Source organism: Bacillus bruguierae, from assembly GCF_037104725.1.
Classification (GTDB): domain Bacteria; phylum Bacillota; class Bacilli; order Bacillales; family Bacillaceae_G; genus Bacillus_A; species Bacillus_A bruguierae.
The window spans coordinates 288,356-403,698 of the sequence record NZ_JBAWSX010000003.1; the positions used below are offsets into that span (position 1 = coordinate 288,356).

Consider the following 115,343-nt stretch of genomic DNA (forward strand, 5'->3'; position numbering starts at 1 on the left):
CGGTAATTATAAACTTGGTGTACATATTGCAGATGTAAGTCATTACGTGACAGAAGGCTCAGCAATTGACCGCGAAGCAGCTGAACGCGGAACGAGTATTTATCTTGTAGACCGTGTTATTCCGATGATTCCGCATCGTTTATCTAACGGAATTTGTTCATTAAATCCAAAGGTAGACCGCTTAACTTTATCTTGTGAGATGGAAATTAATGAGCAAGGGGAAGTAGTGAAGCATGAAATTTTCCAAAGTGTGATTAAAACAGCGGAGCGTATGACGTATTCTGATGTGAAGCGCATTTTGGACGATGAGGATGAAGAATTAATGGCCCGCTATGAGCCGTTAGTCCCAATGTTCCAAGAGATGGGGAAACTAGCTGCTATTTTACGTGAAAAGCGTATGCGCCGCGGAGCCATTGACTTTGACTTCAAAGAAGCGAAAGTATTAGTGGATGAAGAAGGCAAGCCGACAGATGTTGTGTTACGTGAGCGTTCTGTTGCTGAAAAGCTCATTGAAGAGTTTATGCTAGTAGCAAACGAAACAGTTGCAGAGCATTTTCACTGGATGAACTTACCGTTTATGTACCGTGTTCACGAAGATCCGAAAGAAGATAAATTAGAGCGTTTCTTTGAGTTTATTACAAACTTTGGATATGCGGTAAAAGGCCGCGGAAACGAAGTGCACCCGCGTGCGCTGCAACAAATTATAGAGATGGTACAAGGTCAACCAGAAGAGGTTGTTATTTCAACAGTTATGCTTCGTTCTATGAAGCAAGCACGCTACGATGCGGATAGTTTAGGTCACTTCGGTTTATCGACAGAGTTTTATACACATTTCACATCACCAATTCGTCGTTATCCAGATTTAATTGTGCACAGATTAATTCGCACATATATAATTAACGGAAAAGTGGACAATGAAACACAGGCAAAATGGCGTGAAAATTTACCGGATATTGCTGAGCATTCTTCTAATATGGAGCGCCGCGCTGTTGAAGCAGAGCGTGAAACAGATGAGCTGAAAAAAGCAGAGTACATGCTTGATAAAATTGGTGAGGAATACGACGGAATCATTAGTTCTGTAACAAACTTCGGTTTATTCGTAGAACTTCCAAATACAATTGAAGGCCTTGTTCATGTTAGCTATTTAACAGATGACTACTACCGCTATGACGAACGTCATTTTGCGATGATTGGCGAACGCACAGGTAATGTCTTCCGCATTGGTGATGAAATTACAATTCGCGTGATTAACGTAAACAAAGATGAACGCGCGATTGACTTTGAAATTGTCGGCATGAAAGGCAGTGTGAAACGACAACGAAAAGATCGTCCTGTTGTCATTGAACAGCCGAAAGGAAATAGAAAAAAACGCGGCGACCGTGATAATAATCGCGGCGGGCAAGGAAAAGAATCAAACCGTAACGGAAAACGAAACGGCAGCAAAAAGAACAAGCCATTCTTTGAAAATGCACCGAGCTTTAAGAAGAAAAAGAAAAAACGTAAGTAAGAAAGAAGCCATATATGGCTTCTTTCTTCATATTTTGCTACAATAGTACAAATGAAGGGAGGCAAAGATAGAGATGCCAAAAGGTCAAGGGAAAGTCATTGCACAAAATAAAAAAGCATATCATGATTATTTTATTGAAGAAACATATGAAGCAGGTCTTGTCCTTCAAGGAACGGAAATTAAGGCAATTCGCGCAGGTCGTGTAAACTTAAAAGATGCCTTTGCACGTGTGCAAAATGGTGAAGTATGGGTACATAATATGCACATTAGTCCGTATGAACAAGGAAATCGTTTTAACCATGAGCCGCTTCGTACAAGGAAACTACTTCTTCATAAAAAAGAAATTTTAAAGCTAATTGGATATACGAAAGAAACAGGTTATACGCTTGTACCGCTTAAAATTTATTTGAAAAATGGATTTGCGAAAATGGCACTTGGTTTAGGTAAAGGTAAAAAACAATACGACAAACGCCATGATTTAAAAGAAAAAGAAGCAAAACGTGAAATTGCACGTGTATTCCGCGATCGTCAAAAAATGTAATACAGAAATTTACAATTGCAAAATGGCGATCGTGTGCTATAATAACAAATGTAAGGCCAGTTGAACATTGAAAAACAGCTCAATAGCAGCTATCACGAATATACTTCGTATGCTCCATTTCTTATATGGGGACGTTACGGATTCGACAGGGGTAGTTCGAGCTTAGGTTGCGAGTCGAGGGGATCGGCCTCGTTAAAACGTCAAAGCCAATAACTGGCAAACAACAAAACAACTTCGCTTTAGCTGCTTAATAACAGCTTTTAGCGGTTCGCCCCTCCATCGCCCATGTGGTAGGGTAGCGGACTCACTCTAAGTGGGCTACGCCGGAGTTCACCGTCTGAGGACAAAGGAAGAGAACAACCAGACTAGCAATTCGGAAGCCTGTCGATAGGCTGAAGGGTTTGCGAAATGCCAATATATCGACTACACTCGTAGAAGCTTAAGTGCCGATACTTTTGGACGTGGGTTCGACTCCCACCGTCTCCACCAATACATATTTGGTGGTTTTTTTATTTTGTATGTAAGTTAAAGCATAAATTGTCCAATTTGGACAGTTTATGCTTTATTTTTTATGTGGACAATTTATGGTTAATTTTTTGCAGTATTATTTAGTGCGGATTTGAAATAAAATTGTGGATTTAAAATAAAATCTGATCATTTATAATAAAGATTGATAATTTGTAAAAAAGTTTGATATAAAAACTGTATTAAGCAGGAGGATCTGTTAAACAATCAGTACAGACTTGGTGATAAGGACATTTCAACTGGGACGTACTATTACGAAGAAAATATTACCTGCCTCCAAAATGTTCCTTAACTCATAGCTGTTCAGATAGAAGCGAATCATACTTTCATAGTCTTTTTAATTCCTGAGTAACCAACTAAGAAGTAAAGTGACACATGTGTTAAAGTTGCTGGAAACAAATTCATACAAACAGGGAGGAAAAAACTGTGAAAGCAAAAGTACGCTAGGGGAAAAAAACGCATAGGAGTGGTTGGAGACTAACAAAAATAATTAAGTTTGATGAAGTGAAGAAAAGTGACAGGATGATAATGAGGGAGGAGATAGCTCCTCATTGAATATATGTGGCCGTTGCAAGTAAACTTATTCCACAAGAAACAGCCTTCGATAAAAGAAGACAGTGTTGAAGTAGCCATTCTCGAACCATGGGTAATAAGATCCGAACTACCCCAATGATTTGTAATAAAAAGAAACACCCGCTTTAATTAGCAGGTGTCATTATGAAAAACTTAATGTAAATTTTGGCTATCACCATTGTTTTGATTACCCTGACTATTAGAACATAAACAATGAATAATCTTACACAAAATATCCTCGCAGTTATTACCTTGATTCCCGTTTCCTGTTGAAGATGGAGGATAATTACCGGGGTTATTACTAGGATTGGTACCAGGATTGGTACCAGGGTTATTACCAGGATTATTACCGGTACTTGTTGGATTAGTATCACTGGAAGGGAGTGGAGAATCTCCCCCTTTCCATACTGCACCTGTAAGTAACTGTTCCCTTGTGAAAGGGCGCCCACGCATTGTACTTCCAACAGCTAGTACTCGGAACTGATATACCCCCGGCATTGCCGCCAAGAGTGATATCTCGAATATACCAGGTTCAGTTTCTGTCATTGTTAAAGTTGTTTTTGTTTGATCCGGCCTAATAAGTTCCACTTTGACATCTGAGCGATTATTTACTGGTAGACCATATTCCGTAAGGATTGCTCGAAGCATAAATGTAGCTCCAGGTTCGTAACTGTTTTGGATTAGATAGGCCCGCATATTCAAATTAGAGAAAGTTGTTACGCTAAGATTGTAGTGTAGTCCGTGGGATTGTATCCCCATCAAAGTTATTGGTTCAGAGCCTAGTCGTGGAATTGGATCATGAATTACTTCTTCTGGGATTTCCAAAATTGCATGCCAAGTACCTTCATACTCGGATTTACCGTTAACTAATACAGGAAGAGACATTCGATAAAAGCTTATATTATCTCCAATTACAAAGCTAAGGCCTGGTATTCCTGTTGTTTTAGGTTCTATGATAGATCCGTCAGGTGCCTCTAGTTTAAAGGAGATAAGAGAAGGATTAGGATTAGGGCTCAATAAAACAATATCACTGCTTATATCCGCTTCAACGAGCTGAAATGGAATACGATGCACTTGGCCTTGTCCTAACCATCCTTCAGGATCCACAACAATATCGCGGTTATTTACACCTGATAAAATTTGTAGGAAATACTTAGAAAGTCGAAATGTTTCATCTTGATTAAGTGCTCCTGTTAAAAGTAAATAACCACCTGTGCCATTCGTAAGTGCTGTTAAAGCGGCAGGGTTGATCTGCTCAGGAGTTCCTAAACCTATTCCATATACCCGTTCATTTATTAAATTTTTAACATCTGCAATAAACTTTGGTCGATTTTCCTCACCATCAGTAAATACTATTGTGGCTTGAACGTCATACCCAGTTGCCTGAGTTAGTAAAGTGTGGGCATGTTCTATTCCATTACCAATAGAAGTCCAACCATTAGGATTGGGGGCGTAAGCTTGAATGTCAGATGATGCTGTTGTACGTCCTACACCGGTAGTATTTGGTCCTGCCGTAGTTACAGGCATTATATCAAACGCATCCTGATCGAAACGTACAATGCCAATACCATTATCGTCCTGTAATTGTTCAATAAACGGTGTTAATGAATATTTAAGTACGTCACTCCTTGTCTTAAGAGGTGGCCCAAAACCAGAATCAAAATTCATACTGTTCGATTGGTCAAGAACTAAAACTGCTGCCGCCTTAGGGCGTGTAACAGTATTTGCGCTAATTGGTACAGTCCACTGTTCCCCTGTCTCTACATCTCGTAAAGTTACACTTCCAGAAGCCTTATCTCCGTTCCGTGTTCCCGTATATGAGATCCATATTCTAGCCTCTGCAACCACACCTTCAGCACCAGGGTCAACAATTTCAAATGTACTTTCTGGCGTGCCAAATCCCGTTCCTGGACCAGATACAATCTCAAGCCTTGTCATTTTGCATGTAGTTACTTCAAAAACAATAGCGCGAACTGTTGTCACTCCCTCAGGAACATCATTAAAAACCAAGTTTGGAGTCTTTAGTTGCACGAAGGGAGGATCAGTATCATATAGGTAACCAAGTTGTCGGTGATTTAGTACATCCGCAGGTCTCGTTGGCCAAGGAAACATGGCATCGTTTAGATTATGTCCTTCCGGACCTCCTCCTGTCGGTACATATCCTGCGTTAGGAAACAGTTTTTGCCAATCTGCCCAGCACTTGTCCACCATGCAATGATGTAGGAAAAAAACAGGGTCATTAGGAGAAGTCATTGGGAGCATCGAACCACCAACCCACCTATGGACCAAATTATGTAATTGTACCTCAAAATGGTTACGGAAACTTTGAGAACTATTTAAATCCCAAGGAGCTGAATCATATTGTGTCTCTTTAAAAGCCCCATTTTGCCCATCTAAATCAGTCTGACTTGGTAAAGATGAAGCACTAGGATTTTGACCAAACGCTCGGCTTAGCCCTCCAGCTGGATTCCCGTTTTCATCAATAGTGGTCCAATTATTAACTGCAAATGGCCCTGTTTTCACTAAATTGTTATCCCCAGGGTCTCCATTACCTCCCATAAAATCATTGTTCCAAATACTTGAGTTTTCATGGTCTATCGTCCATTCCCAATAAGGAATGGCAATCCCAGGCACTTTATTTCGTAAATCTTGTTCAAATCTTCTTAAGAATTCACGGTGCCAAGGGAAAAATGCAGGACCATTATGGGCAGCGTTACGTTGATTTGGATCGCCGTTTGATGGAGTCGGTCGCATTGCTGCCTGATTATGTGTAAGAACATATTGGTTATATTGACTACTCGATTTTAACTCTAATACAGCTTTTACATAATCTCTCTTTTGTTCATCGGTTAAGGTGCGTGCATTTCTTCTGCATGCAATCCTTCGTAAGATTGTAATCATAAGGTTACCCCTCTACTTCTTTTTAATTTTTGCTTGATATGAAGGTACGTAATCAATAACTGCTTCAGCTAAAAGTTCCAGTGAAGGGAACTGTGAATAAGGTAAACGATAGGTAAAATATTGACCAGTGTTAGGATTTAACCAAAAACCTATTTCTTTCCCATCAATAAATAAATGGGTACTGTTTTTTTTTACAGCAATCTCAATTCCTTTATATATTTCAGATTTCAATTTTATAAACACTCCTTTCTTTTTGTTTTAATCAACCGTCTTAGTATGACAATTTCTCCCCTGAAAAATCATAATTTAAATTTATATCAAAAATTTCAATTTCAGTTTTGAATGGAAACGTATAAAATTTATTTTGATGATTTTAAGTAGATAGTGCTCTTTTTGCCGATTCTAACAGCCTAGCCGTTATTATTTAACTTTCCTTCTAAAAGGAAGGATCTATGCTGGAGGACTTACCCCATTGCAAAATAAGGATGGGAAACCAGTAATAAAATGAAACAATTTATTTTTCTTCTTCAACAATTGGGGGCAGGAGTTAAATAAGGGGAGCGCTGCTACGATCCTTTATTATTGCACTAACGTGTCAGCAGGTTGTGAAATTTTGCACTTAAACTCCCGTGAAAATAAAAAGAGGAAAAAGACAATATGAAAGTGGACCCAGCTGTTGCTTTTGAATAAAGTTTGATGATTTATAATAAAGTCTGATTGTTTATAAAAAAGACTGATAATTTGTAAAAAAGTTTGATTAAAATATGAATTGTATTTTTTAACAACGTTGATAAATCAAAGTTTATAGAACATTTTTAATCAAACTTTATTCTAAAATATGTAGTTTGAAACTCAGTAAAATTAAATGTTTTGATTAATCTTTTTTCAGAAAATTAAAATAAATGTTATTGGTAAATCAACATTCATAGCGTATTTTTAACTAAATTTTGTTAGTCTGAAATACCAGCCAATAAGTTTTTTTAAAATGGTTGCGACTAAAATTGAATAAAAAATGAATAAAATTAGTAAAGCTTAAAAAAGAAACACAAGATAAAGTAGGCTTTGCTGGTGCAACAACTAAAAAGGGTTAATTTCCTATTTTCATAATCTGTGGTGCATGGTTGGCTAACAGGTATACTAGAGTTAAATAAGTACGAGCCAGCTTCAACAGTCTTTGATCTTCAACAATCGGGCGCGATTGTGGAGCAATACAGATAGAAAATGATTAAACTTTTTTATAAAACCGAAACATAAATCTGCTGGATAAGAAGCCATTTTGATCAATCTTTTTTCAAAATGGCTTCTAGAGCGTTGAATTTTTGGGGTAGGCTATATCCCTTTTTATATACAATTTGTGGGATTTAATGTATTTTATAGTAAGGGGGATATAAAATACATTTCCTAAATATCCTAAATAAATAAAGGCTGTGAGGAAAGCATGTTATTGGAAGAATATAGACAATTATTGATACAGACCACAAATGAAGTATATCCTAAGTATATACAGAATCATATTTTAAAGGGATTAGAAAAGGAAGAAATTGTTAAAGATGATGGTAACTTATCATTGTATGATGATAGTGTTGATTTATCTGAATTACCAGATGAAGAAAAACTTGCTGCCAGTATACAACAAAGTTCAAAAGTCGCTAAATTTATAGAAGAGTGGGAATTCACTAAACACTATAAATATTCAATTGTCTTTAAGTGTGATAGTTTTGATGAAAAAATCCTTTCAACAGCAATACATAAAGGTGAAATTTTAAATTTTACATCTTCTAACGATTCATTTGATGAACTAGTATCGACAAAGAGAAATGGTTTTGGAGAGATGGAATTTGCTGAATCAGTTAAACCTACTAAATATGAAACGGATGAGTTTCTTTTTCTAAAATTTAATATTAAATATCAATTTAACTCTTTTCAGGAGGGAAGGATAACAAAATTAAAATATCCTATCTTAGTGGTATTCTTCAAAGAACTGAATATCTTTGAAATTAGGTTTGATAAAATTAAGAACTCTTATAAGGATAAAGACACACTGTATGTGGACAATATTAGTATGATACATCGTTGGTTAAGAAATATACTGAAATTGAATATTTCAAATGTTAATCTTGAACCGAAAATAGAATCCATATGTAAGGATAAAACTAATAATGTTGTTGTGCATTCTCAATGTATGAGCTTGAGAACTGGTGGAAAAGCCACATTAGAAGTAGGCGGTAACGCTGATAATTTACTCCCTATATTAGGTGAACTTAAAGAACTGATGAAAAGAAACAAACTCTTATTTGATGAGAGCGAGGAAATAAAGGAATTGCTAGAAGATTTTATTTCTGATACGGAAGAAACTGCAGATTTACCGTGGATAGCTTTACGTTGGACAAATGATGTGAAGGCCAAAGAAATTATAGTTAAATTCCAACACCGTTATATGGGGGCAGATTATAGTTTACTTCAATATTTTGGAAGTCAAACACAGGTGGAGAGAATGAATTATGTTACCAAATATCTTATTGAAAATTGAGGAAAAGCTTAAGGAGAATTCGTTATTATCTGATAGTCAGCTAGATAAATTTATGCTGTTATTAAAACGTTATAAAAAGGGTGAATGGTTATACCCGGGTGTTCTAATTAGAAAATTAAATATTACATCTTCTAATGCTTATAAGTTACTAGATAGTTTAAAGGATATTGGGGTTCTTGAAGTTAATTATGAACTATATTGCCACACATGTAATACATTTGAAGGAACGATATATGAAACGTTTTCGCAGGTGCCAAATGACCTACATTGTGAGGGATGTGGGATAGAATTAAAGCCGTTAGTTAACTCTATTGTTATATACAAGGTGATTATTGATGGAGAACAATAGAGAATTAAGTGCTAAGGAATATTTTTTACAATGTCTTAAGGATAAAGAAAGAGTTTTTAAAGAAATAACAAGATTGAGTCAGGCAGAAAAAGAAACGTATATTGGCTTACTTGAAAATTTAAAAAAGGTAAATAAAAATAGAAAAGACTATTCTAATAAAGAAATCGGGAAATCATTAGAAGATATAGTAAGTTTCATTTTGAACAAATCCTCAGTTTTTGAGGTGAAAGAAAACATACATACTTCTAGTAATGAAGTTGATCAACTAGTATTGCTTAATAGTACGGGGAAGGAATTTCAGAGAGAAGGATATTTAGACATTAGAGGAGAACATTTTTTAAGTGAATGTAAAAACTATGATGGTAAGATTGGAGTAACTTGGCCTGGTAAGTTTTATTCTTTATTAAGCGTACAAAGTTGTAAGTTAGGAATCCTATTCTCTTATAAGGGTTTAACAGGAACAGGATGGAATGATGCTGTTGGTTTAACTAAAAAACTTTTTTTAACAAGAGAGAGGATAGAGGATAAAATTTATATCATTGAGTTTAATATTCAGGATTTTGATGATATTGCTAATGGCTTAAGTTTCTTGGAAATATTAGAAGCGAAAATTAATGCGTTAAAAACAGATACTAACTTTTCTCATTTTATCACCAATCACCCAGCCATGATAAAAGCCTGATGGACGAAAAGCAGATGTTTACGCGCCTGCTTTTTATTTTGGATATTAATCTGAACTTGAGGTTTACTTATATTTTAGTGTAGAGTGAAAGAAAAGTTTATATAGGTCATTGTTGGAAGCATCTGAGAACTTCAAAAATTTAGGTTTGGAGTAGAGATATTGTAATATTCTCAGTCAGACCAATATATTTTTATATGCCCAAAACAAAAGAAATTATATTTTTTGTTTTGGGCATATTTTATTTTAGGACATTATATGGTTAAAGGGTTCAAAAATTGTCTATATTTCTAATATATATAATCTAAGGAGGTAACAGGTTGTTTGGTGAGCTAATAAGAAGCCGATTATATGGTCTGTGTCCTAAAAGAATAGGGACTCCTTTTGGAGAATCATTATCGAGTTATCTAATTAGACTAGCGGAAGCACATACTGTGTGCTTAGGAGATTTATTAGCTTATGAGATAGCTCCTGTGTTAGGGAAAACGTATCTGTTAAATAGCATAGATAGAGGTGGTAATCGCTTTTATGACGGTGCCAGAACGATTAATGGTACAGAAAAGAATGCAAAAGATATGGTAACTACTTTAGAATGTCTTACGGGAACGAAGAATTTAGAGATGTTGACTCTGTCAAAATTTAAAGAGATTTTCCCTGTTAGGAACTTAATAAGAAAGAGTTTGGCTTGGTGTCCTGAATGTTTGAATGAGTTAATGGAGAAGGACTCTTTGTATTACCCATTAATCTGGTGTATGACAGCTTACAATATATGTACAAATCATAAAATTTATTTAGAAGAAAAATGCCCTACTTGTAATAAGTTAATCCCGTTCTTACACAGAAAGTCGAGGACTGGGATATGCCCTTATTGCCAATCACAACTTTTTAAACCACTTAATACCCTCCACCTTACAGACTACAAAGATTATTATATTTCTCAAAGTGTAGAGAACTTTTTTAAAGATGAAAACAAAGAAAATAAATTTAGGATTTATACGTTATATGAAAACTTATTCTCTATTCTTCATGGTAGTTTTGATGGAAATATAAAACAGTTTGCTAATTACATAGATGTACCTAAAACAACAGCATGGGGATGGCTAAATAAAGAAGTTATTCCACCGTTAAATAAGGTTCTAGAAGTTGCTTATACTCTAAAGATTCCAGCGCAAGTATTGTATACAGAGCATAAAAAGATACAGATAACACCTAATGTATTAGTTGGGAATATAAATCGAGCAACACAAAAAAAAGAAAAATTCATATTAAGTAATGAAGAAGTTCGTACTTATCTGAGTGAAACAGAAAAAGAACAATTTGGTGTGAAGGCAATAATTGATATTGCTAAAGACTTAAAATGTAGTACGAAATTTCTTTATACTAACTTTCCAGAAGAGTGTAAGAAAATTTCAGAACGTAATTATCAAATAAAAACTGAAGAAAAGTCTCTTTATCTGTCTACTTTAAAAGAGCAGATACAAGAAGTCTGTTATAACTATTTTTCGCAAGGTGTTTTTCCTACTAGAAAATTATTAGAGGAAGAATTAAACTTACCATTCCTTTTTAAAAATCGTCCAATGAAAGAGTATTTCTATCAAGTGCGTGTGGAATTAGAAAAACAATTCATTATTCCGAAGGGGAGAATATATGTTACAAGAGGTTGAATTTATTAAGTGGTGTAAGGAAAATGGATTGTCTGTCCCTACACAAGATTTAATTAATAAGATTAGAACATCCCCGCCTAGTAGAAAGGTACAAAGCGGACGAGGGAATGTATCAGGTTTTTATCCCAGCAGAAAGATGGGGATGACTATTCAATTTGAAAGCCATAAGGTTGAGCTAAATGCAATATATAAAATGGAATATGATTCTTCAGTTTTAGAATACTATGACCAACCTAATACAGTTTTTTTGGAATATATGTCTAAGAATAATCGTAAGGTTTCGGTTAATTCTACTCCGGATTTTTTTGTTATAAGAGAAAATGAGGCCGGATGGGAAGAGTGGAAAACAGAAGAAGAACTTTTAAAATTAAGTCAACAATCTCCTAATAGATATGTTAAAGATTTAGAAGGAAATTGGAGGTGCCCACCAGGAGAAAAATTTGCAAACAGATTTGGTTTGAAGTTTTATTTAAGGAGTTCTAAAGAAATTAACTGGAATTTTTCGAGAAATATTCAAATACTTGAGGACTACATAAATGCATCAGAATGCCTAGAAATAGATGAACAAAAAGTAAATTTAATTCGAGATATTCTATCTTCAAAATATGGTATTACAATTGAGGATGTTTTGAAATCTTATAGTACTTTAACTATAGATGACATTTATAATATGATTGCTCAAAATCATATTTATGTTGATTTATACAAGTATATTTTAATTGAACATCATGAGGTTCCTTTGTTTTTAAATAAAGATTTATCAAAGATATATGAAATGACTTTTGCTGAAAATACTAATAGTGAAGAAACATATAAGTTAACATCTACGCGTCTTAAACAAGGTACTAGGTTAATATGGGATGGGAAAATATACTGCGTTATAAATGTTGGAAGTAATAATATATCGTTGGTAGATGAAGAAGATGTTTTAGTTAACGTTTCTCAAAAAAATTTTAAAACCCTTAATGAAAGAGGTGCTATTCAATTTCTAGACCAGAGTAATAGCGTAGACGAACAACAGGAATATAAGCAAATTTTATTAGAAGGCGCTTCTCCAAAGGATATTGAAGAAGCGTATGGGCGATATGAGTTGTTGAAGATTCACAATCAAGGGGCTGAAAACACTGAATACAGTGATAGAACAGTAAGAAGATGGGAAAAATCGTTTAAAGAAGCTGAAAGGTTATATGGTAATGGTTTTTTAGGTTTGTTACCACAAAAGAAGCATAGAGGAAATAGGATGTCAAAAATTGATAAGGTTGTTCAAGATTTAATAAAAGAGGTTATAGAAAAACACTACCATAACATTAAGCAGCTGAATGTAAAAGCTATATATAGTTTGTTTGAAGAGCAATGTAAGAGGAAAGATCTTAGTATTCCTAGTTATGTAACATTCACGAAATACGTTAATAGCTACTCAAACTATGAAACAGTAAAAAGTAGGAAAGGTAAAAGAGCTGCGTATCCAATGGAGCATTGGTATCTAGAGATACATACTCCTAAACATGGTGATAGACCTTTTGGAATTACACATATTGATCATACAGAATTAGATATTGAGCTTGTATTAATGGACGGTAAAGAAAGAATCACTCGTAGACCATATCTTACGTTATTAATGGACGCATATTGCAGGAGGATTTTAGCGCATTATATAACGTTTGATCCACCAAGTCATCGTTCAATTATGATGGTTTTACGAGAATGTGTAAGAAGAAACTTTAGATTACCCCATAACATTGTAGTTGATGGTGGAAAAGAATTTCATAGCTTATATTTTGATGTATTATGTGCCCAAAATGGGATAGTAAAAAAAAATAGACCACCGGCTAAAGCTAGATTTGGAAGTGTTATAGAACGTTTATTTGGAACAACCAACTCTTCTTTCATACACAATTTGCAAGGGAATACCCAGCTGACAAAAGAGGTAAGAGTTGTTACCAAGAGTACAAATCCGAAAAATTCTGCAATCTGGACGTTAGAAAAGTTAAATACTTTGTTTTATGAGTGGATTAATTACTATGAAAATACGATACATGCTGGATTAGGAATAACACCTAAAAAACAGTTTGAGTTAGGAATTGCATTAGGAGGAGAGAGAGAAATGAATTTTATTTCATATGATCAAACCTTCATCTTATCAACTCTCCCATCTACGCCTAGAGGAAAAGGTTTAGTTCAGCCAGGTAAAGGAGTTGTGTTTAATAACGTTTGGTATTGGAATGAAGAGTTTAAAAATCCAAAAACGGAGAAAACAAAAGTTAATTTAAAGTATGATCCTTTTAACGTTGGAATCTTATATGCATATGTAAATAAGAGGTGGATTAAGTGCATATCAGAATATCATTATCTCCTTGATGGAAAAACGCATAAACAACTGCAATGTATTACAGAAGAAGTTAGATATAAATTAAATATTAAAGGAAGAGTAACTTTGAAACACGTAGCAAGTTTTATAACAACAATTGAAAATCATGAGAAAGTAATGAATCAAGCTTTAATAGAGAAAGAAAATCGAAAATCTCGCATTACTATTGAAGAAATTGGATTGGAAGAGAATATAGCTTCTCAAAAATCCAATTTTGATTCAAGAAAAATTGATGTGAATAACATTCCAAACTTCAAAGTCATTGAAGACTAAAAATATTAATAAAGAGAGGTGGGAAATTTGGTTGAAAATATGTTACCTACAGGAAAACAAACTTTAGAAGAGAAAGTAAATAAGTTTAAAAGAGTAAAGATAATCCATCCTAAAATGAATCAAGTAATGTCGGAACTTAAATCATTGATAGAGAAACCTTCTGGTAATGAAATTATTATGGTTTTGGGACCATCAGGTGTTGGGAAATCAACACTTATAGAGGAATTGAAAAAAGAAATTATCAATAATTTATTTGATGAATTAGAGAAGGATAGGTCTATTCTTCCTTTTGTATCTATAGAACTTATATCTCCTGATAGTGGTATTTTTAATTGGAAGGATTTTTATGTAAGAGTACTGCGAGCTATGGAAGAGCCATTAATTGAAAAGAAAATTATATATGAAAATAATATCGAACCAAAAAAGAGGGAAAAGATAAGAGTGGGACAGGGGCATTATTTAACTTCTCCGGAGCTAAGAAGATCATTAGAAAATGCTTTTTATTATCGGAAACCGAAAGTGTTTATTGTTGATGAAGCTCAGCATTTTACTAAAGTGCCATCAGCAAGAAAGTATTTGGATCAGTTAGACTCACTTAAATCATTATCTAATCTAACAAAAGTTCCACAATTACTAGTTGGTACATACGAACTTAAGAACTTTGTAAATTTAAATGGGCAACTAGCGAGAAGAACCTTTGACATACATTTCCCTAGGTATGTCATATCTAATGAACAAGATTTCATCAATTATTTAGGTGTTATTAAAGGTCTTTTTGAATATCTTCCTATAGAAACATCATCTTCATTATTGGAAAATTGGGACTATTTATACGAAAGAACAGTAGGATGTGTAGGGATATTAAAGGATTGGTTAACAAGAGCGCTGAGGTTAGCTTTAGAAAATAATGAGAAGTCATTAAAAATTCAACATCTCAGAAATACGGCTCTTTCTATAAATAAGGTATCTAAACTTGTTGATGAACTTTCACAGGGAGAGGCTTGCTTCATAGAGAATTCAGATAAGATATTGGATGTAAGGATAAAGCTAGGTCTTGATAATGCAAATGCAAATGTAAATGTAAATGTAAATGTAAATGTAAATCAAAAGGGTAATTCAAAGAAAAAGAATGTTGGTATTAGAAATCCTAAGAGAGATAAAGTAGGCGGAATGAAGGATGAATAGTATTAAAATATTTGAAGAAAAACAAGCTGCTTATTCATTTTCGAAAAGGAGTGAGTTTTATGCCTTGGAACCTATAGGAATTGGAACAGATAGGGTAGAAGGGCTAGTAAGTTATTTAAGAAGGTTAGCGAATGCTCATAATGTAACATTACATGCTTTAGTTTCTTATATAATTAAATTACATCCTAATCAATCAGTATATCCAACTTATATGTATTATCCGATACTGAGGAATGGTATGAGTAAAACGATGGGGCTCGTTGTAGAATCGCTGGAGGAACTAAGGTTAATTCCTGATCCGAAAAATATGACAATGTTACCTTGGAAAAATGTAATTAGTTATTCAAAGTTATTTACAAAAGAAAAAAAATGGTGTCCAATTTGTTTAGATGAATGGAAAAATAATGGAATGAAGTGTTATGAGCCATTAGTGTGGGGAATAGATTTATTAAATATTTGTTCTCGGCACAATGTAAAATTACATCAGTTTTGTTCAAATGTAGAATGTAGGGCCTTTCAGTGGTCAGGTTATGAAAATCTACCAATAGAACATTGTCAAATTTGTAATCAATGGCTTGGTATCAATGAAAATTTAGAATTAGAATTTGTTAACAAGGATCTAGAAGAATGGAATGTATGGGTTGCTGATAACTTAGGAGAAATGGTAATTAAAATTTCTAATCAAAAAATACCTAAAAATAATCAAGTATGTGGCATTATAGATAAATGGATACAGGATTTTTTTCAAGGAGATAGAAGGCGTTTTTGTTATGAAATAAACATTGACAATAATTGGCTTCAGCAAATTGAACGCGGAAAATATAGATTATCATTAAACTCTCTTCTATTATTAAGTTATCGGACAAAATTAAAATTAAATGATTTATTTTATTATGGTATAGAATCTTGAAAAGGCTAATTTTTGTTTATTTTGGTCATTATATGGTTAAATCATTGGTTTTTGAACATTATATGGTTAATAAGAATTAAGATATGTTATGAAATTTATTAAATATAAGCTGATAAATGGCCAATTTATGATTTAATTATTGGCCATTATATAGTTTAAGTTACATTGTATAACAAGAAGCATAAGATGGCCGTTTTGGTCAATTTATGCTTCTTTCTGTTTACGGCAGCTCTATTCTTCCTATATGAAAAATTGGTTTCGTGAACCATCAGGGTTATCCGTTCTTATATTCTGTTTTTTTTAAGTAAGTAAAGCCCTGTAAGAGAAGACCCAAATGTAATTACAATTCCAACAGCAAGGATTCCCCAGGACAAAGTATTGTTAGGAATCAACTTAGCAAAACCCGATAAGGCTGCCCCGAAAATTCCTAACCAGACTAAATGCATCAGATTATTCCAACCTATTTTTTTTTCCATAGCTCATTCACCTTCCTTTCCCTGATTATACCATCTGGAAGAAATGGTGTGTCGGACAATTTTGAATATGATGGTTTGTAAAAATACAGTCCGTATTTTTACAAACTTTTTTAGAGAAAATTTTCTATAACTAGTATGTCGTAAGTTCATACTAGTTATGGGAATATGTTTTAAAACTTAATATTTACGGTAATCAAAGTGAAATATTGTGTAATTTTCCTATTTTGGAATTTGTTGTTAAGATTTCTGCTTAAAGAGGGAAGACGTATCAAGAAGTATTCTGATGATAATATGTTAGAATAGTTATTAGGAATGATTCTCATAGGTATGGTAATGAAAAGAGAAACTAGTTTGAAACGGAGGAATTACATGAGTAAAATCAAAAAGCACAAGCCTAATAAACTAAAAATCGTTTTACGAGTACTGATGATTATTATTGGGGCGTTTATAACAGCATATGGACTAGAATCAGTATTAATCCCAAACAACGTTTCAGATGGTGGCGTGACGGGTTTAAGTATCGTTAGCTCAAAACTACTTGGATTACCATTAGGACTTCTAATTGCAGTCATTAACATCCCTTTTGTTTGGTTAGGGTATAAGCAAATTGGTAGAAATTTCGCTATTTATTCGATTATCGGTATTGCTTCATTAGCAATCGGTACGATTCTTATGCACGAAGTACCAACTATTATTCATGGTGATACATTGTTAGTTACCGTTGTTGGGGGAATTATCATCGGTTTTGGAATGGGGTTAGCATTGCGTAATGGCGGTGCATTAGATGGAATTGATATGTTAGCCGTATTACTTTCTCGAAAATTACCTTTTGGGACAAGTGATCTCATCTTATTTTTAAACATGTTTGTCTTCATTTTTGTCTCGGCAGTATTTGGTCTTGAAGGAGCTATTCTTTCAGCAATTGCTTACTTTATTGCTTCAAAAGTCATTCACATCGTTGAAGTAGGTTTAAGTGGTTCTAAAACATTTAAAATTATTACAAAGGAACCTGAATTAATGGTAGAGACAATTCGAGATCGCTTAGGTCGAAGTGCAACGTATAATGAAGTTTACGGCGGTTATTCACGTGAACAATTTAAAGAAATTACTTGTGTCATTAACCGTTTAGAAGAAAGTAAAATGAAAGAAATCATTTATGAAATTGATGGAAATGCCTTTGTTACGGTATATGACGTAGCAGAAGTAAAGGGCGGTAATTTCACAAAACATGATATTCACTAGTTATAACTTAGAAAATTTTAATATAGTTTCACGAAAAATCACCTTTTTAGTTTGGTTAAAAGGTGATTTTTATATTGGATTTTTTTATAAAGGTTCCGATGAAAAGTACTTAATATGAACTAACGGCAAGTTTATGAGCTGATTATTAACTTGCCTTATGTTTTTTAATTGCATCATAAAAAAATAACTTTACAATACACAGTTTGTTAATTGTCCATCGTGATTATGAAATAGTCACCTTTTGTATCGTGAGGCGATTTTTCTATACTGTATCAGTGCAATTTATCTATAGAGGAGTGCTAGGTGGAATGTCATCATTTAAAATTGATCGCTATATCGCCGATATTTTAGAATGCCCCCATTATTAGTATCCCGCGTACATCGATAATGATAGAATAGAAGGGAAAATTACAGGGAATTTAGGGGGAGCAAGGTTTGCGAAATAAGAAATTGTATTTCAAGTTATATAGTAATGTTGTGCTGGCAGGAGGAGCTGTACTGCTTTTGGCACTTCCTGTTCAAGCAGCGGATAATCCTCCTGCGACTAGTATACAAGAGAATCAAATTGTTGCATGGACGACAGGTAATTCCATTTGGACGCTTCCTTATGGATTAGCGGGTGCTAGTTATGTGGGATCTACGAATGATTATGTAGGTCGAGATATTCAGTTGGTTCAGAAGATGACATTAAATAATGTAGTATGGTATCAATTTCGTATAGATGGTCAAGTAATTGGTTGGCTTGATAGTAGGGCGTTAAGTAATTTGAAAAATATCCAAACAATGAATCAGACGGCTGTGATGGGGGCAACGGCAGCTAATGGTATATGGTCGATGCCGTATGGTATACCTGGTGCGAATTATTTAGGTTCAACGGATCTTTACGCTTACCGAGATATTCAGTTAGTAGAAAGTGCTACATATGGTGGTGTGCAGTGGTACAAATTTAGCATAGATGGCAAAGTAATGGGCTGGATAGATCAAAAGGCGTTAGATAATGCTGGGGAAGCGCAGGCTGCCAATTTTACGGTTACAATCGGAAGAAGCTCTAATAATGGTATATGGACAACACCTTATGGGGTTACAGGTGCTCAGTATGTTGGAAGCACCAATGATTATGCTTATCAAACGGTTCAGGTGGTGAAGACTGTAAAGAGAGGGAACACAACTTGGTACCAAGTAATGAAAGATGGTAAGCTGTTAGGCTGGATCGATGGAGAGAAGGCAGTGTCAGGTTTAACCAATGTAAAAGATGAAAATTCCGCTGCTGTAATTGGTTTTTCCATGAAAGGAGACGGAATATGGAGTGATCCTTACGGCGAATATGGCGCAAGTTGGATTGATTCTACTAATAAATATAGTTATCAAAACATCCAGGTTGTCCAAAGCGCTATGAAAGGAACCGTTACGTGGAATAAAATTATGACAGGCAACAAAGTATTAGGTTGGGTGGATGCGCGTGTCTTTACGAAGACGGTATCGAATATAAAAGATGAAAATCGAATCGCACTTGTTGGAGATACGGATGGGAATGCAGTATGGAGTACGCCGTATGGTGAAAATGGTGCATCCTATGTTGGATCTGCAAGTAATTACGATAGTCGTCCGCTTCAAATTATCCGCAGTCTAGATAAAGATGGTACACATTGGTATTATTTTAAAGTAGATGGTCATGAAGAAGGTTGGATTGATGCGAAGGCAATTTCTAGTGCAACGAATATTCAAGCTTTAAACAAAGTAGGGCATGTGACCAATGCAGCGGGTAATGCAGTTTGGACGAAGCCTTACGGAATGCAGCATGCTAATTATGTTGGTTCCGCAGCGGATTTTGCTAATCAAAACTTGAATTTGTTACAATCTGCAATCTATAACGGAGTGACGTGGTACCAAATTGAGCAAAACGGACGCAAGGGTTGGCTTGATAGCCGAGCTGTTAGTCTGGGCGAGATCACACTTGCAGATCGCTTCCATACAATTGGTAATAACAATCAATTAATTGTTGTGACTACAACTGGTTACGGAACAAACTTAGCACGCATTCGTACGTTTGAACGTGTAAATGGTGCTTGGAAGCAGCTGTTAGATATGAATGGACACATTGGCCGTGATGGATTTGCATCCCAAATGAGTGAAAATGTCGTGCAGTCGCCGAGAGGGAAATATTCTATTGGTACCGCATTTGGTCGTTATGGTAATCCGGGTACAAAATTACCATTCCGTCAGATTACGTCGGATGATGTTTGGGTTGATGATTCGAACAGCGCTCTTTATAACACGTGGCAGTCTCGCAGTGCGACGAAGGGACAATGGAGAAGTGCTGAAAATATGGACATACCTGCTTATAATTACGGATTTGTTATCAACTATAATACAGATAGAACCCCGGGAGCAGGAAGTGCAATCTTCTTCCATGTTTCTGATATGTATACACATGGCTGTATTGGCACGGATCAGCAAGACGTTATTTCTATTTTGAAGTGGCTAGATCCAGCTAAGAATCCGGTGATTATTCAGAGTCCTGAATCAGAGCTCGGGAATTATTAAAGAGAAAGAAAAGGATAGATACAAGCAGTTACATACTGCCTGTTCTATCCTTTTTTTAATAGTAGCTCAACGCATGCGAAAAATATCCTATTTTAGGGAATGCTAATACAAGCTGTGCTAGCAATTATCTGGATGTATAAATGAAAGAAAAACAGCAAATAAAGCATCTAGGAGGAAGATAATATGCATGAAATTTTAATGTCAACTTTAGCAGGATTAATCGTAGGGGTACTATTTACGCTATTAAAACTTCCAATTCCTGCACCTCCAGTTTTCTCAGCGATTATGGGAATCGTTGGGGTGTGGGGGGGAATGAAGTTAGTGCAATTCTTTTGGGGTTAACAAAAAAGGAAGCGGGTTATGCTTCCTTTTTTTGTTGTACCCGGGTAGGGTTGTCAATAAAAGAAGACTATGGCAGTATATAAAAGTATATATAGCGAGTGGAGGAAATAAACTTATGTCAAATTTACCAAATTGCCCAAAATGTAATTCAGAATACACTTACGAAGATGGAGTTCTGTTTGTTTGTCCAGAATGCGCGCATGAGTGGACGTTAGAAGCGGGAAATAGTGAAGATGAAAAAGTAGTAAAAGATGCGAACGGAAATGTTTTAAACGATGGTGATTCTGTAACAGTAATTAAAGACTTAAAAGTAAAAGGAACTTCATTAGTTGTAAAAATTGGTACGAAAGTAAAAAATATTCGTTTAGTTGATGGCGATCATGATATTGATTGTAAAATCGATGGTTTCGGACCGATGAAGTTAAAATCTGAATTTGTGAAAAAAGCATAAAGTATTGATAGAAATTAAAAAGGATTACCTTGTCTCTTCATACGAGGTAATCCTTTTAATCTGTTTTTTTAATCATCGAGGAACTTGTACACATCGAAGTCTAACTCCTTTAAGAGATTTCTATCATTACATGAAAAAATGATGAACGACTTTGATTAAACCAGCAATACAAGAGAATAATACAAAGCCGCCTAAGCAAGAGCCAGTAACAATTTGGGTGAATAATAAATCTTGATTTTCGTTCATAAGAATCCGCTCCTTTGTCATATCTTTTAACTTTAGCTTACATTGAATTAAGAAGCGGAAACATCGAATTGCCTAACAAATTTCTTACATTATTGTAAGAATTATAATGTCCTCAAAAACAAAATAAACTTCTCCAAACTTTGTGACCTTTGTTTTCCATGTTTAATAATAAAATCAATCTTCATTTTGTCTCGTAGTTCTTGATGATGAGTGGACTTCATTTCTTTTCGGCTATGTATAACATCTGCTGGTAGGATGCTTATCCCAAGTCCGGCATGAACCGCTTGGAGAATGGCTTCAAGTGAATCGAATTCTATGATAGCTGGTTGATTGAAATGATGTTTCTCTGCAAAATCCAACAATTTATTTCTATATATACAACTTGGATCGCTATTCACAAGTAGTGTTGGATGATGCTGTTCAATTGGAGAAATGAGTATGATGTCTTCAAAATAACGGTAAACACTTTCGAACTGCGAATCGTTATATGAACCGCTTATGAAAACTCCATCAACCTCTCCGTAAGCAAGCATTTCTTGTAATTTTAGTTTATGATTCGTTTTTATTTTTACATCAATGTTGTTATTAGACTGTAAAAAGGAAGAAAGTAGGCTGGGAACTTTTACAGCGGAAATAGTTTGCGGTGCCCCAATAATTAAAGATTCTCGCCACTTTTTAGGATTTATTTTTGACTTTGCTTCATCCATTAACATTATAATTTGATTTGTATAATGCAACAAAATTTTTCCGTCTTCAGTCAATGTTACGCCTCTGTTATTACGTCTTAATAATTTAACGCCTAGTTCTTCTTCTAAGCTTTTTATCCGCTGACTTATATTTGGCTGCACATATCCGAGTCTTTCAGCGGCTCTAGAGATAGATTGTAATTCGGCAACATGTTTAAAAATCCATAAGTCATGACTTTCCAAAATAGATCCCTCCACTGATATCATTTGAAATGATATCAACTTCATTATTCAGTATTATACCTTTTGCAAGAGCAAGGATACAATGAGTGATAGAATGAAACTTCCATCAGTGGGGGGCTTACTGCCCACGAATAGCGGGATAATAAATACGATAAGAAGAGGAGAAAAGGCAGTGGAGATAAAAGATAAAGTAGTCATTATAACAGGCGGCGGTACTGGTATCGGAAAGGCAACGGCTTTGAAACTAGCAGATGCAGGGGCAAAGGTTGTAATAAATTACAGCCGTTCGGAAAAAGAAGCAGTAGAAACAAGGGACGAAATTGTAAAGCGCGGAGGTATAGCACTTGTTTTGAAAGCTAATGTAGCCATAGAAAAAGAGGTGGAAGACATGGTGCTGCAAACTGTGAAATCTTTTGGAGCGGTAGATGCTTTAGTAAATAATGCAAGTATAACGGCACAAATACCGATGGATGATTTGCAGTCTGTAACAGATGAAGTGTGGGATTCTCTTTTTAATGTAAACGTGAAAGGGATGTTTTATTGTATAAAGGCTGTTGTTCCTCATATGAAGAAGAAAGGAGCGGGTGCGATCGTGAATATAGGCAGCGTTGCTGGAATAACGGGACTAGGTTCGTCTGTTCCGTATGCAGTAACAAAAGGGGCCATTCATACGATGACAAAATCGTTAGCGATTTCACTCGCACCTCAGATTAGAGTGAATAGTATCGCTCCTGGTGCAGTTCATACAAGATGGTGGGCGAACCATGAAGAGAAGATGCATCAACTTGCTGGGAACATACCACTGAAAAGAATTTCAACACCTGATGAAATTGCTGAGGCGATTCTGTTTCAATTGACGCAAGAATCGATTACGGGACAGATATTTACAATTGATAATGGACAGACGCTTTGAAGTTGTAGCTTATAAAAGAAAGAGTGGGCGCTAAGAGATAGTTTTCCTATACATATTTGTCGTATAATAATTGCTAACAATCCACGTAATTGAGTTATTGTCTAGTTCTCATTTCCATCATCAGATATAATATGGTTTAGAAAGGATGATCTCTATGGAACAGCGCTCACTCGTCCTGCTTGGTTTGCTTATGAGCCAAAGTCAGCATGGATATCAAATTAATGAATTTATTGAAAGAAATTTAAGTACAGTTACAGATATGAAAAAACCTACTGCTTATGCAACTTTAGATAAACTCAATAAAAAGGGATACATTGATGTTCAATTGGAACAAGAAGGAAACAGACCATCTCGAAAAGTGTACTCTATTAATGAAAAGGGTAAACAATATTTTTACAAGTTGTTATTGAACAATTTATCTTCAGCTGAGAGCGTTAATTATCAAGGTGATATAGGACTCATGTTTATGGATTTTCTTCCATTAGAAAAATATTTGCCAGCTTTAGAGGAACGATTAAATAAAAATAAGAAATTAATTCATATTTTTAAACAAACTCCAGTGCATGAGATGAGAGTTGGGGTCAATCTGGCAATAGAGCATAAAATAACAATGTTAGAAGCAGAAATTGCGTTTCTTGAAAAAACTGTTAAAACGTTTAGTTCTAAGTGAATCGTTCAAAAAGAGAACCTCTGTATAGTAGGTTCTTTAATATAATATCTATAAATTTACTTTTATTTCGCAACATATAATTTACTGCTATGCAGGGCCGGATGCTCTTGTCCGCCTAAAAAGACAGGGATTTTTATGTTGCTTTTTCATTTGTATTTATATAGTCACATTTTTATTAGTCATAGTTGACTAATAAAATAGCTGTGTATATAATGATTTTAATTAGTCACACATGACTAATTAAAATGAAAGAGTGATTTACATGATTCTCCTAGTCAGGAGAGAAGAGTTCGAAAACTTATAAACTCACTCAATCATAGCAATAAAACTTTATAGTAAAGCATGATGAATGAAAAAAGCATAGATGTCATGCAGATAGTTCATTCGAGGAAGTTTTCACAAACATTAAGGAGGTTTTTGAGGATGATCGTTGTTACAAACAGAATAAAAACAAAAGTAGGATTTGCACAAAAAATGGCCCCAGCATTCACTCGTTCAGGTGCATTACAGCAAATGAAAGGTTTTATGAAGGTTGAAGTGTTAATTACACAAAACTTAACTGAGTATGACGAATTAAATGTAAATATGTACTGGGAAAATGAAGAGAGCTTTATGAAATGGAGAAATAGTGATGCGTTTAAAGAAGCGCATAAACGACCAGAACCAGGCTCTAAAGAAGCGCAGCAAGAATCACCAATTTTAGGAAGCCAGATCATTGTTGCAGAAGTGGCGTCTGTAATGGAAGCACTTCCTGAAAAATAATATACAATTGTTTAAAAATGTCCCCAAAAGATACTATCTTTTGGGGACATTTTTCATTTGGAAAGAATAAAGTGAAACTTCCATCAGTGTGGGGCTCTTCATCCCCCACCTATCTTCTTCGTTTCTCTCTCAATCTTGAGGTGGGAGCCTTACTGTCCACGAATAGCGGGATAAATCGGTAGGGGAATTTGAGGTGTATTTTAACAAGCGTAAATCAAGTAGGTAAAGAGAATTCTTATAGGTGGAGGTTTCTTAAGAAAAACTTAAGAAACCTCCCTGCTATTTGTTAAGAAATGCTACTTATACTGAGACCTATACAATACTGATTAAACGAGGAGATGTTTTATGAAACTCTTTACATTTTTAACTGAGTTTATCAAGCATCCTAAACACACTGGAGCGATCGCACCAAGTTCGAAAATACTAGCAAAAAAAATGGTGGATGCAATTGATTTTGAAGACGCAAGGTACATTGTGGAATTAGGGCCAGGCACAGGTGTTTTTACAAGAGAAATTATGAAACGAAAAAAGAAACATACCAAGTTTATTCTGATTGAAATTAATGAAGTTTTTGTGAGAGATTTACAGAAGCGGTTTGGGGATGATCCAAGTGTTTTCGTTATCCACGGATCAGCTGAAAAGATACAAACGTACATGAGAGAGATACAGATAGATAAAGTCGATTATGTATTATCTGGTTTACCGTTTACCTCGTTACCGATGGAAGTATCATCGCGTATTTTAAGTAATGTGATGGATGTGTTACGAGAACATGGTGAGTTTATCACATTTCAATATTCGCTCATACGGAAATCGTTTATACAAAATTTTTTCCCGCAAGTATCTGTTACAAAAGTTTGGTTTAATTTCCCGCCAGCTTATGTACTGGATTGTAGAAAAGAAGTAGGGAGTGCTGTTATGTATGGAGTTACATGAATTGTTATCATATATTCAGCATTACGGTTACGGTGCCTTGTTTTTTTGCTTATGGTTAGGAATTGTTGGTATGCCGATTCCGGATGAAATGATTGTGATGAGCGGTGGATTGGTTTCATCTATGCATATCTTAATGCCAATTCCAGCATTTCTGCTAACGTATTTCGGCGTTGTATCAGGACTCTCTTTAGGATATATCCTTGGAAAGACAGTAGGTTCGAAAATTCTTGATGCATTGATGAAAAAGAAGAAGGAAAAGTATCTTTGGAAATCACAGGCACTGCTTGAACGATATGGACATTATGCATTAGTAATCAGCTACTTTATACCGGTAGTGAGACATATTATTCCTTACTTAGTTGGAATCAACAATATGTCATTTAAAACGTATGCTTTGTACTCATATATGACAGGGTTTGTTTGGACGTTATTGTATTTTATGCTCGGGTATATGTTTGGAGGTAATATCGAGCGTATTGTAGCGCTCACAACGAAGTACGGTTTGTTTTTGGGGATTGTTGTTGCAGCGGCATGTGGTGTGTATTATATAGGTAGAGAGGTTAAGGGATAATTTAACAAAATTCCAATCTCGTTTTTTAGAATATTTATATAATAAGAAATAATAGATTGATAATGTTGGAGGAGAGATTGTGAGTCGAGAAACAATACTTGTCGTAGATGATGAAAAAGAAATTCGCGATCTGATCGCGATTTATTTAAAAAATGAAGGATATGAAGTGTTGCAGGCTGGGGATGGTGCAGAGGGATTAGAGATATTACAAAAGCAACAAGTGCATTTAGTTGTATTAGATATTATGATGCCGAAACTAGACGGTATTCATATGTGTATGAAAGTAAGAGAAATAGCTGAGATGCCAATTATTATGTTATCCGCAAAAACGCAAGATATGGACAAGATTTTAGGATTAACAACTGGAGCAGATGATTATGTAACGAAGCCGTTTAATCCATTAGAATTGATTGCGCGAATTAAATCGCAGCTTCGCAGGTATATGAAAATGAGCGGAGGCTTTATCCAAAACGAAGATGAAATTGAAATTGGTGATATGAAAATAAATGTTGCGACGCATGAAGTAATTGTGGGACACGACGAAGTGAAACTCACACCGAGGGAATTCTCTATTTTAGAGTTACTGGCAAGAAATCGCGGGATGGTATTTAGTGCGGATCAAATTTATGAACGGGTATGGAATGAACCGTCCTTTCAATCTGATAATACGGTAATGGTACATATTCGAAAAATCCGCGAGAAGACGGAAGAAAATCCAAGGAAGCCTCGTTATATAAAAACGGTTTGGGGAGTGGGATATAAGATTGAGAAAGATATTTAAAAACATATTCAGACCGATTGGTTGGATGATTCGAACTTTTAAAAAAATAATATATAAAATCGTAAGAGGGGTACAACAGAGTATACGTGTACAACTGATAACGACATTTGCTTTTTGTATTTTGCTTGGTGTGATAGGAGGGTGGGCTTCGTCTCCACTTTTTCAAGGAGCCAATAAGCACGCTGTCATTGATTATTCGTCGGGTATGCGAGGAATCGATACAACCGCTGAAAGACTTGTTGGGGTAATTACAAGAGAGAGTACTTTTCATGTACAAGAAATTCTTGAATGGCCAGAGTACCAGAGAACATTGAAAGTTTTAATTGTAGATGAGGGTGGAAAAGTTGTCTATAAGACAAAAGGTGCTCAGGAAGAACAGATTAATCTTCATAGTACCATTCGTAATATCATGAGTTTTAAAATAAATCGCTCTAGTTATGAAGATCAAGATGTAATACATGAAAGCAAGCGTAAAGAATTTACAACGTTTTATCCTGTTACTATTCAAGAAAAAAACATGTATTTAATCGCAAGTGGTATACCACAAGGGGATATTATTGAAGTTCAGAATGATAGTCCGCTCCCATTTTTGATTGGTTTTGTTGTCTTTTTAGCTTCTTTCTTCTATATAACAAAGCGAAAGATGAAGCAAATTGAAGCGATGGCAGAAGGTGTGAAAGAGATTGCAAAAGGAAACTTAGCATATCGGATTGAAGAAAAGGGCAAAGATGAAATGGCCTTATTAACAGAGAATATTAATCATATGGCAGAAGAATTATTTTCTAATATAGAAAAAGAAAGAAGAATAGAGAAGCAAAAAAATGAATTAATTACAAATGTATCGCATGATTTACGAACACCGCTTACTTCGATTATGGGGTACTTACGCTTATTACGTGATGGTAAATATGAAGATAAAGAACAATATGATGAGTATGTAAGAATCGCCTTTTCCAAGTCAGAGCAGTTAAAGAATTTAATAGAAGATTTATTTGAATACACAAAGCTAACAAATGAGAAGATTATATTAGAAAAACAAGAAGTATGCATAAATGAACTACTTGATCAATTAATTGAAGAACTTGTACCACAAGCAGAGGAACATGGTCTTTCATTTGTGAAAGAATTTCCTGAAGATCGTCTATACGCTTCCTTGGATTCAGAAAAAATGGTTCGTGTGTTTGATAATTTATTAATGAATGCCATTAAGTATAGTAAAGATGAGGGAGAAATTATCGTTTCACTTCAAAGGGAACGCCGTAACATTCGCATTTCTATTGCAAATGAGAGTGAGGAGTTTACAAAAGAAGAGTTAGAGAATCTATTTGAACGCTTTTATAAAAAGGATCAATCAAGAAGTAGAGTGTCAGAAGGCTCAGGGCTTGGGCTTGCGATTGCCAAAAGCATTGTGGAATTAGAAGGTGGAGAAATTCGAGCGGAATATGCAGATGGGATAGTTCGGTTTATTATTGTATTGCCGGTTGTGGCGGGGGAATGCTGATGAAAAAAGACAACAAAGATGATATGTCTTGGCGAATCTTGAAGTTATGGATATCAATCCCGAGGAGTATCCGTTTAGCATTTTTGTGGTCCATCATTTTAGGATTTTCTTACTTAGGTTGGGTAAAAATCATACGTAGATTATTTGAGTGAATAGATAGAAAAAGCACCTCAATCTCCAATGAGGTGCTTTTATATATATTTACACACGTACAGCTGTACCGCTTACCGCAACCATTAACATTCCGTCACGAACCACTTCGTAGTCTACGTCGATACCAACGATTGCATTGGCACCTTTTTGAGCTGCAAGTTGTTTCATTTCTTCCATCGCAATGTCACGAGCTTCTTTCAATTTACTTTCATATGCACCAGAACGGCCGCCGACAACGTCACGAACAGAAGCAAATAAGTCGCGAACGATATTTGCACCCATAATTGCTTCACCGTTTACGATGTCTACATACTCAATAATTTCTTTACCTTGAATAGTATTAGTTGTTGTTACGATCATGATTAACACGCTCCTATAATCTCTAAAAGTTTATTGTTATTTCTTATGTTCTTATTATTACATGGAGACAGTAAAGTAACTATCTCATAACCTTACATAAAGATGACAGTTTTGTAATATTTCTTAAGTACTGAAATGAACGATATATACAAGTTAAAAAATAGGCATAAAACCCCTTCCTTTTTAGGTGGGTGAGAGCAGCTGGCCGCGCATAGAAACGGTCAGGGCCTTTTTTTACCACATGCAAAGTTTAAAACAAAAGAAGAAAGCGAGTGCAGGTCATAGTATAATTTCCATAGCATCGACTTATATGCTGAACGCTTAAAATGGATATCATGTTGAAAAAATCTTTTTTAAGGCCACTTGACTTCTGTTTACGTTGTAACTATAATGATTACGACGAAGGGGTGATAAATATGAAAATTAGTAGCCGTTTTACGATTGCTGTGCATATTTTATCTCTCCTAAAAAGTAATCCACCTTCTATTTGTACTTCAGAGTATATAGGGGAAAGTGTAAATACAAATCCAGTAATTATTCGGAAAGTACTATCGTATTTAAAAAAACAGGTTTTGTTGAAGTACGCCGCGGCGCAGGAGGAGCTTACCTCGTGAAAGAGTTGTGTGAGATTACCTTGCTAGATGTGTACCGAGCCGTAGATGTGGTGGAAGAGGAAAAGTTATTTCATTTTCATGAAAATCCAAATCCTAATTGTCCGGTAGGAGCAAATATACAAGCCGTTTTAGAAGTGATTTTAGTTCAGGCACAAGAAGCGCTTGAGCTCGTATTGGAAAGCATAACAATGGAGAAATTAGTTATATCATTAGTAAATCAAATACATTCTGCAAAGTAATTTTTTTTAACTTAGTTGTAACTTAATTGATTACAACGAAAAGAAAAGTGAGGGAACATAAACATGACTGTAAAAATTAAAGCTTATTCTGATTTTATATGTCCATTTTGTTTTTTAGGAAAAGCTCCTTTGGATGAGATTGTAAAGGGGAAAGATGTAGAAGTAGAATGGATGCCATTTGAATTACGCCCAAGTCCATATCCAAAAATCGATCCATGGAAAGAGCCTGATAAGTTAGGTTCATGGGATTCATTTATTGTTCCTACCGCAAAAAAATTAGGAGTAGAAATGCGTTTACCTCGTGTTTCTCCGCACCCGTATACAAACCTTGCCTTTGAGGGATACCACTTTGCGAAGGAACATGGAAAAGGAAATGCGTTTCACGATAGAGTGTTTGCTGCCTTTTTCCAAGAAGAACAAAATATTGAATATATCGAAGTATTAACAAAATTGGCAGGGGAAGTTGGACTCCCTAAAGAAGCATTTAAAGAAGCATTAGTATCAAGAAAGTATAAAGACGTACAAGAAGAAGCGTTGCAACATGCTTACGAAGAAGCACAGATTATGGCTGTTCCAACATTCGTTATTGGTGATGAAGTGATTCAAGGATTAGCGAGCAAAGAAAGATTAGCAAAAGCAATCGATCAAGAGCTAGCAAAAAGTAAGGAAAATGAATTAGATGGAATGCAATGTAATGTAGATGGATATTGTTAATAAGAGATTGGATGATAATCAACATATAAGGTATTGGAGGAATGAAACATGTCAGTTACTACAACAAATTTAAAAGATGCAATTATGAATCGCCGTTCTATTCGTAAAGTAAAAAAGAACGAAAATATTACGCAAGAAAGAATTAGTGACGTTTTAAAAACTGCTTTATACGCACCATCAGCTTTTAACATGCAAAGTGGCCGCCTCGTTGTATTAATGGATGCAGAGCATGAAAAGTTTTGGGATATCGTAAAAGAAACGCTTCGTGCCCTTGTTCCAGCAGAAAATTTTGAGGCAACTGCAGCAAGACTGCAAGGATTCCGTGATGGAGTAGGAACAGTGTTATTCTTTGAAAATCAAGAAACTGTGAAGAGAATGCAAGAAAACGCGCCGTTATACAAAGAGCAATTCCCATTCTGGTCTCATCAAGGAAGTGCAATGCTGCAATATGCAACATGGATGGCTTTATCGGCAGAAGGAATCGGAGCGTCTCTGCAACACTACAACCCAATTGTTGATGAAGAAGTAAAACAAACTTGGAACATTCCAGCAGAGTGGAGCCTAGTAGGACAAATGCCATTTGGTGAGCCGGATGAGCAGCCAGGCGAAAGAACGTTTTTAGCTTATGAAGATGTAGTTAAATTTTATTAAGAAAAGCGAATGATTTCCTGAATAGGGAACACGCAGTCATTATGGCGAATGGATTCAACTTAAAAATCGGACTATGACTATACTTAAAGAAAAAACGTCTCAAAAATTAGAGGCGTTTTTTATATTTATATAATGATTAAAAAAGTGGATAATATGATTACTTGTTAATGCTTATATAATCATGCAAACATTGTTAATGTGGTAAAATAATCTTGTTTCCTTATGAAATAAGTCGTATTTATTTATTGGAATATAATACAGAATATTGTTAATTATCTTTTTTTATTGAAGAGAGGAGAGATTTACAGTATATTTTTTGAGAAACATTTATTTTGATATAAAAAGGAGTTATTTATTTGAAGAAAATATTTAAAGTACTTTTATTACTAGTAGCATTAGTGGGCGGTAGTGTAGCTGTATTTTTAGCCTATATTATGATTACAGATGAGAAACCTGTTAGTGTTCTGAAATTAAATGTAGAAAATAAGAATGACAAGGTTTTAAAACAGGGAGACACATTTACAGCGACGACTTTTAACGTAGGTTATGCTGGTTTGGATAAAGATCAAGACTTTTTTATGGACGGGGGAGAAGGCTCTCGTTCTAGCAGTAAAGAACAAACAGAAAAGAATCTTAACAACATGCTATCTTTTTTACAAAAAGAAGATTCTGATTTTATCTTATTGCAAGAGGTGGATACGAAATCTTCAAGATCATTTGATGTGAATGAATATGCCGTATTTAAGAACGGTTTGAAAAACTATGAATCTTCTTTCGGATATAACTATCATGCACAGTGGGTACCTGTTCCGATTACTAATCCAATGGGATATACGAATTCAGGAATGAGTTCATTTTCTAAGTATAAGATTGATACAGCAACAAGATTTCAACTGCCAGGGAAAGAGCCTTGGCCAAAACAATTATTTGATTTAGACCGAGCAATCGTTGAGCATAAAATCCCTGTGAGTAATGGGAAATATTTAAGACTCGTTAATCTTCATTTATCTGCTTATGATAAAGGCGGAAAAATAAGAAGGCAGCAAGTTGATTATTTGAAAGAGTATATGAACGAACACTATAAAAACGGTGATTATGTGATACTCGGTGGTGATTGGAATCAACTAGTCTCTGATGTACAGCTAAAAGATCCGAAGTTTCAAAAAGTATGGCCTGAATGGTTAGTACAATTGCCAAAAGATTTCACGGACGGTGGATTCCAGTGGGCAGTAGATCCTAATGTTTGGACCGTTCGCGATGATGTGAAGAAATATGTAGAAGGTGAGAATTTCGTTACGATTATTGATGGATTTTTAGTTTCGCCAAATGTAGAAATCGTAAATGTACATGGAAATGATCTGAAGTTTGAAAATAGTGATCATAATCCGGTAAGTGCGGTGTTTAAATTAAAATAAGTTTTATTTTGTGAATAACTTTTTGTAGCGGCACAAGTGAAACAGCTAGAAGTAATTTTAGAGAAATAGATGAACAGACTTGTCTTAAAAAACGTCTCAAGCTTTGTTGGGACGTTTTTTTTTTATGCAGGAAATATAAATTTTTGAAACCAAAACATTCCATATCCTATCTAATAAGTGGAAGGAGGGATAAGATGGATGAAATAAAATTAGTGAAAAAAGCAAAAAAGGGTGATGATGCAGCGTTTGAACAGCTCATTAGCCTTCATCAGGATCAATTATATCGTACAGCTTATATGTATGTGCAAAATAAAGAAGATGCATTAGATATCGTACAAGAAACGGTTTATAAAGCGTACTTATCTTTAGAGCAATTACAAAAACCAAACTTTTTTCTGACGTGGTTGACGCGTATTTTAATACATAACGCTTACCAAGTATTAAATGAGAAGAAGAAGGTTCAACAATTAGAAGATAGCAGGGAATGCAAAGATGTACGAAACGTGGCAAACCGAATTGAGCAAAACATTGACTTACAAGCAGCAATTGGAAAACTAGATGAAAACTATCAAACTGTTATTATTTTACATTATTATTATGATCTTCCGATAAACCAAATTGCTTGGCATATGAATGTACCTGAAGGAACTGTCAAAACGTATTTGCATAGGGCGAGAAAATCGTTAAAGAAATTATTAGGAGGGAGTGATGAGAATTGGATAAACAGTGGGTTAATGATGAAATAAACAAAATCGAAGTTCCTCGGGAAGAATTACAGATAGCGATAAAAAAAGGTGTGAATAGAGCAAAGCAAGAAAAACCGACAAAAAGAAAATATAAACGAAGAAAGATTGCATGGTTAGCTGCTGCATCAGTATGTATAGGTGTGCTAGGCTCAGGCTTTGTTTTCCCGCAAATGAATCGTGTATTAGCAGAAGTTCCGCTTATAGGAAAAGTGTATGATTATTTTCATGATACGATGGGTCAAAATCTGTTTGCGAGTAAACTCGTAACAGAATTGAATCAACAAGCAGTAAGTAATGGAGTTAGTGTAACGATGAAAAGTGTGTATTATGATGGCGGCCGGATTGGGATAACGTTTACGGTTGATAATCCGGATAAAGGCGCGAAAAATGCTGTATCTCATGATCGTTTTTATTATACATATAAGCTTGCTGACGGAAGTCCAAAGTGGATGAAAAGCGCTTCGGGTGGCGGGAGAGTAACAAAGAATGGTTGGTTTGGAAATATCAAAATTGATTACCCTGAAAAAGAATTACCTCCAAATACAACATTACCAATTACCATTACATCTATCGGTGAAACGAGAGGATTTTGGAAGTTCGATATTCCCGTGAAACAATTAGAAAATAAAAAAATTAACTCGAAGCAGTCTGTTAGCAGTGAGGATCAGCAGCATACATTTAACTTTGAAAATATTACAATCGGTAAAGGAGCAACAACGATTGACTACAAAGCAATTTATCCGCTTGTTGGCGAGAACGACTTAGCACGAATCCACAAAATAACAGATGATAAAGGGAACGAAATTGATATGTCTACTTCAGGGATTGAATTTGGCAGAGAAAAAGTAGGCGATCATGTAGAATCTGCAGAGCGTTCTATTTTCGAGAAAATTCCTGATAGTGCGGAATTTATTACAATATATCCTTTTGTACGATTATCAGAAAAACCAGCAATTGTGAAGCTAGATGAAAAAACACCATTTGAAATGAAGAGCACGCGCAGTGATTTCAAAATAATTGTTAACCACATCCAGCATAAGAATCAGCGGCTAATTGTAAATTACACACTTCAAAATGTCGATACAAAACATATATCTATGGACGAATTAATCAATTTTGGCGAGGCGATGAATCTAACTGATTCTTCGTACATGGATCAAGATATCGTACCGCGTGGACATAATGTAAAAGGAAGTACCGTGAAAGTACTAGATAAGGAAAAACTTCAATTTGAAGGAACGTTTCAATTAGATGGGAAATATGGTGTGGAGAATTTCAGTTTAAAGGATTACGTATTAGAGGTGCTGATGTCGCCGTATCACCCAAATAAAACATTACCGCCTGTTCAGATTAAAGTAAAATAAGGTTACACCTCATGATTTTACATGTACTTGGTTATAGTAACAAAAGAACGATAACCAAGGAGGCTGCAACTATGGATAACAGTAGTAATTTTGTAGAGAAACTGCACGATACACAGGAGAAAGCGGAACGAAATAAAAAGCGTCAAGGTAACGGAAACCCGGGCAAGAAAAAGCCGAATAAAACGCATAAATAAAAAAGAAACCCACCTTTTTGGGAAGGTGGGTTTTGTTGATTTCATTGCGTTGCATTTGTTTTTTTTCTGCGAATGTATAGAAAAGCCAAAGCGGCAAGAACGGAAAAAATAATTAATACAACTAATAAAATAAGCCCGTAACGGTGAACGTAATGACTGATTAGATGCCAGTCTTTCCCGAATTGTAATCCTAATTGAATAAAAGTAAAGCTCCATATGAATGCTCCTAGATAAGCGTACAGACAAAATGTCCGAATACGCAGACTGGAAATGCCGGTTAAATAGGCAGTAACATGCCGCACTCCTGGAATGAAGTAGCCAAAAATAAGTAAAGGAGGACCGATTTTTTGAAAGAGAGCTTGTGTCCGAGCAATTTTGTTTTCTGTAATGTGCATTTTAGGACCAAATTTCTTTAAGAAGGGAAGCCCAAGTCTTTTTCCTAATATGTAACTAAGCGAAATACCAACTGCCGAGCCAAACCATGCGCTTAATAAGGCGATAAAGAAGTGCATTTTCCCTTGAAATATATAATATCCTACAAAAGTTAATAACGTTTCATCTGGTATTGGTAATCCAATAATTCCCCCAACTAACGCCATGATTAGTCCGAAATATCCATAATGCGAAATGACATAATTTAAGTGCTGTTCTATTTGTGATCACCATCCGTTTCATCTGCAATAAGAACTATTGTATATGTCTTTTAGTTTCACCCAATTACGCACAATCATTACTATATTGCTGCTTCATTTTGTGTGAAATGGTATGTATAAATCTATCATGTAGCTAAATATATTTATTTATTATAACAAATTTTGTTTTAGAACCCTCTGAAAATAAAGGGGAGTAGCTTCGCTCAACGTTTTGCGTTAGCATAAAACGTTATTATTTTCATTTCTAAAACTTTTTTAAAATTTTTTAAAACGACGGACATAAAATCATATGTCCTTTCGAATAATATAGTGGAAAGTTATAAACATAATTATATAAAGAGGAGAAAATGAAAATGATAGGAAAATATGAAGATATCGCTGAAATATTAAAAGTATTGGCGCATCCTGTGCGTTTAAATTTAGTTGAAACATTGATTACGAAAGGCCCTACGAATGTAACAACAATGTATGAAAAGTTGGGAATGCCTCAAAGTACAGTTAGTCAGCACTTAGCGAAATTAAAAGCTGCTAAAATTGTTTCGGGCACTCGAAAAGGGTTAGAAATTTATTATGAAGTAGTGGATAGTCGTACGAAGATGATTGTAGCCAATATTATTTAAATGAAAATGACGGAGTTCTTATATTTTTTAACAGTCTAATATTTTATTGTAGACTCTAAAATATAATATTAGACTGTTAAACGATTTATAGAGAGAAAAGATTCGAAATCATGTCATAGAGCACAATTCGGTTAAAGAGAATTGTGCTTTTTTTATGCATTATATTTTCATGTCAGAAAAGATAACATGTATTCATTTCTTGTAAGCGTTTGTATTTAAGAGTATTTTAAAGAAAAACAAAGAATTTGAGAGATAATGCGATATGAAATTGTTGTTTTGTCGAAAATTGTTGATTTTTGAATGGATTTAAATTACAATTGAATTTATGTAAGAAAAAAGGGAGGGGACAACATGATTAGCATTTTAGAAAAATCCGTTGAAACAACAAATAATATTCTATGGACTTATGTAATTATTACAATGTTAATTGGCTTAGGTCTTTATTTTTCTTTTAAACTGAAGTTCGTTCAAATTCGTCATCTAGGGGAAATGGCGGGTAAAAAAGGTAGCGTTTCTTCTTTCCAATCTTTCTGTATAAGTTCTGCAGCCCGCATCGGGATTGGTAACTTAGCAGGGGAGCACTAGCGATTTCGTTAGGTAGTCCAGCTTACTATATGGAAAAAGGTTTAAATAAGCGCTGGATGGGAATTTTATTTTCTATCTTAATTACAATTAGTTATGAACTAATTTTCAACTCTGTACAAGCAAATACAGTTACACTTGCTTTGAAGAATTAAGAATGCATTTGGTCTTGAACGTTATATATAAGTCCAATTTAAAAATCCGGCATACGGAACAAGCATGATGGTGCAACTGTTAGCTGTACGGTTACATGTTATGGATATTCGCATAAACGAGGAAATACTATTTTCATAGAAAATTTTTACCTGTGTTGCATGTGTGTATGAGACGAGCTTATTTATGTCGGAAAAATAAGATTATTTTATATGAATTAGGGCTACTAAATTTTGATATGAGGTGATGATATGGGACAATTTTTGTCGGATCTATTGGGATTAACAAATGATTTTCTGTGGTCTAAATTGTTAATTATTATGCTTGTTACTTTCGGAATTTATTTTACGTTTAAATCGAAATTTGTACAGTTTCGAATGTTAAAGGAAATGGTCCGTGTGTTAATGGAAGGGAAATCTGGTTCTAAAGACGAAGTTTCCCCATTTCAAGCGTTCTGTATTGGTATGGCTGCTCGCGTTGGAACTGGAAATATCACAGGAATTGCGATTGCGATTGCATTAGGCGGTCCTGGAGCGGTATTCTGGATGTGGATTATTTCTATTATTAGCTCAGCATCCAGCTTTGTTGAAAGTACGTTAGCGCAAATATATAAAGTAAAAGATAAAAATGGTTTCCGCGGTGGTCCATCCTATTATATGGAAAAAGGATTAAACAAACGTTGGATGGGAGTATTATTCTCCATTTTAATTACGATCACTTTCGGTCTTGTATTCAATTCTGTACAATCAAATACCGTTACAATTGCTTTTGAGAACGCATTCGGTACAGATCGTTTAACTTTAGGAATTATTATGGCTCTTGCTTTCGCTGCGATTATCTTTGGCGGTGTGCAGCGTATTGCAAAAATGGCTGAATACAAAGTGATGTTTCTAGCGGTGTTATACATTGGTATTGCATTATTTGTTATAGTTACAAACATAACAAAAATGCCAGAAGTTCTTTCTCTTATTGTTCAAAACGCATTTGGCTTTAAACAAATAGCAGGCGGTTCAATCGGCGCAGCGCTCATGCATGGGGTTAAACGTGGTTTATTCTCAAATGAAGCTGGTATGGGAAGTGCGCCAAACGTTGCCGCAACGGCAACAACAAGCCATCCGGTGAAACAAGGACTTATTCAAGCATTTGGTGTATTAACGGATACACTGATTGTCTGTACAAGCACAGCATTTATTATTTTACTTTCTGATGCATACAAACAACCAGAGCTAAATGGTATTGCACTTACACAAGCAGCATTAAGTGAACATGTCGGCTCTTGGGCATCAGGGTGTCTTGCTATCTTTATTTTCCTATTTGGATTCGGTGCGTTAATTGGTAACTATTATTACGGAGAAACAAATATTCGATTCTTAAACAATAGTAAAGTATGGTTGATGGTATACCGAATAAGCGTGTTAGCCATGATTGTATTCGGTTCTGTTGCAAAGATCCAATTTGTATGGGATTTAGCTGATTTATTTATGGGCTTTATGGTTATCATAAATTTAATTGCGATTGCGTTTCTTGGTAAATTTGCATTTGCTGCACTTACAGACTATATGAAGCAGAAGAAACAAGGGAAAGATCCTGTATTCCATGCAAGTTCTATCCCGGGACTAAAAAATGCAGAATGCTGGGAAGATCCAGTAATTGAAAAAGAAAAACAATTAGGTTAGTAACGCAAAGGAACATAGAGGCGGGACTCTATGTTCCTTTTTTTGTATATTTTTCCCTTTGAAAAATATATTGCTTTTTGTAAAGATAACGCTTACAATCAGTTTATGGATGAAACAAAATGATATCATTCTCATATTCCACAATAATTATTCAGTATAGAATTTCGTCTAATGCAAACGCTTACTCATATAGGAAGTAATTTGCATGTAAAGGTATTTATCTTTTTAATCTGAATTGTCAGACGTCTATCGTTAGACAACTGTTGCATCTTGGTAAATCAAACTACAAAATGGAGGATTCAAGTATGAAATTTGTCATGTTTCTTGTAGGACTAATTGCTGTATTTATACTAGCGTTTCTTGTAAGTAGCGATCGGAAAAAGATTAAATATAAGCCAATTGCTATTATGCTTGTTATTCAACTAGGATTATCATATTTCTTATTAAATACACAGATTGGATACTATTTAATTAAAGGAATTTCTGATGGATTTAGTACAATTTTAAAATTTGCGGACGCTGGAATTAACTTTGTATTTGGTGGAATGGTAAATAAGGGAGAATTCACATTTTTCCTTTCTGTATTACTTCCAATTATTTTCTTAGCAGTGTTAATTGGAATTCTGCAACATCTTAGAATTTTACCAGTCATTATTAAAGCAATTGGATTCTTATTAAGTAAAATAAATGGTTTAGGAAGATTAGAATCTTATAATGCAGTAGCAGCGGCAATTGTTGGCCAAGGGGAAGTATTTATTACAGTTAAAGATCAACTAAGTAAATTGCCAAAAAATCGTTTATATACACTCTGTGCATCTTCTATGTCGACAGTTTCCATGTCAATCGTTGGTTCTTACATGAAAATGCTTGACCCTAAATATGTTGTAACAGCACTTGTTTTAAACTTATTTAGTGGATTTATTATCATTCACATTTTAAATCCTTACGATGTAAAAGAAGAGGATGATATTTTAGAGTTACAAGAGGACAAGAACCAAACGTTCTTCGAAATGCTAGGCGAGTACATTATGTTAGGATTTTCAATTGCAGTTACAGTAGCAGCAATGTTAATCGGATTCATTGCATTGATGGCAGCAATTAACGGTCTATTTGATTCTATTTTCGGTATCACATTCCAAACGATCTTAGGATATGTGTTCTCACCATTAGCATTCATCATGGGTATTCCAGCATCTGAGATGGTAACAGCTGGACAAATTATGGCAACAAAATTAGTAACAAACGAATTTGTTGCGATGCTTGATTTAGGAAAAGCAGCTGGTGGTTTAACACCTCGTACAGTTGGTATCTTATCTGTATTCCTTGTATCATTTGCAAACTTCTCATCTATCGGAATTATCGCAGGTGCAACGAAGAGTATCGATGAAAAACAAGCAAATGTTGTATCTTCTTTCGGATTAAAACTTGTATACGGTGCAACATTAGTAAGTGTCTTATCAGCGATTATCGTTGGGGTTATGCTATAAGATAAAATAAAAAGCAATGAGCAGCGGGCTCATTGCTTTTTTTGTTTACTCAGCAGGCGGAGTAAATGTACGTTTTTCTAATTCGGCATCTAACATAAACAATGCGTTTGAATCGCTTGTAATTCGTTTTAATTTTTGAATGATGCTATCGAAAGATGCTTCTTCTTCTACTTGCTCATCAACGAACCATTTTAAGAAGGTGATGGTAGCATGTTCGCGTTCATCCCATGCAATATCAGATAGGTTATAAATACGTTTTGTAACCTCACGCTCGTGCTCAAGGGCGATTTCAAAAGCTGATAAAATCGATTCGTATTCGTTATTTGGATGATCAAATCCAGTAATGATTGCACGCTCACCGCGATCATTAATATAATTGTACAGCTTCATAGCATGGAAACGCTCTTCCTCTGCTTGTACAAGAAAGAAATTTGCAAATCCATCATAGCTCTCTGATGTACAGTATGCTGCCATTGCCATATACACATGGGCTGAGTAAAATTCAAAATTCATTTGATCATTTAGTGCTTCACGTAATTTTGGAGATAACATAAAAAGACCCCTTTCATATTATTACAATATAATCATATCATAGTTGAAAATAATTCTCATTTATTATTTGAATCGTTTGGAAAGTTTTTTCACGTGTGTTTCCATAATATCTTGCAAATCTAGGTTATATTTTTGCGCTAAAATTATAAGGTTTCCTAGTACATCTCCAAGTTCTTCTTTCAACTCTATTGTTAATTCTTCTTCGCTCTTCGTCGTTTCATCTGGGCGATCGCGGCCGATTTCGATAGCACGCACAACGCGAGAAACTTCGCCAACTTCTTCCGCTAAAAAATTAACGCGAATAAAAGAATTATATTGGGCCCAGCCCCGCTCATGATAAAATTGTTCCACCCATCTTTGAAATTCATTCGTATCCATCCTTTTCTCATCCTCCCAATATGTAGTATGATTACATTGTAGCATAACAATATATAGTTTTGGGGTGGAAGAATGAAACGGATTTGTGTGTTTGCAGGATCGAATGTTGGGGAGCGTCTAGAATTTCAAACAGAAGCTCGTCAGCTTGGAAAGATACTAGTTCAAAATAATATAGAGCTTGTATACGGCGGCTCTTGTGTTGGATTAATGGGAGAAGTAGCAAATCAAGTATTAGAGCTAGGGGGCCGTGTAACAGGCATCATGCCGCGTGGGTTATTTAGAGGAGAAATTGTTCACCACGGTTTAACGGAACTAATCGAAGTAGAAACAATGCATGAAAGAAAATCGAAAATGAGTGAACTTGCTGATGCATTTATTGCATTGCCAGGTGGATATGGAACATTTGAAGAGTTGTTTGAAGTTGTATGTTGGTCACAAATCGGGATTCATGAAAAGCCTGTTGGATTGCTCAACATTGCAGAATTCTACACACCATTATTACAAATGGTGGACCGTGCAGCAGCAGAAGGATTTATGAATCCATCAAATAAAGAATTGCTTGTTTCTGCACAAACAGCTAACGAATTATTTGTGGAGATGAAGAGTTACAAAAGACCAGTTATGGGTAATAAGTGGAAACAGTTAACATGATGAAAAACCGAGTGGAGTGTCCCACTCGGTTTTTTTGTATATTTTTCTTGTCAAATATTAGAAAAAGCGCCGATATATTGGCGCCGCCTTTCTTATGATCCAGCTTCACCTCCTAGCCCCTCATGTCTAAGAACCTTCCACACGAGAAGGTAAAAAGCACCTTCTGTGTGAAAGAACCTTAGCCAACGGGGCTAAACAGTCGGCTCCGCTTTTCTTATTGATTCAAGAATGCGCGCAGCATCCATGCGTGTTTTTCAAGTTCTGTGTAGATGCCAAGTAGTAGGTCAGATGTCATTTCATCGTCTGTATCTTGTGCGATTTCCATGCCTTTTTTTAGTTCGCTTAGCATCATTTCGTAGTCCTTCATAATCGCTTCGACCATCCCTTCTGCAGTTTCTCCGTAAGCTGCCTCTTGAACAGAAGATAATGTTAAGTATTCTTTCATTGTTGCTACTGGTTTGCCGCCAATTGCTAAAATACGTTCTGCGATTTCATCGATGTGCGTAGCTGCTTCTGTATAAAGTTGTTCGAATTTCTCATGAAGTGTAAAGAATTGAGGTCCTGTAACGTACCAGTGGAAGTTGTGTAATTTTGTGAATAAAACGTTCCAGTTTGCTACTTGTTTGTTTAATACTTCAATTACTTGTGTGTTCATGTAATCAATCCCCTTTTAAATTATTATACTGTTTGTTAATGTGGTCAATTTCTTTTTAAATTATTATTTTATACTATTTACTAATTTATAATAATTATAATGTAATAACAGGTATAAAATCAACTCTTTTTGCATATATAATTTTAAAATATTTTGTAACGCACATGTATGTTTAAAATAAGAGCTAATGTGACATACAGGTAACAAAGAGTAAAGAGAAAGGAGAATGAAAATGCAGCTCCCATTTCAAAGGATATATCAACAAGCTGGGAACTGGTATGTACTTGATGACGATTTTCCATGGGATATAAATCAAGTAAAGAGAGATGTTTTCTCGTTAATTGAACGACGTGAGGTACCTGTTATTTTCTGTGATACGTGCGAAACGAATGATGTGTTAATACGATTAGGAGAAGAGGAAGAAGAATTTTTATTTCCTTTGAGCGGATTTTATCATAAAGAAAAGCGGCTCATTTTTGTTTGTATGTGGGAGAAGTATGAGAATGTATTAGAAACATTGTTGCATGAGTTTCGGCATGATATGCAGCATGAACATAAGTTATTGTATGTTGGGGATGAAATGTATGAAAAGCGGTGGATTGAAAAAGATGCAAGGGTATTTGCGAAGAGAAAGCTGAGAGAATATAGGAGAAGGTATGTGAACTAAAACATAGTATATACTATGTTTTAGTTTTTAACTTACAAAAAGAAAGTAATTGACATTTATTAAGTTTAGTTCTAAACTGTAGTTACAAAGCTTAGTGAGACGAATCAACATGTAAAAGATGAGATTTGTCTGCTGCACAATTTAATGAATTAGTATAAATCGGACAGGGGACATACAGAAGTAGTTCCCCCGTAAGAAAGTTTTTAAGCAATCCAATTTTGTAAGCTCACTCGTGAGGAGCAGAAGCAACTGCTGGAATTATTAAGAAAGTTACAGTTATAAAAAATTTCAAATAAATATCTCAAATTCGAGATAATATGAGGTGAAAAATATGTTTAAAAAAATTGATCATAAACAAATGGGAAGAGCAAATCACGGTTGGTTAAATACACATTTTCATTTTTCATTTGCAGATTACTACAATCCAAATAATATGAGATTCGGTGCACTTCGTGTTATTAACGATGATTTAGTAGCAGCACAAACAGGATTTGAGATGCATCCGCACCGTGATATGGAGATTATTTCTTATGTAGTAGACGGGGCATTAACACACCAAGATAGTATGGGAAACCGCGGAACAATTGAGCGTGGACATGTGCAATATATGAGTGCTGGAACAGGCGTCTTCCATAGTGAACACAATTTAGGCGATGAAACATTGCGTCTGCTGCAAATTTGGATTTTACCAGACCGTGCTGGTCATACACCAAATTATGGTGAATTTAAATTTGATTGGGATAAACGTGAGAATACATGGTTCCACATGGTTTCACCAATTGATGGCGGTGCACCGATTGAAATTCATCAAGATGCAAACTTGTACTCTCTTGCTTTAGAAAAAGGAAAAGAGATTGTGTTCTCAGTTGGTGAAGGGCGTCAAGCTTATTTGGTTCAAATTGAAGGAGGCGGCGTTGTGAACGGTGAAACATTAGGGACGAGAGATGCAGCAGAAGTAATTGCGGAAGATATTCACATTCAAGCAACGGAAACAGCTCATTATTTGGTAATTGAGATGAAGAAACAATAATTGTAATAAGCGAGTAGCGTCTAAAAAGGACGCTACTATTTTTTGAATATTCTGTCGAAATTTTCTAAAAATTCAATTAAAGGTTATTGCTAATTTCTCTAGAACTGTATAAAAGTGTAAAACAATTTAGGGATGGGGAGTGTTGTTTTTGAAAAAGAAGGTTCTATCTTCAACGTTAGCTTTGTCTATGGCTTTAGGAGCATTTGCGACATTAGGTACGTCACGTACATATGCAGATGAGCAAAAAATTCAATACAACCAAGAGTTCCAGACACCATCTTATATTGGGGAAGAGTGGAAAGCACCGGAAGGATTAGATAAAAAAGAAACGGTGTTTGAGTATTTAAAAAGTAAAAAAGATATGTTTAAATTAGCGGGAAATATTGAGAAACATTTTGAGGTCGTTAGCGAAGAAAAAGATGCAGAAGCAGAAACAACACATGTGAAGCTTATTGAAAAACATAATGGTGTTCCTGTATATGGATCTGATCAAACAGTAACGCTAGATAAAGATAATAATGTAAAAGCATTTTTCGGACAAGTTATTCCGAATTTAGAAAATAAAAATATCCCATCATCTGCGAGCATTTCAGAAGATGAGGCCGTAAATATTGCAAAGGCCGGTATTGAGAAAGAAATTGGAAAAGTAGATAACTATGATGGTATTAAGAAAGATTTATATGTATATGAAAAAGATGGACAATATTATCTTTCTTATCTTGTAAAAGCATCTACTTCAAATCCAGCACCAGGCTATTGGCATTATTTTGTTGATGCAACAAACGGAAATGTAATTGAGAAGTATAATGCGATTGATCATATTACTGGGTTTGGTTACGGTGTATCAGGAAATCGCACAATGTTTGAAATGTCCCGAAATGAAAAAACAGGTGCTTTTCACTTATTTGATGGTACGCGTGGACAAGGTGTTCATACATTCGATGCGAAAAATATGAATCCATATTTATTTGATTTACTGTCGCAATGGTTCGGATATACAGGGTATGAAGTTGAAAGCAAAAACAAATTCTTTGAGGATAAAGCAGCTGTCGATGCTCATGCTAACGCTGCGAAAGTATACGATTATTATAAGAAAACATTTAATCGTAATTCTTATGATAATGAAGGGGCAAAATTAATTTCTACTGTTCACGTAGGGAAGAACTGGGATAATGCAGGGTGGAACGGTATCCAAATGATGTACGGAGACGGTGATGGAAAAGAATTTATTCCATTCTCAGCAGGACTTGATGTTATTGCGCATGAGCTCACTCACGCAGTAACAGAGTACTCTGCAAATCTAGAATATAGAAATGAATCTGGCGCATTAAATGAATCGTTATCTGATATTATGGGTGCAATGGTTGACCGTGATGATTGGGATATGGGAGAAGATATTTATGCACCAGAGATGCGAGGAACTGTACTGCGTTCTTTAAGTAATCCGGCTTCTATTCCAAATCCATTAAAGCCAAGTGAAGGCTACCCTGATCATTATAGTAAGCGCTACAAAGGAACGATTGATAATGGCGGTGTTCATATTAATAGCAGCATTAACAACAAAGCGGCATACTTAGTTTCTGAAGGTGGTACGCATTACGATGTTACTGTAAATGGTGTAGGCCGCGAAGCAACAGAAAAAATTTATTACCGCGCTCTTACAAAATATTTAACTGCAAACTCAAACTTTAGCATGATGCGCCAAGCTGCAATTCAAGCGGCTACAGATTTATATGGCCAAAATTCTAAAGAAGTACAAGCTGTAAAGAAAGCATACGATGCAGTAGGTGTAAAATAAAGTGAAACTTCCGTCAGTGGGGATTCTTCATCCACCACTGATGGAAAGCCCGCCCAATCGGGCTTTTACGGGCAGTTTTCTTCCTGGTTTTCCTATCCTTTACTGCCCGTTAATGCGGGGTAAGAAACGAAAAGACCTGATTTCATATCAGGTCTTTTTTATCGTTTAATCACGAATGCCTAATGCAATTTTAGCAAATCGGGACATGCGATCTTTTGTCCATGGCGGATTCCAAACAACATTTACTTCAATTTCATTTAATTCAGGAACATTTGTTGCTAATACCTTTTTGACATCAGATACGATTTGTCCAGCCATTGGACAACCAATAGAAGTCATTGTCATTGTAATAACAGTATTATGTTGTTCGTCAGTTGTAACATCATATACTAACCCAAGATTTATAATATCGACGCCAAGCTCAGGATCAATAACAGCTTCTAAATTGGCATATACTTTATCTTCCAAAGTTTGAGACATATAAGCACCTCTAATAATAATTGATATTTGTTCTCATTATAATGGATTTGCAATAAAGATGCAGTGATCTAGCTCATAGTATTTTTCATATAGAAAAAAACATTCTGTGTTATGAGGAATGCCTTTCTATATATTTTTGGCGATAAGTGTATAAAGTCCAGGGATACGATCTTCAATTCCGTTCGGAGCATGAGGGGGGAAGACCCATTTTTGTTTTGGACCGCATTCTTCTGTGAGCTCCTCGATGCGGAGTCCCGATTGCGCAATTTTTGTTACAATTTCGCCTAATGTCCATCTGCGAATCATGTTTTTGGGTAAAGAGTTACGCTCTGCTTCTGATAAGAGCATACTGTAGGCTACATCTACTTCGATTACATCTTCATGAAAATAATTGCCACTTGCAACTACTTCGTTATTTTCTATTTGCACTAGTTTTGTGTACAGTGGATGATAGTCGCGTAAAATAAATGTTCCACCTTGTTTTAGTAATTGAGAAATGATTGTAAATAAAGGCTTTAAATCTATGAAATAGTGGAGCACACCAAGCTCGAGTAATACTACATCAAATGAGCCGATTGTTTTTTTGATATGGAGCACATCAGACACAATGTATTCAATATGTGTTTTGGTAGCTGCGGCAAGCTCTCTCGCATATTTTGCGTTGCTCTCTGAAATATCGACGACCGTTACCTCTGCTCCTAGCAATGACAGAGCAACCGCCTTACTCCCTTTTGATCCCATTAGATTTATAATTCGTTTTCCTCGTACATCATCTATGTAAGGCAAATAATAAGCGACTTCAGCAGCGGGATTTTCTCGTATTTGTTTTCCGTAAGAATACGGCGTTCCGTGGCGATTTGTCCAAGCTTCATAAGCTGATTTGTTCCATCCTGTTTTATTCATTGCACTTAATTGTTGTTGATTCAATCCTATCGCTCCTTTCTGTGAAGGTATATAGTTTCCTTATAAAGGTGAAAAATCCTGCTTTTTATTTACAAAAAGTTTGATTTTTCTGTACAATTTTCATACAATGTATATTACATATGAAAAGCGTTGAAGAGGAAAAGTAGAATGACCCCATTCTTTCCAGAGAGCTTCGGGAGCTGAAAAGAAGCAAGAATGATCATTTGAACAATGGCCTCTGAGCTTCGTCCTGAACTTATCACTTGATAATAGTAGGCGGCGACGAGCGTTGACTCTCGTTATCAAAGTCACAGTATACGAGCAATGATTGCTCCGTACTTGTAGAGGTCAATTGTGTGAGCAATTGACGAAATAAGGTGGTACCACGACTGTATATACAGCCTCGTCCTTATCTTTTTAGAAGATAAGGACGGGGCTTTTTTATTTTTAAAGGAGGAATGTAGGATGAATATTTTTATTGGAGGCGCTTGGCCATATGCAAATGGATCGCTGCATCTTGGTCATATTGCTGGTTTACTGCCAGGAGATATTTTAGCTCGTTATTATCGGTTAAAAGGGGACAATGTGTTATATGTATCGGGAAGTGATTGTAACGGTACACCGATTACAATTCGCGCTAAGCAGGAGAAGGTAAGTGTCAAAACAATTGCGGATCGCTATCATGAAGAATTTAAACGATGTTTTCAAGCGCTTGGTTTTTCATATGATTATTATGCTCGTACTGACTCTGTTTCTCACCATCAAGTCGTTCAGAGCATTTTCTTAGAGCTTTTAGAAAAGGGATTGATTTATAAAAAGACAGTAGAGCAAACATACTGTGAGACTTGTGTACAATTTTTGCCAGATCGTTATGTCGAAGGGATTTGTCCGCATTGCGGTGCAGGTGCGCGTGGTGATCAGTGCGATGCATGTTCTGCTATTTTAGATCCGATAGATTTGCTAGAGAAAACATGTAAACTGTGCGGCACTGCGCCGATAATTAAGGAGACAGAGCATTTTTATTTTGCATTAACGTCATTACAACAGAAGCTAGAAGAATATGTAGAAGCAGTAAAGAAAAGCGGTACGTGGCGTGAGAACGCTCTGCAATTAACACTGCGCTACCTACAAGAAGGTTTACAAGACCGTGCTGTTTCAAGAGATTTACCAATTGGTGTGAGAGTTCCTGTTTCTGGATACGAGGATAAGAAGGTGTATGTGTGGATCGAGGCTGTGTCTGGTTATTATTCAGCAAGTAAACAATGGGCACAAGAAACAAACAGTGATGATTCACCATTTTGGCAAGAGGATACACGAACGTATTATGTGCACGGCAAAGATAATATTCCGTTTCATACAATTATTTGGCCAGCTATTTTGCAGGGAATACAAGTGAAAGCATTACCTGCATATATTGTTTCGAATGAATATTTAACAGTTGAAAAAAGAAAGTTATCGACGAGTAAAAACTGGGCTGTTTGGGTTCCGGAAATTTTGAAGGAATATCATCCGGATTCGATCCGTTATTTTTTAACTATAAACGCACCTGAAAATCGAGATACGGATTTTTCATGGCGGGAATTCATTTATAGTCATAATAGTGAATTGTTAGGAGCGTATGGAAACTTTGTAAATAGAACGTTGAAGTTTCTTGAAAAATATTATGAGAATACTGTACCGACTGGTCAAGTGAATGAGGAAATGGAAGAAAAGCTAAAGGGATTATACGTTGAAGTAGAAGAGTCTATTGAAAAAGCGCATTTTAAACAAGCGCTAGAGACGATTTTTGAACATATTCGCTACGCGAATAAATATTTCGATGAAAGGCAGCCGTGGAAGCAAATAAAAGAGGATAAGATAGCGTGCGATGATACAATGAGAAACTGTATTCACCTTATCGTGAATTTTGCCCGAGTATTAAAACCGTTTCTTCCGTTTTCGTCTGCACAAGTGCAACAAATGTTAGGAGTTTCCCAGAACGGATGGAATTATACGGTGGAAAGCCCAGTTCGTATTTTGAATGTGTCACCGTTATTTGAACGCATTGATGTGAAGAAAATTGAGGAAGAAGTGAAAAAGTTGAACGAATCTTTTCGTGATAGATGAGAAGTGGAACTCGCTTTGGTTCAACGTTTGTGCAATAAACGAATGAAGATAAGTATTGTTTAGTAATTTGCAGAATGTTTTCTCCTTACAAAAATGTAAGCTTATTGTAAGTTATTACAATAGCAGTTTTCTAGAAGTTTTTATACAATAAAAATACAAACTAAGTACGTTATAGAAGATTGCGTATCAGCAGGAAAAGGAGAGGTCGACATGGAATGGATTCACGAATTATTTCAACAGTACGGCTACTATGTTGTACTTGTTGGACTACTGTTAGAATATATTGCACTTCCGTTTCCGGGAGAGCCAACATTAGCTTATGCGGGATATTTAGCGCATACAGGTGAGTTACACTTACCATTATTAATCTTCTTCTCCTTCTTAGGGACAAGTGTTGGGATGACAATTCAATATTTTCTAGGGAACAAGCTTGGTATGCCATTTATTCAAAAGTATGGCAAATATGTTTTTCTAACGCAGCGCAAAATTGATTTAACGCGAAAGTGGTTCGATAAGTATGGGTATTCCTTAATATTTATTGCGTTTTTTATTCCTGGTGTGCGTCATTTTACAGGATATTTTGCAGGAATTATTAATTTACCATTTCGCCGCTTTGCGGTAACAGTCTATAGCGGGGCTTTGTTTTGGGTAACGTTCTTCTTAGTAGGCGGTTATTGGTTAGGTGGCAACATAGATGCAATTTTTGGATTGCTTGAAGATCATATCGGAAAGATTATTATTGGTATTGTGGTGATTGTGGCGGTATGTGTAGCTGTCCGATTCCGTAAAGAAATTAAGCGTGTGTTTGCACACACAGTAAATTAAAATGATCCATTTCATGTTGAGAAAGGCAGTGCTTCTGTTGAGAGAAGCGCTGCCTTTTTGTATAGGTAAGCTAGTGTGTTGTTCATTATCGGTAAGAACAGAAATGTATGTAGTTATAATATAAAACCAAAGGTAGGAGAGACCCAAAAAACAGAGATAACAGAGAACCAAAAAGCGGTAGTACATATTTGTATAAAGCTCATTGTAATTGCTACTACATTCTTTTTTAATACACTTATAACAAAAAGTAAGCTGTAAATGATGATAACAATACTCCAAAATGCATTGATAGAAATTGTAATAGGCAGTGACTCTTCAGGTATTCCAAGAATGAGGAACAAAATAGGTGTCAAAACCATAAGAAAGGGAATACAAGCTAGCAGGGTAAAGGGTATACTTCTATCACGAATACCTTGAATTACTAATAGAAGTGCAAATAATATAATCGACAAAAGTAATAATGCCATAATACATACTCCTCTTCATAATAAAAGTGTAATTTTACACTTTTATTGTAAGTTATATTATAGAATATGTAAATACGTTAAAAAATGATGATATGAAAAATAATACAAGCACATTTTTGTTATGAATTGTTTGTTAAAAGGAAAAGGCCAAGTTTATAGAGTGATATACAAGCTTCTGTTGTTGATAAGATTATGCATAACTTGTTGGCATATAGAATGGTGAAACTTGTATTTATAGCGATTCAGTTAAAAAAACAATAGAAAAAGGCCACCCTTCCTCAAAGCTAACTGAGTTAGGATGGCCTTTTTCCTCTTATTTCTATAATTAGCGGTAAACAGCCTTGCTATTAAGAATTACTTTCCGCCTGAACATGACTGTCATCTTGTAGCAACTGAAAGATATCTGCCATGAAAAATGCGATAAACCAAGTCCAAAGACCATGGAAGAAGGCTGTGCTAATCTGCAGCGGTAAGTCATAATTCGTTGTTGAAAATGATATACAAGCGCCGACGATACCGATCATTGTTAAAAGCGTCGTTTTTCTAGCATTTTCTGCCTGGTTGAAAAAGAAGAAAATAAACGAGCCTAAAACGGAAGCGCTTACAACGGAATCAATACCATTAATATATAAATTTTTACCAATATGAGTATTTGTCCAAAAACATAAGAGACCGCCTGCTATGGCAAATAATGTTGCGATAATAAGTTTTATTTTTTGGTTCATATGTTCTACTCCTTTATCATCATAATTTGAATAGGAGAACCTAAATCTTATTTATTGTTTACTCATAGTATAACATGTTTTAGATTCGAATTAAAATAATTATCAGATATTTTGAATTTTGGTATACGTTATCCAGCAAAGCGCTTTACTTTTTTATAAAGTGAAAATAAAAGCGCAAGGACATCATCCTTGCGCTTTGTTATATACGTTTAAATCGTCCGACTACTTCTACTGTTTCTGTAATATTAATAAAAGCATAGCTATCAACGTGCCTTATCAGACGTTTAATTTCTCCTAGTTCATAGCGCGTAACAACTGTGTAAATCATTTTTTTATTATGATTTGTATATCCACCGACAGCATCAACCATTGTTACACCGCGAATCCCGTTTTGGAGCAATGTATTTTTAACGATATCTCCTTTTTCTGTAACGGTCATCACTGTTAATTTAATGTGCTTTGTATGAATGGAATCGATTACTTTACTTGCTACAAATCGGCTGATGAGTGTGTAAAGTGTAATATCCCAACCGAAAATAAAGCCAGCGATTACAAGTAGAATGAGGTTAAAGACAAATATAATAGATCCAATCGAAATATCTCTATGTTTTGCCACAATTAACCCAATAATATCGAATCCGCCTGTCGAAGAAGCAAAGCGGAAAATGATTCCTGTTGCAGCCCCGCACAGTACACCGCCAAAGACAGAAGATAATAAAATATCATCTGAGATTTGATGAACGGGAATGATGTTCATAGCAAGCGTCGATACAGTAACAAAGTATGCTGTTAAAAAAGTCGTTTTCTTTCCTAAATAAAAATAGCTAAGAAAGAGAAGTGGAATGTTTAATAAAAAGATGAGTGCACCAATGTTGTAGTGCATTAAATAACCGATAATCATCCCAACGCCAGTAAAGCCGCCACTAATCATATGATGTGGAATAAAAAACATATTCATTGAAACCGCATAGAAAATTGAAGCAACTAAAATAACAATAAGTTGAATTACAAATTCTAAATGCCATGTTTTTGCAGCTGGGAATGATAAAAAGGCGGTATCGGGAACGAAATCGGCGTCTCCTAGTTGGCCCATGTCTATTTTCATCTCCATATTCGTTTTTGATTACAAGAAGAGGATAATGCTTTTTTCAACAACTGACAATAGTTTTATTATTATGCAAAAATTTTATAAAATTTTTACAACTTAAACGCATGTATAAAAACATAAATATGTAAAATATAAGGAATTTACATGTTGAAACAGTATGATATAATCCTGTCATAAGGATGTGAAGAGATGGAATTTCTATTGCAAGATGCAATGTTATATATATCTGTTGTAACAACGGCACTTTGTTTATTAGAAGTTTTGTTTCTCACTAATGTTTCGCGTTTTGTACGCCAGCAAACATATAGAGGGAGACAGAAAGCTTTCGCATTTGTTGAAACGTGCGAGAAGCATATAGGGAATATCTCGTTTTTCTCTATCTTTTATAAACACGGAATGGCCCGCTCAGTCCGCAGGCAAGAAGCAAGTGGAGAGAGTGATGATGTAGGTCCGTATATACCAATGTTTCGCTAACGAATTATGAAACATTGGAGGAATATATATGTTCAAATCATACCGAGCTTGGCTCGTAAGTTTATCATTATTACTTGTTGTTGTTTTATCAGGGTGTGGTAATGCAAATGCGAATGCAAATGCAGCACCAATTGATGCGAATAGTCCTGGATTTTGGAATCACTATATTGTATATCCAATTTCTGTTATGTTGCAGTTTGTGGCACACCATTTGCCGAATCATAGCTTTGGGATTGCCATTATCATCATTACGATTGTAGTTCGTACGATATTATTGCCGCTGACGATTACGCAATATCGCAGTCAATTAAAAACAAAGAAAATGCAGCCAGAGCTTCAGAAGTTGAAGGAAAAGTATGGCGATACGACGAAAAATCCGGAGAAACAAAAGCAATATCAGCAAGAAATGATGATTTTAATGAGAACAAACGGTGTGAACCCGGTGATGGGTTGTTTACCATTGTTACTTCAAATGCCGGTCTTCTCAGCATTGTACTATGCCATTAGTCATACGGAAGAGATTCGTTCAGCTTCTTTCTTATGGGTGAATTTAGGACATGCAGATCCATATCATATTTTACCTGCCCTTGCTGCTATGGCAACATTTCTACAGATGAAAATATTGCAGTCCAACATGACAGGAGATCAAAGTCAAGCATTGAAAGTTCAGCAGTTTATGATGCCGGCAATGATTTTATTTATGGGATTTGCGGCACCGTCAGGACTTGTTTTGTACTGGATTACAAGTAACCTATTTACTGTTATTCAAACTGTGCTATTAAAGAAAGTGATGGATCGTGAAGATGGACAACTACAAGAGGCATAAGAGAAGCTTGTTGTTATGATATAAGGAAGGAGTTAACCTAAAGTACTGTTCTAGCAGGATTTAGGTTAACTCTTTTTCTATATAAATACAAAGTGAAAAACGATAAAAAACGCTCCTTTTTTAGATGGGCGAGAGCACCCGGCCGTGCATAGAAGCGATCAGTACCTTTTTCTGCCACGTGCAAGGGTTAAAACAAAGGTAGGAAACGAGTGCGGGTCATATTTTTTTCTGTATAGCACCGATTTATATGTTGAAAAAAGCAAAATGGATTTATGTATAAGGTAAGTAGAAAAGATATAAATACAAATTGAATCCACGATAAAAACTCCTCCTTTTTTAGATGGGCAAGGGCGCCTGACCGTGCATAGAAGCGATCAGTACCTTTTTCTACTATGTGCAAGGTTTAAAATAAAGGGAGGAAGCGATTCGGTGAGTTTAAATAACTGTTATATTATACTAAAATAATTTTGTTCTGTACTATAAAACACACTTGCTTTTTTTCAAAAATTCAATATAATGAACATTAATAACAAAATTCGACATTATAAAAGTATTGATAAGGACATGATCTGTTTTTTACGATTTTCAGAGAGGGAAGCCTTAGGCTGTGAGTTTCCTAATACGAAAAAATAGTTTACCACCTTTGAACTGCAGCAGTGAACGAATATCTAGTAATTGTTTGCCGGCAAGCGCCGTTATCTGAAACTTGAGAAATTGGTGCTTTGTGTTTTTATGCCAATTGGAACAAGGGTGGAACCGCGAATATAACACTCGTCCCTTTTATAGGGATGAGTGTTTTTTATTTAAATTAAACTAGGATTAGAGGGAGGACACACAGTTATGCATCACGATGACAAAAACAAAATTGGCCTAACAGTCGCATTATCAATCGTTGTTGGAACAATTATCGGATCTGGCGTATTTATGAAGCCAGGTAAGGTATTGGATTATGCAGGAAGTTCTAACATGGCAATCTTTGCTTGGGTAGTAGGGGGTATTTTAACCTTAGCAAGTGGCTTAACGGTTGCAGAAATCGGAGCGCAAATTCCGAAAAATGGTGGTTTGTATACGTATCTAGAAGAGATTTATGGTAAGTTTTGGGGTTATTTATCTGGCTGGATGCAAACACTTGTATATGGACCAGCAATTATTGGGACATTGGGATTGTATTTTAGCTCATTGCTTTTAAACTTTTTTCATATTGATAAAGTATGGAATTTACCAATTGCGATTGGAACAGTTGTGTTTCTTGGTGTTGTAAATAGTGTGGGAACAAAATATGGGGGCATTGTTCAAACTGTAACAACAATTGGGAAAATGATTCCAATTGTGCTTATTGTTGTGATGGGATTTTGGAAAGGGAATAGCGATGTATTTAACGTTGTTGTACCAGAGTCTGCAAATCAAAGTATAGGGATGGCAATTTTAGCAACATTATTTGCATATGATGGCTGGATTCTACTCGCATCTATCGGCGGTGAGATGAAAAATCCAACGAAGCTATTACCAAAAGCATTGACAGTTGGGATTCTTATTGTAACAGCAGCATATGTGTTAATTAATATGGCATTGTTAAAAATTTTACCAGCGACGCAGATTGTTGCTCTCAGTGAGAATGCAACAGCGACAGCAGCTGATATGTTATTAGGTCAATATGGTGGGAAATTGATTAGTATAGGTGTTATTGTTTCGATATTCGGATGTTTAAATGGAAAAATTTTAACATTCCCACGTATCCCAGTATCAATGGCAGAGCGTGGCCAACTTCCGTTTTCAAAATTTATTTCAAAAATTAATGATAAGTTTCAAACACCAGTAAACGCAATCTTTGTTGAAATTCTACTTGGTATTATTTTAATGCTGATTAGCGATCCGAATGAACTGTCTGAGATTTCCGTATTTATTATTTATATTTTCTATGTTATGACATTTATCGGAGTGTTCATTTTAAGAAAGCGTAATGCAGGACAAAAGCGTGAATATAGTGTTCCTTTATATCCAATCGTACCGGTAATAGCAATTTTAGGATCATTATTTGTAATTGGAAGTGCAATTATTAGTGAGCCAAAGCGATGTTTCTTGTCAATTGGTATCGTGTTAACAGGATTACCAGTATATTGGTATTTAAATAAGAAGAAAGTTAATGAATAGAGATTTTTGAAATGTATAAACGCAAAAAACCTCTTTCTTTTTGGGAAGAACGAGAGCCCCTGGCCGTACAGAGAAGCGGTCAGGGCCTTTTTCTGCCGCGTGCGAGGCTTCAAACAAAGGGAGAAAGCGAGTGCAGGTTATGTTGTATTCTGCATAGCAGCGGCTTATATGTTGAAAAATCAAAATGAATTTAAATAGGCATCTTTTGGAGATGTCTATTTTTTGTGCAAGGATATGGGAAGAGATTGTGGAATATGTTCGTTATATATACAAATTAAAAATCGATATAAAAATCCCTTTCTTTTTAGGGAGGAGACCAGGGCATCTGGCCGTGCGTAGTAACGGTCAGGGCCTTTTCCTGCCACGCGCGAGGTTTGAAACAAAGGGAGCAAGCAAGTAGCGGGCATGTTGTATTCTTCATAGCAGTGACTTGTATGTCGAGAAATCAAAAAAAATTTATATAAAAAGAGGAGGTGCTAGTTAGGATGGTATCATCTATGATTGGTTTTCTATTTATGATACTTCCTGCTTTGTTGCTTGCCTTTGTTTTTCGCTGGATTCGGATTATGTATATAAACTCAGAAGAACAAATAAAACAGAATGAGCAAATAATCTCACTCTTATCGGATATTAAGAAGCAAAATGAAGAACGGACATGAATAGGGATACATGTCCGTTTTTTAATAGCGCAGTTTCATTAAGAGGTTTCGAATTTCCTCATCATTCATAAATAAATCATGATGTTTCTCGGTAATTTTCGCAAGGGCAACGTCATGATAGAAAAATTCCGTGAAAAATTTAACGAATGGCTGGGACATTGTTTTCATTGCTTGCCATGAGTTTTGCTCAGCGCCGGCAAATAAAATTTCGCGATCATCAATAATGATGAGTAAAAAGCGCTCAAGCGCATGGTGCTCTTCTGTTGGGATGAGGAGATGGATTTTTTCTAATGTTGTATCAAGGCTTCCTACAACAAGTGCTTCTATCTCAACGCCTTGTTTTTTCCTCTCTTCTAGAAGTGGCATATACTCTAGAAATGTATCATTCCATGCAGACATCCGAATGGATTTCTTCGCACTTTGCACAAGTTGTTTACTTTGCGCATGAATAGAAGATTGTACTTTTAAGCTCCATACACGGTCATCTGTAAATATTTTTTTCGATACGTTGTTTTGTAACTCTTCAATATTTGCTTGAAATTCTGCAGTTAATTTTTCAATAGCGAGCTGCAGTGGCAGAGCTGTATATAGCTTTTTCTTTTCCGAAACAGAATCCATCACCATGCCTTTATCAACAAGGCGTACTAATACTTCGTATATTTTTGCTTTTGGAACACCGGAATACTTTACGATGCTTGTTGCATCAAGCGGCTCTTCGCTTGAAACGAGAACTTCATATGCTTGACTTTCATATTGTGAAAAACCGAATCTCTGTAACATAATTCCTCCCGAACAAAAAATTCTTGTGTCTTAAGAATAAATAACTCTTCACCGGAATACAAGTACAGTTATTTTAATGATACTTGCTATTTTAGGAAAAATCGTTTCGTGTCGTATATTGTGTCGAAGCATCGATATATTTTTAATTAGGAAAAAAATTTTGTACAATAATAAGGAATCTATAGAAGAGGTGAACAAACATGGCAATCGTTGATGTTACCATTATTCCAGTTGGAACAAGTAATACAAGTGTAAGTGAGTATGTTGCAGAAATACAAAAAGTACTTGAGAAAAATGCAGATCGCGTGAAGTATCAATTAACACCAATGAATACAATTATTGAAGGAGAACTTTCAGTATTATTTGAAGTGATTCAGCAAATGCATGAAATTCCGTTTTCTAAAGGGGCAGGCCGCGTAGTAACAAATATTCGCGTTGATGATCGCCGTGATAAAGTTAGCTCAATGGAGAAGAAGTTACAATCTGTACAGTCGAAGTTATAAAGTGAAACTTTAATCAGTGGGGGTATTACTGCCCACAAATAGCGGGATAAAGTGCAAGGGAAGCAGCTAAATGAGGCTGCTTCTTTTTTGACGAATGATAAGACACTTGTTTATTATCAACTTTAAAGAAATACGAAGGAGGAATGAGAGGAATGAACGAAAAATTTCAAGAACAGTTTGATGGCTTGTTAGAGAAGTATACAGAGCTCTTATTAGGAGAGGACAATGAAGAATATAAGCAAAAGGTTGAAAAATGGGCATTGTATTCGTATATCGCTAAAACGATGCCAGCTCTTGTAAAGCATTGGAATGAAACGTATCCGGATGCAAAAGAAGAGATGATACAGTTAATTGCAGAAATTAAAAAGTTGAATGACGAACATAGACAAAAGAAGTAAAAAAGAAAATTATATACAAGTTGAAACGTAGACAAAAAACTTTTCTTTTTAGATGGACAAGAGCATCTGACCGTGTGTGGAAGCGGTCAGTGCCTTTTCCTGCCACATGCAGGGAGAAAGCAAGTGGAAATGTCAATGAATTATTTTTATATAATGTTTACTTGTATATCAATTTTGTATGAAAGCGAAGAAGTACTTTCGTCTTGAATATAGAGAGGATAGGGGACTCAAAACATTTGTCGAATTTACTGCTGAGAGATGTACCTGGCTATTCATCTCTTAACATTTCTTTATGTCGAAAAATTTTTTTGTGTTTTCTCCTTTTGAAATTCAAATATGCAAACATTCTCGTATTATTGTGTTAATTATCTAAATAATTATTTGTATCAAATAATTTTAAACAATGATATAATTTAGAAGAGGGGTAAAAAACAGACAAAGTACAGTCATAGGGGTGAAAGACATGGAACAATTAATGCGTAATTCTTTCCTGTTTTTATCAAAAAATAAAGCGCTAACAAAACTAGCGAAAAAGTACGGCTTACGTTTTGGAGCAGGGCGCTTTGTTGCGGGAGAAACAATTGACTTAGCGGTAGCTGCTATTAAAGATTTAAACAAACAAAACCTTTGTGTTACGATCGACTATTTGGGGGAATTTGTTGATAACGAGGCAGAGGCAAATGAGATGGCGGATGAATCAATTGAAGCAATTCGTGCAATTGGTCGTGAAAAGCTAGATTCTCAGCTTTCATTAAAAATGACTTCTATGGGTCTGGATATTTCAGAAAATTTAGTTATGAACAATATGCGCCGTATTTTAGATGCAGCGAAAGAAAACGGTGTGTTTGTAACAATTGACATGGAAGACTATTCACGTTGTGGAAAAACAATTGACATCTTCATGAAATTAAGAGAAGAATATGATAATGTTGGTACAGTAATTCAAGCGTATTTATATCGAACAGAGAAAGATATAGATGATTTGAATGCGTATCATCCAAATTTACGTCTTGTAAAAGGGGCGTATAAAGAATCTGATGAAGTGGCATTCCCAGACAAGAAAGATGTAGATGAAAATTATAAAAAAATTATTAAAACGCACTTATTAAATGGTAATTATACAGCAGTCGCTTCACATGATGATGCAATTATTGAATATACAAAAAAACTTGCTGAAGAATATAACATTTCGCGTGATCAGTTTGAATTCCAAATGTTGTACGGCATTCGTACAGAGCGTCAACTTGAGCTTGTGAAAGAAGGATATAAAATGCGTGTGTACGTACCGTATGGAAATGACTGGTATGGCTATTTCATGCGCCGCTTAGCAGAACGTCCAGCTAACGTAGCATTCGTATTAAAAGGAATGGTTAAAAAATAACCAAGGAAGTTTAAACTTCCTTGGTTATTTTAATTGTTCAAAAGCATATTCTGCCATCTTTTTGGCATCGGGATACACTGTTTTGCGGCCAGTAGAGAGGACAACGTTAATCACTCTTTTCCCGTCTTTTTCATCTATTGTAACGACTGTATATTCTGCTAACGCAGAAAGACCACTCTTACTTCCAATCGCATGTGGATCAGTGTACAATTCTTCACGTCCATAGTTTGCGATTTTTTTCGTTTGTATTGATGTTTTTACTGTTGTATGAATGGTATTCATATCTTGCAAGACTTCTGGGAACTTTAATGCTTCTTTTGTAATAAGTGCTAAATCATAGGGTGAAATTTTATTTCCAAGAGCATCAGCTCCGCTTGCGTTTTTAAACGTTGTATGTTTTGCTCCGAGTTGTTTTGCTCGTTCATTCATCAGTTTTACAAACTTTTCTTTGGAACCGGCGATATGCTCTGCAATTGATTCGGCAATTGGATCGGCGCTAATGACAAGCATGAGCTTTAATGCCTCATTACGCTTTAACTTTTCTCCGGCATGTAGTGTGATTTTTTTACTTTGGCTTTCTGTTTTTATCGCATGTTCTGTCACGGTAATCTCTTCATCTTCTTTTACATTCTCCAGTAAAAGGAGAGCGGTCATCATTTTCGCTACACTCGCTGGATAGGAACGTTCATGTTCACGTTTTCCGTATAAAACTTCTCCTGTATTTGCATCAATCGTCACGCCATATTTCCCAGATATATCAGGCTGATTGGCCTTAACTTTTTGCCTATGCGTATATAAAGAAAAAATCATTGCAATAAATAATGTAGCTGTAATAACAAGTAGTGTAATGGTTCGTTTCATTCTGGACCCTCTTTTATGTATGAAATAGGCAGCGATATAGCCCATTTTTTATTATGCCATGTTCGCTGCCTATATTAGTACTCTTATTTTTCGCCCATGTTTTGTTTTTTATATTGCTGATTATTTCCTTGGCGGCCTTTTTCGATGCCGCGGTCAACTGGGCCAGCATTTCCTGTTACGCTTGTCGAACTAATACCTGCTTTTGAAGGATTTTTCTTAATTTTAGCCATAAGTTATGCCTCCGCTTAACCAATTATTTTAAGAAAGGAAGTTCACTACATATCATGCCCCAAAAATAAAAAAAGAAATAAGTTCAGAAAATTTTATTTTTAAATATATTGCGAAAATTTAAATGATATCATATATTTATTAGTAGAGGCTCATTCATAGATTGCGACGTTTGTCGAAAAATTGAATGAGCATTCATTCAAGAATAAGGGGGAGAATTGGATGTTCCAAATTAAAAAGGCTGCAGTTCTTGGTTCTGGTGTAATGGGTTCTGGAATTGCTGCACATTTAGCTAACATCGGTATACCGACATTATTGCTTGATATTGTACCGCCAACGCTTACGAAAGAGGAAGAAGCGAAGGGACTTACATTAGAACATAAAAGTGTACGAAATCGTTTCAGTAACGGAGCACTGCAAAAATTGTTAAAGCAAAAACCAGCTCCTCTTACAGTAAAAGGAAACTTAGCATTAATTGAAGCGGGAAATATGGAAGATGATATGGAACGCCTTGCTGATGTTGATTGGATTATTGAAGTTGTTGTTGAAAATTTAGATATTAAAAAGAAAGTATTCGAAAAGGTAGAAGCTGTTCGTAAACCAGGTTCTATTGTGAGCTCAAATACATCGGGTATTTCCGTTGAAAAGATGATTGAAGGGCGTTCAGATGATTTCAAAAAACATTTCCTAGGAACGCACTTTTTTAACCCACCACGTTATTTAAAACTTCTTGAGATTATACCGACAAAAGATACAGATCCACATGTGTTAAACTTCATGAAACTATTTGGCGAAGATGTACTTGGAAAAGGTGTTGTTGTTGCAAAAGACACACCAAACTTTATTGGAAACCGCATCGGTACGTATGGACTGCTTGTGACGCTACAAGAAATGGTAAAACGCGGCTATAGCATTGGAGAAGTAGATTCTGTAACAGGTCCGTTGATTGGTCGTCCAAAAAGCGCAACGTTCCGCACATTAGATGTTGTCGGATTAGACACATTCGTTCACGTTGCAAATAACGTATATGAAAATGTACAAGAAGAAGAGCGCGAAGTCTTCAAAGTACCAGCTTTCATGCACGATATGTTAGAAAGAAAATGGCTTGGAAGTAAAACAGGTCAAGGTTTCTTCTTAAAACAAGGAAAAGAGATTTTAGAGCTAAATCCTGAAACGATGGAATACGAACCACGTAAAAAATTGAAAGCAGCTTCTATTGAGCTAAGTAAACAAGAAAAAGGATTAGCGAATAAATTGAAAGCGCTTGTATATGCAAAGGACCGTGCTGGTGAATTGTTATGGAACATTATTACACCAACTCTTCTATATGCAGCGAAGCTTACAAAAGAAATTGCTGATGATATTGTCGCAATTGATAATGCAATGAAGTGGGGCTTCGGTTGGGAGCAAGGTCCATTTGAAATTTGGGATGCAATTGGCGTTGAGAAGTCCGTTCAGAAGATGGAAGAGAACGGTGGGGTTGTTCCAGCTTGGATAAAAGAAATGATTGAGAAAGGTGTTACATCGTTCTATAAACATGATAATGGCGAGAGCTATTACTATGATAACGGTGAATACAAACAAATCGTTCGTAATAAAAAGGCAATTTCTCTAAAACAATTGAAAGAGAAAAATGGCGTATTAAAGAAAAATAGCGGTGCGAGCCTAATTGATTTAGGAGACGGTATTCTTTGCTTAGAGTTCCATTCTAAGAGCAACGCAATTGGCATGGATATTACGCAAATGATTAACTACGCTGTTGATGAAGTAGAGAAGAATTATAAAGGACTTGTTATTGGGAACCAATCGAAGAACTTCTGCGTAGGTGCAAACCTTGCAATGATTTTAATGGAAGCGCAAGATGACAACTACTTTGAAATTGAGTGGGTCGTGAAAAACTTCCAAGATGCAATGATGAAAATTAAATACTGCTCAAAACCAGTTGTGGCAGCGCCTTACGGTATGACACTTGGCGGCGGTACAGAAGTTTGCTTACCGGCAGCTAGTATTCAAGCTTCTAGTGAAACGTATATGGGATTAGTAGAAGTTGGTGTTGGTTTAATCCCTGGCGGAGGCGGTAATAAAGAGCTATATATCAAACATCTGAACAAAATGGCAAATGGTGTTGAGTTTGATTTGCAAAAAGTCGCAAACAAAGTGTTTGAAACAGTAGCGATGGCGAAAGTTTCAACATCTGCACAAGAAGCAGTTTCTCATAACTTCTTAGGCGATAAAGATGGCATTAGCGTCAATGGTGATCACTTACTATATGATGCAAAACAAAAGGCACTTACTTTATATGAAGCAGGCTATAAAGCACCGATTCGTAAAAAGATTCCGGTTGTTGGGGAAACAGGATATGCAACGCTGGCGCTTGGAGCAGAAGCAATGCATTTATCTGGCTACATTTCCGAGTATGACTTGCATATTGCGAAAAAACTCGCATATGTCATTGCTGGCGGAAAAGTCCCATACGGAACAGAAGTGGATGAGCAATATTTATTAGATGTAGAACGTGAGGCGTTTATTAGTTTAGTGAGCGAAATGAAATCACAAGCAAGAATGCAGCACATGCTTGTAAAAGGAAAACCATTACGTAACTAAGGAGGAAGATTGTTCATGAGAGAAGCTGTTATTGTTGCAGGGGCAAGAACGCCTATCGGGAAAGCGAAGAGAGGATCATTAAAAACAGTACGTCCTGATGACTTAGGAGCATTAGTTGTAAAAGAAACGTTAAAACGTGCGAATAACTATGACGGTCCAATTGACGATTTGATTTTCGGCTGTGCGATGCCAGAAGCAGAGCAAGGCTTAAATATGGCACGTAATATTGGCGGGCTAGCAGGACTTTCTTATGACGTTCCGGCTATTACCATTAACCGTTACTGTTCTTCAGGATTACAAAGTATTGCTTACGGTGCAGAGCGTATTATGCTTGGTCATTCAGAGGCTGTATTATCCGGCGGCGCTGAATCAATGAGTTTAGTACCAATGATGGGGCATGTTGTTCGTCCGAATAGCCGTCTTGTTGAAGCAGCTCCAGAATATTATATGGGCATGGGACATACAGCAGAACAAGTCGCTGTAAAATATGGCATTTCCCGCGACGAGCAAGATGCCTTTGCGGTAAGAAGTCATCAGCGTGCAGCAAAAGCATTAGCAGAAGGAAAGTTTGTTGATGAAACAGTGTCTGTTGATGTAATGCTTCGCACTATTGGAGCAAATAACAAGCTGCAAGAAGAGACAATGGTGTTCTCACAAGATGAAGGAGTAAGAGCAGATACGACGCTAGATATACTTGGGAAACTTCGCCCAGCATTTAACGTACGCGGCACTGTAACTGCTGGTAACTCATCACAAATGAGTGACGGCGCAGCAGCAGTACTACTAATGGATCGTGAAAAAGCAGTAAGCGACGGGCTAAAGCCGCTTGCGAAATTCCGCTCCTTTGCAGTAGCTGGTGTACCGCCAGAAGTAATGGGAATTGGTCCAATTGCAGCGATTCCGAAAGCATTAAAATTAGCAGGTTTAGAGTTATCTGATATCGGTTTATTTGAACTAAATGAAGCATTCGCATCGCAATCAATCCAAGTTATGCGCGAACTTGGACTAGATGAAGAAAAAGTAAACGTAAACGGCGGAGCAATCGCCCTTGGACATCCGCTTGGCTGTACAGGAGCAAAATTAACATTGTCTCTTATTCATGAAATGAAACGCCGCAATGAACAATTCGGTATCGTAACAATGTGTATCGGCGGCGGAATGGGTGCTGCTGGAGTGTTTGAATTACTTTAAAAGCGGAGTCGACTGTTCTAGCCACTGGAACTGGATAATATAAAAATGGACTTAGATAGATAAAGAGTGTATGCCAAAAAAGAAGGCTAGCTTCTCTTATAACAAGAGAAGCAGCCTATGAAAATATGAAGGAGGAATTTTTTATGGAAAAAACAGTAGGAAATGCATTAAAAGGCGGTAGCTTTTTAATTGATGATATTACAATCGAGCAAGTATTTACGCCAGAAGATTATAGCGATGAGCATAAATTAATTGCGAAAACAACAGAAGATTTTATCGTAAATGAAGTATTGCCAGAGCTTGAATATTTAGAGAAACATGAGTTTGATCGCTCTGTTCGCTTATTAAAAGAAGCTGGCGAGCTTGGCTTATTAGGTGCTGATGTGCCAGAAGAATACGGCGGTATTGGTCTTGATAAAGTTAGTTCTGCATTAATCGCAGAGAAATTCTCTCGTGCAGGCGGCTTTGCAATTACGCACGGTGCACACGTTGGGATTGGATCGTTACCAATCGTATTATTCGGTAACGAAGAGCAAAAGCAAAAATATTTACCAGCGTTAGCAACAGGTGAAAAGTTAGCTGCATACGCATTAACAGAGCCAGGTTCTGGATCTGATGCATTAGGTGCAAGAACAACGGCTCGCTTAAATGCAGAAGGCACACACTACGTATTAAACGGTGAAAAACAATGGATTACAAACTCTGCTTTCGCTGATGTATTCGTTGTATATGCAAAAGTAGATGGCGAACATTTCACAGCGTTTATCGTAGAAAAAGAATACCCAGGCGTATCGACAGGACCAGAAGAAAAGAAAATGGGTATTAAATGTTCTTCTACTCGTACATTAATTTTAGAAGATGCATTAGTACCGAAAGAAAATGTCCTTGGTGAAATTGGTAAAGGTCATGTCATTGCCTTTAACATTTTAAATATTGGCCGCTATAAATTAGGTGTTGGTACAGTTGGTTCTTCAAAGCGTGCGTTAGAAATTTCAGCGCAATATGCAAATCAACGTCAACAATTTAAACAACCAATTGCTCGCTTCCCATTAATTCAAGAAAAACTTGCAAATATGGCAGCAAAAATTTATGCAGCGGAAAGCTCTGTATATCGTACAGTTGGTTTATTTGAAAGCCGCATGAGCACATTATCCGAAGAAGAAGTAAAAGACGGAAAAGCTGTTGCAGCTTCTATTGCTGAATATGCAATTGAGTGCTCTTTAAACAAAGTATTCGGTTCTGAAGTATTAGACTACGTAGTAGATGAAGGTGTCCAAATCCACGGTGGTTACGGATTTATGGCAGAGTACGAGATTGAAAGAATGTACCGCGACTCTCGTATTAACCGTATTTTCGAAGGTACGAACGAAATTAACCGCTTAATCGTACCAGGTACGTTCTTACGTAAAGCAATGAAAGGCGAATTACCACTTTTACAAGAAGCACAAAAATTACAAGAACAGTTAATGATGATGATGCCAGAAGAAGTAGGCGATGAGCCATTAGCACTTCAAAAACATTTAGTGAAAAACGCGAAGAAAATCGGCTTAATGGTTGCTGGTTTAGCGGTTCAAAAATACGGTAAAGGCTTAGACAAAGAACAAGAAGTTCTTGTGAACATTGCAGACATCGTAAATAACTTATACGCAATGGAATCAGCTGTTCTTCGTACAGAAAAAGCAATCAAAGTAACAGGCCTTGAGAAGAACAAACAAAAAGTTCTTTACACAGAAGTATTCTGCCAAGAAGCATTCAACCAAATCGAAGCAGATGCAAAAGAAACAATTATCGCTGTTGAAAATGGCGATATGCTGCGCATGATGTTATCTGCACTTCGTAAACTAACACGTCATACACCAATTAACGTTATTCCGAAGAAACGTGAAATTGCAGCGAAAGTGTTAGAGGATGAGCGTTATACAGTTTAATAAAATAAAACTTCCATCAGTGACGTTTTTTCACTGATGGTTAGTTGAACCAATCGGGCTTTAACGGGCAGTTTTTTCCCCGTGCTTGAACTGCCCGTTAATGCGGGATGGAAAAGAAGGAGCTGCCACGGGGGCAGCTCCTTCTTTCGCGTTTGACAATATATCGACGATTCGACATAGGATAAAGATTCTTCGACGATGTTTGACATGCGGAACGTCGGGCGATCGTACAAAACTGTATTGCAAGTAAGTATGGATGAGGAGTATTAGCTGATTATGTACAGTCATCTCATTTGTATATCATCGAGTCAATTACTTTATTGTTAGCGGGAATGTACTTTACACAAAGCTCATTTTTATCTCACGTGATGAGGGAACGGCCTTTAGAGAAAGAGACAATATAGAAAGGTATTGATTTCATGTCAATTGAACAAGAACTATATGAAGCAGCTACTCAGTTTGTTAAGAAGCGCTATCCCACAGGCTGGGGAGGAGCTGCGGCAATGTGTACGGAAGATGGGGATATTTTGATTAGTGTTGCCCCTGAAGTTATTAATGCTTCAACTGAATTATGCATGGAAACAGGGGCGATATGTGAGGCGCATAAGTTAAATAAGAGAGTCACGCATAGTATTTGCGTCGCAAGAGATGATGAACATGCCGAATTTAAGGTATTGACCCCATGCGGTACTTGCCAAGAACGTTTATTTTACTGGGGATCAGATGTGAAAGCCGCAATTTATTCTCGAGAAGAAAAACTCGTTTTTAAAACGTTACAAGAAATACAGCCGTATCATTGGTACGAGGCATACCAGGATTGTACGGAATAATTTTATTAGGAATTTGAAGAGATAGGTGAAAAAAGAAAAAAGAAGTAGTCATATAAAACGACTACTTCTTTTTTTTGCACAAAAATGGAATTTCTAGTGACAAAAACTAATACCATTAGTATAATAAAACTAACGACATTAGTTTTTGGGAAAGGGAGCTGGAAATATGAGGATGATGCACGAAAAAACAGTATATCAATTGTCATTTTTACCAAAAGTGTTTCCTGTGAATTGTTACTTTGTGGAGGAAGAAGACGGTTTAACTTTAATTGATGCGGCTTTGCCATATAGCGCAAAAGGTATCTTACAAGCGGCTCAGAAAATAGGGAAACCGATTACTAATATTGTATTAACGCATGCACATGATGATCACATCGGTGCGCTAGATGCATTAAAGGAAGTACTTTCAGATGTTCCTGTTTACATTTCGAATCGTGATGCGCGTTTGTTAGAAGGAGATACGACGTTACAAAGGGATGAACCGAATACGCCGATAAAGGGCGGTGTACCGAAAAAAGTGAAAACAAGACCGGATGTTTTATTAGAGGATGGGGACCGAATTGGTTCGCTTCTTGCGATAGTAGCGCCGGGACATACACCAGGCTCCATGTCGTTTCTTGATACGCGAAATAACGCTCTTATTGCCGGGGATGCATTTCAAACAAGAGGGGGCATGGCTGTTTCGGGACAAATGAAATTTTGGTTTCCGTTTCCTGCAATGGCAACGTGGAATAAAGAAATAGCATTACAGAGTGCAGAGAAGCTGAGAGAATATGAGCCTTCCTTGCTTGCGGCAGGACATGGGAAAATGATAAAGGATCCAGGCGCTGCAATAGAACTTGCTATTAAGGAAGCAAAGCGAAATGTAGAAAGTATGAAAGAGGGTTAATTTATGTCACCGAGAATCGGACTTACATTACAGAAAATTGTAGATACAGCAGCAGAAATCGCAGATACAAATGGGATACAAGAAGTAACATTAGCGTCATTATCGCAAAGGCTGGGAATACGTTCCCCCTCTTTATATAATCATGTGAAAGGGTTACAAGACGTACGAAAAAATCTTGGTATTTACGGAATAGAACAGCTGCATGGGGCGCTGAAAGAGGCGGTAGAGGATAAAAGCATGGATGGAGCAATTCATGCATTAGGAGAAGCGTACGTGTCGTTTGTCCGAAAACATCCTGGATTGTATGAAGCAACTTTCTTACGAGATGAAGAAGTGCGACAAGCTGGTAATGGGATTGTAGAGCTTTGCCTCCATATTTTACAGCAATACGGCTTAGAAGGAGAAAATGCACTTCATGCGACGCGTGGACTGAGAAGTATTTGTCATGGATTTGCGTCGATTGAACAGCAAGGTGGATTTGGCTTGCCGATGGATTTAGATGTGAGTTTACATCTATTGTTAGGAAATTTTATAAAAGGATTATATGTTTATCAATTATAGACGTATTTGGATTTACAGTTTGAAAGTTAAACCTTAGAGGAATTCTAAGGCTTTTTGCGTTGTGGGGATTTTTAGATGTATACAATCTGAAAAGAAATAAATACTAAATGTTGAATGAAGAAAGAAAGGAAGGCTGTTACGATGCAAAATTTAAATGAGCTTGAGGTGGAAAATTTACGTCATCTTATTGGTGGGCATGCAACAGTTATTAACAAATTACAAGAGTATGCACAGGCATGTACGGATCCGCAGCTGAAGCAGATGCTGCAAAAAGATGTACAAGATGCACAGAATACGAAGCAACGATTAATGTCTTTTCTAGGATAGGGGTGTAAAGAACATGAATGAAAAAGATATGGTAAATGATTATTTAGCTGAATTAAATGCGAGTTTAACAGGCTATGCGAATTACATTGCTCAAACGAATAACGAGCAATTGTATCAAACGTTAATTCAAATTCGTAATCAAGACGAATTGCGTCAGCGTAATTTGTATGAATACGCGAAGCAAAAGAATTATTACCAACCAGCAGCTCCGGCAAATCCAACGATTGTTCAGCAATTGAAGAGTCAATTAAGTATGCAATAAAGTGAAACTTCTATCAGTGACGCTTTTCTCACTGATGGTTAGTTGAACCAATCGGGCTTTTATGGGCAGTTATCCCCCACCTATCTTCTTCGTTTCTCTCTCAAGCGTGAGGTGGGGGTCTTACTGCCCGTTAATGCGGGATAAGAACAGAATCAAAAAACGGGTAACGTGATTGAGACGTTACTCGTTTTTATGTGAAAGTAAAGCATATGGAACTTTGTCGAAATTATGTACAAAGGGACATAAAATGTCTACATTATTTGTGAAATATTTCACAAGTTGTACATGGTTTCTATGCTGAAAACTTCTATAATAAAACGTGTAAGGTACATAAAAGAAAGAAGACTACATTAAGAAGCAGGGGAGATCGTCATGAATAGAAGTACAAGAAAAATTGCAATTATAGGTGCTGGATTAGTTGGATCTAGCTGTGCGTATTCTATTGTGAATCAAGGAATCTGTGAAGAGTTAGTGTTAATTGATATTAATCATGAACGAGCAGTTGGTGAAGCGATGGATTTATCACACTGCATGAATTTTACAAATACAAGAACAAAAATATATGCAGGAACTTATGAAGATTGTAAGGATATGGATATTGTTATTGTTACAGCAGGACCTACTCCAAAACCGGGACAAAGTCGTCTTGATACTTTAAGAGCAGGTGCAAAAATTATGGAAAGTGTCGTATCAGGGGTTATGGAAAGCGGATTTCAAGGCATTTTCTTAATTGCCTCTAATCCAGTTGATATTATGACTTACCAAGTTTGGAAGTTATCCGGTCTTCCGAGAAATCGCGTGATTGGTACTGGAACATCCTTAGATTCTTCTCGCTTAAGAACAATTTTGTCTGAAATATTTGAGGTAGATCCGCGTAGTATTCACGGTTACTCATTAGGACAACATGGCGATTCACAAATGGTTGCTTGGTCTCACGTAACAGTTGGCGGAAAACCAATTCTCCAAATTTTAGAAGAGCAAAAAGAACGATTTGCGGATATTGATTTAGATTCGATTGTTGAACAAACTGCAAAAGCGGGTTTGGAAATTTCTAAACGAAAAGGAACAACTTATTACGGCACGGGGAACTCCTTAGCTTATATTGCACGTTCTATTTTTAATGATGATTATCGTGTTATGGCTGTATCAACAATTCTAGATGGTGAATATGGTGAATATGAAATTTGTACAGGTGTCCCAGCTATCATAACAAGAGATGGTATAAAAGAGATTGTTGAGCTGAACTTAACAGAAGCTGAAGAAAGCCAATTTGCACAATCAAATGATATTTTACGGGACTATATGAAAATAATTGGTTACTAGATTAGAAGAAGGTAAAACAGATGAAGGAATATATCATGCCTCGTATATTTAAAGGGTCTGCAGGAATTGCACAAGGTATTTTCGTATCTCTTGGAATTGGCCTACTGATTGAGAATATAGGAAGAATCGTTGATATTCCTATGTTAATTACAATCGGAGTTGTTGCGAAATCACTTATGGCGCCGGCAATTGGAGCAGGGATTGCTTTTATGCTCGGAGCAAATGGACTTGTCATTTTCTCAGCGATGGTTGCAGGAGCGATTGGAGCTGGATCAATTTCGATTACTGCAGCCGGTTTGATGATTAAAACTGGTGAACCAATCGGTGCGTTATTAACAGCGACGCTAGCGGTTTATATCGGTAAACGGTTAAGTGGAAAAACAGCTTTAGATATGATGCTCGTTCCGTTTGCAGCAATATTAGTTTCAGGTTTAGTCGGTATGTGGCTATCTCATAATATTAGTCCGGTCTTACATACAGTTGGTGCATTTATTAAAGATAGCTCAGCTGGTAACCCATTTATCGCGTCTGTTGTACTTGCAGTTGCTTGGGGATTGTTATTAATGTCTCCAGCGTCATCAGCAGCTCTAGCAATTGCACTTAGCCTAGATGGTATGGCGGGTGGTGCTGCACTTGCAGGATGCGTCGCTCAATTTATCGGATTCGCTGTTATTTCTGCGAAAGAAAATAATTTAGGTGGTATTTTAGCACAAGTTCTTTGTACACCGAAAGTACAACTCCCGAATATTACGAAAAACCCAATGATTCTCGTACCAACTGTTGTTGCAAGTGCAATTGTAGGTCCTGTATCAGCGCTTGTATTTCAAATGACAGCAGGAAAAGAAATTGCAGGTCTTGGACTTAGTTCCTTAATCGCACCAATTAACTTGATTTCAAGCAAAGGATTGAGCGTTGTTCCAGCGATGGTGATTACTTATATCGTAATTCCAGTAGCTGTTTCTTATATACTGTATATAATTTTGAAAAAAGCGGGTCGCATTAAACATGGGGACATGACTGTACCGCAATCTTAAAGACTAGTAAGAGTATTTAAAAATATGCCAATTTGAAAATCTCCTCTTACATAGAGAAAAGCAGACTGAAGAAGCCACAGTCTGCTTTTGTTGTTATATATTATACGATTGTCCGGTTCGCAATGTAACTTTTTGCTCACGTAATTCAAATACATAGTACATAGCGGCATAGAGGAAGCTTCCTAGTACGACCCCTGCTACCGCATCTACAAAGGCGTGCTGTTTTGTAAATAAAGTAGATAAAATAATGAGCACGCCAACAAACGTTAGCAGGACGTATACCCATTTGTTTTGTTCCTTTCGCTTATAGGCTGTAATCATAATGACAAATGTTGTGAGTACGTGAATACTAGGAAAACAATTCACCGGTTGATCGATACTATAAATGTAGCGCACTAAATTAGCAAACACATCATTGCCAATCACTTCAGGGCGTGTTACTGTTGTTTGCCACATATAATAGATGCTAAAGGAAGTGAGTTTACCTAATAGTACACTACTTAATGTAACGTAATAGAGCTTTCGATCAGCAAAACAATAATAAATAAGAGCGCCATATAAATAGGGAAACCAAAGTAAATATGGAACAATAAATTCTTTAGTAAATGGAATCCATTCGTCTGCTTTGGTTGTTACATTTACAGCACCTACTGTTAAGTGATTTAGTACGTCATAAAGAAGGCTTACGAGTACGAGCAGGAGTATATAAGATAATGGAATAAAGGCCGAAAACTTGTTATTTTTCATAGTAATTCTCCTATTTGTTAATGTAATAATATGGAACCTGAAAATTATAATATATAAATTGCAAATGAACCATCAATTTTTATAACATTTTTTACAAATAACTATACAGTTTTGTCACTGTATGAATACAAATTGAAAAAACGAGTGCAGATCATGGTTGTTCTGCGTAACAGTGACTTATATATATCGTATTGTAAGTTGCCGATATAGGTGCGTGTAAGGGAAAGTACAATTAATCAAACGTTTGTTTAAGACGTATGTTCGAATTTGTGGTCTTAATCAAACGTTTGTTTAAGGCATATGTTCGACTTCATAGTATGAATCAAACTATTCAAATGCGAGAATCATCAATTATAGAAACAATAAATCAATCTATATAAATAAAAAGTTTAAAAATAAAAATTAACATAATAAAAAATGAGAGACGGCTAATGTAAAGTCGTCTCTCATTTCAAAAAATCTTAGTGTCTTGTTCTTAATTTTTTAAACTTACACAAATGATCTTTATATCAGAATTTTGTTCATTTGATATACAGATCATTTGTGCGATAGTTATTAAAAATAAGTGCAAAATGTGTTTACATAAATGCTTTTAACAGCTGTTGTACCAATGGAATTATTCCACCTAGGAATGATAAGATTGCCATAGCGATTGCCATATCCATTTCCTCCCTTTTCAGAATATTTAGTTATTACACTTTTATTGTATTTTAAAATAATGAAATTAGCAATCCCTTTTAATATGCAATATTGCATATTAAAAATGAGCAAGGAATGTTCTATTTCTTTTATTTGAAAACTAGTAACACCCTTTTTAAAGAGTGAATTGTTTTGCTAAGTCTAAATATATTGCATTTAAGATGATCAGAATTTTAGTATTTTAATATAAAGGTTTAATTAATGTTTTAGGATAGGACTGGAAATTAAGAGTCATTATTGCGGATATTATAATAAGGTATTTTTCCGATTAGTAAACTGCTTTAATAATGTACGAAAAAACAAAGATTTTGCAGGAGAAAAGAAATTTTTAGCGAAATAAGTTAAAGTTTGAAATAAAAAGATATTTTTTATATGATAAGGATAGTGAAAAGTAGGTGAGTGTATGTCAGTAATATTTTATTCATATCCAAAATGTGGAACATGCCAAAAGGCAAAAAAATGGTTAGATGCAAATGATGTAGTATATGAAATGGTTCATATTGTCGAAAATCCACCTTCTAAGGAAGAACTTCGTAGTATATATGAACGTAGTGAATTACCATTAAAAAAATTCTTTAACACAAGTGGGATGCGTTACCGTGAGCTTGGGTTGAAGGACAAGCTAAAAGATGCAAGCGAAGAGGAAATGTTAGACATGCTCGCTTCTGATGGCATGTTAATCAAACGACCAATTGTAACAGGCGGTAATGATGTAACGGTTGGCTTTAATGAAGAGCAATTTGAAAGCGTGTGGAAAAAGTACCAATAAGGTGCTTTTACATAATTAATACATTCATTGGAGGTACAGACATGAGCATTCCAAAACAATTACGTTACTCTGAAGAGCACGAATGGGTACAAGTTGAAGGCAACCAAGTTATTATTGGTATTACAGATTTCGCACAACACGAATTAGGAGATATTGTATTCGTGGAACTTCCTGAAGTTGGTGCAACAATTGAAGCTGACGAGCCATTTGGAAGCGTAGAATCTGTTAAAACAGTTTCTGAATTATACGCACCTGTAGCAGGAAAAGTTGTAGCAGTAAACGAAGAATTAAATGACAAGCCAGAGCTTGTTAACGAATCTCCATACGAAGGTGCATGGATGATTAAAGTTGAGCTTGAAGATGCAGGTCAAGTGGATAACTTATTAACTGCAGAGCAATACGAAGAAATGATTAATCAAGACTAATTTGTAAAGGACAGCTATGAGCTGTCCTTTTTTAGTTGATTTGTATTATACGAAATGCCAATTGAAAAACCAACAAAAAAACCTGTCTTTTTAGGTGGGCGAGAGCATCTGGCTATGTGCAGAAGCGATCAGGCCCTTTTCCTGCCACATGCAAGGGTTAAACCAAAGGGAGAAAGTGAGTATAGGTTATCTTTGTTCTACATAGCAGCGACTTAGATATTGGGAAATTAAAATGGATGTATATAGAACATAGAATTTTTTCTACTTAGAGATGATAGGAATGGAGATTGTCTTAGATATGTTTCTGAGCGAGCCGCTTCCGCTTTTAATCATTGTCTAGAGTGGCTAGAATGTTCGGTGGCTGCGCTTCTTCCTCCGAGGCAAAAAGCGCCTCTATGTCAGGAGCTCCAACACCCTCCTGTTCTGACCAAGCCCCTTCCGCTTTTCTTCACAAAAATAAACAGGAAACAACATTGAAATATTGAATATACTAAAGGGAAGGTTGTATCATAGTATATGGTGATCGGGTGATGCCAAGTGGTCTATGTGGACAAAGTAATTATTGTTGAAGGTAAGTCAGATAAGAGAAAGATCGAAGCGATTATTAGAGAACCGGTGGAAATTGTTTGTACAAATGGTACAATTGGTTTGTCGAAAATGGATGAACTCATTGACCAGCTGTACGATAAAGAAGTGTATGTTCTTGTGGACGCAGATGATGCAGGAGAGAAATTACGCAAACAGTTTCGTCGCGAATTTCCACGGGCTGAACATATTTACATTGATCGTTCGTATCGAGAGGTTGCGACTGCACCATCGTCTCATTTAGCGAACGTTTTATGGGGAGCTGACATTGACGTCTATACAGAATTTTTACGGTAAGGAAGGGTACAATGATCGATTGGACAGGACATGAAGCAGTAGTTGCAGTTAGAGATCAAGATAAAACGGTGTTATACGTATATACGCCAATGTGCGGTACGTGTCAGTTAGCTAAAAAAATGTTAACGGTTGTTGAAGCAGCGTTGCCTCATTTAGAAATTGGGATGCTGAATGTAAATTATGCACCGCATTTTGCACGGGAGTATGAAATTGAAAGTGTTCCGTGTTTACTTATATTTGAGAAGAATCAACTTGTAAAGAAAATATATGCATTTCAATCTGTGGAATATTTATATATGGAATTACAATAGGCGGCAAAAATTTTGCCGCCTCGACATATTTCTTGGGAAATAGTAAGAAACAAATGATTTTTCATACAGCTTTTGTCGAGAGAATGACACAGGAGAGCGTGTTATAGAAATGGAATGGTAATATGTAAAACGTGATATGGGGAGTGTGATGAAGATGAAATTGTATTCACTGCTTCAATCATTTGTAACATATGCCAATACGCAATATCACTTAGAACCACTATTACCACAATTCGAAAAGGTTGTTTGTTTTACTTTCCAAGATGAATGTTATTCATTGAATATTTCAAGAGAGAAAATTGAAATTATAAATGGCGTGGTGGGAACAGAAGGGCTTGTTTGTTCTCAAGAAATAGATTTGCGGTTGTTGATTACAGGTCAAGTTCGCTTGCAGTCGCTATTGCGCCGAAATGCGATTACATATAAAGGGACTTATCGAACGATGTTATTATTAGAATCTGTATTTCATATTTGTAAACCGCTACGAGTTGGCGCTTAACTTTCAGAAAGTTTATTTTTCGCTAAAATTTCTGTTGACATCTATTTCATGCGTTGATACAATTCAAAACATAAAATAACGAAAACTTCATAACGATAAAATCAGACGAATTTTATATCTGATTTTCTCTTATCAAGAGAGGTGGAGGGACTGTGCCCTGTGAAACCCGGCAACCGTCAACTTATGTTGAAATGGTGCCAATTCCTGCAAAGCGAATGCTTTGAGAGATGAGAGGAAAGGATAATAGTAATTTATGTATATAAACCTTTCTGCTCATTTTTAAAGCAGAAAGGTTTTTTTGTTGTTTCGATGTAGAAGGACACTCGAACAACAAGATGTTTTTATGGCTATAGCGGAGAGCCGCTTACGCTTTTATAATCCAGCTTCAGCGGCTAGCTCTTCGCGTCTAAGAACCTCCCGCACGAAAAGATAAAAAGCATTTTTTGTGCGAGAGAACCTTAGCCAGTCAGAGCTGGGCAAGCCGCTTACGCTTTTTAATTAAAAAGGGGTGACATCGATGATCATTTTAGAAAATGTAAAGAAAATATATCGCTCCAAACACGGTGATGTTACTGCTGTGGATGATGCGAATTTACAAATAGAAAAAGGCGAGATTTTCGGGGTTATCGGCTATAGCGGCGCCGGAAAGAGTTCGTTAATTCGCTTGTTTAATCAATTGGAGAAACCAACGTCTGGAAAGATTACGATTGGAGAGCGTGTAATTTCAGCAATTACAGGTAAGGAACTTCGCGAAGCACGTCAAGAAATCGGAATGATTTTTCAGCACTTCAACTTACTTTGGTCACGAACTGTTCGTGAAAATATTGCTTTCCCGCTTGAAATTGCTGGAGTGACAAAAGAGAAACGAAGTCAGCGCGTAGATGAATTAATTCGTCTTGTTGGTTTAGAAGGACGAGGCGATGCGTATCCATCTCAGCTAAGTGGTGGACAAAAGCAGCGCGTCGGTATTGCGAGAGCGTTAGCGAATAATCCGAAAGTATTATTGTGCGATGAAGCAACGTCCGCATTAGATCCAGAAACGACAGATCAAATTTTAGATTTGCTTCTCGATATTAATAAACGTCTTGGGTTAACGATTGTACTCATTACACATGAAATGCATGTCATTCAAAAAATTTGTAATCGCGTTGCTGTTATGGAAAAAGGAAAGATTGTTGAAAGCGGCAGCGTGTTAGATGTATTTCGTAATCCGCAGCAAGACATTACAAAGCGTTTCGTTAAGCAAATAACAGATTCTGAAGATGCAGATGAGGCAATTGAGCATTTAGCAGAGAAATACCCGGAAGGAAAGGTCGTGAAGCTGCAGTTTATTGGTGAAGCAGTAGAAAGACCAGTTTTACAGGATTTAATGAAGCAAGATGGAGTGGAAGTGAGCATTCTGCAAGGGAATATTGCGCAAACGACAAACGGGGCGTATGGAAGCTTAATTGTCCACTTAAATGGCGACGAAGATGTGATTGCAAAAGCAATTGCAACGATTCAACAAGAGCAAGTCGAGCTGGAGGTGATTGCACATGGATAATCTGCTTCAAAATGTCGATTGGGATACAATGCTAGAAGCTACCGGAGAAACGCTATATATGACGGTAATTGCCACACTGGCAACATTTGTATTGGGGCTTATTCTTGGATTATTACTGTTTCTTACAGGGAAAGATAATTTATGGGAGAACAAACCAGTCAATGTTGTAATTGGCGCGTTTGTAAATATTTTTCGTTCTATCCCGTTTATTATTTTAATCATTTTACTGATTCCATTTACGAAGTTTCTTCTTAACACAATTCTCGGAGCAAGTGCTGCACTGCCAGCATTAATTGTTGGAGCAGCGCCGTTTTATGCAAGAATGGTTGAAATTGCTCTTCGTGAAATTGATAAAGGTGTCATTGAAGCATCGAAAGCGATGGGGGCAAAGACAAGTACAATTATTTTAAAAGTACTGATACCTGAATCTTTGCCAGCACTCATTTCGGGTATTACGGTAACGGCGATTGCACTTGTGGGCTACACAGCAATGGCTGGAGTAGTTGGTGCAGGCGGCCTTGGTACACTTGCTTATTTAGAAGGATTCCAGCGCAACAATAGCGATGTAACTCTCATGGCAACAATTCTTGTGCTTGTGATCGTATTTATTATTCAAGTGCTTGGTGACTTCTTTACGAAGCGACTTGATAAAAGATAAAGAAGGGTTTTCGTCTCAGACGAAGACTTTCTATAAATTAACTATTTGGAATATTAAGAAAAGGAAAGGGTGTCAGAATATGAAAAAGGTATTATTTTCAGCACTTATTGCTGTATTTGTATTGGCATTAGCCGCTTGTGGTAGCGGCGAGAAAGATAAGAAAACACTTGTAGTGGGTGCTTCTAACGTACCGCATGCGGTTATTTTAGAAAAAGCGAAACCATTATTAGAGAAAAAGGGTATTACATTAAAAATAAAAAAATTCCAAGACTATGTACTACCAAACCAAACGTTAGCTAGTAAAGATCTTGATGCGAACTATTTCCAACACATTCCGTATTTAGAGAAGGAAATCCAAGAAAAAGGATATAACTTTGTAAATGCTGGGAAAATTCATTTAGAGCCTATGGGAATTTACTCTAAGAAATACAAAAGTTTAAAAGACCTTCCAAATGGCGGAACAGTGATTATGAGTAATAACGTATCAGAGCGTGGACGTATGTTAGCACTTCTGCAAAAAGGCGGCGTTATTAAACTGAAAGATGGCGTAGATGTTGTAAAAGCGACAGAAAAAGATATTGTAGAAAATCCAAAAAACTTGAAATTTAAAACGGATGTTGAACCAGGTCTTACACCAAAGTTATATGAGAACAATGAAGGTGATGCAATATTCATTAACTCAAACTATGCAATTGATGCAAAATTAAATCCAACAAAAGATGCAATTGCAATTGAAGGATCAGATTCTCCTTACGCAAATATTATCGCTGTTCGTAAAGGTGACGAAAACAGAAAAGAAATTAAAGAACTTGTAGAAGTATTACATTCAAAAGAAATTCAAGATTTTATTACGAAAGAATACAAAGGAGCTGTGCTTCCTGTAAGTGAATAAGGTGAAAAAAGGGCTGGAATTTCTTAGCCCTTTTTTCTTTATATAATTAGGAAGAAAGGTGTATCATAATATAATGTGCAGAAAATTCCTGTTCGTATTTGTAGAAAAATTGTTACATTTTTTCAACGTTTGCGATATCATTTTATTTGATATAAAATTAGAATGAGAATAAAATGAGAATGTGAACGTTTTAGGAATTTTTAAAATGTATATAGAGAATTATTGGAGGTATAGAGATGGCTGGTTCTACATTAACGATTAAAGATTTACATGTATCAATTGATGGCAAAGAAATTTTAAAAGGTGTAAACCTTGAAGTAAAAGGTGGAGAAATCCATGCAATCATGGGACCTAACGGAACAGGTAAATCAACTTTATCTTCTGCAATTATGGGTCACCCAAAATATGAAGTAACACAAGGTAGCATCATCATCGACGGTGAAGATGTATTAGAAATGGAAGTAGATGAGCGTGCGCAAGCTGGTCTATTCTTAGCAATGCAATATCCAAGTGAAATTAGCGGAGTAACAAATGCTGACTTCTTACGTTCTGCAATTAATGCACGCCGCGAAGAAGGCGATGAAATTTCTCTTATGAAATTTATCCGTACATTAGATAAAAACATGGAATTCCTAGAAATGGATCCAGCAATGGCACAACGTTATTTAAATGAAGGTTTCTCTGGCGGTGAGAAAAAGCGTAACGAAATTCTTCAATTAATGATGATTCAGCCAAAAATCGCAATCTTAGACGAAATCGACTCTGGTCTTGATATCGATGCATTAAAAGTTGTATCTAAAGGTATTAACGAAATGCGCGGTGAAGATTTCGGTTGCTTAATGATTACTCACTACCAACGTTTATTAAACTACATCACTCCAGATCATGTACACGTTATGATGAATGGTCGTATCGTGAAATCTGGCGGCCCTGAGCTTGCACATCGTTTAGAAGCTGAAGGTTATGACTGGATTAAAAAAGAACTAGGTATTGAAGACGAAACAGAAGAGCAAGAAGCGTAAGAGAGGAGCAATAAACATGACAATTGGTACATTACCTTTCGATCAAGATTCTATCCGTCAATTTGCAAGCGAAGCGAATGAAGCTGCTTGGTTGACTGAGTTCCGCTTACAAGCTCTTGCAAAGGCAACTGAACTTCCAATGCCAACGCCAGATAAAACGAAAATTGATAAATGGGATTTTATCGGCAAAGGTAAAACTGTAAAGCAAGAGCCTGTAGGTTCTTTAGAAGAACTTCCGGAAGCAGTGAAAAATATAATTGATGAAAATAATAACGTACTTGTACAGCGCAGTGGTACAACTGCATTCGTTTCCTTAGCAGAAGAAGCAAAAACAAAAGGCGTTATTTTTACAGATATCGTAACAGCTGCAACTGAGCATGCTGAACTAGTGCAAAAGTATTTAATGAAAGATGGCGTGAAAGTTGACGAGCATCGCTTAACAGCACTTCATGCTGCACTAATCAACGGCGGTGCGTTTATATACGTTCCGAAAAACGTTGTTCTTGAAACACCACTTCAAGCTGTATTTTTAGTAGACGGCGAAGAAGCAAACGTTTATAACCATGTATTATTTGTTGCAGATGCAAATAGTTCAGCAACATATGTAGAAAACTACGTGGCAAATGAAACTGTTACAGGTATTGCAAATATCGTGGCAGAAGTCATTGTAGAACAAGGCGCACAAGTGAAATTTGGTGCGGTTGACTTATTAGCGAAAGACGTGACATCTTACGTAAACCGCCGCGGCGTAGTTGGACGAGACGGACGTCTTGAGTGGGCATTAGGTCTTATGAACGATGGAAACACAATTTCTGAAAACGTAACGAACTTAATGGGCGACGGTTCATTTGCTGATACAAAAACAGTAACAATCGGCCGTGGCAACCAAACGCAAAACTTTACAACAAAAGTTGTTCACTTCGGTAAACACTCTGAAGGTTTCATCTTAAAACACGGTGTTCAAAAAGATAGTGCAACATCTATCTTTAACGGAATTGGTAAAATTGAGCACGGTGCATCTAAATCAAATGCACAGCAATCTTCTCGCGTTCTTATGTTAAATGAAAAAGCACGCGGCGATGCAAACCCAATTCTTTTAATTGATGAAGACGATGTAATGGCAGGTCACGCAGCTTCTGTAGGACGCGTAGATCCTACACAACTATACTACTTAATGAGCCGTGGTATTCCGAAGAAAGAAGCAGAACGTCTAGTCATCCATGGATTCTTAGCACCTGTAGTAAATGAGCTTCCAATCGAAGGAGTAAAAGCACAGCTTGTTGAGGTAATCGAAAGGAAAGTTCGCTAATGGATATTCATGAAATACGCAAACAGTTTCCAATTCTTGATCAAAAGGTGAACGGCAAACAACTTGTTTATTTCGATAGTGCGGCAACTTCTCAAAAACCGATTCAAGTCATTGAAACGTTAGAACATTACTATAAAGAGTACAATTCGAATGTACATCGCGGTGTTCATACGCTCGGTACGAAAGCAACCGATGCGTATGAAGGCGCACGCGAGAAAGTTCGTAAGTTTATTAATGCGAAATCTATGGAAGAAATTATTTTTACGCGCGGTACAACAACGGCGTTAAATACAGTTGCGGCAAGTTATGGTATGGAAAATGTAAAAGAAGGCGATGAAATTGTCATCTCTTACATGGAGCACCATAGTAATATCATTCCTTGGCAACAAGTTGCTAAGAAAACAGGCGCAACGTTAAAATATCTCCCGCTTCAAGAAGACGGAACAATCTCATTAGAAGATGTTCGTCAAACGATTACGCCAAATACGAAAATCGTTTCCATCATGTACGTATCAAACGTACTTGGAACGATTAACCCTGTAAAAGAAATTGCAGAAATCGCACATCAAAACGGTGCAATTATGGTCGTTGATGGTGCACAAAGTACACCGCATATGAAAGTGGATGTACAAGATTTAAACTGTGATTTTTACACTTTATCCGCTCATAAAATGTGCGGACCTACAGGTATCGGCGTATTATATGGTAAGAAGGAATTGCTTAACAATATGGAGCCAATTGAATTTGGTGGTGAAATGATCGATTTTGTAGATTTACAAGAATCTACGTGGAAAGAGCTTCCGTGGAAATTCGAAGCAGGTACACCGATTATTGCGAATGCAATCGGACTTGGAGCTGCGATTGATTTCCTAGAAGAAATCGGTCTTGATCATATTGAAAAGCATGAGCATGAATTAGCGCAGTATGCTTTAGAAAGACTATCAGAAGTAGACGGTGTTACAATTTATGGTCCAAAAAAACGTGCAGGTCTTGTTACATTTAATATTGATGAAGTACATCCGCACGATGTGGCAACAGTATTAGATGTAGAAGGGATTGCGGTTCGTGCAGGGCATCACTGTGCACAGCCGTTAATGAAGTGGTTAAAAGCTTCTTCTACAGCACGTGCAAGTTTCTATTTATATAACACAAAAGAAGAAATTGATACATTTGTCGAAGCGCTGACGAAAACAAAGGAGTATTTCACAAATGTCATTTAATAATTTAGATACGTTATATCGCCAAGTTATTATGGATCATTACAAAAATCCACGTAACCATGGCGTATTAGAAGACAGTGTTACGGTGAATTTGAACAACCCAACTTGCGGCGACCGCATTCAACTTACGATGAAAGTGGAAGACGGGATTGTTCAAGAAGCGAAGTTTGAAGGAGAAGGCTGTTCCATCTCTATGTCTTCCGCTTCTATGATGACGCAAGCGGTAAAAGGAAAGAAAATTGAAGAAGCACTTAAGCTTTCGAAAATTTTCTCTGATATGATGCTAGGAAAAGAGTATGATGACAGCATTGATTTAGGAGATATCGAAGCATTACAAGGTGTATGCAAATTTCCAGCGCGTATTAAGTGTGCAACATTAGCTTGGAAAGCGCTAGAAAAAGGCTTGAACGAAGAGAAGTAATGCAGATCACTTCCTAAAAACAAGGTTATCCAAGGAGGGACATACGAACATGGCGAAACAGCTGCCAGATATCGGCGATTATAAATATGGTTTCAAAGATAAAGACGTTTCAATTTTCCGTGCTGAGCGCGGTTTAACAAAAGAAATCGTAGAAGAGATTTCACGTATGAAAGAAGAACCACAGTGGATGTTAGACTTCCGTTTAAAATCACTGGATCACTTCTATGAAATGCCAATGCCACAATGGGGTGGCGACTTAAATGACTTAGATTTCGATGAAATTACGTACTACGTAAAACCATCTGAGAAATCCGAAAAGTCTTGGGATGAAGTACCTGATGAAATTAAAGCAACGTTTGATAAATTGGGTATTCCAGAAGCAGAGCAAAAATATTTAGCGGGTGTATCTGCACAGTACGAATCTGAAGTTGTATACCACAACATGAAAGAAGACCTAGAAGCTCTAGGAATCGTATTTAAAGATACAGATAGCGCATTAAGAGAGAACGAAGATATTTTCCGTGAGCATTTCGGAAAAGTAATTCCACCAACAGACAACAAATTCTCTGCATTAAACTCTGCAGTTTGGTCTGGTGGATCATTTATCTACGTTCCAAAAGGTGTAAAAGTTGATACACCACTTCAAGCGTATTTCCGTATTAACTCTGAAAATATGGGACAATTCGAACGTACGCTTATTATCGTAGACGAAGGCGCACATGTACACTACGTAGAAGGTTGTACAGCACCTGTTTACACAACAAACTCACTTCACAGTGCGGTAGTAGAAATCATCATTAAGAAAGATGCATATTGCCGTTATACAACAATCCAAAACTGGGCAAACAACGTATATAACCTAGTTACAAAACGTGCAGTTTGTGAAGCAAACGCAACGATGGAATGGATTGACGGTAACATTGGATCAAAATTAACGATGAAATACCCAGCTGTTATCTTAAAAGGCGAAGGCGCTCGCGGTTTAACATTATCAATCGCGATTGCTGGTAAAGGCCAACACCAAGATGCTGGTGCGAAAATGATTCATTTAGCACCAAATACATCTTCAACAATCGTTTCTAAATCGATTGCAAAACATGGTGGTAAAGTAACTTACCGTGGTATCGTACACTTTGGACCAAAAGCGACAAACTCTCGCTCTAACATCGAGTGTGACACATTAATCATGGATAACCAATCTACATCTGATACAATTCCTTACAACGAGATCAAAAACGATCACGTTTCACTTGAGCACGAAGCGAAAGTATCAAAAGTATCAGAAGAACAATTATTCTACCTAATGAGCCGCGGTATTTCTGAGCAAGAAGCAACAGAAATGATCGTAATGGGCTTCATCGAGCCATTCACTCGCGAACTCCCAATGGAATACGCAGTAGAAATGAACCGCTTAATCAAATTTGAGATGGAAGGGTCTATTGGTTAGTAAAGAAAAAACCTTTAGATAACAAGGGTTTGAGAGGTTTTTATACCGTGCCCAATTTGTGCCAACTTGAAATTATCTTTTAGTGTAGGAGGCGAACTTTTGAAGTTCGTCTTCTTCAATTTTTTCAGTAATATCAAGATAAGTATCCGCTGTTGTTTTGATGGTTTTATGCCCTAATCGATTGGATACATATTTCAAACTTGCACCTGATTCAAGAAGCAGGACAGTATGTGTGTGTCTGAAGCCATGAGTGCCTTTATATTCAACACCTGCTTTTTTACAGTAATCCTGCATGGTTTCACGAATAGTAGAAGGTGTTAAATAATGTCCGTGGCAATTTTGAAAAATGATACTATCCTCATTTTTGTGAAATCTTTCATTTCCTAAAATTAATTCATTTTGCTTCAATTTAAATTTCTTTAATTTACGAACTAAACCAGGATCTATTTTCATAGTTCGATAAGATGAAGAATTTTTTAATGTTGTCAATTTTACCTTGTTATTATCATCACGACTTGTTTGTTTATCTATGGTTATTTTATCACCATTTATATCTTCCCATCTTAAAGCTAAAGCTTCAGATATCCTTAAACCGGTTTTGCTTAAAAAGTACATAAACACGTAATAAAGCTGATAATCAGGAAAGCGTTGATATTTATATGTTTTCATGAAATCTAATAACTGATTTAATTCTTCAAGGCTGAAATATTTCACTTTTTCCTTCTTTATAGCAACAGAATCTTGAACAGGAACTCTTAATTTATCAGCCGGATTTTTTTCAATCACCTCAAGTTCATGAACGGCATAATGTAAGATGCTTTTCATAACTGAAAGATATTTTAATCTTGAACCGAATGAATATTTTTCTTTTCCGTTTTTATCAAGTTCACCAAATGCAGCAATCCATCTTTTTATTTCAGGTCTATGAATTGTCATAATTTTTTTATACCCAAAAGTAGGCAAAACGTGATTTCTAATAATTACTTCAATTTGTGTAAACGTAGATTCTTTTACATTAGCTTTTTTATGTTCAAGCCATTCTTTCACAACATCTTCAAATAACATATTTCTATCGTTTATTGTTTGCCCATTATCCATCTTAATACATTGATTTCTTTATCTCTTCAAATTCTAATTTGTCTGTCTATTTGCCTGTATAATATCATATGTTTGTGAGAAATAACACATAAACTAACGGGGTGCAATAGTTAAAGTTGGGATCGCTGCGGCGGTCTTTTTGCTTGTTCAGCTAACGGGCAGATTAGTTCAATAAGATTTATGTTAAAATATGAAAAAAGCAAGGGTTTAATTAATTAGGATAAATTGATATGTCTTTTGAGAAAATGGGAAGATTGGTTCTTAAAATATAAAGTATTGAAATAAAAAGAAGCATCATTTAGACGCTTCTTTGGAGGTAAAGTAGGTGGTCTACTTAATATTATTTAGCTAATTTTGAATTGAACGGACAAGTGTTCATTCTTGTGAATGATATATTGCTATTACAAATGATTCTTTGGATTCTTCCTATATAATTAAAATGCTAAATACCAAAAAAGCTTATCGTTACCTGACCATTTCCAGTGCCGCCACCGGCCATGTTGATTTGGTTGCTGCCAGCGTTGAAAGAGCCACCGCCACCGCCGCCAGCATCACTACCCGAAAGAGCGTTGCCGCCACCACCACCACTAAAACCACCAGCACCACCGCCGCCATCACCAGCACCACCGCCGCCGCCAAAACCACCATTACCACCAATAAAACCAACAAGATTTATACCAGTACCACCTGCGCCGCCAGCATTAATCGCTGTTCCACCTTGTGCGTTACCAGAACCTGGATCACCACCATCTGAAAAAATTCCGGCGCCGCCACCACTTTCGGCACCAGCACCACCACCCATACCGTTTACTCCACCTGCTCCCCCTTGTGGGTTGCCACCTGTCCCATTGGGACCTGTCATTGCATCTCTTCCAGGAAAACCAGTTGTGTCATCAACGTCTCCTCCTCCTCCTCCTGCTCCAGCAGCAATTAGAAGAGAGGAAAGAGTTAAAGCAGCTACACCCATTCCACGCCAAACAAAAGAACCACCACCACCACCACCACCAGCTTCAACAACGCCATCTCCACCTCTTTGACCGACGAGGATCGTTAATATCTCTCCTGGAGTAACCGAAAAGTCCCCTTGTAACGATGCACCTAACCCTCCTGTAGTAGATCCTGTCCCGTTTCCACCTTGTGCACCAATAGCGGTAATCCTAGCTGTTGTTGCTCTTGATGGAACTGTAACTGTTGTGAGAAGAGGACCAGTAAATGTTTGGGTTGATAATAAAACCGGTTGTGCAAGGAGATCCAGTACATTTTCAAATTTGAACTCCAAGAGCATTTCCTTTTTGATAACGTCACGAAGGGTTCTTTGCACACTTGAATCGATAGCAAGAAGATTGGATAGCGAAACTACTGGAGGAGACAATGTGGTTCCGGTGTCTAATGTTCCTAAAACAAATTGAATCTTCTCTGCCTCAGCATTAATAATGTGAGCCAAAGCTAATTCCTCAAGGGCAATGGAAGCCAAAAGTAATGGTATAGTCTGAGCAGTAGTAATCGAAATGGTCGGTGTAATATTAGGGATATTTGGAAAAGACAATATAAGTCACTTCCTTTCTAGTATTGTTATATTATTTTATGCCATAGTATCTTGCTAGTGTATGTGCTTATCCCTAGTAGAAAAAAGAATAGGGTTTTTACAAATGCCCTTTTTTCGAAATGTATGTTTGTGAAGGATTACACTTAAAGTAATGGGTGCGTTAGTTGAATGTGAAAACCAAAGACCACTGTAAGTGTGGTCTTTCAGGCTGTGGAGAAGACTTTCTCCACAGCCTGAAAGAAAATAATTATTTTCTTTCTCTCTTGTAAGGAATTTTTCAGTGTTCTCGGGTATTCTTTGGTTTTATCAATTCATTTTTTGTTATATTAAAATAATTAGACAGGGGTCAAAAATGTATGGTATAATTTTCTAAAAAGGAGGGATTATTTTGAAAGTTCTAAATAATGTTAAAGGAATAAAATTACTAGCATGTTTATCAATTGGCTTATGCACTTTTAATTATTCTTCTATTTCTTTCGCTGAAACACAAACAAGTAATTCAGCTGATGCAACAAAAAAAGCTATTGACATTGATACTGGTATAGCAAATCTAAAGTATAATAATCAAGAAGTTTTAGCAGTAAATGGTGATAAAGTAGAGAGTTTTGTTCCGAAAGAAAGTACAAATTCAAATGGTAAATTTGTAGTAGTTGAACGTGAGAAAAAATCACTTACAACTTCACCAGTGGATATTTCAATTATTGATTCTGTGGCTAATCGTACTTATCCAGGAGCAGTACAACTTGCAAATAAAGCTTTTGCAGACAATCAACCTGATTTATTAGTAGCTAAGAGAAAACCTTTGAATATTAGTATAGACTTACCTGGCATGAGAAAAGACAATACAATCACTGTTCAAAATCCTACATATGGTAATGTGTCTGGAGCAGTAGATGAATTAGTATCTACTTGGAATGAAAAGTATTCAAAAACACATACGTTACCTGCAAGAATGCAGTATACAGAATCTATGGTGTATAGTAAATCTCAAATAGCAAGTGCTCTTAATGTTAACGCTAAATATCTTGACAATTCACTGAACATTGATTTTAATGCGATTGCAAATGGAGAGAAAAAAGTGATGGTTGCGGCATATAAGCAAATCTTTTATACCGTAAGTGCAGAACTACCTAACAATCCATCAGATCTTTTTGATAATAGTGTTACGTTTGATGAGTTAACTCGTAAAGGGGTAAGTAATACAGCTCCGCCTGTTATGGTGTCAAATGTAGCTTATGGTAGAACAGTTTATGTGAAACTAGAAACATCATCTAAGAGCAAAGATGTACAAGCTGCTTTTAAAGCTTTAATTAAGGGGCAAGGCGTTGAAGCGAGTGGACAGTACAAAGATATTTTTGAAGACAGTACCTTTACTGCTGTAGTATTAGGCGGAGATGCAAAAGAGCATAACAAGGTTGTTACAAAAGATTTTGATGAAATTCGAAATATCATTAAAGATAATGCAGAATTAAGTTCTAAAAATCCAGCATACCCAATTTCATATACTAGCTCTTTCTTAAAAGATAACGCAACTGCTGCTGTTCATAACAATACAGATTATATTGAGACTACAACTACAGAATATTCTAGTGCGAAAGTGACGCTTGATCATACTGGTGCATATGTTGCTCAATTTGATGTATCTTGGGATGAATTCTCGTATGATGAAAATGGCAAAGAAGTACTATCCCATAAAACTTGGGAAGGAAATGGAAAAGACAGAACTGCTCATTTCAATACAGTAATCCCACTACCACCGAATGCGAAAAATGTAAAAGTCCTAGCAAAAGAATGTACAGGTCTTGCATGGGAATGGTGGAGAACAATTATTAATGAACAAAATGTTCCATTAACAAATGAAATAAAAGTTTCAATTGGAGGAACAACATTATACCCAAGAGCTAATATTAATCATTAATTAAAAGTGAAAGCGCCCTGTTTACAGGGCGCTTTTTTACTTGGTTGCAAATATATCAGCGATTCGATACGATATAAAGATCCTTCAACTGTGTTCAACACATAAAAGCCACTTCATCATTAAAATGAGGTGGCTTTATCAGTACGCTTATAGCGAATCCATAATTTTTTCATGCCGATGTAAATGCTGTAGCCAATTAATCCGCCAGCTACGTTCAAAATAATATCATCCACATCAAAGATACCAGTAAAGGTTATTAATTGTAGTAATTCGATAAAGAAAACGATTTTAATAAACAGTTTGCAAGCTAATTTCCAGTTGTTTACTTTCGGGAATAAGAGAGGAATGAAGAAACCGAAAGGAATAAATATTATAATATTCCCTATCGTATTCATGAGCCATATATCTAGATTATAATGATTGAAATTTGTAAGGTATTTAAATGTACTTGCAAAAGGTATCACATTTACTAGATGGCTAATCGCGTTCCAATTACCTGTTTCTAAGAAGTATGTTACATTGCGGAAGTAATCAAAAAGCGGTCTGCTTAATAAAAGTTGAAATACTAAGATGAGCGAATATGGAATAAATAGTCCCCAAGCAACCCACTGTATGTATTTATGAGAAGGACTCATCGACTTCTCAATCTCTGCTCCCAGTACATCAGCCTCTCCAAAATGTTGAATTGCTAATTGCGTTGCCTCTTCTTCTGATTTTCCTTGCTCGATAAACTCTTGTTGTAGGCTTGTCAGATGGTCGTATAGTTCAAGGTATAACTCTTCTTTTTCATTTTTCGGTACATGTGTGTTTTTAATAATGTGTTTGATGTATTCTTCAAGTGTCATCAGCTATAGGCTCCTTTCCGACATACTTTAATTAAAGTAGTAATTTGATCCCATGCTGTGAGTTTTTCTTGAAGTATTTTTTCTCCATTTGCAGTGATGCGATAAAATTTTCGTTTCATCCCTGTTTCGGATTCGCCCCAATAAGAAGTAATGAGTTCTTTTTGCTCTAAACGTTTGAGCGCGGGGTATAGTGTACCTTGGCTCATATTGTAAGCATCCTTGCTGTTTTCTTTTAATTTTTGAATGATTTCATAACCGTATGTATCATGTTGCTGAATGATAGAAAGGAGTAAAATATCGATACTTCCTTTTAATATCTCTTTATCCATTTTATGGGTCACCACCTTATAGTGAGATTGTAACACGACATATGTCGTGTTACAAGGTAATGGTTATAAAGAAAAATGAAAAAGTGCCCTGTTTAATAGAGCAATTTAAAATCTTTAGTTCACTCTTCTTTTCATAACCGGAATCTGAATTTCAGTTACAAGCTCCTCTGGATTTAAAGTAGAATGATACCCTGTAATACGCAACTTATCAAATTAACTTAATTTTAAATTTAACAAATCGTTTAAACTGATATTAGATATGTTATACAAAAAATATTTTGAAATTAACTTTCGTACATAAATAAAATCCGATGAAATCTCACCGGATTTTTCTCTTTTAACAAGGATAGCCTGTTAAATTTTATGTTTTATAATACGGAAAATTTAAAATTAAAATGCTTTACGTTGATAAATAATTAATGATACTCCCCATGAAATGATATAAATACATACAATAATAACCGTAGCTATGGTATACAATGCAGAGACAGATAAGCTGAAAATAGCATCGGTAACTGTACTAAACTTTGTTACAAGAAATTGTACAGCGGCTGGACCAAAATGTGCTAATACTAGAAATGAAACCATCACAATGGAAGACATATGATTTTGTTTAAACTGATAAAATAGTGGAAATGTAATGGCTGCAAATAGCAAAAATAATGCATTGCCCATTACAATATGCTCTACAGTAAATGACTTTTGGAAGATGATAAGCATTGCACTTGTTACAGCAATCGCCAATAGCATGTAAACAATTGTCCCAATATAACGTGAAGCGACAATTTCCTTACGGGTATATGGTAAAGAATTTAATAAAATATTTGTTTCGGTCTTTTCGTCATAGGCATGTGTATTAAAAGGAATAAAAATACTTGTAATCGTAAATATTAAAATAGGGTGCGTGTTCATCACAATAAAAAAGACGATACAGCCTAAATAAACTAGCAATTGTTTCTTTTGTAAAATTAAATCGCGCTTGATTAAATTAAGCATGATGCCCTACTCCTTTCGAGTAATACATAATATCTTCTAATGAGGCGCGTTCAATTATAACCTCATTACCAAAAATTAGTTCAACTTCAGCTACATTATTCGTTAATGCCTCAAAGCCAGTCGGTGCACGATGAATATCTACAAAGGCTTTTTCTGTATCGCGGTCTAATAAATCCGTACTACCTTTTACTAGAGCATAGTTTTCCCCTACCTCATGAATCGATTGATTAAAGATTAATTTCCCCCTTTTTAGAAAGGCAATAAAATCAGCGATGCGATCTAAATCTGTCGTAATATGTGTAGAGAAGAATATTGTACGATTGCCATCAAGCATTAATTCATGCAGTAAATTGAGTAAATCACGTCTAAATATTGGGTCTAAACCTGCTGTTGGCTCATCCATAATAATCAACTCGGCATGATGTGATAGCGCAAGCGCTAGTGAAGCCTTCATCTGCATACCTTTTGAAAAAGCTTTAATCGCTTTATTCATTGGCAGTTCAAACTGTTCTACATACTGTTTAAATATCGTTTCGTCCCAATTTTTATAAGCGGGTGCGACTATTCGCTTAATATCTTTTAGATTTAAGCCTTCATAAAATACGTTACTATCAAAAACAAAACCGATGCGCTCTTTAATTTCCTTTTCGTGCGTTGCATAGTCTAAGCCAAAAATTTCAACTTCACCCGCATCTGGTTTTAATAAGTTCATTATCATTTTAATGGTTGTCGACTTCCCTGCACCATTTGCGCCAATGAAGCCTGTTACAAATCCTTTTTTAATTTGTAAATTTAATTGCTCTATCGAAAAACCTTGAAATGTTTTACTAACATTGTGTAGCTCTACTATATTCTCCATACATTTTACTCCTCATATAAAATAGTTAATAATTCTCGGAGTTCCGTTAAGGGTAGCCCAATTTCCTTACTATTAGTAATGACAGACACTAACTGTTCTTCAATAACTTTTAATTTTTTCTCACGTACTACATCTAAATTTTGTTCAGCAACAAAAGAGCCCTTACCTACAATCGAATAAATAAAGCCTGCTTTTTCTAACTCTTCATACGCGCGCTTTGTCGTAATGATACTGACTTGTAAATCTTTTGCAAGCTGGCGCATTGATGGGAGTGGCGATCCCTCTTTTAAATCACCACTCAAAATTAGTGATTTTATTTGGTTGGTAATTTGTTCGTAAATCGGTTCCTTAGAACTGTTTGAAATAATTATTTGCATGCAAATCCCTCTTGGTATTCATATTGTATATACACTTTATATACAATATATATATTTTGTATTAAAAATGCAACGTTTTTTCAGAAAATTTTTAAGGAGAAATTTTTGCTTTTTCCTTCAATGAGAGTACAATGTAAAATAGCAAGAAAAGACGAAAAGTATTTACAGGATTCAAGCTTACATATAGCGTAAACAAGAAGTAGGGAATTGAGAGGAGGTTTTTTCTCTGCAAGAAGTAACAATTCATCTTTATCATACGAATGATATACATAGTCATTTTGAAAATTGGCCGCAGATTTCGCGTTTTGTGTTAGAAGAGAAAAAGCGTCGTCTTGCTACTGGTGAAGCGGTTTTTACATTAGATATTGGCGATCATGTTGATCGATTTCATATGATTTCTGAGGCAACGAGTGGAAAAGGAAATGTGCAGCTATTAAACGAAGCGTTGTACGATTATGTAACGATTGGGAACAATGAAGGGATTACACTTGCTAACGAGCAGTTGGATCATCTATATGACGATGCAAATTTTGAAGTGCTCGTTGCCAATTTATTTAAAAAAGATCAAACGCGTCCGAAGTGGGTAAAACCATATGTACTGCAAACGCTTGATAACGGAATTACCGTTGCGTTCATTGGTTTAACAGTTGCATATCCTGATTTTTATGCGAAGTTAGATTGGCATATTGAAGATCCATTTCTACATTTGGAAACGATTTTAGAAGAGGTGCGCTCGCAGGTAGATGTCATTGTTGTCTTATCTCATTTAGGGAAAAATGCAGATGAATATATGGCAGAGCATTACGATCTAGATGTTATTTTAGGTGCACATACTCATCATTTATTTGAGCGTGGTGTATTGGTGAATGGAACGCTTCTTTGCTGCGGGGAGAAGTGGGGGCATTATGTTGGACATGTCCAAATTACGGTGGATTTAGAGACAAAGAAAGTGATGAAAAAAGATGGACGGGCAATTAGCACGAAACGATTAGGAGCATATGGAGAGCGGCATGCTTTATTAGAAGAGCTTGAACAAGATAGTAATCTCATCATGACGGAGCCTGTTGTAACTTTAAAAGAATCGTTAGAAATGAATTGGTTTCAAGAAACGAAATTGGCTCATATGCTTGCCGAGTCTCTCAAAGAATGGTGCGATGCTGAAATCGGTATGGTAAATGCGGGTGTATTACTTGAAGGACTGCAAGAAGGTGTAGTTACACGAGGAGATATTCATCGCATTTGTCCACATCCAATTAACCCATGTCGCTTGCAGATGAAAGGAAAAACCTTGCGAGATGTGATTTTGAAAGCGCGTCGTCCAAACATGGAGCAGCTTGAAGTAAAAGGGTTAGGATTTCGCGGAAAAGTCATGGGGAAAATGATATATGCGGGCGTTGAAGTTGTCCCGGATACGATTCCGGGTAATAAAACATTACTCGAAGATGTCATTATCAACGGAGAATCATTAGATCTAGAACGAATTTACACAGTAGGGACGATCGATATGTTCACATTTGGCTATTTGTATCCAGAGCTTGCTGTTGTATCAGAAAAAGAATACTATATGCCGGAACTACTTCGTGATGTTTTAACAAATACATTACTGACATATGCTTCATCTGTAAAATTATAGCCTGCTGCATTGCAGTAGGCTTTTTGTATTCACATTCGTTTTTCTCTTTTCATACAGATAAAGAGAGAGGAGTGTGAACTATGGTTAATGTAGAACCAATTATAATAAATGAACACACGTTTATAGCAGTGAGTGTACAGCTTCCGAAAACAAATCTGTTAGCTGTTATGAGCGATAAAGGATATATTATGTGCGGGGCGCTGGATGTTGCTTTGTTAAATGAAAAGTTAAGCGATCGCGGTATCCTTGCGGGGCGTGCCGTTGGGGTTAGGACAATTGAGCAGTTGTTAGAAGCACCGCTTGAATCGGTTACGATTGAGGCAGAAAGATTAGGAATTACAACTGGTACAATTGGAAAAGAAGCATTGGTGAAAATGATTTAATATATCGTCCCTCTTTTTTGCATATACATGTGTAAGAAGGAGGGATTTTGTTATGCGTGCGTTTCGTCCCCGAACTTCTCGGTTTCGGAAAGGGCCATTGCCATTTCGTTACGTATTGCTTATTTCATTTGCTATTTTTATTTTTCTTACCTTACAAGGCTTATGGCTTGTGAATAAAAGCATTCGGCCAACGTTAATGAAATATGCAGAAATGCAAACGAAGCGGACTGCCACAGTTGTGATGACGAAGGCAGTGAAAGATAGGGTTGCGCAAGGCATCAACGTTGATTCATTAATGAAAGTGCAAACTGATAAGAACGGAAAAGTTTCTACAATGGATTTAAATACAGAAGCAGTTAATGAAATTTTAACAACGACAACAACATACATAGAAGAATATTTACACCTGGTTGAAAAAGGAGATACGAAGGCGTTAGGATTATCAGAAGATGACGGAGCGGCACTATCTGTTCCTCTCGGAAGAATTACGGATAATGCATTGCTCGGTAATATAGGACCAGATATTCCGATTACGTTTACAACAATTGGTCATGTATCCACAAATATTAAACAAGATTTTGAGCAGCAAGGAATTAACAATACGGCGATTAAAATTGTGATGGAAATTGAAGTGGCGCTTCAGGTTATTATTCCGTTTCATACAAAAGAAGTAACTGTGAAGCAAGATATTCCAATAGCCACGCGCATTGTTCAAGGTGAGGTGCCCGGTTATTATGGAAGCGGCGGAGTTGTTGTACCAGAAAAGAACGAGAAAAAAGCGGCTAACTGAAACGAGCCGCTTTTTTACAATAATTTCTGTTATTTTTTTGAATTCATTCTTTCTTTTCGTTCCCATAAACTTAAATGCATGTACGGATCAAATGCCCACTCCGTATAGCCGTTATCTTTATACAATCCAAAATGTAAATGAGGCGGGAATTTACCAGCTGTCCCAGGAGGGCCGTAGCCAGTGCTGCCGACAAATCCAAGGACAGTTCCAGGTTCAACGATTTGTCTAAGCTGTATTTCTTTTGAAAATCCCCCCAGATGTGCGTAGTAATGGTAGTTGTTGTATAAATCACGAATACCGATGCGCCAGCCGCCAAGGCGATTCCATCCTTTCGTTTCAATAATGCCATAGCAAGTAGAACGAACAGGTACACCGTGCCCGGCGAAAATATCTGTTCCCTCATGCATACGACGTCCACCAAAGCTTCGTTTCGCACCAAATGTACTACGGTAGCTATGGCTGCTGTGAATGGGCAGAGGAAAGGCATTTCCCTCTAAATCAATTCGATTGTAATGTTTGTACATACGGGCATACCCTAATATTAACTCTACTGTTTTTGCCCGCTGATAATACTCCCACAGCATAATTTTTAGCTGTTCACGATTTGCCCCACGTTTTCCTAATATGGTAGCCATTGTATAGAGAACATCTTTTTCATTATTTGGGTCTGCCAATCCATCGTTATTTCCGTCTAACCCTATGCCTCCAAATAAGGAAATTGTGTACGGTCTTGTATCATGGAGGTCTGAATTTGCTGGCCCGGACCATACTTCTGGTTTGAAATAAATCGAGATAGTGGCATCTGGCTTTTTCGGAATATCTCGGCGTACGGAACGAATATTTCGTTCGTATTGATCAATGGCAGCAAAGTAGTACCATGGAATAAGAGAGACGGTTTCCATTTCTTTATATAATGTCATTCGCTTCTTATATATATCTTGCTTGTTTTCTTCCCCGTACACAATATTGGTCTGAAGAAGAAAATAAATAAAAAGCAGAAGGAAAAGTTTTCGATGCACGGCAGTAAGCTCCTTTCCGAATCACTACCTTTAGTGTGAGATATACACGATATTTCATTATAAGTAATAATTGGAAAGAATTCTTGCAATCTTCATTTGAGCAAATCGCTTTCATGCGATAGAATAGATATGTTACATTGAAAGAAGTGAACACGGTAAACTATTTCATATTGTGCGGAGTTGATGAACATGACAAAACAAACAGAATATAAGCGCAAGCCCGAATGGTTAAAAATTAAATTAAATACAAATGAAAACTATACAGGCTTAAAGAAAATGATGCGTTCTAAGAATCTTCATACCGTTTGTGAAGAGGCGAAGTGTCCGAATATTCACGAATGCTGGGCTGTTCGTAAAACAGCAACATTTATGATTTTAGGTGCAGTTTGTACACGTGCATGTCGCTTCTGTGCTGTTAAAACAGGCTTACCAACAGAGCTTGATTTACAAGAGCCGGAACGCGTAGCGGATTCCGTGTATCAAATGAACTTAAAACATGTTGTTATAACAGCGGTTGCACGTGATGATTTGAAAGACGGAGGAGCGGAAGTTTTTGCGGAAACAGTGCGTGCTGTTCGTCGCAAAAGTCCATTTACGTCTATTGAAGTTTTACCATCTGATATGGGTGGGGTAGAAGAGAATTTAAAAATGTTAATGGATGCACGTCCTGATATTTTAAACCATAACATTGAAACAGTGCGTCGATTATCTGACCGAGTTCGCGCAAGAGCAAAATATGATCGTTCATTAGAATTTTTACGTCGTGCAAAAGAAATGCAGCCAGACATTCCGACAAAATCAAGTATCATGCTTGGGCTTGGTGAAACAACAGAAGATATTATCGAAGCAATGGATGACCTGCGTGCAAACAACGTTAACATTTTAACGCTTGGTCAATATTTACAGCCGTCTAAAAAGCATTTACCGGTTATTAAATATTACACACCAGCAGAATTTGCAGAGCTAAAAGAAATTGCACTTAGCAAAGGATTTAGTCACTGTGAGGCTGGTCCACTTGTGCGTTCTTCTTACCATGCTGATGAGCAAGTACAATCTGCAAAAGAGAATACAGTAGCAGCAAAATAATGAGGAGATCCTTCTTAGTAACTTAGCTAAGAGGGATTTTTTTTCGAGAAAGATGTACTTGAATAGAAAGGAAGGAATTCATGAAAGGGTTTATTTTATTAGCGTTTGCAATTGTGAGTGAAGTCTTTGGAACAACGATGCTGAAGTTGTCAGATGGCTTTACGAAAGTATGGTCAAGTATCGGGGTTGTTCTTGGCTTTGCATCTGCCTTTTATTTTTTATCACAAACATTGCAGCATCTTCAAATTAGCACTGCTTATGCGATTTGGTCCGGAGTTGGTACAGCGTTAACGGCAGTAATTGGTGTTCTTATTTGGAAGGATGCTTTTACATGGCAAACACTCGTTGGTTTAGTGCTCATTATTGGCGGAGTAGTTGTATTAAATATGTCGGGGTCGGGTGCACATGGATGAAACGAGAGCTGGAATTTTCAGCTCTTGTTTCATTCATATTCTAATACAATATTTCCACATGTGGATAAAATCTTTCGTAATTCTTCTGTGGATAACGAAATCGTAAATTCAGGGACACCAGGTGAAATTAATATTTTTTCGTGTTGATAAATAGAAGAATCCACAATAATCGTTACATCCTGTGTATAACCAAACGGAGCAACACAACCTGGAATGCATCCAGTCTTCTCTCTTAGTTCATCAGGTGAACAAAGTGATACGCGTGTACCGATGATGTCTTTCATTTGCTTCATATCGAGGCGAGTTCCTTCTAATGTAAAAAAGACATAGTGAGCCCCAGATTTTGTTTTCATAAAGAGGCTTTTACTTGGTTCGCCTTCTAAGCCAAGGCGTTCTCGAATGAGCCGATCTGTTTCGTAATCTAAAATAGGTTCATGTTCAAACTTTTCATATAAAACATTCGTTTTATGTAGTAACGAGATGACTTCTTCGTACATCGGAATGCAAGCTCCTTTCGTTTCACTTTTTGAATGTTTTCCACAGTTTTTCGAATTTCTTTTTGTTTATAATTTCATGTGTAATGAATTGCCCATTATAAAAAGCGCTATATGTTGTAAAGGCACACGGCGCAGTTTGAGCAGCTTCTCGGGTTGAAATTTTATTGCGCTGAACAGAAATGTCGTATTCTTGCTCAATTTCTTTCAGTTCTTGGTGGACATAATAATCGGTAAAAGGACATTGATCTGTGTAATACACAACCAATCCTTCTTGAGTTTCAGCATGCATTTCTTTTGCGCTCGTATGAAATTGCGGGATAGGTGCCTCGGCATCAAACTTATACACAAGGAGTTCAAAGTAAGGTGGTGCTGTATCACAAACTTCGAATCCTTTTTTCTTTAAATAGCTGCCATCTGATAAATACGGGCGCTTCTTTTTGCTTGAAATAACAACAACACCGTGTTTACCATTGATTTTTGCATTTTGTATACATTCGTCTAATAATGCCGCGCCGTGTCCTTTTCCCTTAAAGCGCCCAGAAACCCAAAAGCAGTTTATACAAAAATATCCTGGAGCTATAATAGGTACCCAGGCGGATTCAGCTGGAAGGTATTCAATAAATACTTTTCCGTTTACATCTAGCTTTTTGAAGACAAGTCCTTCTTCTATTCGTTTTTGTAGCCATGCTTTCTTTTGCTGGACTCCGCGTGCCATTCTCTTGTCAGATATAGCGCAGCAAATATGTTCTGATTCTAAATTATCAGTAGTTACGTTAATTCGTTTCACAATGTATCTCCCATAATCTGTGGATAGTTACTGCATCATGTTCGATTATAATTTCGTATACGTCTGGGTTACTTAAGCTTTTCCATGTGGAAAAACCGATGTTTTCGTCAAACATTCTTAAAATAAGTGTGAATAAGTTACCGTGTGTAACGAGCAGTGTTACTTTTTGTGTATCATCTTGTAATATGCTGTGGATAAGTGATCGGACTCTCTCCGTCGCTTGGCGTGTAGATTCTCCGCCAGGAAAAGTGATATCTATGTCTGTAAATGTTTGCTCTAGCATTTGTAGCCAATTACTCATTGGGGCGCCGCTCAGTATACGCTCAGTTAACCGTGCATCCTCTTGAATAGGGAGCTGCATATGTGACGTGTAAGGTGTAATGGATTGAACAGCACGAGTAAAGGGACTAGAGATAATATTTTCGATAGGAAGTCGTTTTGTAATGAGAAAATTGGCAAGATCTTTTGATTGTTGCTCGCCTATTGCTGTAAGCGGGGCATCATGTTCTTGTCCAGTTGCCATGCAATGGCGGACAACAATTAATTTCTTCATAATTCATTCCTCTTTTCTTTAACAGGAAGTAATAGTTAACTGCTGGTATGTGCTCCGTTCGTTTCACTTTATATAGACGAATTTGTACGTACTTCGACAAATAGAGTGAGAAATCCTCTTTTTTCTAATTATTGGGAAGTTGGGTGAGGTTTCTTACAAAATAAAAAGCTAAGCCGAGCCGGCTTAGCTTGCATGTTCTAATGTAAATTTTGTTTTGATGTTACGAATAATCATGTAAGCACCGATACCAAACAGTATCATAAGTCCCTCGATTACGAACAAACTGATTTGCCCGCGTTGGTAAAGTGCTGCAAAAAAGTCAGTAAACGCATGAAGGAATACTGCTAATCCTACAAACATGTACTTTTTCTGCTTTACCCCGTATAAGACAAGCAATGTAAGAGCGATTTGCATAATAAAAGCAACGAGTCGCTCTACGCCACCAAATAAATAGAGGTAAGGCGGATTATGTACTAATGCGTCTTGGACAGAGCTGAGTTGTGGTACTTTCTCAATCATTTGGGCGAAGGTACCGTTATTAATTGCAAAAGCGAATACAAGGGTTTGAGCTCCAGTAGTTGCTCCGATTAATAATGATTCAATTCCCCCGTGACCAATTCCGTAAGCGAGACCATCTTTATATTCCTGGTACTTTTTGAGTAGAAAGTAAAAGGCAATAAAACGTCCAAGTTCTTCAAAAATGCCAGCTGTTAATCCACCATATATGGCATAGATAAACGAATTTTTTAACAGTGGAGCTGTCGCTGGATTCCCCAATATAAATACATGTAACGTTTTCTCTAAAATTTGTGAGAATCCGATAAAAAATACAATTCCGACACCGACAATTTTGAAAGAGATTTTATACTTTTTCCGAAAATAAATGAGAGCACTAATCGGAATAAGAACACAGATAATGATTTGGACGATTATACTTCCAATTGCTGCATTTGAAACCATAAATTTCACCACTTTCTAATATATATATTCTATATTATGCCTGAAAAACGGTGAAATGTTTAGGGAATAACCTGAGATTATCTTCCCAGGTTATTTGATTCGGCAATACTTTACTTCAGTGTATTAGGCATTGTATCCGTTTGTGTATTATTTAAGTGCGGGTTTTTGCTCATTTCACGTTTAAGCATATCAAGTGTTTGAGCATATTCTTTATCGTTTAATGTGCCTGACTTGAGTCCTTGAATTTGTGATACTAATTTTTGTTCTGTTGATACATATGCTTTGTAATAGCGGGGAACGATAGACAGTGCTGTTTTTTGTACTTGATCAGCAACTAAAGCTGGGTCTGTTGTGTTTGCTCGGTAGACAATAAACACTTCGTCATCGGTTACAAGTGTTGCGGCGTTCATGACATCTGGTAGTTTGACGGTTAAATCTGTAATCATTTCAGCTAATCGTTCCTTGTTAATGGTACCAACTGGGCGATTGGATACTTCATCTTTTTGTTTATGAGAATAGCCAACCCGTGTTAGCATTCGGTTTGGTACGTCCTTCCCGTATAAGTCTTTATGTTCTGACACGAGTACACGGCTTCCTTCTTCACGTTTCATTTCCGCTTTCTTTGTTTGACATCCAGCACAGATGGAAAGAGTGAGAAGGGATAAGAGCAGTTGTTTTTTCATGATTGTTTTCTCCTTATTTGATGTAAACACGATTGGTTCAACTAACCTTTTGGAGAAGAGCGTTCCAAAAGGAAGTTTCACTTTACCCCGCTCTAACGGGCAGTAATAGTTAGAAAAAGCAAAGAAGTGTTAACTGCCCATAAGAGCCCGATTAGTTCAACTAACCTTTTGGAGAAGAGCATTCCAAAAGGAAGTTTCACTTTATAGCATTTCCCACTGAGAAGGTTTTTTGTATTTGAAATTGTTGGTTTTAAGGCTTTATGATACGATAAAAAGAAGAAAGAATAGGAAAGGGATTGGAAGATGGAGCAAAAACAGGAGATTCGCACTACAGTTCATGTGAATAATATCCACTATGAAGTAATAGAAGAGAACCGAAATGGATTTAATGAAGAAGCATTTAAAGCTCGTTATGCAGAAATTTTAAATAAATATGATTACATTGTGGGCGATTGGGGCTATGATCAGCTTCGTTTGCGCGGCTTTTTTGATGATAGTAACCAGCGTGCAACGTATGATACAAAAATTAGTACGTTATCTGAGTATTTATATGAGTATTGTAATTTTGGGTGTTCGTACTTTGTACTGAGAAAAGTGAAGAAGTAAAAAGAAGGAGCTGGCTTTTAAAAAGTCAGCTCCTTCTACTTTTCGATATGATTCAAATTACATATATATAGAAATACAGTCACCAGCTGCAAGTTTGGCATTTGGTTTAATTTGTTGACCGTTTAGTTGAATAGCTCCATCTTTAATTTTTTCTGTAATTACTGTACGGCTCCATTCTGAAATATAGGTTGCCAATACTTTATCGATGCGAAACACTCCGTGCACGGATTCTAAGAGAATGGTTAGTTCAGTTGTTCCCCCATTTTGATAGGGCGTAATTGAAATGTTGTTTAGTGTTTCTTGTCTTTCTTCTTGAAAGGTGTCGACTGTTTCCACGTGCTCAGAATGCGTTTTATAAATGTGTAACTTTTTATTCCACGTATGTCCTTTTGCACATTTGTAAATTGCAAAACGGTAAATGTTTTTACCGTTCGCGTTATGCCTGCGAATGTGCGTATCAGTAAAAAGAGCTGTGTGACCACAATTTTTACAATGTTTTTCAACAGTTGTCTCTAATTCCGTTTTATATAAGTTCCAAAAAAGTTGTACGTTCTGCATTTTCCTTCACCTCGTATTTAGATAAAGGAACGTGAGACATCTATTTGGATGTCTTGCGGTATGAAATATAGAAAAAAGAGAAAAATAAAAGAAGGTTCCCTTGTGAGGAACCTTCGTAACAATCATACTGCAGATGTGCTACGTTCCTTTGTAATGGGAATTGGGCAGACTACTCCCTTGAAAAAAGCGTTGTGCTTTTTTGAGAGTAATGCTATCCAGTTGCTGATCCATTACAAAGTAAATGTTGGCATACGTAGTGTGACATCCTTTCTATCCAAATAGATTTGTCGTTAGTATAACACATTAAACTGAAAATTCAAAACAAATAACATGGAAAAATCACCAGCTCTATTACAAGCCGGTGATTTGGATTACATCAGTTCAAATAAAAATGAGCGTAATTCTTCTGCGTTTTCTTCAGAAATCGAAAATGCATGTTCTAAGTAGCCAGGTTCTTCTAAATCGTCACGACCGATAATTGCAAATTTATTGCGCTGCATATCAAGGACGATTGTTTTGCCATAATGACGATCGGAGTACAAAAGCGCTAAATCGTGGCGCTCGTTTTCTCCCATAAAGCTTACGAAACGCGTTTTTGTTTCTACTGTGTCATCGTAAAGAAAAAAACGTTCTTCCATGAACATGACTCCTTTTTAAATATCTAAATTTAAGTGTGGTTTATGATCTAAATGGTGGTGCGTTTTAATAAAGCGCACTGTTCTTGTTTTATAACGCATAACGATCGAATATGTTTCAGCTAAATCGCCGCCAAGGAATTTCACACCGTCTAATAACTCGCCAGCAGATACACCTGTTGCTGAGAAAATTGCATCATCACCGGATACTAAATCATCTAGCATTAGCAGTTGACGTGGGTTTTCTAAACCCATTGCAAGGCAGCGTGCTGCTTCTTCTTCATTCATTGGAACGAGACGTGCTTGCATCTCTCCGCCAAGACATTTCAGCGCAGCGGCAGAAATAACGCCTTCTGGGGCACCGCCGGTACCGATAAATAAGTCGATTCCTGTGCCTGGAAGAGCTGTTGCGATAGATGCACCAACATCACCATCACCAAATAATTTTACGCGTGCACCTTTTGCCCGAACACGGTTAATAATTTCTTGATGACGTTCACGTTCTTGGATGATAACTGTTAAGTCACGAATTTTTTTATTGTTTGCTTCTGCTACAATTTCAATTGTTTTTTCAATAGGATCATCTAAGCTAATTTTACCAGCTGCATTTGGACCAACCGCGATTTTTTCCATATACATATCAGGAGCATGTAGAAGGTTTCCTTTATCAGCGACAGCGATAACAGCCATTGCGTTTGCAAGACCTTTCGCTACGATATTTGTTCCTTCTAACGGGTCAACGGCAATGTCTACTTCTGGACCGTTTCCTGTTCCGAGCTTTTCCCCAATGTAAAGCATCGGTGCTTCATCAAGTTCCCCTTCGCCAATCACAACAGTACCTGCCATGTTAACAGAGTCAAACATTGTACGCATTGCAGTTGTTGCAGCGTCATCTGCCTCATTTTTCTTCCCGCGGCCCATCCATTGTGCTGATGCAAGGGCTGCTGCTTCTGTTACACGGACAATTTCTAATGCGAGTTCACGTTCCATTGTGACATTCCTCCAATTCCGAAAATCATACAAATATAACTATAACAAAGAACCGGAAAAAGGTGAATTCGAAAAATTGTCGATTTTTTTTGAATAAAGGGTTACAATTGGGAATGAAAATGCTTTAATTTCCAGGTAGGTGACATATATGTACTTTGTAGACCGTAAAAAAATTGAACAAATGTTACAGTGTTTAGAGAAAGTTGTTGCAGCATTTCAAACAAAGCAAGAATACAAGGGAGCGCTTGAGGAATATGCATTAGAGCGTATGGCGCATCTTATGATTGATTCTATTTTAGATGTAGGCAATGCCATGATTGATGGATTTATTATGCGCGATCCAGGTAGCTATGAAGATATTATTGATATTTTAATGGATGAAAAAGTTGTTACAAATGAAGAAGGAGAACATTTAAAAGAAGTCGTTCGTCTTCGAAAAATGATTGTGCAGGATTATGTAAGTATGAACCATACAGAAGTGTATCATACAGTGCAAAAACATATTGATATGATAAAACAATACCCTGTCAATATTCGCCGGTATTTGGAACAAGAGCTTGGTCCTGTATCTGCGTTTGTGGGAGAATAGATTATGTTTTAGCTCTAATGGACCATGATGTATACTGTCCGTTAGAGCTTTTTCGAAGGGAGTTAAGAAATGGGGGAAGCGGCACGTTCCACAAGAGAGGAAATTATTCAACTTTTGAAAGTAAGAGGAGAACAAACGGTTTCGTTATTAGCAGAAGCGTTGCAAATTACAGAGATGGCCGTACGTCGTCATTTAAGTAAGCTTGAGAAGGATAAGCTCATTGAAATGAAAATGGTACGGCAACATGTCGGAAGACCAATGTATGTCTACTGTTTAAGTGCAAAAGGAGAAGACTTGTTTCCAAAACAATATAAGCAGTTTGCAGTCGAAATGCTAGAAGATTTGCAGCGTATTGGCGATGAAGAACTTGTTAAGAAACTTTTGCAGGCGCGAACAGACCGTATGGAAGAACAATTGGCAAAACGTGTAAATCGAAAGGAAACAACATTAGAGCGCTTAAAAGAAATTGCAATCATGCAAGAAAAAAATGGGTATATGGTGCGCGTAGAACAAGAAAGTGAACATTCTTTCATACTACAAAAACAAAATTGTCCGTTAATGGAGGTAGCTGAAAAGTTTCCGCAAATTTGTCATGATGAGAAAAGTATGTATAATAAGCTATTGCCAACCACTGATGTAAAAGTATTATCGAGTATGTGCGTGGGAGACTGTTTCTGTTCGTATCAAATCATAGAAAAAAAATGAACATTATGGGACGCTTTTTGAAAAAGCGTTTTTTTCTTTTGGAAAAGAGGATACGATAAGAAGAGAGTATGTATCAAGAAGGAGTGACATCTGTGTATAAAGGCTATTTAATTGATTTAGACGGAACGATGTACCGAGGCGAAGAACGCATTGAAGAGGCGAGCGATTTTATAAAGGCGTTGCAAGAGCGTAACTTACCTTATTTATTTGTGACGAACAACTCGACGCGTAAACCAGAGCAAGTGGCAGACAAGCTTGTGCAGTTTGATATTCCGGCTACACCAGAGCAAGTATTTACAACAAGCATGGCCACAGCGAACTTTATATATGAAAGAAAACAAAATGCTTCTGTATATATGATTGGGGAAGAAGGTTTACGTGATGCACTTGTGGAAAAAGGATTCACACTTGTGGATAGTAATCCTGATTTTGTCGTTGTTGGACTAGATCGTGAAATTACGTATGAAAAATTGGCAAAAGCGTGTTTAGCTGTTCGAAACGGGGCAACATTCATTTCAACAAACGGTGATATTGCGATTCCAACAGAACGTGGCTTATTACCAGGGAACGGTTCCTTAACATCCGTTGTAGCAGTATCCACAACAGTAAATCCAATTTTCATTGGTAAACCGGAATCCATTATTATGGAGCAAGCATTAAAAGTACTCGGAACAACGAAAGAAGAAACATTAATGGTTGGGGATAACTATGACACGGACATTTTAGCAGGCATGAATGCGGGCATGGATACACTACTTGTCCACACAGGAGTCACATCTGTGGAAAAATTAACAGAATACGACGTGCAGCCAACGCATGTTGTACACAGTTTGACGGAGTGGATTGAGAAGATGTAAGAAGAGATAGGCAATCGTAAATGGTTGCCTATTTTTTATAACAAAAAATTCGTTTTGGTGATATATGTGGTCGAATTGTGTGAGGTTTTATTTCTTTCTTGCCAAGCAATTGGATGGTATAATATGGAACAAATGTAATGAGGAGGCGTATTTATGAAGTGCGCAAAAATGATGAGGGTACAAATTCAAGGGGAAAACGCATCATTTACCCTATAAACTGCGTGGTTCCCCTTTAATATGGGGGTATCATCCTAGTGGAAAAAGATTTACAAGAATTAAAGAATAGTAATATATCAACTACAGTAACCGATTTACCGAATTATGTGTTTACTGATGTGAAGAAGGCTTTTCTATGGCTTGGCTTTCTTGCTTTCTTTAGTGTATTGAACGAAATGGTTTTTAATGTAGTTTTACCTGATATCGCGAAAGATCTTGGTATATCACCATCTTTAGCTAACTGGGTAAATACAAGTTTTATGCTTTCATTTGCGATTGGATCAATCACGTACGGAACAATAAGTGATAAATATGGTGTGAAGAAATTACTTGTCTTTGGTCTGCTTGCTTATAGTGGTGGATCACTTTTAGGAGTGTTGGCACATTCTCATTTTTTGGCTGTAATTGCTGCGCGTTTTATGCAAGGTGCTGGTGCATCAGCAGTGCCAGCGCTTATTATGGTAATCGTTGCACGCTACATGAAATCAGAAGATCGCGGGAAAGCATTTGGCATAATCGGCTCATTGGTAGCTATGGGAGAAGGAATAGGGCCAGCTCTTGGCGGGACGATTGCTCATTATGTACAGTGGCCCTTTCTTTTTCTGATTCCGATGCTGACACTGTTTACTATCCCCTTTTTTCTAAAAGAACTTCCCAATGAATCCATAAAGGGGAAGAGGATAGATACTTTTGGAATAGTGTTACTGTCCTGTGGAATTGTCACATTTACTATATATACAACACAATATAATTGGTTGTATTTGGTGACTAGTTTTGTGTTGTTTGCAGGCTTCGCTTTGCATATACACAAGGTTGAACAACCTTTTATAGAACCAAGATTATTTATAAACCGAAAGTTTATATTGGGAGTTCTAACTGGTTGCGTTCTTTTAGGTACTGTGGCAGGTTGTATAGCAATGATTCCTTATATGATGAGAGATATACACCAACTGTCTGCAAGTATGATCGGGTGGGTTATATTCCCAGGGACGATGAGTGTAATGGTATTCGGCACTGTTGGTGGTAGCCTAGTTGATAGACGAGGAACTACATTTGTTCTATGGCTTGGCTCATTTTTCATTGTTGCGAGCTTTTTTATCATTTCATTATTTGCAGATCAAACACCATGGTTCGTTTCAGGTATGTTAATTCTAATATTTGGTGGACTCTCCTTCGTTAAAACAGTCATTTCTACGAGTGTTGCGGATGCTTTGGGGCCGAAGGAAGTCGGTGCAGGTATGGGATTTCTCAGCTTCGCCTGCTTTTTAGCAGAAGGACTAGGGATAGCGATTGTTGGTGGGTTATTAACAAAACATATTTTAGAATATCCGTTACTTTCCACTATAAAAAATGCGAAAGCGTACTTGTATAGTAATTTATTACTCGTTTTTATTGTTGCCATATTAACTGGTACAACCATCTATACAGTGGCTTATAGTCGAAGAAGAAATGAATTGTAATTGATGGTTAGAAGCCGAACAAAATGTTTGGCTTCTTTGTAATTGCTTAGTCAATCTAGGAAAGAAAGGAAGTGAAGTGTTTTTTAGTGGTCTGATCGCTATGTCCTATTGCGGAGCTGCTGGAATTATCATATGGCTCATTAAGAAATCCGCAGTTAAAATTGGGGATTTTATTTCGATGGAATTTCCATTCGTGATATTGAGATACATTCGTTAAGAGAAAATATCACTGTGCTTTTCCAAAATTTTATTCGTTATTTCTTCACAATTGAAGATAATATATCTTTTGGGAATGTATCAAACAAACATGACAAAGACAAAATTCAACAAGTTACTCACCAGGCTAATATCAATGAATATATAAAAAATCTCCCTAACATAAAAAGGATTTTCCGACAAATTCATCGTATATATTACATAAAATATACGGGGGGGCATATATGAAAAAAATACTTACAAATAAATTTGTCGAAATACCGATTCATCTCGTCTTATCGATAATCGTCATTTTCTTTTTAGGTACATTGCCGCAATTATTTATTGGTATGGAGCTTAACGTTCATAATTACATCGACTCTATTACATCGACATTTTCAAAACTGTTTGGCAATAAACCGTTAACCTATTATGGCCCTTATATGGACCCATCAAACGGGAGACCATTATTCCCGCAAATTCTCATACAGTACAAAGAAACTGCATTTGTTTTCTTGATGTCCTTACTAATTTCTGTACTCATTTCTTTCATCATCGTATACATCATTCTGCAACTATCAAAACGTAAACAAGAAAAAATAATGGTCTTTCTCGACTTTCTTGAGTCCATCCCAGATATGTTATTCATCCTCGGATTACAGTTACTTGTTGTGTATATTTACAAAAAAACAGATGTACTTATTATGAATATCGGAAGCATAGGTGATAAAAAGGTCGTTTTGCTTCCAATACTATGTCTTAGCTTACCTTCCATTATACTATTTGTAAAATTGCTTTTATTTTGCTTTGAAACAGAATTGCAAAAAGATTATATATTGTTAGCCCGTGCAAAAGGGCTCAGTAAACTACATATTTTAAATCATCACGTGCTACGCAATGTGTTACTGAGCATGCTTTATTTCTCGAAAACAAACATATGGTTTATGTTATCGAGCTTATACATCATTGAATATTTTTTTAATATCCCAGGCACTTTTTTATTCATAAAAGATTACGGCATTCCTGAAGTGTTTATCATTTCAATGCTACTCATTTATATACCAATTTTTACTATCTTTAAGTTGTTTCACATTTTCATTCCAGACGAATTGAAAGGAGAAGCATAACATGTGGCGTACATTAAAAAAGGATAAATCTTTCATTGTTAGTGTTTCCTTTCTCCTTCTTTTCGTCCTTGCAAGCATCGGAAACTCTATCTTCATGGACGGAGAAGTTCGCCAAGTGTCGATACGATTTGATGAAAATGGAAAAGTAGAAGCAGCACCGTTTCCTCCTTCTCTAGAATTCCCAATAGGTACAGATAAGAAAGGTTATGATTTATTGCACCGCGTCATCGAAGGAGCAAAATGGAGTATTGGCGCTGCCTTTCTCATCGCAGTCATCCGCACCATTTTTGGGATTGGGATTGGAATTTTTATTGCTTTTTATATAAAGCGAACTTTTCGAAATCTTGAAGCGACATCTGATAGCTTTACCGTTATTCCAATGACACTCATCGCTTTTTTTATGCTAGTGAATGTATTGCAGTTTGCGAACGGCGAAATACCTCCGCCCTTTTATCAACGCATTTTCTTTCAAATGATGGTTCTTATCGTTCTAGCACTACCGACGCTGTCTTTTTATTTTGCAAATGAAACGAAGAAACTGCTGTCTGAAGCATTTATGCACGCTGCTCGTACACTTGGCGGTAACAAGTGGCACCTTATCAAGATACATTTATTTCCGAATTTACGGCCACTCTTCATGATTGTCTTAATGCAGCAATTTGTACAAGCTTTAATCCTCTTCGCACATCTAGGCGTATTAGAGATTTTCTTTGGTGGAACCATTGTCTTCTCTGGCGGTGAATCTGAATCCGTCAGCAGCGAATGGTCTGGGCTTATCGGCTTATATTTCCGCTCTTTATCAGTACATCCTTGGATTCCACTGGTACCGATTGGCTGTTTTACCCTTACTATTATTGCGGGGAATACAATTGTACGCCGCATGAAAGTAGCGATGGAGAGGCAATATCAGCCAAAAGAACAAATAGATGAACACGACAAAGATCAACGGGTAACTATAACAGCGAATTCATTTACATTTTACAAAGAAGGTTAAAAGCTGTATCTGGGGTTCTGTCCCATCGCTATCGACCTACTAAAATAAAATACCCCTTAAAATGAAAAAATACGCTATTCTTTCTGTAGAACCATAGGAAAGGATGGCATTTTTTTATGGACCTCTCGCTTTCTGAAGAATTACATCTATTCTTACAAGAATTACAACGCTTTCTATCTCCAGTAGTCCTACAAGACATCGCCAGACAAGTTGGCTTTGTAAAGCGATCTAGTAAATATCAAGCAAACGAACTCATTAGTCACAGTACAAAAATCAAGGTGTAGATAGGGTTTCACACCGTTAGCTTGATGGGCATGCGGCAGGATTCCTAGAGGGAAAGCAAAGAAGATGCTTTGCATAACAGGAATTCTTTTCGTGTGAGCGAATAGGTATAAGGAAAGCGAGGAGAACATACAAATGAACATTCATAACCTTACAATCGAAGAAGCGGAAGAAATCAATACATGGCAATATGAGGCCCCGTATGAACTGTATAGTTTTACTGGGGAAGATGAAACGTTAAAAGAATTGCTTGATGGTACATATTACGGTGTTTGTGATGAGCAGGATAAATTCATAGGTTATTTTTGTTTTGGGGATAACGCACAGGTACCAGGCGGAAGAGATGCGAAGTTATACACAGGTGAGCGCGCTATAGATATCGGACTTGGGATGAAACCAGCATTAACAGGAAAGGGGCTGGGGATATCTTTTTTACAAGCAGGATTGCAGTTTGCGAAGGATGAGTTTAAGCCAGAGAAAATTCGGTTAAGTGTTGCGGCTTTTAATGAGCGGGCCATTCATCTATATATGAAAGCAGGTTTTCAAAAGAAAGTGTCTTTTGTGAACAGAGGTAGAGAGTTTCAGCTTATGGAGTATGAGGAGAAATAAATAAGAAAACCAGCTCTTTTTATATAGAAGCTGGTTTTCTTGTTTTTGTATTATTCAGCATGTGCAGCTCTATGCGCCAAACGACTTGAAGCAGCAGCAGCGATCGCTCCAACGATGTCATCAAGGAATGTATGAACTTTACCTGTTGATTTATCGTTTAAATATTGTAAAATACCTGGCTTTAATTTATCGATATAGCCAAAATTTGTGAAACCGATTGAGCCGTATACGTTGACGATGGATAAGGCGACAACTTCGTCTACTCCGTATAATCCTTCATCGCGGTGGATGATGTCTTGAAGAGGTGCACTTAGTAAACCTTTTTCGGCAAGAACATCTAATTCAATTCCTGTAATGAGGGCATTTTGTACTTCACGTTTGGATAAGACACGTTCTACATTATAACGACATTCTTCCATTGCTAAATTTGGATGATATTTTTTTTGAAGAAAATGAACGAGTTCTGCAATATCGTCAATTTTTACACCGCGTTCTTGTAGTAACTGTAATGCTCTTTCTTGTAGTTCATTTCGTTGTGTCATGTTTATCACCTTTTTTTCTTTTTTATATTGTATACGTATAGGTGTATGATGTGCATAGGAATGAAATTCAATTAAAGGCTCATATATATATAGAAAAAATGTAGGTGGCGAGTACGATGATTCAACATATTTATGAGAACTATCATATACACGTCAAAGAATTTACACCTCTTGGTCCTTATAAAAGCTTTTGGGTTCGTAATAAAATTTATGTGCTTCTTCCTGCCGGTCATTTGCAAGAAGAAGAGCTTGTTGAAATGAAAAAATTAAGTGATTATATGAATCAGCAAGGTGATATTACCGTTGCGACGTTTGTGCCAAACGTACAAGGTTATTATGTTAGTGAGATAGAAGAAACAAATTATTGTTTGTTAAAAGGAATACGCACGTTAGAGCGTAATGTCATTTCATTAGGAAGTGAGTTATCGTTATTTCATAAGCGCGGTGCATTCTTTTCAGAAGAAATTGAACATCTCAGCCGAATTGGTGAATGGAAGTCGCTCTGGGAAAAACGATTAGATCAACTCGAACGTTTTTGGCAATCTAAAATAGCAAGTCACCCTACTGATGTGTTTGAACAATTATTTATTGAATCTTTTCCGTACTACTTAGGTCTTGCCGAAAACGCGATTCAATATGTAGTAGATACAGAAATTGATGATAATCCTCAACCTACTGATGCCGCAACAATTTGTCAGGAACGATTTACGCCATTACTTTGGCAGCAAACGAAACGATTAAAGCTGCCAGTTGATTGGGTATATGACCATCCAAGCCGTGATTTAGCCGAATGGGTACGTCATATTTCTTTTGAAAAAAGAGAGAACTGGGAAGAAACGATTGTCCAGTTCTTAACCGACTACGAACGGAACTATTCATTATCTTCGTTTGGCTGGCGTTTATTATTTGCCCGTCTTCTCTTTCCGCTTCATTATTTTGAAACCATTGAAGGTTATTACTTAACTGGAAATGAAACGCAAAAATATGTATACCAAGATCGGTTAGAAACGATTTTGCGGCGTGTAGATCAATCGGAACAGTTTCTTCAGCAGTTTTATGATCTTATTCGCTTACCTATTGATAGGTTAGGAATTCGCAAGATTGACTGGCTTACGTAATATGCAATTTTGAAAAAAGAGACCATGGTGGGTCTCTTTTTTCTTTAGCGGCTAGAACAGTCGATGGATTCGCGTCTTCCGTCGAGGCAAAAAGCGCCTCTATGTCAGAAGCTCCATCCCCCTCCTGTTCTGAGCAGGCCGCTTCCGCTTTTAAATTAAAATACTTGTTCTACTTCAATTACACCCGGTACTTCTTCTAAAAGAGCACGCTCGATACCAGCTTTTAATGTGATTGTAGAACTTGGGCAGCTACCGCAAGCACCTAGAAGGCGTAATTTAACGATACCGTCTTCGATATCTACTAATTCTACGTCACCGCCATCGCGAAGTAAGAATGGGCGTAATTTATCTAATACTTCTACTACTTGTTCGTGTAAGTTTTCGTTTTCCATTTTTATCGACTCCTTTCATCAGTTTTATTATAATCAAGATACAGGGGAAAATCTATTTTTAATATCTTTCTTATATTGTCAAGATAGTTTATGGAAGTTTCCTGCTTATATGTGACAATAAGATGTGGAAAGAAATGTGTGTGCAAATGGGGGAGAAAATATGATAAAAGTTAGTGTTTACGGCGCGAAAGTTGTATGTGCGAGCTGCGTTGGAATGCCGTCTTCAACGGAAACGTATGAATGGCTGCAAGCAGCAATCGGACGAAAATATGAAGGACAAGAAGATAAGTTTCATTTTGAATATGTGGATATTCATGAGGAGCAAGAGGAGGAAGAAAAACGAGCTTTTGCTGAGCGTGTTATGGAAGAAGACTTATTTTATCCTGTTGTTCTTGTGAATAACGAGATTGTCGGAGAAGGAAATCCTCGCTTAAAGGATGTATACGAAGAAATTGAGAAATATTTATAATATAACTTATCACTCACAGAGCTCTTGCAACTTAGACTACAAATCGCAAGGGCTTTTTCTGTGCTTTGGAGGATGAATGAGATGAAGAAGGGATTTGTAATAGGGATTATAGGGCTTTTTCTAGTTAGCAGTATTGCTTGTATGAAAGAGGATGCAGCAGCAATTTACTCATTAGCAGGTTGGCTGGGCGTCTTTTTCTTAGCTAGTGCAGTATTTCTTTGTATAGATGGATTTATTTTAGGAGCAAGGGGGACATTTGCCTCGGCAAAGCCAACGCGAAAAGAATCCCGCTTTCAATCTGCTAAAACGAACGCATTTGCAGCAATTCCTAATATGACAGCAGCGTTAGGAGTATACTTATGGCTATCGTAACGGAGCATTCTATACCAAAAGAAGCAAAGTTCTTATTAGACCAATATGTGAACGAACTTCAAAAAATCATTTCAAAAGAAAAGCTAATTGGTGTGTATTTGTATGGTTCATTAGCATTAGATGCGTTTCATCCGGAAACGAGTGATATTGACTTTGTAACGGTGATGACAGAACAAGTCAGTGAAGCAGAGAAAGTGAAAATACGTGAATTACATAAGAGGCTTTATACACATGACCTTGGTAAACGAATGGACGGGATGTATATTCCGCTTGGTGATGTAGGAAAGCAAAATCATGAGATGTCACCGTATCTATATTGTTCAGATGGAAAAGTAAATGAAGGCTATTGGGACATTAATTCTGTGACGTGGTGGATGATAAAGAATTGTGGTATTACGATTTTGGGTCAAAAAGCAGACGAGCTTCCATATGTAGTAACGTGGGATGATGTTGTAAGCACAATGGAATACAATGTGGAACAATATTGGAGTGAGAAAGTAAAGCGTCCATATTTATTTTTATCTACAGAATGGGTAGAGTTTGCAGTTGTGACAATGGGACGTATTATATACACGCTAGAGATGGAACGGATTGTTTCTAAAGATGAAGGGCTGCAATATATGATGAAATGTTTTAAAGAATGGGAACCGCTTCTTCAAGATGTGTACCGGGTACGTCAAAAAGAAGGAATGAAACCATCTTTATCGAGATGGAAACGTGCTAAGATGACGAAGCAGTATTTATTATTTGGGATAGAGGAATGTAAGAAGAAGTGTAGAAAATAAAAGAAGTTCACATTTTTTGTGAACTTCTTTTATTTTTTAACCATTATGATGTTTGTACATCCAAAGAATACCTGACTTTAAAAGACGCGGTACGCGGCCCATTAATGGCTGATTTGCGAGTAAACCGAATCCGTGTTTTTTCCCGAGAGAACCGAGAACACCTTTTAGTTTAATAACAGGTAGCTCTTCTGGTAATGCTTCATTGCTCCAACGTTTTAATAATATTTGGACAATTTGTTCACCTTGACCTTCTGCAAGCTGTGCAGATGGTGCATGTGGCAGCGCAGCACAGTCACCTAGCACATATACATTCTCGTAATCTGGAATATTATGATACTTTGTTAATACAACCCGACCACTATTATCATGCTCGACAGGTAGATTACGAACGATTTCACTCGCTTGAATGCCAGCTGTCCATACAATTGCGTCACATTCAAGTGGTTCATCGTGGTTATACACAATAGTTGGTTCTACTTTTGTAATGTTCGAGTTGCGAACAATTGTAACATTATGCTTCAAAAACCACTCTTCTACGTATTTACTTAATTTCTCTGGGAATGGGAAAAGAATGCGATCTTTTCGGTCAAATAAATAAATGTTTAAGTCTGGACGGCTTTCGCGAAGCTCACTTGCTACTTCAACACCGCTTAGTCCAGCGCCTACAACAGCAACTGTTGC

121 protein-coding genes, 1 other RNA gene, 4 pseudogenes, 1 riboswitch and 2 other annotated features (2 of these 129 running past the window's edge) are annotated in these 115,343 nt (G+C 36.5%); of the genes and pseudogenes, 89 read left to right on the plus strand and 37 right to left on the minus strand.

The genetic code is table 11. From position 1 onward, the window contains the following. The 3 genes from rnr to ssrA all read left to right on the plus strand — a co-directional run. A protein-coding gene (gene rnr, locus WAZ07_RS08075) for a ribonuclease R (protein ID WP_396551041.1) crosses the window boundary here: on the plus strand, positions 1-1,507 show its 3' portion. 794 nt of this gene lie to the left of the window's left edge; only the last 1,507 of its 2,301 coding nucleotides appear in the window; the start codon falls outside the window, past its left edge; its stop codon occupies positions 1,505-1,507. A gap of 73 nt (positions 1,508-1,580) precedes the next feature. Then, complete coding sequence (gene smpB / locus WAZ07_RS08080; RefSeq protein ID WP_098918929.1) at positions 1,581-2,048, plus strand: SsrA-binding protein SmpB; 468 nt, start codon at positions 1,581-1,583, stop codon at positions 2,046-2,048. A 127-nt stretch (positions 2,049-2,175) separates the two neighbouring features. Then, positions 2,176-2,537, plus strand: a transfer-messenger RNA (tmRNA) gene (ssrA, locus tag WAZ07_RS08085). Between the two features lie 762 nt (positions 2,538-3,299). Here ssrA and WAZ07_RS08090 read toward each other — a convergent pair. Both WAZ07_RS08090 and WAZ07_RS08095 read right to left on the minus strand, forming a co-directional pair. After that, entirely contained in the window at positions 3,300-6,047 is a 2,748-nt protein-coding gene (locus tag WAZ07_RS08090) for a tyrosinase family protein (RefSeq protein WP_336472018.1), read from the minus strand. Between the two features lie 12 nt (positions 6,048-6,059). Then, entirely contained in the window at positions 6,060-6,278 is a 219-nt protein-coding gene (locus WAZ07_RS08095) for a hypothetical protein (RefSeq protein ID WP_336472019.1), read from the minus strand. A 217-nt stretch (positions 6,279-6,495) separates the two neighbouring features. On the opposite strand from WAZ07_RS08095, the gene WAZ07_RS26205 reads away from it, so the two are divergent. The 8 genes from WAZ07_RS26205 to WAZ07_RS08130 all read left to right on the plus strand — a co-directional run bounded on the left by WAZ07_RS26205 (position 6,496) and on the right by WAZ07_RS08130 (position 16,005). Next, the gene (locus WAZ07_RS26205; protein ID WP_413788876.1) at positions 6,496-6,555 is read left to right on the plus strand and encodes a DUF6440 family protein; all 60 of its coding nucleotides are present in this window, start codon (positions 6,496-6,498) and stop codon (positions 6,553-6,555) included. Between the two features lie 930 nt (positions 6,556-7,485). Beyond that, positions 7,486-8,577, plus strand: coding sequence for a hypothetical protein (locus WAZ07_RS08100; protein WP_336472020.1), 1,092 nt, complete (start codon positions 7,486-7,488; stop codon positions 8,575-8,577). Next, positions 8,549-8,926 (plus strand): hypothetical protein, encoded by a 378-nt coding sequence (locus tag WAZ07_RS08105; RefSeq protein WP_336472021.1) that lies wholly within the window; start codon positions 8,549-8,551, stop codon positions 8,924-8,926. The genes WAZ07_RS08100 and WAZ07_RS08105 overlap by 29 nt, the downstream gene beginning before the upstream one ends. Then, positions 8,913-9,608, plus strand: coding sequence for an acetylglutamate semialdehyde dehydrogenase (locus WAZ07_RS08110; RefSeq protein WP_336472022.1), 696 nt, complete (start codon positions 8,913-8,915; stop codon positions 9,606-9,608). The genes WAZ07_RS08105 and WAZ07_RS08110 overlap by 14 nt, the downstream gene beginning before the upstream one ends. A 317-nt stretch (positions 9,609-9,925) precedes the next feature. Further along, positions 9,926-11,269, plus strand: coding sequence for a TniQ family protein (locus WAZ07_RS08115; RefSeq protein ID WP_336472023.1), 1,344 nt, complete (start codon positions 9,926-9,928; stop codon positions 11,267-11,269). Next, positions 11,253-13,910, plus strand: a complete 2,658-nt coding sequence (locus tag WAZ07_RS08120; protein ID WP_336472024.1) for a Mu transposase C-terminal domain-containing protein — start codon at positions 11,253-11,255, stop codon at positions 13,908-13,910. Before WAZ07_RS08115 ends, WAZ07_RS08120 begins: the two co-directional genes overlap by 17 nt. Before the next feature lie 18 nt (positions 13,911-13,928). Further along, a complete protein-coding gene (locus WAZ07_RS08125; RefSeq protein WP_336472025.1) occupies positions 13,929-15,095 on the plus strand; it encodes an AAA family ATPase in 1,167 nt (388 codons plus the stop codon). Then, the gene (locus WAZ07_RS08130; protein ID WP_336472026.1) at positions 15,088-16,005 is read left to right on the plus strand and encodes a TniQ family protein; all 918 of its coding nucleotides are present in this window, start codon (positions 15,088-15,090) and stop codon (positions 16,003-16,005) included. The genes WAZ07_RS08125 and WAZ07_RS08130 overlap by 8 nt, the downstream gene beginning before the upstream one ends. Before the next feature lie 284 nt (positions 16,006-16,289). Here WAZ07_RS08130 and WAZ07_RS08135 read toward each other — a convergent pair whose 3' ends face one another. Further along, positions 16,290-16,481 (minus strand): hypothetical protein, encoded by a 192-nt coding sequence (locus tag WAZ07_RS08135; RefSeq protein WP_090915991.1) that lies wholly within the window; start codon positions 16,479-16,481, stop codon positions 16,290-16,292. 369 nt (positions 16,482-16,850) lie between these two features. Here WAZ07_RS08135 and WAZ07_RS08140 point away from each other — a divergent pair, with 369 nt between their 5' ends. From WAZ07_RS08140 to WAZ07_RS08160, 4 genes are all read left to right on the plus strand, one after another. Continuing rightward, positions 16,851-17,723 (plus strand): YitT family protein, encoded by an 873-nt coding sequence (locus tag WAZ07_RS08140; RefSeq protein WP_170857737.1) that lies wholly within the window; start codon positions 16,851-16,853, stop codon positions 17,721-17,723. Positions 17,724-18,158: 435 nt separating this feature from the next. After that, positions 18,159-20,267, plus strand: a complete 2,109-nt coding sequence (locus WAZ07_RS26210; protein ID WP_413788874.1) for a GW domain-containing glycosaminoglycan-binding protein — start codon at positions 18,159-18,161, stop codon at positions 20,265-20,267. 183 nt (positions 20,268-20,450) lie between these two features. Then, a complete protein-coding gene (locus tag WAZ07_RS08155; RefSeq protein WP_090915999.1) occupies positions 20,451-20,609 on the plus strand; it encodes a XapX domain-containing protein in 159 nt (52 codons plus the stop codon). Between the two features lie 115 nt (positions 20,610-20,724). Further along, positions 20,725-21,060 carry a zinc ribbon domain-containing protein YjdM gene (locus tag WAZ07_RS08160; RefSeq protein WP_336472027.1) on the plus strand — a complete coding sequence of 112 codons (336 nt, stop codon included), beginning with the start codon at positions 20,725-20,727 and terminating at the stop codon, positions 21,058-21,060. A 347-nt stretch (positions 21,061-21,407) separates the two neighbouring features. Here the strand turns inward: WAZ07_RS08160 and WAZ07_RS08165 are convergent, their stop codons facing one another. Further along, positions 21,408-22,235, minus strand: a complete 828-nt coding sequence (locus tag WAZ07_RS08165) for a LysR family transcriptional regulator (protein ID WP_336472028.1) — start codon at positions 22,233-22,235, stop codon at positions 21,408-21,410. Positions 22,236-22,407: 172 nt separating this feature from the next. Between WAZ07_RS08165 and WAZ07_RS08170 the strand changes: the two genes are divergently transcribed. The 7 genes from WAZ07_RS08170 (at position 22,408) to WAZ07_RS08200 (ending at position 28,369) form a co-directional block, all read left to right on the plus strand. Continuing rightward, entirely contained in the window at positions 22,408-23,148 is a 741-nt protein-coding gene (locus tag WAZ07_RS08170) for an SDR family NAD(P)-dependent oxidoreductase (RefSeq protein WP_336472029.1), read from the plus strand. A gap of 154 nt (positions 23,149-23,302) precedes the next feature. Then, complete coding sequence (locus WAZ07_RS08175) at positions 23,303-23,818, plus strand: PadR family transcriptional regulator (protein WP_336472030.1); 516 nt, start codon at positions 23,303-23,305, stop codon at positions 23,816-23,818. A gap of 423 nt (positions 23,819-24,241) precedes the next feature. Continuing rightward, a complete protein-coding gene (locus tag WAZ07_RS08180; RefSeq protein WP_336472031.1) occupies positions 24,242-24,580 on the plus strand; it encodes a heme oxygenase in 339 nt (112 codons plus the stop codon). A 345-nt stretch (positions 24,581-24,925) separates the two neighbouring features. Then, entirely contained in the window at positions 24,926-25,516 is a 591-nt protein-coding gene (locus tag WAZ07_RS08185; protein ID WP_336472032.1) for a class I SAM-dependent methyltransferase, read from the plus strand. After that, the gene (locus WAZ07_RS08190) at positions 25,503-26,087 is read left to right on the plus strand and encodes a DedA family protein (protein ID WP_336472033.1); all 585 of its coding nucleotides are present in this window, start codon (positions 25,503-25,505) and stop codon (positions 26,085-26,087) included. Before WAZ07_RS08185 ends, WAZ07_RS08190 begins: the two co-directional genes overlap by 14 nt. 79 nt (positions 26,088-26,166) lie before the next feature. Continuing rightward, the gene (locus WAZ07_RS08195; protein ID WP_336472034.1) at positions 26,167-26,868 is read left to right on the plus strand and encodes a response regulator transcription factor; all 702 of its coding nucleotides are present in this window, start codon (positions 26,167-26,169) and stop codon (positions 26,866-26,868) included. 25 nt (positions 26,869-26,893) lie between these two features. Next, on the plus strand, positions 26,894-28,369 hold the full coding sequence (locus tag WAZ07_RS08200) for a sensor histidine kinase (RefSeq protein WP_336472110.1): 1,476 nt from the start codon (positions 26,894-26,896) through the stop codon (positions 28,367-28,369). Positions 28,370-28,570: 201 nt separating this feature from the next. On the opposite strand, the gene WAZ07_RS08205 is transcribed toward WAZ07_RS08200, so the two are convergent. Next, positions 28,571-28,882: a heavy metal-binding domain-containing protein gene (locus WAZ07_RS08205; RefSeq protein ID WP_090916015.1), complete on the minus strand. Its 312-nt coding sequence runs from the start codon at positions 28,880-28,882 to the stop codon at positions 28,571-28,573. A gap of 416 nt (positions 28,883-29,298) precedes the next feature. On the opposite strand from WAZ07_RS08205, the pseudogene WAZ07_RS08210 reads away from it, so the two are divergent. The 7 genes and pseudogenes from WAZ07_RS08210 to WAZ07_RS08240 all read left to right on the plus strand — a co-directional run bounded on the left by WAZ07_RS08210 (position 29,299) and on the right by WAZ07_RS08240 (position 34,819). Continuing rightward, positions 29,299-29,735: pseudogene (locus tag WAZ07_RS08210) on the plus strand (Rrf2 family transcriptional regulator). A gap of 63 nt (positions 29,736-29,798) precedes the next feature. Beyond that, entirely contained in the window at positions 29,799-30,449 is a 651-nt protein-coding gene (locus WAZ07_RS08215; RefSeq protein ID WP_336472035.1) for a DsbA family oxidoreductase, read from the plus strand. A gap of 48 nt (positions 30,450-30,497) precedes the next feature. Continuing rightward, complete coding sequence (locus WAZ07_RS08220) at positions 30,498-31,100, plus strand: nitroreductase family protein (RefSeq protein WP_336472036.1); 603 nt, start codon at positions 30,498-30,500, stop codon at positions 31,098-31,100. A gap of 356 nt (positions 31,101-31,456) precedes the next feature. Next, on the plus strand, positions 31,457-32,515 hold the full coding sequence (locus WAZ07_RS08225) for an endonuclease/exonuclease/phosphatase family protein (RefSeq protein ID WP_336472037.1): 1,059 nt from the start codon (positions 31,457-31,459) through the stop codon (positions 32,513-32,515). Between the two features lie 194 nt (positions 32,516-32,709). Next, the gene (locus WAZ07_RS08230; RefSeq protein WP_336472038.1) at positions 32,710-33,261 is read left to right on the plus strand and encodes a sigma-70 family RNA polymerase sigma factor; all 552 of its coding nucleotides are present in this window, start codon (positions 32,710-32,712) and stop codon (positions 33,259-33,261) included. Next, on the plus strand, positions 33,231-34,625 hold the full coding sequence (locus WAZ07_RS08235) for a DUF4179 domain-containing protein (protein WP_336472039.1): 1,395 nt from the start codon (positions 33,231-33,233) through the stop codon (positions 34,623-34,625). Before WAZ07_RS08230 ends, WAZ07_RS08235 begins: the two co-directional genes overlap by 31 nt. A gap of 71 nt (positions 34,626-34,696) precedes the next feature. Continuing rightward, positions 34,697-34,819, plus strand: coding sequence for a DUF4023 domain-containing protein (locus WAZ07_RS08240; RefSeq protein WP_035433200.1), 123 nt, complete (start codon positions 34,697-34,699; stop codon positions 34,817-34,819). Between the two features lie 41 nt (positions 34,820-34,860). Here WAZ07_RS08240 and WAZ07_RS08245 read toward each other — a convergent pair whose 3' ends face one another. Then, the gene (locus tag WAZ07_RS08245; RefSeq protein ID WP_336472040.1) at positions 34,861-35,418 is read right to left on the minus strand and encodes a DedA family protein; all 558 of its coding nucleotides are present in this window, start codon (positions 35,416-35,418) and stop codon (positions 34,861-34,863) included. A gap of 407 nt (positions 35,419-35,825) precedes the next feature. On the opposite strand from WAZ07_RS08245, the gene WAZ07_RS08250 reads away from it, so the two are divergent. The 4 genes and pseudogenes from WAZ07_RS08250 (at position 35,826) to WAZ07_RS08265 (ending at position 39,990) form a co-directional block, all read left to right on the plus strand. Next, entirely contained in the window at positions 35,826-36,092 is a 267-nt protein-coding gene (locus WAZ07_RS08250; protein WP_396549576.1) for an ArsR/SmtB family transcription factor, read from the plus strand. A gap of 354 nt (positions 36,093-36,446) precedes the next feature. After that, a pseudogene (locus tag WAZ07_RS08255) lies at positions 36,447-36,857 on the plus strand (alanine:cation symporter family protein); the annotation flags it as partial. 221 nt (positions 36,858-37,078) lie between these two features. Then, positions 37,079-38,503, plus strand: coding sequence for an alanine/glycine:cation symporter family protein (locus WAZ07_RS08260; protein ID WP_090916030.1), 1,425 nt, complete (start codon positions 37,079-37,081; stop codon positions 38,501-38,503). 305 nt (positions 38,504-38,808) lie between these two features. Continuing rightward, positions 38,809-39,990 (plus strand): NupC/NupG family nucleoside CNT transporter, encoded by a 1,182-nt coding sequence (locus WAZ07_RS08265; protein WP_336472041.1) that lies wholly within the window; start codon positions 38,809-38,811, stop codon positions 39,988-39,990. Positions 39,991-40,035: 45 nt separating this feature from the next. Here WAZ07_RS08265 and WAZ07_RS08270 read toward each other — a convergent pair whose 3' ends face one another. Together WAZ07_RS08270 and WAZ07_RS08275 are read right to left on the minus strand one after the other, a co-directional pair. Beyond that, positions 40,036-40,542, minus strand: a complete 507-nt coding sequence (locus WAZ07_RS08270; protein ID WP_020062878.1) for a ferritin — start codon at positions 40,540-40,542, stop codon at positions 40,036-40,038. A 63-nt stretch (positions 40,543-40,605) separates the two neighbouring features. Continuing rightward, positions 40,606-40,920: a MazG nucleotide pyrophosphohydrolase domain-containing protein gene (locus WAZ07_RS08275; protein ID WP_090916036.1), complete on the minus strand. Its 315-nt coding sequence runs from the start codon at positions 40,918-40,920 to the stop codon at positions 40,606-40,608. Between the two features lie 72 nt (positions 40,921-40,992). Between WAZ07_RS08275 and WAZ07_RS08280 the strand changes: the two genes are divergently transcribed. Next, complete coding sequence (locus tag WAZ07_RS08280) at positions 40,993-41,571, plus strand: LOG family protein (protein ID WP_336472042.1); 579 nt, start codon at positions 40,993-40,995, stop codon at positions 41,569-41,571. Positions 41,572-41,785: 214 nt separating this feature from the next. On the opposite strand, the gene WAZ07_RS08285 is transcribed toward WAZ07_RS08280, so the two are convergent. After that, positions 41,786-42,226 (minus strand): Dps family protein, encoded by a 441-nt coding sequence (locus WAZ07_RS08285; protein ID WP_336472043.1) that lies wholly within the window; start codon positions 42,224-42,226, stop codon positions 41,786-41,788. Positions 42,227-42,458: 232 nt separating this feature from the next. On the opposite strand from WAZ07_RS08285, the gene WAZ07_RS08290 reads away from it, so the two are divergent. From WAZ07_RS08290 to WAZ07_RS08305, 3 genes are all read left to right on the plus strand, one after another. Next, positions 42,459-42,893: a DUF3920 family protein gene (locus tag WAZ07_RS08290; protein ID WP_336472111.1), complete on the plus strand. Its 435-nt coding sequence runs from the start codon at positions 42,459-42,461 to the stop codon at positions 42,891-42,893. Between the two features lie 331 nt (positions 42,894-43,224). Continuing rightward, on the plus strand, positions 43,225-43,923 hold the full coding sequence (locus WAZ07_RS08300; protein ID WP_336472044.1) for a pirin family protein: 699 nt from the start codon (positions 43,225-43,227) through the stop codon (positions 43,921-43,923). A gap of 148 nt (positions 43,924-44,071) precedes the next feature. Continuing rightward, complete coding sequence (locus WAZ07_RS08305) at positions 44,072-45,721, plus strand: M4 family metallopeptidase (protein ID WP_336472045.1); 1,650 nt, start codon at positions 44,072-44,074, stop codon at positions 45,719-45,721. A 165-nt stretch (positions 45,722-45,886) separates the two neighbouring features. Here WAZ07_RS08305 and WAZ07_RS08310 read toward each other — a convergent pair whose 3' ends face one another. Both WAZ07_RS08310 and WAZ07_RS08315 read right to left on the minus strand, forming a co-directional pair. Beyond that, entirely contained in the window at positions 45,887-46,201 is a 315-nt protein-coding gene (locus WAZ07_RS08310; RefSeq protein ID WP_336472046.1) for a metal-sulfur cluster assembly factor, read from the minus strand. Positions 46,202-46,327: 126 nt separating this feature from the next. Next, a complete protein-coding gene (locus WAZ07_RS08315) occupies positions 46,328-47,128 on the minus strand; it encodes a class I SAM-dependent methyltransferase (RefSeq protein ID WP_336472047.1) in 801 nt (266 codons plus the stop codon). Positions 47,129-47,245: 117 nt separating this feature from the next. Next, positions 47,246-47,518: a binding site (T-box leader), on the plus strand. A 51-nt stretch (positions 47,519-47,569) separates the two neighbouring features. Between WAZ07_RS08315 and metG the strand changes: the two genes are divergently transcribed. Next, positions 47,570-49,210 (plus strand): methionine--tRNA ligase, encoded by a 1,641-nt coding sequence (metG, locus tag WAZ07_RS08320; RefSeq protein WP_336472048.1) that lies wholly within the window; start codon positions 47,570-47,572, stop codon positions 49,208-49,210. Positions 49,211-49,420: 210 nt separating this feature from the next. Further along, positions 49,421-50,035 (plus strand): DedA family protein, encoded by a 615-nt coding sequence (locus WAZ07_RS08325; RefSeq protein WP_090916055.1) that lies wholly within the window; start codon positions 49,421-49,423, stop codon positions 50,033-50,035. A gap of 113 nt (positions 50,036-50,148) precedes the next feature. Here WAZ07_RS08325 and WAZ07_RS08330 read toward each other — a convergent pair whose 3' ends face one another. From WAZ07_RS08330 to WAZ07_RS08340, 3 genes are all read right to left on the minus strand, one after another. Continuing rightward, the gene (locus WAZ07_RS08330) at positions 50,149-50,502 is read right to left on the minus strand and encodes a hypothetical protein (protein ID WP_336472049.1); all 354 of its coding nucleotides are present in this window, start codon (positions 50,500-50,502) and stop codon (positions 50,149-50,151) included. Positions 50,503-50,849: 347 nt separating this feature from the next. Next, positions 50,850-51,227: a DUF3938 domain-containing protein gene (locus tag WAZ07_RS08335; protein WP_336472050.1), complete on the minus strand. Its 378-nt coding sequence runs from the start codon at positions 51,225-51,227 to the stop codon at positions 50,850-50,852. Positions 51,228-51,426: 199 nt separating this feature from the next. Beyond that, positions 51,427-52,320 (minus strand): YitT family protein, encoded by an 894-nt coding sequence (locus tag WAZ07_RS08340; protein ID WP_336472051.1) that lies wholly within the window; start codon positions 52,318-52,320, stop codon positions 51,427-51,429. 204 nt (positions 52,321-52,524) lie between these two features. On the opposite strand from WAZ07_RS08340, the gene WAZ07_RS08345 reads away from it, so the two are divergent. The 4 genes from WAZ07_RS08345 to WAZ07_RS08360 all read left to right on the plus strand — a co-directional run bounded on the left by WAZ07_RS08345 (position 52,525) and on the right by WAZ07_RS08360 (position 56,445). Then, the gene (locus tag WAZ07_RS08345; RefSeq protein ID WP_090916063.1) at positions 52,525-52,809 is read left to right on the plus strand and encodes a hypothetical protein; all 285 of its coding nucleotides are present in this window, start codon (positions 52,525-52,527) and stop codon (positions 52,807-52,809) included. Positions 52,810-52,837: 28 nt separating this feature from the next. After that, the gene (gene yidC, locus WAZ07_RS08350) at positions 52,838-53,635 is read left to right on the plus strand and encodes a membrane protein insertase YidC (protein WP_336472052.1); all 798 of its coding nucleotides are present in this window, start codon (positions 52,838-52,840) and stop codon (positions 53,633-53,635) included. A gap of 544 nt (positions 53,636-54,179) precedes the next feature. Next, positions 54,180-54,417: a binding site (T-box leader), on the plus strand. Positions 54,418-54,475: 58 nt separating this feature from the next. Continuing rightward, positions 54,476-55,786, plus strand: coding sequence for an APC family permease (locus WAZ07_RS08355; protein WP_336472053.1), 1,311 nt, complete (start codon positions 54,476-54,478; stop codon positions 55,784-55,786). 485 nt (positions 55,787-56,271) lie between these two features. Continuing rightward, a complete protein-coding gene (locus WAZ07_RS08360; RefSeq protein ID WP_090916069.1) occupies positions 56,272-56,445 on the plus strand; it encodes a hypothetical protein in 174 nt (57 codons plus the stop codon). Between the two features lie 21 nt (positions 56,446-56,466). Here WAZ07_RS08360 and WAZ07_RS08365 read toward each other — a convergent pair whose 3' ends face one another. After that, the gene (locus WAZ07_RS08365; protein ID WP_336472054.1) at positions 56,467-57,225 is read right to left on the minus strand and encodes a TrmB family transcriptional regulator; all 759 of its coding nucleotides are present in this window, start codon (positions 57,223-57,225) and stop codon (positions 56,467-56,469) included. Positions 57,226-57,425: 200 nt separating this feature from the next. On the opposite strand from WAZ07_RS08365, the gene WAZ07_RS08370 reads away from it, so the two are divergent. The 3 genes from WAZ07_RS08370 to WAZ07_RS08380 all read left to right on the plus strand — a co-directional run bounded on the left by WAZ07_RS08370 (position 57,426) and on the right by WAZ07_RS08380 (position 59,507). Beyond that, a complete protein-coding gene (locus WAZ07_RS08370; RefSeq protein ID WP_336472055.1) occupies positions 57,426-57,728 on the plus strand; it encodes an MTH1187 family thiamine-binding protein in 303 nt (100 codons plus the stop codon). Between the two features lie 152 nt (positions 57,729-57,880). Beyond that, positions 57,881-58,126, plus strand: coding sequence for a DUF2573 family protein (locus tag WAZ07_RS08375; protein WP_336472056.1), 246 nt, complete (start codon positions 57,881-57,883; stop codon positions 58,124-58,126). Positions 58,127-58,589: 463 nt separating this feature from the next. After that, positions 58,590-59,507 carry a proline dehydrogenase family protein gene (locus WAZ07_RS08380; RefSeq protein ID WP_090916077.1) on the plus strand — a complete coding sequence of 306 codons (918 nt, stop codon included), beginning with the start codon at positions 58,590-58,592 and terminating at the stop codon, positions 59,505-59,507. Between the two features lie 24 nt (positions 59,508-59,531). Here the strand turns inward: WAZ07_RS08380 and WAZ07_RS08385 are convergent, their stop codons facing one another. Further along, complete coding sequence (locus tag WAZ07_RS08385) at positions 59,532-60,368, minus strand: D-alanyl-D-alanine carboxypeptidase family protein (RefSeq protein ID WP_336472057.1); 837 nt, start codon at positions 60,366-60,368, stop codon at positions 59,532-59,534. Positions 60,369-60,451: 83 nt separating this feature from the next. Next, positions 60,452-60,598 (minus strand): YuzL family protein, encoded by a 147-nt coding sequence (locus WAZ07_RS08390; RefSeq protein ID WP_090916082.1) that lies wholly within the window; start codon positions 60,596-60,598, stop codon positions 60,452-60,454. A gap of 220 nt (positions 60,599-60,818) precedes the next feature. On the opposite strand from WAZ07_RS08390, the gene WAZ07_RS08395 reads away from it, so the two are divergent. The 10 genes from WAZ07_RS08395 to WAZ07_RS08440 all read left to right on the plus strand — a co-directional run bounded on the left by WAZ07_RS08395 (position 60,819) and on the right by WAZ07_RS08440 (position 71,545). After that, positions 60,819-63,200 carry a 3-hydroxyacyl-CoA dehydrogenase/enoyl-CoA hydratase family protein gene (locus WAZ07_RS08395; RefSeq protein WP_336472058.1) on the plus strand — a complete coding sequence of 794 codons (2,382 nt, stop codon included), beginning with the start codon at positions 60,819-60,821 and terminating at the stop codon, positions 63,198-63,200. 15 nt (positions 63,201-63,215) lie between these two features. Beyond that, positions 63,216-64,391, plus strand: coding sequence for an acetyl-CoA C-acetyltransferase (locus tag WAZ07_RS08400; protein ID WP_090916086.1), 1,176 nt, complete (start codon positions 63,216-63,218; stop codon positions 64,389-64,391). 143 nt (positions 64,392-64,534) lie between these two features. Continuing rightward, a complete protein-coding gene (locus WAZ07_RS08405) occupies positions 64,535-66,319 on the plus strand; it encodes an acyl-CoA dehydrogenase family protein (protein ID WP_336472059.1) in 1,785 nt (594 codons plus the stop codon). Positions 66,320-66,738: 419 nt separating this feature from the next. Next, complete coding sequence (locus tag WAZ07_RS08410) at positions 66,739-67,149, plus strand: cytidine deaminase (protein WP_336472060.1); 411 nt, start codon at positions 66,739-66,741, stop codon at positions 67,147-67,149. Positions 67,150-67,315: 166 nt separating this feature from the next. After that, positions 67,316-68,038 (plus strand): MBL fold metallo-hydrolase, encoded by a 723-nt coding sequence (locus WAZ07_RS08415; protein WP_336472061.1) that lies wholly within the window; start codon positions 67,316-67,318, stop codon positions 68,036-68,038. A 3-nt stretch (positions 68,039-68,041) separates the two neighbouring features. Further along, positions 68,042-68,599 (plus strand): TetR/AcrR family transcriptional regulator, encoded by a 558-nt coding sequence (locus tag WAZ07_RS08420; protein WP_336472062.1) that lies wholly within the window; start codon positions 68,042-68,044, stop codon positions 68,597-68,599. 141 nt (positions 68,600-68,740) lie between these two features. Then, complete coding sequence (locus tag WAZ07_RS08425; protein WP_090916096.1) at positions 68,741-68,926, plus strand: hypothetical protein; 186 nt, start codon at positions 68,741-68,743, stop codon at positions 68,924-68,926. Positions 68,927-68,939: 13 nt separating this feature from the next. Next, on the plus strand, positions 68,940-69,188 hold the full coding sequence (locus tag WAZ07_RS08430; RefSeq protein ID WP_090916098.1) for a spore coat protein: 249 nt from the start codon (positions 68,940-68,942) through the stop codon (positions 69,186-69,188). Positions 69,189-69,560: 372 nt separating this feature from the next. Further along, entirely contained in the window at positions 69,561-70,511 is a 951-nt protein-coding gene (locus tag WAZ07_RS08435; protein ID WP_336472063.1) for an L-lactate dehydrogenase, read from the plus strand. Positions 70,512-70,531: 20 nt separating this feature from the next. Then, positions 70,532-71,545, plus strand: coding sequence for a PTS transporter subunit IIC (locus WAZ07_RS08440; protein WP_336472064.1), 1,014 nt, complete (start codon positions 70,532-70,534; stop codon positions 71,543-71,545). A 93-nt stretch (positions 71,546-71,638) separates the two neighbouring features. Here the strand turns inward: WAZ07_RS08440 and WAZ07_RS08445 are convergent, their stop codons facing one another. Then, a complete protein-coding gene (locus tag WAZ07_RS08445; RefSeq protein WP_396549594.1) occupies positions 71,639-72,292 on the minus strand; it encodes a phosphatase PAP2 family protein in 654 nt (217 codons plus the stop codon). Positions 72,293-73,394: 1,102 nt separating this feature from the next. Here WAZ07_RS08445 and WAZ07_RS08450 point away from each other — a divergent pair. The 13 genes from WAZ07_RS08450 to sufB all read left to right on the plus strand — a co-directional run bounded on the left by WAZ07_RS08450 (position 73,395) and on the right by sufB (position 84,389). Beyond that, the gene (locus tag WAZ07_RS08450) at positions 73,395-73,760 is read left to right on the plus strand and encodes an arsenate reductase family protein (RefSeq protein WP_090916105.1); all 366 of its coding nucleotides are present in this window, start codon (positions 73,395-73,397) and stop codon (positions 73,758-73,760) included. 41 nt (positions 73,761-73,801) lie between these two features. Continuing rightward, a complete protein-coding gene (gene gcvH / locus WAZ07_RS08455; RefSeq protein WP_090916106.1) occupies positions 73,802-74,185 on the plus strand; it encodes a glycine cleavage system protein GcvH in 384 nt (127 codons plus the stop codon). A 537-nt stretch (positions 74,186-74,722) separates the two neighbouring features. Continuing rightward, complete coding sequence (locus WAZ07_RS08460) at positions 74,723-75,067, plus strand: toprim domain-containing protein (protein WP_090916108.1); 345 nt, start codon at positions 74,723-74,725, stop codon at positions 75,065-75,067. Between the two features lie 11 nt (positions 75,068-75,078). Then, a complete protein-coding gene (locus WAZ07_RS08465) occupies positions 75,079-75,378 on the plus strand; it encodes a thioredoxin family protein (protein ID WP_090916110.1) in 300 nt (99 codons plus the stop codon). 154 nt (positions 75,379-75,532) lie between these two features. After that, positions 75,533-75,877, plus strand: a complete 345-nt coding sequence (locus tag WAZ07_RS08470) for a hypothetical protein (protein WP_336472112.1) — start codon at positions 75,533-75,535, stop codon at positions 75,875-75,877. 126 nt (positions 75,878-76,003) lie between these two features. Then, positions 76,004-76,111, plus strand: a riboswitch (SAM riboswitch). Between the two features lie 283 nt (positions 76,112-76,394). Continuing rightward, positions 76,395-77,420 carry a methionine ABC transporter ATP-binding protein gene (locus tag WAZ07_RS08475; RefSeq protein WP_336472065.1) on the plus strand — a complete coding sequence of 342 codons (1,026 nt, stop codon included), beginning with the start codon at positions 76,395-76,397 and terminating at the stop codon, positions 77,418-77,420. Beyond that, positions 77,413-78,078, plus strand: a complete 666-nt coding sequence (locus WAZ07_RS08480; RefSeq protein ID WP_336472066.1) for a methionine ABC transporter permease — start codon at positions 77,413-77,415, stop codon at positions 78,076-78,078. Before WAZ07_RS08475 ends, WAZ07_RS08480 begins: the two co-directional genes overlap by 8 nt. Before the next feature lie 79 nt (positions 78,079-78,157). Further along, complete coding sequence (gene metQ, locus WAZ07_RS08485; RefSeq protein WP_336472067.1) at positions 78,158-78,970, plus strand: methionine ABC transporter substrate-binding lipoprotein MetQ; 813 nt, start codon at positions 78,158-78,160, stop codon at positions 78,968-78,970. A gap of 236 nt (positions 78,971-79,206) precedes the next feature. Beyond that, a complete protein-coding gene (sufC, locus tag WAZ07_RS08490) occupies positions 79,207-79,992 on the plus strand; it encodes a Fe-S cluster assembly ATPase SufC (protein ID WP_090916120.1) in 786 nt (261 codons plus the stop codon). A gap of 16 nt (positions 79,993-80,008) precedes the next feature. Then, complete coding sequence (gene sufD / locus WAZ07_RS08495) at positions 80,009-81,301, plus strand: Fe-S cluster assembly protein SufD (RefSeq protein WP_336472068.1); 1,293 nt, start codon at positions 80,009-80,011, stop codon at positions 81,299-81,301. After that, positions 81,301-82,521, plus strand: a complete 1,221-nt coding sequence (gene sufS / locus WAZ07_RS08500; protein ID WP_336472069.1) for a cysteine desulfurase SufS — start codon at positions 81,301-81,303, stop codon at positions 82,519-82,521. The genes sufD and sufS overlap by 1 nt, the downstream gene beginning before the upstream one ends. Further along, on the plus strand, positions 82,511-82,942 hold the full coding sequence (sufU, locus tag WAZ07_RS08505; RefSeq protein ID WP_090916126.1) for a Fe-S cluster assembly sulfur transfer protein SufU: 432 nt from the start codon (positions 82,511-82,513) through the stop codon (positions 82,940-82,942). The genes sufS and sufU overlap by 11 nt, the downstream gene beginning before the upstream one ends. A 49-nt stretch (positions 82,943-82,991) precedes the next feature. Next, a complete protein-coding gene (sufB, locus tag WAZ07_RS08510) occupies positions 82,992-84,389 on the plus strand; it encodes a Fe-S cluster assembly protein SufB (protein WP_336472070.1) in 1,398 nt (465 codons plus the stop codon). Positions 84,390-84,461: 72 nt separating this feature from the next. Here the strand turns inward: sufB and WAZ07_RS08515 are convergent, their stop codons facing one another. Then, positions 84,462-85,487 (minus strand): tyrosine-type recombinase/integrase, encoded by a 1,026-nt coding sequence (locus WAZ07_RS08515; RefSeq protein WP_336472071.1) that lies wholly within the window; start codon positions 85,485-85,487, stop codon positions 84,462-84,464. Between the two features lie 442 nt (positions 85,488-85,929). Beyond that, positions 85,930-87,033, minus strand: coding sequence for a hypothetical protein (locus WAZ07_RS08520; RefSeq protein WP_336472072.1), 1,104 nt, complete (start codon positions 87,031-87,033; stop codon positions 85,930-85,932). 388 nt (positions 87,034-87,421) lie between these two features. Between WAZ07_RS08520 and WAZ07_RS08525 the strand changes: the two genes are divergently transcribed. Continuing rightward, positions 87,422-88,951, plus strand: coding sequence for a thiol-activated cytolysin family protein (locus WAZ07_RS08525; RefSeq protein WP_336472073.1), 1,530 nt, complete (start codon positions 87,422-87,424; stop codon positions 88,949-88,951). Between the two features lie 119 nt (positions 88,952-89,070). Here the strand turns inward: WAZ07_RS08525 and WAZ07_RS08530 are convergent, their stop codons facing one another. The 5 genes from WAZ07_RS08530 to WAZ07_RS08550 form a co-directional block, all read right to left on the minus strand. Further along, complete coding sequence (locus WAZ07_RS08530; protein WP_336472074.1) at positions 89,071-89,796, minus strand: VanZ family protein; 726 nt, start codon at positions 89,794-89,796, stop codon at positions 89,071-89,073. After that, positions 89,796-90,125 carry a PadR family transcriptional regulator gene (locus WAZ07_RS08535; RefSeq protein WP_090918356.1) on the minus strand — a complete coding sequence of 110 codons (330 nt, stop codon included), beginning with the start codon at positions 90,123-90,125 and terminating at the stop codon, positions 89,796-89,798. Before WAZ07_RS08535 ends, WAZ07_RS08530 begins: the two co-directional genes overlap by 1 nt. 390 nt (positions 90,126-90,515) lie before the next feature. Next, a complete protein-coding gene (locus WAZ07_RS08540) occupies positions 90,516-91,121 on the minus strand; it encodes an ABC-2 transporter permease (RefSeq protein WP_336472075.1) in 606 nt (201 codons plus the stop codon). Next, positions 91,114-91,980, minus strand: a complete 867-nt coding sequence (locus WAZ07_RS08545; RefSeq protein WP_336472076.1) for an ABC transporter ATP-binding protein — start codon at positions 91,978-91,980, stop codon at positions 91,114-91,116. The genes WAZ07_RS08540 and WAZ07_RS08545 overlap by 8 nt, the downstream gene beginning before the upstream one ends. A 5-nt stretch (positions 91,981-91,985) precedes the next feature. Next, on the minus strand, positions 91,986-92,357 hold the full coding sequence (locus WAZ07_RS08550; protein ID WP_251227648.1) for a GntR family transcriptional regulator: 372 nt from the start codon (positions 92,355-92,357) through the stop codon (positions 91,986-91,988). A 241-nt stretch (positions 92,358-92,598) separates the two neighbouring features. Here WAZ07_RS08550 and WAZ07_RS08555 point away from each other — a divergent pair, with 241 nt between their 5' ends. The 3 genes from WAZ07_RS08555 to yunB all read left to right on the plus strand — a co-directional run bounded on the left by WAZ07_RS08555 (position 92,599) and on the right by yunB (position 95,163). Continuing rightward, positions 92,599-93,990, plus strand: coding sequence for a bifunctional metallophosphatase/5'-nucleotidase (locus tag WAZ07_RS08555; RefSeq protein WP_336472113.1), 1,392 nt, complete (start codon positions 92,599-92,601; stop codon positions 93,988-93,990). A gap of 80 nt (positions 93,991-94,070) precedes the next feature. Beyond that, positions 94,071-94,373 carry a YunC family protein gene (locus WAZ07_RS08560; RefSeq protein ID WP_090918366.1) on the plus strand — a complete coding sequence of 101 codons (303 nt, stop codon included), beginning with the start codon at positions 94,071-94,073 and terminating at the stop codon, positions 94,371-94,373. A gap of 52 nt (positions 94,374-94,425) precedes the next feature. Next, complete coding sequence (yunB, locus tag WAZ07_RS08565) at positions 94,426-95,163, plus strand: sporulation protein YunB (protein WP_336472077.1); 738 nt, start codon at positions 94,426-94,428, stop codon at positions 95,161-95,163. 29 nt (positions 95,164-95,192) lie between these two features. Here yunB and WAZ07_RS08570 read toward each other — a convergent pair whose 3' ends face one another. After that, positions 95,193-96,182 carry a M23 family metallopeptidase gene (locus tag WAZ07_RS08570; RefSeq protein ID WP_336472078.1) on the minus strand — a complete coding sequence of 330 codons (990 nt, stop codon included), beginning with the start codon at positions 96,180-96,182 and terminating at the stop codon, positions 95,193-95,195. Between the two features lie 189 nt (positions 96,183-96,371). On the opposite strand from WAZ07_RS08570, the gene lipA reads away from it, so the two are divergent. After that, positions 96,372-97,268: a lipoyl synthase gene (gene lipA / locus WAZ07_RS08575; protein WP_020063094.1), complete on the plus strand. Its 897-nt coding sequence runs from the start codon at positions 96,372-96,374 to the stop codon at positions 97,266-97,268. A gap of 80 nt (positions 97,269-97,348) precedes the next feature. Further along, positions 97,349-97,681 carry a DMT family transporter gene (locus WAZ07_RS08580; protein WP_336472079.1) on the plus strand — a complete coding sequence of 111 codons (333 nt, stop codon included), beginning with the start codon at positions 97,349-97,351 and terminating at the stop codon, positions 97,679-97,681. A gap of 29 nt (positions 97,682-97,710) precedes the next feature. Here the strand turns inward: WAZ07_RS08580 and WAZ07_RS08585 are convergent, their stop codons facing one another. From WAZ07_RS08585 to WAZ07_RS08605, 5 genes are all read right to left on the minus strand, one after another. After that, positions 97,711-98,178, minus strand: a complete 468-nt coding sequence (locus WAZ07_RS08585; RefSeq protein ID WP_336472080.1) for a YbaK/EbsC family protein — start codon at positions 98,176-98,178, stop codon at positions 97,711-97,713. Between the two features lie 22 nt (positions 98,179-98,200). After that, complete coding sequence (locus WAZ07_RS08590; protein WP_413788877.1) at positions 98,201-98,893, minus strand: GNAT family N-acetyltransferase; 693 nt, start codon at positions 98,891-98,893, stop codon at positions 98,201-98,203. A 58-nt stretch (positions 98,894-98,951) separates the two neighbouring features. Continuing rightward, the gene (locus tag WAZ07_RS08595; RefSeq protein WP_336472081.1) at positions 98,952-99,518 is read right to left on the minus strand and encodes a histidine phosphatase family protein; all 567 of its coding nucleotides are present in this window, start codon (positions 99,516-99,518) and stop codon (positions 98,952-98,954) included. A 183-nt stretch (positions 99,519-99,701) separates the two neighbouring features. Then, positions 99,702-100,478 carry a YhfC family intramembrane metalloprotease gene (locus WAZ07_RS08600; protein WP_336472082.1) on the minus strand — a complete coding sequence of 259 codons (777 nt, stop codon included), beginning with the start codon at positions 100,476-100,478 and terminating at the stop codon, positions 99,702-99,704. A gap of 110 nt (positions 100,479-100,588) precedes the next feature. Next, on the minus strand, positions 100,589-101,161 hold the full coding sequence (locus WAZ07_RS08605; protein ID WP_336472083.1) for a YhcN/YlaJ family sporulation lipoprotein: 573 nt from the start codon (positions 101,159-101,161) through the stop codon (positions 100,589-100,591). A 303-nt stretch (positions 101,162-101,464) separates the two neighbouring features. On the opposite strand from WAZ07_RS08605, the gene WAZ07_RS08610 reads away from it, so the two are divergent. Next, positions 101,465-101,767, plus strand: a complete 303-nt coding sequence (locus tag WAZ07_RS08610) for a YutD family protein (RefSeq protein ID WP_090918383.1) — start codon at positions 101,465-101,467, stop codon at positions 101,765-101,767. A 57-nt stretch (positions 101,768-101,824) separates the two neighbouring features. Here WAZ07_RS08610 and WAZ07_RS08615 read toward each other — a convergent pair whose 3' ends face one another. The 3 genes from WAZ07_RS08615 to glpX form a co-directional block, all read right to left on the minus strand. Further along, positions 101,825-102,325, minus strand: coding sequence for a cytoplasmic protein (locus tag WAZ07_RS08615; protein WP_090918385.1), 501 nt, complete (start codon positions 102,323-102,325; stop codon positions 101,825-101,827). 371 nt (positions 102,326-102,696) lie between these two features. Further along, on the minus strand, positions 102,697-102,963 hold the full coding sequence (locus WAZ07_RS08620; RefSeq protein WP_020063086.1) for a DUF3055 domain-containing protein: 267 nt from the start codon (positions 102,961-102,963) through the stop codon (positions 102,697-102,699). A 15-nt stretch (positions 102,964-102,978) separates the two neighbouring features. Then, a complete protein-coding gene (gene glpX / locus WAZ07_RS08625) occupies positions 102,979-103,950 on the minus strand; it encodes a class II fructose-bisphosphatase (RefSeq protein WP_090918389.1) in 972 nt (323 codons plus the stop codon). A 148-nt stretch (positions 103,951-104,098) separates the two neighbouring features. Between glpX and WAZ07_RS08630 the strand changes: the two genes are divergently transcribed. The 9 genes and pseudogenes from WAZ07_RS08630 to WAZ07_RS08665 all read left to right on the plus strand — a co-directional run bounded on the left by WAZ07_RS08630 (position 104,099) and on the right by WAZ07_RS08665 (position 110,984). After that, entirely contained in the window at positions 104,099-104,539 is a 441-nt protein-coding gene (locus WAZ07_RS08630; RefSeq protein WP_090918391.1) for a DUF86 domain-containing protein, read from the plus strand. Positions 104,540-104,608: 69 nt separating this feature from the next. After that, positions 104,609-105,244, plus strand: a complete 636-nt coding sequence (locus WAZ07_RS08635) for a helix-turn-helix transcriptional regulator (RefSeq protein WP_336472084.1) — start codon at positions 104,609-104,611, stop codon at positions 105,242-105,244. Positions 105,245-105,336: 92 nt separating this feature from the next. Next, positions 105,337-106,101, plus strand: coding sequence for a TIGR01457 family HAD-type hydrolase (locus tag WAZ07_RS08640; protein ID WP_336472085.1), 765 nt, complete (start codon positions 105,337-105,339; stop codon positions 106,099-106,101). A gap of 153 nt (positions 106,102-106,254) precedes the next feature. Then, positions 106,255-106,317, plus strand: coding sequence for a tetracycline resistance efflux system leader peptide (locus tag WAZ07_RS26215; protein WP_413788878.1), 63 nt, complete (start codon positions 106,255-106,257; stop codon positions 106,315-106,317). Positions 106,318-106,424: 107 nt separating this feature from the next. After that, positions 106,425-107,777 (plus strand): MFS transporter, encoded by a 1,353-nt coding sequence (locus tag WAZ07_RS08645; protein ID WP_336472115.1) that lies wholly within the window; start codon positions 106,425-106,427, stop codon positions 107,775-107,777. Between the two features lie 440 nt (positions 107,778-108,217). Next, positions 108,218-109,099, plus strand: coding sequence for an ABC transporter permease subunit (locus WAZ07_RS08650; protein ID WP_336472086.1), 882 nt, complete (start codon positions 108,218-108,220; stop codon positions 109,097-109,099). Position 109,100: 1 nt separating this feature from the next. Further along, positions 109,101-110,093, plus strand: coding sequence for an ABC transporter permease subunit (locus WAZ07_RS08655; protein WP_336472087.1), 993 nt, complete (start codon positions 109,101-109,103; stop codon positions 110,091-110,093). A gap of 116 nt (positions 110,094-110,209) precedes the next feature. Next, a pseudogene (locus tag WAZ07_RS08660) lies at positions 110,210-110,353 on the plus strand (IS4 family transposase); the annotation flags it as partial. Positions 110,354-110,510: 157 nt separating this feature from the next. After that, positions 110,511-110,984 carry a GNAT family N-acetyltransferase gene (locus WAZ07_RS08665; protein ID WP_336472088.1) on the plus strand — a complete coding sequence of 158 codons (474 nt, stop codon included), beginning with the start codon at positions 110,511-110,513 and terminating at the stop codon, positions 110,982-110,984. Positions 110,985-111,034: 50 nt separating this feature from the next. Here the strand turns inward: WAZ07_RS08665 and WAZ07_RS08670 are convergent, their stop codons facing one another. Continuing rightward, entirely contained in the window at positions 111,035-111,526 is a 492-nt protein-coding gene (locus WAZ07_RS08670) for a phosphatidylglycerophosphatase A family protein (protein ID WP_020063076.1), read from the minus strand. 116 nt (positions 111,527-111,642) lie between these two features. Here WAZ07_RS08670 and yutH point away from each other — a divergent pair, with 116 nt between their 5' ends. After that, positions 111,643-112,644 carry a spore coat putative kinase YutH gene (gene yutH, locus WAZ07_RS08675; RefSeq protein WP_336472089.1) on the plus strand — a complete coding sequence of 334 codons (1,002 nt, stop codon included), beginning with the start codon at positions 111,643-111,645 and terminating at the stop codon, positions 112,642-112,644. A 155-nt stretch (positions 112,645-112,799) separates the two neighbouring features. Here yutH and WAZ07_RS08680 read toward each other — a convergent pair. Further along, positions 112,800-113,018, minus strand: a pseudogene (locus WAZ07_RS08680) (NifU family protein); the annotation flags it as partial. Between the two features lie 178 nt (positions 113,019-113,196). On the opposite strand from WAZ07_RS08680, the gene WAZ07_RS08685 reads away from it, so the two are divergent. The 3 genes from WAZ07_RS08685 to WAZ07_RS08695 all read left to right on the plus strand — a co-directional run bounded on the left by WAZ07_RS08685 (position 113,197) and on the right by WAZ07_RS08695 (position 114,662). Beyond that, entirely contained in the window at positions 113,197-113,505 is a 309-nt protein-coding gene (locus tag WAZ07_RS08685) for a YuzD family protein (protein ID WP_090918403.1), read from the plus strand. Between the two features lie 81 nt (positions 113,506-113,586). Continuing rightward, positions 113,587-113,877 carry a hypothetical protein gene (locus tag WAZ07_RS08690; RefSeq protein WP_336472090.1) on the plus strand — a complete coding sequence of 97 codons (291 nt, stop codon included), beginning with the start codon at positions 113,587-113,589 and terminating at the stop codon, positions 113,875-113,877. Continuing rightward, on the plus strand, positions 113,865-114,662 hold the full coding sequence (locus WAZ07_RS08695; protein ID WP_336472091.1) for a nucleotidyltransferase domain-containing protein: 798 nt from the start codon (positions 113,865-113,867) through the stop codon (positions 114,660-114,662). Before WAZ07_RS08690 ends, WAZ07_RS08695 begins: the two co-directional genes overlap by 13 nt. Positions 114,663-114,698: 36 nt before the next feature. On the opposite strand, the gene WAZ07_RS08700 is transcribed toward WAZ07_RS08695, so the two are convergent. Beyond that, positions 114,699-115,343 carry the 3' portion of an NAD(P)/FAD-dependent oxidoreductase gene (locus WAZ07_RS08700; protein ID WP_336472092.1) on the minus strand. Its footprint extends 426 nt past the window's final position, so 645 of the gene's 1,071 nt are visible here — the last part of the coding sequence; its start codon lies beyond the right edge, outside the window — the gene reads right to left on this strand; the stop codon is at positions 114,699-114,701.

Excerpts from the sequence above, each read along its gene's own strand:
- WAZ07_RS08535 (WP_090918356.1), bottom strand. The coding sequence starts at position 90,125 with ATGGATAAAGAGATATTAAAAGGAAGTATCGATATTTTACTCCTTTCT.
- WAZ07_RS08610 (WP_090918383.1), top strand. The coding sequence starts at position 101,465 with ATGGAGCAAAAACAGGAGATTCGCACTACAGTTCATGTGAATAATATC.
- WAZ07_RS08285 (WP_336472043.1), bottom strand. The coding sequence starts at position 42,226 with ATGAACACACAAGTAATTGAAGTATTAAACAAACAAGTAGCAAACTGG.
- WAZ07_RS08420 (WP_336472062.1), top strand. The coding sequence starts at position 68,042 with ATGTCACCGAGAATCGGACTTACATTACAGAAAATTGTAGATACAGCA.
- WAZ07_RS08340 (WP_336472051.1), bottom strand. The coding sequence starts at position 52,320 with ATGGGCCAACTAGGAGACGCCGATTTCGTTCCCGATACCGCCTTTTTA.
- WAZ07_RS08245 (WP_336472040.1), bottom strand. The coding sequence starts at position 35,418 with ATGGCGTTAGTTGGGGGAATTATTGGATTACCAATACCAGATGAAACG.
- gcvH (WP_090916106.1), top strand. The coding sequence starts at position 73,802 with ATGAGCATTCCAAAACAATTACGTTACTCTGAAGAGCACGAATGGGTA.
- sufS (WP_336472069.1), top strand. The coding sequence starts at position 81,301 with ATGGATATTCATGAAATACGCAAACAGTTTCCAATTCTTGATCAAAAG.
- WAZ07_RS08355 (WP_336472053.1), top strand. The coding sequence starts at position 54,476 with ATGCATCACGATGACAAAAACAAAATTGGCCTAACAGTCGCATTATCA.
- WAZ07_RS08635 (WP_336472084.1), top strand. The coding sequence starts at position 104,609 with ATGGGGGAAGCGGCACGTTCCACAAGAGAGGAAATTATTCAACTTTTG.
- WAZ07_RS08415 (WP_336472061.1), top strand. The coding sequence starts at position 67,316 with ATGAGGATGATGCACGAAAAAACAGTATATCAATTGTCATTTTTACCA.
- metQ (WP_336472067.1), top strand. The coding sequence starts at position 78,158 with ATGAAAAAGGTATTATTTTCAGCACTTATTGCTGTATTTGTATTGGCA.
- WAZ07_RS08365 (WP_336472054.1), bottom strand. The coding sequence starts at position 57,225 with ATGTTACAGAGATTCGGTTTTTCACAATATGAAAGTCAAGCATATGAA.
- WAZ07_RS08380 (WP_090916077.1), top strand. The coding sequence starts at position 58,590 with ATGGAACAATTAATGCGTAATTCTTTCCTGTTTTTATCAAAAAATAAA.
- yidC (WP_336472052.1), top strand. The coding sequence starts at position 52,838 with ATGTTCAAATCATACCGAGCTTGGCTCGTAAGTTTATCATTATTACTT.
- WAZ07_RS08480 (WP_336472066.1), top strand. The coding sequence starts at position 77,413 with ATGGATAATCTGCTTCAAAATGTCGATTGGGATACAATGCTAGAAGCT.
- WAZ07_RS08540 (WP_336472075.1), bottom strand. The coding sequence starts at position 91,121 with ATGCTTAATTTAATCAAGCGCGATTTAATTTTACAAAAGAAACAATTG.
- sufC (WP_090916120.1), top strand. The coding sequence starts at position 79,207 with ATGGCTGGTTCTACATTAACGATTAAAGATTTACATGTATCAATTGAT.
- WAZ07_RS08160 (WP_336472027.1), top strand. The coding sequence starts at position 20,725 with ATGTCAAATTTACCAAATTGCCCAAAATGTAATTCAGAATACACTTAC.
- sufB (WP_336472070.1), top strand. The coding sequence starts at position 82,992 with ATGGCGAAACAGCTGCCAGATATCGGCGATTATAAATATGGTTTCAAA.
- WAZ07_RS08430 (WP_090916098.1), top strand. The coding sequence starts at position 68,940 with ATGAATGAAAAAGATATGGTAAATGATTATTTAGCTGAATTAAATGCG.
- WAZ07_RS08090 (WP_336472018.1), bottom strand. The coding sequence starts at position 6,047 with ATGATTACAATCTTACGAAGGATTGCATGCAGAAGAAATGCACGCACC.
- WAZ07_RS08695 (WP_336472091.1), top strand. The coding sequence starts at position 113,865 with ATGGCTATCGTAACGGAGCATTCTATACCAAAAGAAGCAAAGTTCTTA.
- WAZ07_RS08425 (WP_090916096.1), top strand. The coding sequence starts at position 68,741 with ATGCAAAATTTAAATGAGCTTGAGGTGGAAAATTTACGTCATCTTATT.
- WAZ07_RS08450 (WP_090916105.1), top strand. The coding sequence starts at position 73,395 with ATGTCAGTAATATTTTATTCATATCCAAAATGTGGAACATGCCAAAAG.
- WAZ07_RS08300 (WP_336472044.1), top strand. The coding sequence starts at position 43,225 with ATGTTTAAAAAAATTGATCATAAACAAATGGGAAGAGCAAATCACGGT.
- WAZ07_RS08180 (WP_336472031.1), top strand. The coding sequence starts at position 24,242 with ATGATCGTTGTTACAAACAGAATAAAAACAAAAGTAGGATTTGCACAA.
- WAZ07_RS08605 (WP_336472083.1), bottom strand. The coding sequence starts at position 101,161 with ATGAAAAAACAACTGCTCTTATCCCTTCTCACTCTTTCCATCTGTGCT.
- WAZ07_RS08655 (WP_336472087.1), top strand. The coding sequence starts at position 109,101 with ATGTGGCGTACATTAAAAAAGGATAAATCTTTCATTGTTAGTGTTTCC.
- WAZ07_RS08370 (WP_336472055.1), top strand. The coding sequence starts at position 57,426 with ATGGCAATCGTTGATGTTACCATTATTCCAGTTGGAACAAGTAATACA.
- WAZ07_RS08270 (WP_020062878.1), bottom strand. The coding sequence starts at position 40,542 with ATGTTATCTCCAAAATTACGTGAAGCACTAAATGATCAAATGAATTTT.
- WAZ07_RS08585 (WP_336472080.1), bottom strand. The coding sequence starts at position 98,178 with ATGTACGAAGAAGTCATCTCGTTACTACATAAAACGAATGTTTTATAT.
- metG (WP_336472048.1), top strand. The coding sequence starts at position 47,570 with ATGAATATTTTTATTGGAGGCGCTTGGCCATATGCAAATGGATCGCTG.
- WAZ07_RS08280 (WP_336472042.1), top strand. The coding sequence starts at position 40,993 with ATGAAACGGATTTGTGTGTTTGCAGGATCGAATGTTGGGGAGCGTCTA.
- WAZ07_RS08110 (WP_336472022.1), top strand. The coding sequence starts at position 8,913 with ATGGAGAACAATAGAGAATTAAGTGCTAAGGAATATTTTTTACAATGT.
- WAZ07_RS08595 (WP_336472081.1), bottom strand. The coding sequence starts at position 99,518 with ATGAAGAAATTAATTGTTGTCCGCCATTGCATGGCAACTGGACAAGAA.
- WAZ07_RS08620 (WP_020063086.1), bottom strand. The coding sequence starts at position 102,963 with ATGGAAGAACGTTTTTTTCTTTACGATGACACAGTAGAAACAAAAACG.
- WAZ07_RS08580 (WP_336472079.1), top strand. The coding sequence starts at position 97,349 with ATGAAAGGGTTTATTTTATTAGCGTTTGCAATTGTGAGTGAAGTCTTT.
- WAZ07_RS08435 (WP_336472063.1), top strand. The coding sequence starts at position 69,561 with ATGAATAGAAGTACAAGAAAAATTGCAATTATAGGTGCTGGATTAGTT.
- WAZ07_RS08155 (WP_090915999.1), top strand. The coding sequence starts at position 20,451 with ATGCATGAAATTTTAATGTCAACTTTAGCAGGATTAATCGTAGGGGTA.
- WAZ07_RS08390 (WP_090916082.1), bottom strand. The coding sequence starts at position 60,598 with ATGGCTAAAATTAAGAAAAATCCTTCAAAAGCAGGTATTAGTTCGACA.
- WAZ07_RS08360 (WP_090916069.1), top strand. The coding sequence starts at position 56,272 with ATGGTATCATCTATGATTGGTTTTCTATTTATGATACTTCCTGCTTTG.
- WAZ07_RS08120 (WP_336472024.1), top strand. The coding sequence starts at position 11,253 with ATGTTACAAGAGGTTGAATTTATTAAGTGGTGTAAGGAAAATGGATTG.
- WAZ07_RS08470 (WP_336472112.1), top strand. The coding sequence starts at position 75,533 with ATGAAATTGTATTCACTGCTTCAATCATTTGTAACATATGCCAATACG.
- WAZ07_RS08385 (WP_336472057.1), bottom strand. The coding sequence starts at position 60,368 with ATGAAACGAACCATTACACTACTTGTTATTACAGCTACATTATTTATT.
- WAZ07_RS08265 (WP_336472041.1), top strand. The coding sequence starts at position 38,809 with ATGAAATTTGTCATGTTTCTTGTAGGACTAATTGCTGTATTTATACTA.
- WAZ07_RS08200 (WP_336472110.1), top strand. The coding sequence starts at position 26,894 with ATGATTCGAACTTTTAAAAAAATAATATATAAAATCGTAAGAGGGGTA.
- WAZ07_RS08100 (WP_336472020.1), top strand. The coding sequence starts at position 7,486 with ATGTTATTGGAAGAATATAGACAATTATTGATACAGACCACAAATGAA.
- smpB (WP_098918929.1), top strand. The coding sequence starts at position 1,581 with ATGCCAAAAGGTCAAGGGAAAGTCATTGCACAAAATAAAAAAGCATAT.
- WAZ07_RS08215 (WP_336472035.1), top strand. The coding sequence starts at position 29,799 with ATGACTGTAAAAATTAAAGCTTATTCTGATTTTATATGTCCATTTTGT.
- WAZ07_RS08545 (WP_336472076.1), bottom strand. The coding sequence starts at position 91,980 with ATGGAGAATATAGTAGAGCTACACAATGTTAGTAAAACATTTCAAGGT.
- WAZ07_RS08465 (WP_090916110.1), top strand. The coding sequence starts at position 75,079 with ATGATCGATTGGACAGGACATGAAGCAGTAGTTGCAGTTAGAGATCAA.
- yunB (WP_336472077.1), top strand. The coding sequence starts at position 94,426 with ATGCGTGCGTTTCGTCCCCGAACTTCTCGGTTTCGGAAAGGGCCATTG.
- WAZ07_RS08310 (WP_336472046.1), bottom strand. The coding sequence starts at position 46,201 with ATGTCTCAAACTTTGGAAGATAAAGTATATGCCAATTTAGAAGCTGTT.
- WAZ07_RS08185 (WP_336472032.1), top strand. The coding sequence starts at position 24,926 with ATGAAACTCTTTACATTTTTAACTGAGTTTATCAAGCATCCTAAACAC.
- WAZ07_RS08530 (WP_336472074.1), bottom strand. The coding sequence starts at position 89,796 with ATGACACTTGAAGAATACATCAAACACATTATTAAAAACACACATGTA.
- WAZ07_RS08375 (WP_336472056.1), top strand. The coding sequence starts at position 57,881 with ATGAACGAAAAATTTCAAGAACAGTTTGATGGCTTGTTAGAGAAGTAT.
- lipA (WP_020063094.1), top strand. The coding sequence starts at position 96,372 with ATGACAAAACAAACAGAATATAAGCGCAAGCCCGAATGGTTAAAAATT.
- WAZ07_RS08105 (WP_336472021.1), top strand. The coding sequence starts at position 8,549 with ATGTTACCAAATATCTTATTGAAAATTGAGGAAAAGCTTAAGGAGAAT.
- WAZ07_RS08665 (WP_336472088.1), top strand. The coding sequence starts at position 110,511 with ATGAACATTCATAACCTTACAATCGAAGAAGCGGAAGAAATCAATACA.
- WAZ07_RS08475 (WP_336472065.1), top strand. The coding sequence starts at position 76,395 with ATGATCATTTTAGAAAATGTAAAGAAAATATATCGCTCCAAACACGGT.
- WAZ07_RS08135 (WP_090915991.1), bottom strand. The coding sequence starts at position 16,481 with ATGGAAAAAAAAATAGGTTGGAATAATCTGATGCATTTAGTCTGGTTA.
- WAZ07_RS08560 (WP_090918366.1), top strand. The coding sequence starts at position 94,071 with ATGGTTAATGTAGAACCAATTATAATAAATGAACACACGTTTATAGCA.
- WAZ07_RS08290 (WP_336472111.1), top strand. The coding sequence starts at position 42,459 with ATGCAGCTCCCATTTCAAAGGATATATCAACAAGCTGGGAACTGGTAT.
- WAZ07_RS08445 (WP_396549594.1), bottom strand. The coding sequence starts at position 72,292 with ATGAAAAATAACAAGTTTTCGGCCTTTATTCCATTATCTTATATACTC.
- WAZ07_RS08175 (WP_336472030.1), top strand. The coding sequence starts at position 23,303 with ATGGAACAGCGCTCACTCGTCCTGCTTGGTTTGCTTATGAGCCAAAGT.
- WAZ07_RS08220 (WP_336472036.1), top strand. The coding sequence starts at position 30,498 with ATGTCAGTTACTACAACAAATTTAAAAGATGCAATTATGAATCGCCGT.
- WAZ07_RS08140 (WP_170857737.1), top strand. The coding sequence starts at position 16,851 with ATGAGTAAAATCAAAAAGCACAAGCCTAATAAACTAAAAATCGTTTTA.
- sufU (WP_090916126.1), top strand. The coding sequence starts at position 82,511 with ATGTCATTTAATAATTTAGATACGTTATATCGCCAAGTTATTATGGAT.
- WAZ07_RS08685 (WP_090918403.1), top strand. The coding sequence starts at position 113,197 with ATGATAAAAGTTAGTGTTTACGGCGCGAAAGTTGTATGTGCGAGCTGC.
- WAZ07_RS08325 (WP_090916055.1), top strand. The coding sequence starts at position 49,421 with ATGGAATGGATTCACGAATTATTTCAACAGTACGGCTACTATGTTGTA.
- WAZ07_RS08240 (WP_035433200.1), top strand. The coding sequence starts at position 34,697 with ATGGATAACAGTAGTAATTTTGTAGAGAAACTGCACGATACACAGGAG.
- WAZ07_RS08600 (WP_336472082.1), bottom strand. The coding sequence starts at position 100,478 with ATGGTTTCAAATGCAGCAATTGGAAGTATAATCGTCCAAATCATTATC.
- WAZ07_RS08275 (WP_090916036.1), bottom strand. The coding sequence starts at position 40,920 with ATGGATACGAATGAATTTCAAAGATGGGTGGAACAATTTTATCATGAG.
- WAZ07_RS08130 (WP_336472026.1), top strand. The coding sequence starts at position 15,088 with ATGAATAGTATTAAAATATTTGAAGAAAAACAAGCTGCTTATTCATTT.
- WAZ07_RS08250 (WP_396549576.1), top strand. The coding sequence starts at position 35,826 with ATGATAGGAAAATATGAAGATATCGCTGAAATATTAAAAGTATTGGCG.
- WAZ07_RS08260 (WP_090916030.1), top strand. The coding sequence starts at position 37,079 with ATGGGACAATTTTTGTCGGATCTATTGGGATTAACAAATGATTTTCTG.
- yutH (WP_336472089.1), top strand. The coding sequence starts at position 111,643 with ATGATTCAACATATTTATGAGAACTATCATATACACGTCAAAGAATTT.
- WAZ07_RS08190 (WP_336472033.1), top strand. The coding sequence starts at position 25,503 with ATGGAGTTACATGAATTGTTATCATATATTCAGCATTACGGTTACGGT.
- WAZ07_RS08650 (WP_336472086.1), top strand. The coding sequence starts at position 108,218 with ATGAAAAAAATACTTACAAATAAATTTGTCGAAATACCGATTCATCTC.
- WAZ07_RS08410 (WP_336472060.1), top strand. The coding sequence starts at position 66,739 with ATGTCAATTGAACAAGAACTATATGAAGCAGCTACTCAGTTTGTTAAG.
- WAZ07_RS08670 (WP_020063076.1), bottom strand. The coding sequence starts at position 111,526 with ATGACACAACGAAATGAACTACAAGAAAGAGCATTACAGTTACTACAA.
- sufD (WP_336472068.1), top strand. The coding sequence starts at position 80,009 with ATGACAATTGGTACATTACCTTTCGATCAAGATTCTATCCGTCAATTT.
- WAZ07_RS08400 (WP_090916086.1), top strand. The coding sequence starts at position 63,216 with ATGAGAGAAGCTGTTATTGTTGCAGGGGCAAGAACGCCTATCGGGAAA.
- WAZ07_RS08230 (WP_336472038.1), top strand. The coding sequence starts at position 32,710 with ATGGATGAAATAAAATTAGTGAAAAAAGCAAAAAAGGGTGATGATGCA.
- glpX (WP_090918389.1), bottom strand. The coding sequence starts at position 103,950 with ATGGAACGTGAACTCGCATTAGAAATTGTCCGTGTAACAGAAGCAGCA.
- WAZ07_RS08405 (WP_336472059.1), top strand. The coding sequence starts at position 64,535 with ATGGAAAAAACAGTAGGAAATGCATTAAAAGGCGGTAGCTTTTTAATT.
- WAZ07_RS08630 (WP_090918391.1), top strand. The coding sequence starts at position 104,099 with ATGTACTTTGTAGACCGTAAAAAAATTGAACAAATGTTACAGTGTTTA.
- WAZ07_RS08515 (WP_336472071.1), bottom strand. The coding sequence starts at position 85,487 with ATGGATAATGGGCAAACAATAAACGATAGAAATATGTTATTTGAAGAT.
- WAZ07_RS08440 (WP_336472064.1), top strand. The coding sequence starts at position 70,532 with ATGAAGGAATATATCATGCCTCGTATATTTAAAGGGTCTGCAGGAATT.
- WAZ07_RS08345 (WP_090916063.1), top strand. The coding sequence starts at position 52,525 with ATGGAATTTCTATTGCAAGATGCAATGTTATATATATCTGTTGTAACA.
- WAZ07_RS08205 (WP_090916015.1), bottom strand. The coding sequence starts at position 28,882 with ATGATCGTAACAACAACTAATACTATTCAAGGTAAAGAAATTATTGAG.
- WAZ07_RS08590 (WP_413788877.1), bottom strand. The coding sequence starts at position 98,893 with ATGGCACGCGGAGTCCAGCAAAAGAAAGCATGGCTACAAAAACGAATA.
- WAZ07_RS08615 (WP_090918385.1), bottom strand. The coding sequence starts at position 102,325 with ATGCAGAACGTACAACTTTTTTGGAACTTATATAAAACGGAATTAGAG.
- WAZ07_RS08330 (WP_336472049.1), bottom strand. The coding sequence starts at position 50,502 with ATGGCATTATTACTTTTGTCGATTATATTATTTGCACTTCTATTAGTA.
- WAZ07_RS08335 (WP_336472050.1), bottom strand. The coding sequence starts at position 51,227 with ATGAACCAAAAAATAAAACTTATTATCGCAACATTATTTGCCATAGCA.
- WAZ07_RS08690 (WP_336472090.1), top strand. The coding sequence starts at position 113,587 with ATGAAGAAGGGATTTGTAATAGGGATTATAGGGCTTTTTCTAGTTAGC.
- WAZ07_RS08550 (WP_251227648.1), bottom strand. The coding sequence starts at position 92,357 with ATGCAAATAATTATTTCAAACAGTTCTAAGGAACCGATTTACGAACAA.
- WAZ07_RS08395 (WP_336472058.1), top strand. The coding sequence starts at position 60,819 with ATGTTCCAAATTAAAAAGGCTGCAGTTCTTGGTTCTGGTGTAATGGGT.